Annotated in this window: 106 protein-coding genes, 12 tRNA genes and 1 riboswitch (2 of these 119 running past the window's edge); of the genes, 54 read left to right on the top strand and 64 right to left on the bottom strand. The window is 56.4% G+C overall.

Translation table 11 applies throughout. From position 1 onward, the window contains the following. On the bottom strand, positions 1–366 hold the 5' portion of the coding sequence (rhlE, locus tag ACWKXN_RS01160) for an ATP-dependent RNA helicase RhlE (protein ID WP_454543200.1). 1,020 nt of this gene lie to the left of the window's left edge; the window shows 366 of its 1,386 coding nt (coding positions 1–366); the start codon lies at positions 364–366; its stop codon lies beyond the left edge, outside the window. Between the two features lie 207 nt (positions 367–573). Between rhlE and cecR the strand changes: the two genes are divergently transcribed. Genes cecR through ACWKXN_RS01135 form a run of 5 tightly spaced genes read left to right on the top strand, consistent with a single transcriptional unit; the run spans position 574 to position 6,166 of the window. Further along, a complete protein-coding gene (gene cecR / locus ACWKXN_RS01155; RefSeq protein ID WP_219940724.1) occupies positions 574–1,251 on the top strand; it encodes a transcriptional regulator CecR in 678 nt (225 codons plus the stop codon). Then, positions 1,248–2,243, top strand: a complete 996-nt coding sequence (hlyD, locus tag ACWKXN_RS01150) for a secretion protein HlyD (protein WP_087822211.1) — start codon at positions 1,248–1,250, stop codon at positions 2,241–2,243. The genes cecR and hlyD overlap by 4 nt, the downstream gene beginning before the upstream one ends. Further along, positions 2,236–3,975, top strand: coding sequence for an ATP-binding cassette domain-containing protein (locus ACWKXN_RS01145; protein WP_064672130.1), 1,740 nt, complete (start codon positions 2,236–2,238; stop codon positions 3,973–3,975). The genes hlyD and ACWKXN_RS01145 overlap by 8 nt, the downstream gene beginning before the upstream one ends. Further along, positions 3,965–5,050, top strand: coding sequence for an ABC transporter permease (locus ACWKXN_RS01140; protein ID WP_454543199.1), 1,086 nt, complete (start codon positions 3,965–3,967; stop codon positions 5,048–5,050). The genes ACWKXN_RS01145 and ACWKXN_RS01140 overlap by 11 nt, the downstream gene beginning before the upstream one ends. 9 nt (positions 5,051–5,059) lie before the next feature. Beyond that, complete coding sequence (locus ACWKXN_RS01135) at positions 5,060–6,166, top strand: ABC transporter permease (protein WP_454543198.1); 1,107 nt, start codon at positions 5,060–5,062, stop codon at positions 6,164–6,166. Here ACWKXN_RS01135 and ACWKXN_RS01130 read toward each other — a convergent pair. Next, on the bottom strand, positions 6,128–6,538 hold the full coding sequence (locus tag ACWKXN_RS01130) for a YbhQ family protein (RefSeq protein ID WP_014883088.1): 411 nt from the start codon (positions 6,536–6,538) through the stop codon (positions 6,128–6,130). The two genes, ACWKXN_RS01135 and ACWKXN_RS01130, sit on opposite strands and share 39 nt — an antisense overlap. A gap of 133 nt (positions 6,539–6,671) precedes the next feature. Here ACWKXN_RS01130 and ACWKXN_RS01125 point away from each other — a divergent pair, with 133 nt between their 5' ends. Genes ACWKXN_RS01125 through ACWKXN_RS01115 form a run of 3 tightly spaced genes read left to right on the top strand, consistent with a single transcriptional unit; the run spans position 6,672 to position 9,630 of the window. Next, positions 6,672–7,433, top strand: coding sequence for an endonuclease/exonuclease/phosphatase family protein (locus ACWKXN_RS01125; RefSeq protein WP_023334979.1), 762 nt, complete (start codon positions 6,672–6,674; stop codon positions 7,431–7,433). Beyond that, positions 7,430–8,668 (top strand): cardiolipin synthase ClsB, encoded by a 1,239-nt coding sequence (gene clsB, locus ACWKXN_RS01120; protein ID WP_033144984.1) that lies wholly within the window; start codon positions 7,430–7,432, stop codon positions 8,666–8,668. The genes ACWKXN_RS01125 and clsB overlap by 4 nt, the downstream gene beginning before the upstream one ends. Further along, complete coding sequence (locus ACWKXN_RS01115; RefSeq protein ID WP_023310857.1) at positions 8,668–9,630, top strand: lysylphosphatidylglycerol synthase domain-containing protein; 963 nt, start codon at positions 8,668–8,670, stop codon at positions 9,628–9,630. Before clsB ends, ACWKXN_RS01115 begins: the two co-directional genes overlap by 1 nt. A 105-nt stretch (positions 9,631–9,735) precedes the next feature. Here ACWKXN_RS01115 and ACWKXN_RS01110 read toward each other — a convergent pair whose 3' ends face one another. From ACWKXN_RS01110 to moaA, 6 genes are all read right to left on the bottom strand, one after another. Then, positions 9,736–10,443: a Bax inhibitor-1/YccA family protein gene (locus ACWKXN_RS01110; protein ID WP_094934359.1), complete on the bottom strand. Its 708-nt coding sequence runs from the start codon at positions 10,441–10,443 to the stop codon at positions 9,736–9,738. Between the two features lie 64 nt (positions 10,444–10,507). Further along, complete coding sequence (gene moaE, locus ACWKXN_RS01105) at positions 10,508–10,960, bottom strand: molybdopterin synthase catalytic subunit MoaE (protein WP_064672127.1); 453 nt, start codon at positions 10,958–10,960, stop codon at positions 10,508–10,510. Between the two features lies 1 nt (position 10,961). Continuing rightward, on the bottom strand, positions 10,962–11,207 hold the full coding sequence (moaD, locus tag ACWKXN_RS01100) for a molybdopterin synthase sulfur carrier subunit (RefSeq protein WP_033144980.1): 246 nt from the start codon (positions 11,205–11,207) through the stop codon (positions 10,962–10,964). Further along, positions 11,200–11,685 carry a cyclic pyranopterin monophosphate synthase MoaC gene (moaC, locus tag ACWKXN_RS01095; RefSeq protein WP_008501142.1) on the bottom strand — a complete coding sequence of 162 codons (486 nt, stop codon included), beginning with the start codon at positions 11,683–11,685 and terminating at the stop codon, positions 11,200–11,202. The genes moaD and moaC overlap by 8 nt, the downstream gene beginning before the upstream one ends. A gap of 3 nt (positions 11,686–11,688) precedes the next feature. Continuing rightward, on the bottom strand, positions 11,689–12,201 hold the full coding sequence (gene moaB / locus ACWKXN_RS01090; protein ID WP_454543197.1) for a molybdenum cofactor biosynthesis protein B: 513 nt from the start codon (positions 12,199–12,201) through the stop codon (positions 11,689–11,691). Between the two features lie 24 nt (positions 12,202–12,225). Continuing rightward, entirely contained in the window at positions 12,226–13,215 is a 990-nt protein-coding gene (gene moaA / locus ACWKXN_RS01085; RefSeq protein ID WP_064672124.1) for a GTP 3',8-cyclase MoaA, read from the bottom strand. Next, positions 13,203–13,336: riboswitch (molybdenum cofactor riboswitch) on the bottom strand. (Overlaps the previous gene by 13 nt.) A gap of 225 nt (positions 13,337–13,561) precedes the next feature. On the opposite strand from moaA, the gene yvcK reads away from it, so the two are divergent. After that, entirely contained in the window at positions 13,562–14,470 is a 909-nt protein-coding gene (gene yvcK / locus ACWKXN_RS01080; protein WP_039261383.1) for a uridine diphosphate-N-acetylglucosamine-binding protein YvcK, read from the top strand. A 543-nt stretch (positions 14,471–15,013) separates the two neighbouring features. Here the strand turns inward: yvcK and uvrB are convergent. After that, complete coding sequence (uvrB, locus tag ACWKXN_RS01075; protein WP_454543196.1) at positions 15,014–17,029, bottom strand: excinuclease ABC subunit UvrB; 2,016 nt, start codon at positions 17,027–17,029, stop codon at positions 15,014–15,016. Positions 17,030–17,781: 752 nt separating this feature from the next. On the opposite strand from uvrB, the gene ACWKXN_RS01070 reads away from it, so the two are divergent. After that, on the top strand, positions 17,782–18,504 hold the full coding sequence (locus ACWKXN_RS01070) for an ABC transporter ATP-binding protein (protein WP_032661226.1): 723 nt from the start codon (positions 17,782–17,784) through the stop codon (positions 18,502–18,504). Here ACWKXN_RS01070 and bioD read toward each other — a convergent pair. From bioD to bioB, 4 genes are read right to left on the bottom strand one after another with little or no spacing between them, the layout of a single operon-like run. Further along, on the bottom strand, positions 18,467–19,168 hold the full coding sequence (gene bioD / locus ACWKXN_RS01065) for a dethiobiotin synthase (protein WP_454543195.1): 702 nt from the start codon (positions 19,166–19,168) through the stop codon (positions 18,467–18,469). The two genes, ACWKXN_RS01070 and bioD, sit on opposite strands and share 38 nt — an antisense overlap. Then, positions 19,161–19,916 (bottom strand): malonyl-ACP O-methyltransferase BioC, encoded by a 756-nt coding sequence (gene bioC / locus ACWKXN_RS01060; protein ID WP_126795096.1) that lies wholly within the window; start codon positions 19,914–19,916, stop codon positions 19,161–19,163. Before bioC ends, bioD begins: the two co-directional genes overlap by 8 nt. After that, a complete protein-coding gene (gene bioF / locus ACWKXN_RS01055; protein ID WP_454543194.1) occupies positions 19,900–21,057 on the bottom strand; it encodes an 8-amino-7-oxononanoate synthase in 1,158 nt (385 codons plus the stop codon). Before bioF ends, bioC begins: the two co-directional genes overlap by 17 nt. After that, positions 21,054–22,094, bottom strand: coding sequence for a biotin synthase BioB (bioB, locus tag ACWKXN_RS01050; RefSeq protein ID WP_033144975.1), 1,041 nt, complete (start codon positions 22,092–22,094; stop codon positions 21,054–21,056). Before bioB ends, bioF begins: the two co-directional genes overlap by 4 nt. Positions 22,095–22,180: 86 nt before the next feature. Between bioB and bioA the strand changes: the two genes are divergently transcribed. Together bioA and ACWKXN_RS01040 are read left to right on the top strand one after the other, a co-directional pair. Next, positions 22,181–23,470, top strand: a complete 1,290-nt coding sequence (bioA, locus tag ACWKXN_RS01045) for an adenosylmethionine--8-amino-7-oxononanoate transaminase (RefSeq protein WP_033144974.1) — start codon at positions 22,181–22,183, stop codon at positions 23,468–23,470. Positions 23,471–23,518: 48 nt separating this feature from the next. Then, positions 23,519–23,995 (top strand): kinase inhibitor, encoded by a 477-nt coding sequence (locus ACWKXN_RS01040; RefSeq protein WP_008501131.1) that lies wholly within the window; start codon positions 23,519–23,521, stop codon positions 23,993–23,995. A 97-nt stretch (positions 23,996–24,092) separates the two neighbouring features. Here the strand turns inward: ACWKXN_RS01040 and hutH are convergent, their stop codons facing one another. The 5 genes from hutH to hutI form a co-directional block, all read right to left on the bottom strand. Further along, positions 24,093–25,613, bottom strand: coding sequence for a histidine ammonia-lyase (gene hutH, locus ACWKXN_RS01035; protein ID WP_454543193.1), 1,521 nt, complete (start codon positions 25,611–25,613; stop codon positions 24,093–24,095). After that, complete coding sequence (gene hutU / locus ACWKXN_RS01030; protein WP_029741916.1) at positions 25,613–27,298, bottom strand: urocanate hydratase; 1,686 nt, start codon at positions 27,296–27,298, stop codon at positions 25,613–25,615. The genes hutH and hutU overlap by 1 nt, the downstream gene beginning before the upstream one ends. 127 nt (positions 27,299–27,425) lie before the next feature. Beyond that, positions 27,426–28,160, bottom strand: coding sequence for a histidine utilization repressor (locus tag ACWKXN_RS01025; RefSeq protein ID WP_232938414.1), 735 nt, complete (start codon positions 28,158–28,160; stop codon positions 27,426–27,428). A 19-nt stretch (positions 28,161–28,179) separates the two neighbouring features. Further along, on the bottom strand, positions 28,180–29,118 hold the full coding sequence (hutG, locus tag ACWKXN_RS01020) for a formimidoylglutamase (protein WP_182383193.1): 939 nt from the start codon (positions 29,116–29,118) through the stop codon (positions 28,180–28,182). Further along, on the bottom strand, positions 29,115–30,338 hold the full coding sequence (gene hutI, locus ACWKXN_RS01015; RefSeq protein WP_048980876.1) for an imidazolonepropionase: 1,224 nt from the start codon (positions 30,336–30,338) through the stop codon (positions 29,115–29,117). The genes hutG and hutI overlap by 4 nt, the downstream gene beginning before the upstream one ends. 226 nt (positions 30,339–30,564) lie before the next feature. Between hutI and ACWKXN_RS01010 the strand changes: the two genes are divergently transcribed. Beyond that, positions 30,565–31,848 carry a putative acyl-CoA thioester hydrolase gene (locus tag ACWKXN_RS01010; RefSeq protein ID WP_454543192.1) on the top strand — a complete coding sequence of 428 codons (1,284 nt, stop codon included), beginning with the start codon at positions 30,565–30,567 and terminating at the stop codon, positions 31,846–31,848. A 77-nt stretch (positions 31,849–31,925) separates the two neighbouring features. On the opposite strand, the gene pgl is transcribed toward ACWKXN_RS01010, so the two are convergent. Then, positions 31,926–32,921: a 6-phosphogluconolactonase gene (gene pgl, locus ACWKXN_RS01005; RefSeq protein WP_033144969.1), complete on the bottom strand. Its 996-nt coding sequence runs from the start codon at positions 32,919–32,921 to the stop codon at positions 31,926–31,928. 140 nt (positions 32,922–33,061) lie between these two features. Here pgl and ACWKXN_RS01000 point away from each other — a divergent pair, with 140 nt between their 5' ends. Next, a complete protein-coding gene (locus tag ACWKXN_RS01000) occupies positions 33,062–33,880 on the top strand; it encodes a pyridoxal phosphatase (RefSeq protein WP_039261350.1) in 819 nt (272 codons plus the stop codon). Here ACWKXN_RS01000 and modC read toward each other — a convergent pair whose 3' ends face one another. From modC to ACWKXN_RS00980, 4 genes are all read right to left on the bottom strand, one after another. Continuing rightward, positions 33,881–34,939 (bottom strand): molybdenum ABC transporter ATP-binding protein ModC, encoded by a 1,059-nt coding sequence (gene modC, locus ACWKXN_RS00995; protein ID WP_454543191.1) that lies wholly within the window; start codon positions 34,937–34,939, stop codon positions 33,881–33,883. Between the two features lie 2 nt (positions 34,940–34,941). Further along, complete coding sequence (modB, locus tag ACWKXN_RS00990) at positions 34,942–35,631, bottom strand: molybdate ABC transporter permease subunit (RefSeq protein ID WP_033144966.1); 690 nt, start codon at positions 35,629–35,631, stop codon at positions 34,942–34,944. Then, entirely contained in the window at positions 35,631–36,404 is a 774-nt protein-coding gene (gene modA / locus ACWKXN_RS00985) for a molybdate ABC transporter substrate-binding protein (RefSeq protein ID WP_048980879.1), read from the bottom strand. Before modA ends, modB begins: the two co-directional genes overlap by 1 nt. A 178-nt stretch (positions 36,405–36,582) precedes the next feature. Then, complete coding sequence (locus ACWKXN_RS00980) at positions 36,583–36,732, bottom strand: AcrZ family multidrug efflux pump-associated protein (RefSeq protein ID WP_023310811.1); 150 nt, start codon at positions 36,730–36,732, stop codon at positions 36,583–36,585. Positions 36,733–36,859: 127 nt separating this feature from the next. On the opposite strand from ACWKXN_RS00980, the gene modE reads away from it, so the two are divergent. The 7 genes from modE to gpmA all read left to right on the top strand — a co-directional run bounded on the left by modE (position 36,860) and on the right by gpmA (position 44,607). Then, positions 36,860–37,648 carry a molybdenum-dependent transcriptional regulator gene (gene modE / locus ACWKXN_RS00975; protein WP_454543190.1) on the top strand — a complete coding sequence of 263 codons (789 nt, stop codon included), beginning with the start codon at positions 36,860–36,862 and terminating at the stop codon, positions 37,646–37,648. A 67-nt stretch (positions 37,649–37,715) separates the two neighbouring features. After that, positions 37,716–39,188: a molybdate ABC transporter ATP-binding protein ModF gene (modF, locus tag ACWKXN_RS00970; RefSeq protein WP_182071395.1), complete on the top strand. Its 1,473-nt coding sequence runs from the start codon at positions 37,716–37,718 to the stop codon at positions 39,186–39,188. Positions 39,189–39,389: 201 nt separating this feature from the next. Then, a complete protein-coding gene (gene galE, locus ACWKXN_RS00965; protein ID WP_023334950.1) occupies positions 39,390–40,406 on the top strand; it encodes a UDP-glucose 4-epimerase GalE in 1,017 nt (338 codons plus the stop codon). Positions 40,407–40,415: 9 nt separating this feature from the next. Continuing rightward, on the top strand, positions 40,416–41,462 hold the full coding sequence (galT, locus tag ACWKXN_RS00960; RefSeq protein WP_454543189.1) for a galactose-1-phosphate uridylyltransferase: 1,047 nt from the start codon (positions 40,416–40,418) through the stop codon (positions 41,460–41,462). Positions 41,463–41,465: 3 nt separating this feature from the next. Further along, a complete protein-coding gene (galK, locus tag ACWKXN_RS00955; RefSeq protein WP_033144961.1) occupies positions 41,466–42,614 on the top strand; it encodes a galactokinase in 1,149 nt (382 codons plus the stop codon). Further along, a complete protein-coding gene (gene galM / locus ACWKXN_RS00950; RefSeq protein WP_047061378.1) occupies positions 42,608–43,648 on the top strand; it encodes a galactose-1-epimerase in 1,041 nt (346 codons plus the stop codon). The genes galK and galM overlap by 7 nt, the downstream gene beginning before the upstream one ends. A 206-nt stretch (positions 43,649–43,854) precedes the next feature. After that, positions 43,855–44,607: a 2,3-diphosphoglycerate-dependent phosphoglycerate mutase gene (gene gpmA / locus ACWKXN_RS00945; RefSeq protein ID WP_023310804.1), complete on the top strand. Its 753-nt coding sequence runs from the start codon at positions 43,855–43,857 to the stop codon at positions 44,605–44,607. A gap of 61 nt (positions 44,608–44,668) precedes the next feature. Here gpmA and aroG read toward each other — a convergent pair whose 3' ends face one another. Beyond that, positions 44,669–45,721, bottom strand: coding sequence for a 3-deoxy-7-phosphoheptulonate synthase AroG (gene aroG, locus ACWKXN_RS00940; protein ID WP_454543188.1), 1,053 nt, complete (start codon positions 45,719–45,721; stop codon positions 44,669–44,671). Between the two features lie 304 nt (positions 45,722–46,025). Between aroG and ACWKXN_RS00935 the strand changes: the two genes are divergently transcribed. After that, positions 46,026–46,406, top strand: coding sequence for a protein YbgS (locus ACWKXN_RS00935; RefSeq protein WP_454543438.1), 381 nt, complete (start codon positions 46,026–46,028; stop codon positions 46,404–46,406). 106 nt (positions 46,407–46,512) lie between these two features. Further along, a complete protein-coding gene (gene zitB / locus ACWKXN_RS00930) occupies positions 46,513–47,451 on the top strand; it encodes a CDF family zinc transporter ZitB (protein ID WP_454543187.1) in 939 nt (312 codons plus the stop codon). On the opposite strand, the gene pnuC is transcribed toward zitB, so the two are convergent. The 26 genes from pnuC to sdhC form a co-directional block, all read right to left on the bottom strand. Beyond that, a complete protein-coding gene (pnuC, locus tag ACWKXN_RS00925) occupies positions 47,448–48,167 on the bottom strand; it encodes a nicotinamide riboside transporter PnuC (protein WP_182931649.1) in 720 nt (239 codons plus the stop codon). The genes zitB and pnuC overlap by 4 nt on opposite strands. A 22-nt stretch (positions 48,168–48,189) precedes the next feature. Then, on the bottom strand, positions 48,190–49,233 hold the full coding sequence (nadA, locus tag ACWKXN_RS00920) for a quinolinate synthase NadA (protein WP_211437752.1): 1,044 nt from the start codon (positions 49,231–49,233) through the stop codon (positions 48,190–48,192). A gap of 222 nt (positions 49,234–49,455) precedes the next feature. Next, a tRNA-Lys gene (locus ACWKXN_RS00915) sits at positions 49,456–49,531 on the bottom strand. Positions 49,532–49,562: 31 nt separating this feature from the next. Further along, positions 49,563–49,638, bottom strand: a tRNA-Lys gene (locus tag ACWKXN_RS00910). Positions 49,639–49,679: 41 nt separating this feature from the next. Next, positions 49,680–49,755, bottom strand: a tRNA-Lys gene (locus ACWKXN_RS00905). A 3-nt stretch (positions 49,756–49,758) separates the two neighbouring features. Then, positions 49,759–49,834 (bottom strand) — tRNA-Val (locus tag ACWKXN_RS00900). Between the two features lie 123 nt (positions 49,835–49,957). Next, positions 49,958–50,033: transfer RNA gene (locus ACWKXN_RS00895), tRNA-Lys, on the bottom strand. A gap of 161 nt (positions 50,034–50,194) precedes the next feature. After that, positions 50,195–50,989 carry a cell division protein CpoB gene (cpoB, locus tag ACWKXN_RS00890; protein ID WP_048976319.1) on the bottom strand — a complete coding sequence of 265 codons (795 nt, stop codon included), beginning with the start codon at positions 50,987–50,989 and terminating at the stop codon, positions 50,195–50,197. Positions 50,990–50,998: 9 nt separating this feature from the next. Continuing rightward, positions 50,999–51,520 (bottom strand): peptidoglycan-associated lipoprotein Pal, encoded by a 522-nt coding sequence (gene pal, locus ACWKXN_RS00885; protein WP_003858578.1) that lies wholly within the window; start codon positions 51,518–51,520, stop codon positions 50,999–51,001. A 35-nt stretch (positions 51,521–51,555) separates the two neighbouring features. Continuing rightward, a complete protein-coding gene (tolB, locus tag ACWKXN_RS00880) occupies positions 51,556–52,848 on the bottom strand; it encodes a Tol-Pal system beta propeller repeat protein TolB (protein ID WP_008501103.1) in 1,293 nt (430 codons plus the stop codon). Positions 52,849–52,982: 134 nt separating this feature from the next. Next, complete coding sequence (gene tolA, locus ACWKXN_RS00875; protein ID WP_454543186.1) at positions 52,983–54,269, bottom strand: cell envelope integrity protein TolA; 1,287 nt, start codon at positions 54,267–54,269, stop codon at positions 52,983–52,985. Positions 54,270–54,297: 28 nt separating this feature from the next. After that, positions 54,298–54,726 carry a colicin uptake protein TolR gene (gene tolR / locus ACWKXN_RS00870; RefSeq protein WP_003858589.1) on the bottom strand — a complete coding sequence of 143 codons (429 nt, stop codon included), beginning with the start codon at positions 54,724–54,726 and terminating at the stop codon, positions 54,298–54,300. Between the two features lie 3 nt (positions 54,727–54,729). After that, positions 54,730–55,422, bottom strand: coding sequence for a Tol-Pal system protein TolQ (gene tolQ / locus ACWKXN_RS00865; protein WP_008501101.1), 693 nt, complete (start codon positions 55,420–55,422; stop codon positions 54,730–54,732). Next, positions 55,419–55,823, bottom strand: a complete 405-nt coding sequence (gene ybgC, locus ACWKXN_RS00860; RefSeq protein ID WP_003858593.1) for a tol-pal system-associated acyl-CoA thioesterase — start codon at positions 55,821–55,823, stop codon at positions 55,419–55,421. Before ybgC ends, tolQ begins: the two co-directional genes overlap by 4 nt. A 148-nt stretch (positions 55,824–55,971) precedes the next feature. Beyond that, complete coding sequence (gene ybgE, locus ACWKXN_RS00855) at positions 55,972–56,262, bottom strand: cyd operon protein YbgE (RefSeq protein ID WP_010428735.1); 291 nt, start codon at positions 56,260–56,262, stop codon at positions 55,972–55,974. Further along, positions 56,262–56,375, bottom strand: coding sequence for a cytochrome bd-I oxidase subunit CydX (gene cydX, locus ACWKXN_RS00850; protein ID WP_003858598.1), 114 nt, complete (start codon positions 56,373–56,375; stop codon positions 56,262–56,264). The genes ybgE and cydX overlap by 1 nt, the downstream gene beginning before the upstream one ends. A gap of 14 nt (positions 56,376–56,389) precedes the next feature. After that, positions 56,390–57,529: a cytochrome d ubiquinol oxidase subunit II gene (gene cydB / locus ACWKXN_RS00845; protein WP_047061368.1), complete on the bottom strand. Its 1,140-nt coding sequence runs from the start codon at positions 57,527–57,529 to the stop codon at positions 56,390–56,392. A 15-nt stretch (positions 57,530–57,544) separates the two neighbouring features. After that, positions 57,545–59,113: a cytochrome ubiquinol oxidase subunit I gene (gene cydA, locus ACWKXN_RS00840; RefSeq protein ID WP_023310795.1), complete on the bottom strand. Its 1,569-nt coding sequence runs from the start codon at positions 59,111–59,113 to the stop codon at positions 57,545–57,547. A gap of 732 nt (positions 59,114–59,845) precedes the next feature. Next, positions 59,846–60,715: a succinate--CoA ligase subunit alpha gene (sucD, locus tag ACWKXN_RS00835; RefSeq protein WP_008501094.1), complete on the bottom strand. Its 870-nt coding sequence runs from the start codon at positions 60,713–60,715 to the stop codon at positions 59,846–59,848. Beyond that, complete coding sequence (gene sucC, locus ACWKXN_RS00830; protein WP_023310791.1) at positions 60,715–61,881, bottom strand: ADP-forming succinate--CoA ligase subunit beta; 1,167 nt, start codon at positions 61,879–61,881, stop codon at positions 60,715–60,717. The genes sucD and sucC overlap by 1 nt, the downstream gene beginning before the upstream one ends. Before the next feature lie 82 nt (positions 61,882–61,963). Beyond that, positions 61,964–63,184, bottom strand: a complete 1,221-nt coding sequence (odhB, locus tag ACWKXN_RS00825) for a 2-oxoglutarate dehydrogenase complex dihydrolipoyllysine-residue succinyltransferase (protein WP_454543185.1) — start codon at positions 63,182–63,184, stop codon at positions 61,964–61,966. A 14-nt stretch (positions 63,185–63,198) separates the two neighbouring features. Next, positions 63,199–66,006 (bottom strand): 2-oxoglutarate dehydrogenase E1 component, encoded by a 2,808-nt coding sequence (gene sucA, locus ACWKXN_RS00820; protein ID WP_454543184.1) that lies wholly within the window; start codon positions 66,004–66,006, stop codon positions 63,199–63,201. A gap of 219 nt (positions 66,007–66,225) precedes the next feature. Next, the gene (sdhB, locus tag ACWKXN_RS00815; protein ID WP_008501090.1) at positions 66,226–66,942 is read right to left on the bottom strand and encodes a succinate dehydrogenase iron-sulfur subunit SdhB; all 717 of its coding nucleotides are present in this window, start codon (positions 66,940–66,942) and stop codon (positions 66,226–66,228) included. A 15-nt stretch (positions 66,943–66,957) separates the two neighbouring features. Further along, on the bottom strand, positions 66,958–68,724 hold the full coding sequence (gene sdhA / locus ACWKXN_RS00810; protein WP_023310789.1) for a succinate dehydrogenase flavoprotein subunit: 1,767 nt from the start codon (positions 68,722–68,724) through the stop codon (positions 66,958–66,960). Further along, positions 68,724–69,071, bottom strand: a complete 348-nt coding sequence (gene sdhD / locus ACWKXN_RS00805; protein ID WP_008501088.1) for a succinate dehydrogenase membrane anchor subunit — start codon at positions 69,069–69,071, stop codon at positions 68,724–68,726. Before sdhD ends, sdhA begins: the two co-directional genes overlap by 1 nt. After that, a complete protein-coding gene (gene sdhC, locus ACWKXN_RS00800) occupies positions 69,065–69,469 on the bottom strand; it encodes a succinate dehydrogenase cytochrome b556 subunit (protein ID WP_020684965.1) in 405 nt (134 codons plus the stop codon). Before sdhC ends, sdhD begins: the two co-directional genes overlap by 7 nt. A 639-nt stretch (positions 69,470–70,108) precedes the next feature. Between sdhC and ACWKXN_RS00795 the strand changes: the two genes are divergently transcribed. After that, entirely contained in the window at positions 70,109–71,392 is a 1,284-nt protein-coding gene (locus tag ACWKXN_RS00795; RefSeq protein ID WP_023334930.1) for a citrate synthase, read from the top strand. 99 nt (positions 71,393–71,491) lie between these two features. Here ACWKXN_RS00795 and nei read toward each other — a convergent pair whose 3' ends face one another. The 7 genes from nei to ACWKXN_RS00760 form a co-directional block, all read right to left on the bottom strand. Beyond that, entirely contained in the window at positions 71,492–72,283 is a 792-nt protein-coding gene (nei, locus tag ACWKXN_RS00790) for an endonuclease VIII (protein WP_454543183.1), read from the bottom strand. A gap of 19 nt (positions 72,284–72,302) precedes the next feature. Further along, on the bottom strand, positions 72,303–73,043 hold the full coding sequence (gene pxpA / locus ACWKXN_RS00785; RefSeq protein ID WP_454543182.1) for a 5-oxoprolinase subunit PxpA: 741 nt from the start codon (positions 73,041–73,043) through the stop codon (positions 72,303–72,305). Beyond that, positions 73,030–73,962: a 5-oxoprolinase subunit PxpC gene (gene pxpC, locus ACWKXN_RS00780; protein ID WP_033144949.1), complete on the bottom strand. Its 933-nt coding sequence runs from the start codon at positions 73,960–73,962 to the stop codon at positions 73,030–73,032. The genes pxpA and pxpC overlap by 14 nt, the downstream gene beginning before the upstream one ends. Next, positions 73,956–74,612, bottom strand: a complete 657-nt coding sequence (gene pxpB / locus ACWKXN_RS00775; protein WP_045887708.1) for a 5-oxoprolinase subunit PxpB — start codon at positions 74,610–74,612, stop codon at positions 73,956–73,958. The genes pxpC and pxpB overlap by 7 nt, the downstream gene beginning before the upstream one ends. Positions 74,613–74,626: 14 nt before the next feature. Beyond that, positions 74,627–75,370, bottom strand: a complete 744-nt coding sequence (locus tag ACWKXN_RS00770; protein WP_023310783.1) for a type 2 GTP cyclohydrolase I — start codon at positions 75,368–75,370, stop codon at positions 74,627–74,629. A 10-nt stretch (positions 75,371–75,380) separates the two neighbouring features. Beyond that, positions 75,381–76,793, bottom strand: coding sequence for a deoxyribodipyrimidine photo-lyase (gene phrB / locus ACWKXN_RS00765; protein WP_454543181.1), 1,413 nt, complete (start codon positions 76,791–76,793; stop codon positions 75,381–75,383). 600 nt (positions 76,794–77,393) lie between these two features. After that, entirely contained in the window at positions 77,394–77,600 is a 207-nt protein-coding gene (locus tag ACWKXN_RS00760; RefSeq protein ID WP_023310781.1) for a YbfA family protein, read from the bottom strand. 308 nt (positions 77,601–77,908) lie between these two features. Between ACWKXN_RS00760 and kdpF the strand changes: the two genes are divergently transcribed. From kdpF to potE, 9 genes are all read left to right on the top strand, one after another. After that, a complete protein-coding gene (kdpF, locus tag ACWKXN_RS00755; protein WP_014069365.1) occupies positions 77,909–77,998 on the top strand; it encodes a K(+)-transporting ATPase subunit F in 90 nt (29 codons plus the stop codon). Then, positions 77,998–79,677 (top strand): potassium-transporting ATPase subunit KdpA, encoded by a 1,680-nt coding sequence (gene kdpA, locus ACWKXN_RS00750; protein ID WP_033144945.1) that lies wholly within the window; start codon positions 77,998–78,000, stop codon positions 79,675–79,677. The genes kdpF and kdpA overlap by 1 nt, the downstream gene beginning before the upstream one ends. A gap of 18 nt (positions 79,678–79,695) precedes the next feature. After that, positions 79,696–81,744, top strand: coding sequence for a potassium-transporting ATPase subunit KdpB (gene kdpB / locus ACWKXN_RS00745; RefSeq protein ID WP_048981055.1), 2,049 nt, complete (start codon positions 79,696–79,698; stop codon positions 81,742–81,744). A gap of 12 nt (positions 81,745–81,756) precedes the next feature. After that, a complete protein-coding gene (kdpC, locus tag ACWKXN_RS00740) occupies positions 81,757–82,332 on the top strand; it encodes a potassium-transporting ATPase subunit KdpC (protein WP_033144943.1) in 576 nt (191 codons plus the stop codon). Further along, positions 82,333–85,020: a two-component system sensor histidine kinase KdpD gene (gene kdpD / locus ACWKXN_RS00735; RefSeq protein WP_023310777.1), complete on the top strand. Its 2,688-nt coding sequence runs from the start codon at positions 82,333–82,335 to the stop codon at positions 85,018–85,020. It abuts the gene before it with no gap. Then, a complete protein-coding gene (kdpE, locus tag ACWKXN_RS00730) occupies positions 85,017–85,694 on the top strand; it encodes a two-component system response regulator KdpE (RefSeq protein ID WP_008501074.1) in 678 nt (225 codons plus the stop codon). Before kdpD ends, kdpE begins: the two co-directional genes overlap by 4 nt. 279 nt (positions 85,695–85,973) lie before the next feature. Then, positions 85,974–86,078, top strand: coding sequence for a leader peptide SpeFL (gene speFL, locus ACWKXN_RS00725; RefSeq protein ID WP_003858645.1), 105 nt, complete (start codon positions 85,974–85,976; stop codon positions 86,076–86,078). Between the two features lie 254 nt (positions 86,079–86,332). Continuing rightward, positions 86,333–88,531, top strand: coding sequence for an ornithine decarboxylase SpeF (speF, locus tag ACWKXN_RS00720; protein WP_032661123.1), 2,199 nt, complete (start codon positions 86,333–86,335; stop codon positions 88,529–88,531). Next, positions 88,528–89,841 (top strand): putrescine-ornithine antiporter, encoded by a 1,314-nt coding sequence (gene potE / locus ACWKXN_RS00715; protein WP_014831099.1) that lies wholly within the window; start codon positions 88,528–88,530, stop codon positions 89,839–89,841. The genes speF and potE overlap by 4 nt, the downstream gene beginning before the upstream one ends. A gap of 143 nt (positions 89,842–89,984) precedes the next feature. On the opposite strand, the gene pgm is transcribed toward potE, so the two are convergent. Continuing rightward, a complete protein-coding gene (gene pgm / locus ACWKXN_RS00710) occupies positions 89,985–91,625 on the bottom strand; it encodes a phosphoglucomutase (alpha-D-glucose-1,6-bisphosphate-dependent) (protein ID WP_058841816.1) in 1,641 nt (546 codons plus the stop codon). Positions 91,626–91,649: 24 nt separating this feature from the next. Continuing rightward, on the bottom strand, positions 91,650–92,198 hold the full coding sequence (gene seqA / locus ACWKXN_RS00705; RefSeq protein ID WP_008501070.1) for a replication initiation negative regulator SeqA: 549 nt from the start codon (positions 92,196–92,198) through the stop codon (positions 91,650–91,652). A 183-nt stretch (positions 92,199–92,381) separates the two neighbouring features. On the opposite strand from seqA, the gene ybfF reads away from it, so the two are divergent. The 4 genes from ybfF to fur all read left to right on the top strand — a co-directional run bounded on the left by ybfF (position 92,382) and on the right by fur (position 94,994). Beyond that, positions 92,382–93,155: an esterase gene (gene ybfF / locus ACWKXN_RS00700; RefSeq protein ID WP_196354700.1), complete on the top strand. Its 774-nt coding sequence runs from the start codon at positions 92,382–92,384 to the stop codon at positions 93,153–93,155. A gap of 128 nt (positions 93,156–93,283) precedes the next feature. Beyond that, positions 93,284–93,571, top strand: coding sequence for a LexA regulated protein (gene ybfE / locus ACWKXN_RS00695; protein ID WP_028019455.1), 288 nt, complete (start codon positions 93,284–93,286; stop codon positions 93,569–93,571). A gap of 155 nt (positions 93,572–93,726) precedes the next feature. Further along, positions 93,727–94,257, top strand: coding sequence for a flavodoxin FldA (fldA, locus tag ACWKXN_RS00690; protein ID WP_008501067.1), 531 nt, complete (start codon positions 93,727–93,729; stop codon positions 94,255–94,257). Between the two features lie 290 nt (positions 94,258–94,547). Next, on the top strand, positions 94,548–94,994 hold the full coding sequence (gene fur, locus ACWKXN_RS00685; RefSeq protein ID WP_014169146.1) for a ferric iron uptake transcriptional regulator: 447 nt from the start codon (positions 94,548–94,550) through the stop codon (positions 94,992–94,994). A 93-nt stretch (positions 94,995–95,087) separates the two neighbouring features. Here fur and chiQ read toward each other — a convergent pair whose 3' ends face one another. The 4 genes from chiQ to nagE form a co-directional block, all read right to left on the bottom strand. Continuing rightward, complete coding sequence (gene chiQ, locus ACWKXN_RS00680) at positions 95,088–95,417, bottom strand: ChiQ/YbfN family lipoprotein (RefSeq protein ID WP_047061876.1); 330 nt, start codon at positions 95,415–95,417, stop codon at positions 95,088–95,090. 47 nt (positions 95,418–95,464) lie between these two features. Next, positions 95,465–96,862 carry a chitoporin ChiP gene (gene chiP, locus ACWKXN_RS00675; RefSeq protein ID WP_064673649.1) on the bottom strand — a complete coding sequence of 466 codons (1,398 nt, stop codon included), beginning with the start codon at positions 96,860–96,862 and terminating at the stop codon, positions 95,465–95,467. Positions 96,863–97,309: 447 nt separating this feature from the next. Next, positions 97,310–98,977 (bottom strand): glutamine--tRNA ligase, encoded by a 1,668-nt coding sequence (gene glnS / locus ACWKXN_RS00670; RefSeq protein WP_029740147.1) that lies wholly within the window; start codon positions 98,975–98,977, stop codon positions 97,310–97,312. A 169-nt stretch (positions 98,978–99,146) separates the two neighbouring features. Then, positions 99,147–101,168: an N-acetylglucosamine-specific PTS transporter subunit IIBC gene (gene nagE, locus ACWKXN_RS00665; protein ID WP_221702638.1), complete on the bottom strand. Its 2,022-nt coding sequence runs from the start codon at positions 101,166–101,168 to the stop codon at positions 99,147–99,149. A 327-nt stretch (positions 101,169–101,495) separates the two neighbouring features. On the opposite strand from nagE, the gene nagB reads away from it, so the two are divergent. From nagB to ACWKXN_RS00605, 12 genes are all read left to right on the top strand, one after another. Continuing rightward, the gene (gene nagB / locus ACWKXN_RS00660; RefSeq protein ID WP_023310765.1) at positions 101,496–102,296 is read left to right on the top strand and encodes a glucosamine-6-phosphate deaminase; all 801 of its coding nucleotides are present in this window, start codon (positions 101,496–101,498) and stop codon (positions 102,294–102,296) included. A 55-nt stretch (positions 102,297–102,351) separates the two neighbouring features. Next, entirely contained in the window at positions 102,352–103,500 is a 1,149-nt protein-coding gene (nagA, locus tag ACWKXN_RS00655; protein WP_219940693.1) for an N-acetylglucosamine-6-phosphate deacetylase, read from the top strand. Positions 103,501–103,508: 8 nt separating this feature from the next. Then, a complete protein-coding gene (nagC, locus tag ACWKXN_RS00650; RefSeq protein ID WP_021242995.1) occupies positions 103,509–104,729 on the top strand; it encodes a DNA-binding transcriptional regulator NagC in 1,221 nt (406 codons plus the stop codon). Positions 104,730–104,774: 45 nt separating this feature from the next. After that, positions 104,775–105,527, top strand: a complete 753-nt coding sequence (nagD, locus tag ACWKXN_RS00645) for a ribonucleotide monophosphatase NagD (protein ID WP_023310763.1) — start codon at positions 104,775–104,777, stop codon at positions 105,525–105,527. A 249-nt stretch (positions 105,528–105,776) separates the two neighbouring features. Next, positions 105,777–107,441, top strand: a complete 1,665-nt coding sequence (gene asnB / locus ACWKXN_RS00640; RefSeq protein WP_023310762.1) for an asparagine synthase B — start codon at positions 105,777–105,779, stop codon at positions 107,439–107,441. 226 nt (positions 107,442–107,667) lie between these two features. Beyond that, positions 107,668–107,744: transfer RNA gene (locus ACWKXN_RS00635), tRNA-Met, on the top strand. A gap of 10 nt (positions 107,745–107,754) precedes the next feature. After that, positions 107,755–107,839: transfer RNA gene (locus ACWKXN_RS00630), tRNA-Leu, on the top strand. A gap of 23 nt (positions 107,840–107,862) precedes the next feature. Further along, positions 107,863–107,937, top strand: a tRNA-Gln gene (locus ACWKXN_RS00625). Between the two features lie 32 nt (positions 107,938–107,969). Next, a tRNA-Gln gene (locus ACWKXN_RS00620) sits at positions 107,970–108,044 on the top strand. Positions 108,045–108,061: 17 nt separating this feature from the next. Beyond that, positions 108,062–108,138 (top strand) — tRNA-Met (locus ACWKXN_RS00615). A gap of 40 nt (positions 108,139–108,178) precedes the next feature. Further along, positions 108,179–108,253: transfer RNA gene (locus ACWKXN_RS00610), tRNA-Gln, on the top strand. 36 nt (positions 108,254–108,289) lie between these two features. Beyond that, positions 108,290–108,364, top strand: a tRNA-Gln gene (locus ACWKXN_RS00605). Positions 108,365–108,473: 109 nt separating this feature from the next. On the opposite strand, the gene ubiF is transcribed toward ACWKXN_RS00605, so the two are convergent. After that, positions 108,474–109,649 (bottom strand): 3-demethoxyubiquinol 3-hydroxylase, encoded by a 1,176-nt coding sequence (ubiF, locus tag ACWKXN_RS00600; protein ID WP_236902503.1) that lies wholly within the window; start codon positions 109,647–109,649, stop codon positions 108,474–108,476. A gap of 135 nt (positions 109,650–109,784) precedes the next feature. On the opposite strand from ubiF, the gene miaB reads away from it, so the two are divergent. From miaB to lnt, 5 genes are all read left to right on the top strand, one after another. Beyond that, the gene (miaB, locus tag ACWKXN_RS00595) at positions 109,785–111,209 is read left to right on the top strand and encodes a tRNA (N6-isopentenyl adenosine(37)-C2)-methylthiotransferase MiaB (protein WP_033144935.1); all 1,425 of its coding nucleotides are present in this window, start codon (positions 109,785–109,787) and stop codon (positions 111,207–111,209) included. 163 nt (positions 111,210–111,372) lie between these two features. Beyond that, positions 111,373–112,419, top strand: a complete 1,047-nt coding sequence (locus ACWKXN_RS00590; RefSeq protein WP_454543180.1) for a PhoH family protein — start codon at positions 111,373–111,375, stop codon at positions 112,417–112,419. Further along, positions 112,416–112,883: an rRNA maturation RNase YbeY gene (ybeY, locus tag ACWKXN_RS00585; RefSeq protein ID WP_008501052.1), complete on the top strand. Its 468-nt coding sequence runs from the start codon at positions 112,416–112,418 to the stop codon at positions 112,881–112,883. The genes ACWKXN_RS00590 and ybeY overlap by 4 nt, the downstream gene beginning before the upstream one ends. 89 nt (positions 112,884–112,972) lie before the next feature. Next, the gene (corC, locus tag ACWKXN_RS00580) at positions 112,973–113,851 is read left to right on the top strand and encodes a CNNM family magnesium/cobalt transport protein CorC (protein ID WP_021242574.1); all 879 of its coding nucleotides are present in this window, start codon (positions 112,973–112,975) and stop codon (positions 113,849–113,851) included. 5 nt (positions 113,852–113,856) lie between these two features. Then, on the top strand, positions 113,857–114,217 hold the 5' end (the start) of the coding sequence (gene lnt / locus ACWKXN_RS00575) for an apolipoprotein N-acyltransferase (protein WP_039261266.1). It continues 1,178 nt past the right edge of the window; the window shows 361 of its 1,539 coding nt (coding positions 1–361); its start codon is at positions 113,857–113,859; the stop codon falls past the right edge of the window.

Raw genomic sequence — 114,217 nt, 5'->3', positions numbered from 1 at the left:
CAGCTTCATCATCTGCGGGTTGATGCTTACCCCGCCGAAAACCACCAGCGAACGAATGTTGAGATAGCGGCTATAGTCACGCACGTTCTCACCAATCTGCGCCGCCAGCTCGCGGGTTGGGGTAAGGATCAGGGCGCGGACAGGACGACGGCCTTTGGCGTGCGGCTGGTTTTTTACCAGCAGTTCCAGCAGCGGCAGGGTAAAGCCCGCGGTTTTGCCGGTACCGGTCTGGGCGCTCGCCATCAGGTCACGGCCCTGAAGAACGGCGGGGATCGCCTGCTGCTGGATTGGGGTTGGCTCAACGTAGCCCTGCTCTGCGATCGCGCGCAGAATTTCCGGGTTCAGGCCAAGGGAATCAAAAGACATAAAAACTCCGAACCGCCCCGACCATCACAGGTGTAGTTTTCAGGGAGATATAACGAATAGGGGAGGACAAAAACCACAATGTCGCGAAGGAGCGGAGTGTAGCAGCTTTTGTGACGTGGCGCATAAAATATCCCTCAGCGTTCCCTCGACGTTAGCGTGAATCAGGCATAATCTTAATCAATCGATTGATTAATTCTTAATGCCGCCATGAATACAATACCCACAACAACCAAAGGTGAACAGGCTAAAAATCAGCTTATCGCCGCCGCGCTGGCGCAGTTTGGTGAGTACGGGCTGCATGCCACCACCCGCGATATTGCCGCGCTGGCCGGGCAGAACATTGCGGCGATTACCTACTATTTTGGCTCAAAAGAGGATTTATACCTCGCCTGCGCCGAGTGGATCGCCGATTTTATCGGCACGCAGTTTCACCCGCACGTTGAGGAAGCCACCGCGCTGCTCGGCCAGCCGTCGCCCGATCGCGCCGCCGTTCGCCAGCTTATTCTCAATGCCTGCCACGATATGATCCGCCTGCTCACGCACGACGATACGCTCAACCTGAGCAAGTTTATCTCCCGGGAGCAGCTCTCCCCGACCGTCGCCTACCAGCGGGTACACGATCGGGTGATTGAGCCAATGCACTCGCACCTGACCCGGCTGATCGCCGCCTATACCGGGCGGGACGCCAGTGATACCGAGACAATTTTGCATACCCACGCCCTGCTGGGGGAAATTCTTGCCTTCCGTCTGGGCAGGGAAACCATCCTGTTACGCACCGGCTGGACACAATTTGATGAGGATAAAGCCGCGCAGATTAGCAAGGTGATCGCCTGTCACGTCGATCTGATCCTGCAAGGCTTAACGCAAAGGAGCCTGAAGTCATGAAAAAACCTGTCGCCATCATTCTGGTGGTTGTTGTTTTGCTTGCCGCCGGAGTCGGTGGATGGCTGTGGTATCAGAGCCATCAGGATAAAGGCCTGACGCTGTACGGCAACGTGGATATTCGCACGGTGAACATGAGCTTCCGCGTGGGCGGACGTCTCGCCTCGCTGAGCGTTGACGAAGGCGATGCCATTAAAAGCGGGCAGACGCTGGGGATGCTGGATAAAGCGCCCTATGAGAATGCGCTGCTGCAGGCCAAAGCGGGGGTGTCCGTCGCCCAGGCGCAGTATGACCTGATGCTGGCAGGCTATCGCGACGAAGAGATCGCCCAGGCCGCCGCTGCCGTTAAGCAGGCGCAAGCCGCCTATGACTACGCGCAGAACTTCTACGCGCGCCAGCAGGGGTTGTGGAAAAGCCGCACCATTTCCGCTAACGATCTGGAAAATGCGCGCTCGTCCCGCGACCAGGCGCAGGCAACGCTGAAGTCCGCGCAGGATAAGTTAAGCCAGTACCACACCGGTAACCGCCCGCAGGATATCGCCCAGGCGAAAGCCAGTCTTGAACAGGCGCAGGCGCAGCTGGCTCAGGCAGAGCTGGATCTGCACGACACTACCTTAATCGCGCCGTCTGACGGCATGCTGATGACCCGCGCCGTGGAGCCGGGCAGCATGCTCAGCGCGGGCAGCACCGTCTTAACGCTCTCCCTGACCCGCCCGGTCTGGGTACGCGCCTACGTTGATGAGCCGAATCTCGGCCAGATGCAGCCGGGCCGCGAACTGCTGCTTTATACCGACGGTCGCCCGGACAAGCCGTATCACGGCAAAGTGGGCTTTGTCTCCCCTACCGCCGAATTCACGCCGAAAACCGTTGAAACACCGGACCTGCGTACCGACCTCGTGTATCGCCTGCGCATCATCGTGACCGATGCGGACGACGCGCTGCGTCAGGGCATGCCCGTCACCGCAAAAGTAGACAACGGGGAACGACATGAATGACGCGGTTATTCAGCTCAACAATCTGGTTAAACGCTTCGCGGGAATGGACAAACCGGCCGTCGCGCCGCTGAACTGCACCATCCGGAAAGGCTATGTGACCGGGCTGGTCGGTCCGGACGGCGCGGGGAAAACCACGCTGATGCGGATGCTGGCGGGGTTGCTCAAGCCGGATGAAGGAAGCGCCAGCGTGCTCGGTCTTGACCCGATCGAGGATGACGGAGCCCTTCACGCCATGCTCGGCTATATGCCGCAGAAGTTTGGCCTGTATGAAGACCTGACGGTGATGGAAAACCTGAACCTGTACGCCGACCTGCGCAGCGTCACCGGCGAAACGCGGCAGAAAACCTTCGCGCGCCTGCTGGAGTTTACCTCCCTCGGCCCGTTCACCGACCGGCTGGCGGGCAAGCTCTCCGGCGGGATGAAGCAGAAGCTGGGGCTGGCCTGCACGCTGGTTGGCGAGCCGAAAGTGCTGCTGCTGGATGAGCCCGGCGTCGGCGTAGACCCGATTTCGCGCCGTGAACTGTGGCAGATGGTGCACGAGCTGGCGGGCGACGGGATGCTGATCCTCTGGAGCACCTCCTACCTCGACGAAGCGGAACAGTGCCGGGACGTGCTGCTGATGAACGAAGGCGAACTGCTTTATCAGGGCGAGCCGACGACGCTGACGCAGAGCATGGCCGGGCGCAGCTTCCTGCTGCACAGCCCGCAGGAGTCTAACCGCAGGCTGCTGCAGCGGGTGCTCAGGCTGCCGCAGGTCAGCGACGGGATGATCCAGGGCCGCTCGGTACGGGTGATCCTCAAAAAAGAGGCCACCGTCGACGATATTCGCCAGGCGCCCGGCATGCCTGAGATCGAGATGGAAGAGACCGCGCCGCGCTTTGAGGACGCGTTTATCGACCTGCTGGGCGGCGCGGGTACCTCAGAGTCGCCGCTTGCCGCCATTTTGCATACGGTGGAAGGCACGCCGGGCGAAACGGTGATTGAAGCCAAATCCCTCACCAAAAAGTTCGGGGATTTCGCCGCCACCGACAACGTCAACTTTGCGGTGAAGCGGGGGGAAATTTTTGGCCTGCTCGGACCGAACGGCGCGGGAAAATCGACCACCTTTAAGATGATGTGCGGCCTGCTGGTGCCGACGTCCGGCAAGGCGCTGGTGCTGGATATGGACCTTAAGGTCAGCTCCGGCAAGGCGCGCCAGCATCTCGGCTATATGGCGCAGAAGTTTTCCCTGTACGGCAACCTGACGGTCGAGCAGAATCTGCGCTTTTTCTCCGGCGTGTACGGCCTGCGCGGGCGGGCACAGAACGAGAAAATCCGCCGCATGAGCGACGCCTTCGCCTTAACCAACATTGCCTCCCACGCCACCGACGAGCTGCCGCTCGGCTTTAAGCAGCGGCTGGCGCTGGCCTGCTCGCTGATGCACGAGCCGGATATTCTGTTTCTTGATGAGCCGACATCAGGCGTTGACCCCATTACCCGCCGCGAGTTCTGGCTGCACATCAACAGCATGGTGGAAAAAGGCGTGACCGTGATGGTGACCACCCACTTCATGGACGAGGCGGAGTACTGCGACCGCATCGGGCTGGTGTATCGCGGCAAGCTGATTGCCCACGGTACCCCGGACGACCTGAAAAACCAGGCCGCCGATGATGAGGTTCCGGATCCGACCATGGAGCAGGCGTTTATCACCCTCATCCACGACTGGGATAAGGAGAATGCCCATGCGCAGTAATGCCATTTCCTGGCGCAGGGTGCGCGCGCTGTGCATTAAAGAGACGCGGCAGATCGTGCGTGACCCCAGCAGTTGGCTGATTGCGGTAGTCATCCCCCTGCTGCTGCTGTTTATCTTTGGCTACGGCATTAACCTGGACTCCAGCAAGCTGCGGGTCGGGATATTGCTGGAGCAGCAGAGTGAGGATGCGCTGGACTTTACTCACGCCATGACCGGATCGCCCTACATTGACGCCACCATCAGCGATAACAGGCAGGAGTTGATCCAGAAAATGCAGGCCGGGAAAATTCGCGGCCTGATCGTCATTCCGGTGGATTTCGCCGCCAACATGGCGCGGGCGAATACCGACGCGCCGATCCAGGTGATTACCGACGGCAGCGAGCCAAACACCGCCAACTTTGTACAGGGCTACGCGGAGGGGATCTGGCAGCTGTGGCAGATGCAGCGGGCGGAAGATCGGGGCGAAGAATTTAAACCGCTGATCGACGTGCAGACGCGCTACTGGTTTAACCCCGCCGCCATCAGCCAGCACTTTATTATTCCGGGCGCGGTGACGATTATCATGACGGTGATTGGCGCGATCCTGACCTCGCTGGTGATCGCCCGCGAGTGGGAGCGCGGGACCATGGAGGCGCTGCTCTCTACCGAAGTGACGCGCGTCGAGCTACTGCTGTGCAAGCTCATCCCCTACTATTTCCTCGGCGTGCCGTATCGCGGCTCGCTGGTGGTGCTGTTTTTTATCACCAGCCTGTTTTTACTCAGCACGCTGGGCATGGGGCTGCTCATCTCCACCATCACCCGCAACCAGTTCAACGCCGCGCAGGTGGCCCTCAACGCCGCCTTTTTACCGTCGATTATGCTGTCCGGGTTTATCTTCCAGATAGACAGTATGCCTGCGGTGATCCGCGCCGTGACCTATGTTATTCCGGCGCGTTACTTTGTGAGCACGCTGCAAAGCCTGTTCCTGGCGGGGAATATTCCGGTGGTGCTGATCGTCAACACGCTGTTTTTAATGGCGTCAGCGGCGATGTTCATTGGGTTGACGTGGATGAAAACCAAACGGCGACTGGATTAAGGAGCAAACATGTTTCACCGATTATGGACGTTGATACGCAAAGAGCTGCAATCCCTGCTGCGCGAGCCGCAAACCCGCGCCATTCTGGTCTTGCCGGTGCTGATCCAGGTTTTTCTGTTCCCGTTTGCCGCCACCCTTGAGGTGACCAACGCCACCATTGCCATTTACAACGAAGATAACGGCAAACATTCCGTCGAGCTGACGCAGCGCTTTGCGCGTGCGAAAGCCTTTACCCACATCCTGCTGCTGAAAAGCCCGCAGGAGATCCAGCCCACCATCGACACGCAAAAAGCGCTGCTGCTGGTGCGGTTCCCGGCGGATTTCTCCCGCAATCTGGATACCTTCCAGACCGCGCCGATGCAGCTGATCCTCGACGGGCGTAACTCCAACAGCGCCCAGATAGCCGCCAACTATCTGCAGCAGGTGGTGAAGGATTACCAGCAGGAGCTTATGGACGGCAAACCGAAGCCCAACAACAGCGAGCTGGTGGTGCGTAACTGGTACAACCCGAACCTGGACTACAAGTGGTTCGTGGTTCCGTCGCTGATCGCCATGATCACCACTATCGGGGTGATGATCGTGACTTCCCTTTCCGTCGCCCGCGAGCGCGAACAGGGCACGCTGGACCAGCTGCTGGTCTCCCCGCTCGCCACCTGGCAAATTTTCGTCGGCAAAGCGGTCCCGGCGCTGATCGTCGCGACGTTTCAGGCCACCATCGTGCTGGGGGTGGGAATTTGGGCCTACCAGATCCCGTTCGCCGGTTCGCTGGCGCTGTTTTACTTCACGATGGTCATTTACGGGCTGTCGCTGGTGGGATTTGGACTGCTGATCTCGGCGCTCTGCTCGACGCAGCAGCAGGCGTTTATCGGTGTGTTCGTCTTTATGATGCCCGCGATTTTGCTCTCGGGGTATGTTTCACCCGTCGAGAACATGCCGGTGTGGCTTCAGGATCTGACGTGGGTAAACCCGATTCGGCACTTTACGGACATCACCAAGCAAATCTATCTGAAGGATGCGAGTCTGGATATTGTCTGGGGAAGTTTGTGGCCGCTACTGGTCATAGCGGCCACGACGGGCTCAGTGGCGTACGCGATGTTTAGACGCAACATTGCGTAGCTTTTTCTCTTTGGTCAGCAGCGAGACCACCGCAGGCCCTGCAAGGATAGCCAGACCGGCCAGGGCCAGCAGAAGGTTGTTTTGCAGCACGCGCGACAGCAGCCAAAGCACGATCATCGCCGCGCCAAAATACCAGGTGGTGGTGAGCTCTTCGAGCACATCACCCACCTCGCGCCAGCGCGCTTCATGGTGGCGCTGTAAGAACAGCATCGACAGCACGGTGACGCCATAAAGGACGCATAGCCCCAGGCCAACACGCACCAGCGTGCCGCTCATCCAGCCCATCACCAGTACGGCCACGACCAGTAAATGCAACATTATCTGCCAGCAACTCAGGCCAGTTGCGACACGAACACGTTGTTGCCACTTCATGGCTTCTCTCCTGAAGGATTTTTCTCTGCTTAATCAGACTACCGCACTTTACGGAAAATTCCGTAACGCCGCATCTTTTTGTGACGACGACTACACTTTATTTTCATTGGGATAGTCACTCAGGAAGGAGCTTATGACTCAAAAAATGCAGCATTTCTCGCTTAAGGTGCTGACGATAAACATTCATAAGGGCTTCACAGCATTTAACCGCCGCTTCATTTTACCGGAGCTGCGCGACGCGGTACGCACCGTCAGCGCGGATATTGTCTGCCTGCAGGAGGTGATGGGCGCACACGAAGTGCATCCGCTCCACTTTGAGAACTGGCCCGACACGCCGCACTATGAATTTCTGGCCGACACCATGTGGAGTGACTACGCCTATGGCCGCAACGCGGTCTATCCGGAAGGGCATCACGGAAACGCGGTGCTGTCCCGCTACCCCATTGAACATTACGAAAACCGCGACGTTTCCGTCGGGGAAAGCGAAAAACGCGGCCTGCTTTACTGCCGCATTACGCCGCCCGACCTCGAGCGACCTGTCCATGTCGGCTGTGTTCACCTGGGCCTTCGCGAAGCCCATCGTCAGGCGCAGCTGAAAATGCTGGCCGAATGGGCCAACGCGCTTCCCGAAGGCGAACCTGTGGTGGTAGCGGGCGATTTCAACGACTGGCGACAGAGGGCAAACCATCCGTTGAAAGTAGATGCCGGGCTGGAAGAGATTTTTACTCGCGCCAACGGCAGGCCTGCGCGCACCTTCCCGGTCCGTTTCCCGCTGCTTCGGCTTGACCGCATCTACGTGAAAAATGCCCACGCCAGCAGCCCGACCGCCCTGGCGCTCCTTAACTGGCGACATCTTTCCGACCATGCCCCGCTCAGCGCGGAGATCCACCTATGAAATGTTCCTGGCAGGAAGGCAACCGAATCACGCTGCTGGTCAACGGGGACGAGTATTATCCGGCCGTGTTTAAAGCGATTGACCATGCACAGCAGAAGGTGATCCTCGAAACCTTTATCTGGTTCGAAGACGACGTCGGCAAACAGCTGCACGGCGTGCTGCTGCGCGCCGCCCGGCGCGGCGTCAAAATTGAAGTATTGCTTGATGGCTATGGCTCGCCGGATCTCAGCGATACGTTTGTGAATGAGTTGACCTCCGCGGGCGTGGTGTTCCGCTACTACGATCCTGGCCCTCGCCTGTTCGGCATGCGGACCAATCTTTTCCGCCGGATGCACCGCAAAATTGTGGTGGTGGATGAGACGGTGGCGTTTGTCGGCGGCATTAACTACTCCGCTGAGCATATGTCCGACTACGGCCCGGAGGCGAAGCAGGACTACGCTATTCGCATTGAAGGCCCCGTGGTTCAGGACATCTTACTGTTTGAGCTGGAGAACCTGCCGGGTAAAGAGGCCGTTCGCCGCTGGTGGAGACGCCGCCATCGCCCGGAAGAGAACCGGAAGCCCGGCGAAGCGCAGGCCCTTTTCGTCTGGCGGGATAACGGCGAGCACCGGGACGACATTGAACGTCATTATCTCAAGATGCTCGCCAACGCGAAGCGCGAAGTGATTATAGCTAACGCCTACTTTTTCCCGGGCTATCGCCTGCTGCACGCCATGCGCAATGCGGCCCGACGCGGGGTACGCGTGAAGCTGATTGTGCAGGGCGAGCCGGATATGCCGATAGTCAAAGTCGGCGCGCGGCTGCTGTATAACTACCTGGTGAAGGGCGGCGTACAGATCTACGAATATCGCCGCCGACCGCTGCACGGCAAAGTGGCGCTGATGGACGATCACTGGGCCACCGTGGGTTCCAGTAATCTCGATCCGCTGAGCTTATCGCTCAATCTCGAGGCTAACCTGATCATTCACGATCGCCAGTTTAACCAGACCCTGCGGGATAACCTGCAGGCGCTGATCGTTAACGACTGCGTGCGCGTGGACGAATCCATGGTCCCTAAACGCACCTGGTGGAACCTGGGCATCAGCGTGGTGGTGTTCCACTTTCTGCGTCATTTCCCGGCCATGGTCGGCTGGCTGCCGGCGCATACGCCTAAGCTTGCGCAGGTGGACCCGCCGGTACAACCCGAAATGGAAACCCAGGACCGTATTGAAGCGGAAGACGGAGGCAAACCCTGATGTCGAAATCGCATCCGCGCTGGCGGCTGGCAAAAAAGATCCTGACCTGGCTGTTTTTTATTGCGGTCGCGGTTCTGCTGGTGGTCTACGCGCAGAAAGTTGACTGGGAAGAGGTGTGGAAAGTCATCCGCAACTATAACCGGATGGTGCTGCTGGGCGCTGTGGGGCTGGTTATCGTGAGCTACCTGATGTACGGCTGTTATGACCTGCTGGGCCGCGCTTACTGCGGCCACAAGCTGGCCAAACGTCAGGTTATGCTGGTGTCGTTTATCTGCTACGCCTTTAACCTGACGCTGAGCACCTGGGTCGGCGGCATTGGCATGCGCTATCGCCTCTACTCGCGGCTCGGCCTGCCGGGCGGGACCATCACGCGCATTTTCTCGTTAAGCATCACCACCAACTGGCTGGGCTATATTCTGCTCGGCGGGGTGATCTTCACCATCGGCGTGGTGCAGCTGCCCGCGCACTGGTATATCGATGAGGCCACGCTGCGCATTCTGGGCATTGTGCTGCTGCTGATTATCGCCGTTTATCTGTGGGCCTGCGCGTTTGCTAAACGCCGCCATATGACCATTAAAGGGCAAAAGCTGGTGCTGCCCTCGTGGAAGTTTGCGGTGCTGCAGATGGCGGTCTCCAGCGCCAACTGGATGGCGATGGGGGCGATTATCTGGCTGCTGATTGGCGAGGACGTGAACTACTTCTTCGTGCTGGGCGTGCTGCTGGTGAGCAGTATTGCGGGCGTGATTGTGCATATTCCTGCGGGGATCGGCGTGCTGGAGGCGGTGTTTATCGCGTTGCTGGCCGGGGAGCATGTCTCTCAGGGAACGATTATCGCCGCCCTGCTGGCGTACCGCATGCTGTATTACTTCCTGCCGCTGGCGCTGGCAACGGTGTGTTATCTGGTGCTGGAGAGTCGGGCGAAAAAGCTGAGAGCGAAGAACGAGAAGGCGTTAGCGAAATAAAAGCAAAACGGCAACGATGTTGCCGTTTTTAGTGTTTGTTCCCTCTCCCACGGGAGAGGGTCAGGGTGAGGGCACCAGACCGCACCGCCACCCGGCAAAACAACCTTAGCGACGGTTGCCGAAAATCCGCAGCAGCATCAGGAACAGGTTGATGAAGTCCAGATACAGCGTCAGCGCGCCCAGAATCGCGTATTTGCGCAGGTTTGAACTGTCGCGTACGTCGATCTGCTCGCCGATATTTTTCAGCTTCTGGGTGTCATACGCCGTCAGTCCAACGAAGATCACCACCCCGATGTAGGTCACGGCCCACATCAGCGCGTCGCTCTTCAGCCACAGGTTTACCAACGACGCCAGCACAATCCCAATCAGCCCCATAAACAGCATGCTGCCGAAACCGCTCAGATCGCGCTTCGTGGTGTAACCGTACAGGCTCATCGCACCGAACATCCCGCCGGTTATAACAAACGTACTAGCGATAGATGAACCAGTGTAGACGATAAAAATGCTGGAGAGCGTCAGGCCAGTTAATGCCGAATAGAGCATAAAAAGCGTGGTTGAAAGTCCCGCGCTGAGCTTATGAATCAACCCAGATAAAACGAACACAACTGCAAGTTGGGCAATAATCAAGCCAAAGAAAAAGTAGCGATTAGTATAGAGCAATTCAGTGATTGCCTCTGAACCTGCCGCATACCACGCGATAAACGCGGTAAGCAGCAGGCCAACCGTCATCCAGCCGTACACCTGAGCCATATACGTCTGCAGGCCGCTACGGGTCTGCTGTACTATTGAATCGGAACGCGGAAATCGGTCCATGATTCACTCCTGATTAAGTTTAAGTAGACACACACGTTAAGATTAACACATCCACGTAAACCGACTACCAACGGCTGGCGGCTTGTTTATCGCTGTCGCGCGATTCTACCCAGCGGTCACCTTCCGGCGTGGCTTCGCGCTTCCAGAACGGCGCTCTGGTTTTGAGGTAATCCATAATGAACTCCCCTGCCGCAAACGCGCTGCTGCGGTGCGCGCTGGTCACCCCGACGAAGACAATCTCCTCGCCAGGCCACATCTCGCCGATGCGGTGAATAACCGTAACGCGGCCAAGCGGCCAGCGGCCTCTCGCCTCGTCGACAATCTCCGCCAGCGATTTCTCGGTCATCCCCGGATAGTGCTCCAGCGTCAGCGCCTTCACGCTGTCACCGAGGTTGTGGTTGCGCACCTTGCCGGTGAAAGTGACGACCGCGCCGTCTTCATCACGTTCCGCCAGCCAGCTGTATTCGGTCCCCACGTTAAAACGCTCGGGACTCACCAGAATTCGGGTTTCAGCCATCTTAGCCCCCCGTAACCGGCGGGAAGAAGGCCACTTCATCCCCTGCGTTCAGCGGATGGGTGAATTCCACCAGCGTCTGGTTAACGGCGGCCAGCAGCTTGCCTTCGTCGAGCGCCAGCGCCCAGCGGTCGCTTTGTGCCGCCAGATGCGCTCGCAGGGTAGCGACGTTTTCGAAGGACGCATCCAGCGTCAGGCTGTCGGTATTCACCAGCTCGCGCACCTGCGCAAAAAAGAGTACCTTAATCATGGCTGTCCACCTTAAAATCACCGGATTTGCCGCCGCTTTTTGCCAGCAGGCGAACCGGGCCAATCACCATATCTTTCTGCACCGCTTTGCACATGTCGTAGATGGTCAGCGCGGCGACTGAGGCCGCCGTCAGCGCCTCCATCTCCACGCCGGTTTTGCCGGTTAAGCGGCAGAGTGACTCAATGCGCACGCGATTATGCTCCGGCTGCGCCTGCAGGTTCACTTCCACCTTGCTCAGCATCAGCGGATGGCACAGCGGAATGAGATCCCAGGTCCGTTTGGCGGCCTGAATACCGGCGATGCGGGCGGTGGCAAAGACGTCGCCCTTGTGATGGCTGCCGTCGATAATCATAGCCAGGGTTTCCGGCAGCATGGTGACGAACGCTTCCGCGCGCGCCTCGCGCACCGTTTCCGCTTTGGCGGAGACGTCCACCATATGCGCTTCGCCGGCGGCGTTAATATGGGTCAGTTGTGACATAGCTTATTTCTTTAAATGGGGATGGAAATTACACGGACGGGTACGGGCGTCCAGCTGCGGGGCGATGATGTTTTCCCACGCGGTGCGGCAGGCTTTGGTCGAGCCCGGCATAGCGAAAATCAGGGTTTTGTTAGCCACCCCGGCAACGGCGCGCGACTGGAGCGTGGAGGTACCAATCTCTTCAAAGGAGAGCATGCGGAACACTTCGCCGAAGCCTTCCACCTCGCGGTCGAAAAGCGGGATCAGCGCTTCAGGGGCCTGATCGCCTGTGGTAAAGCCGGTGCCGCCGGCGATCAGCACCACCTGCACCTCATCACTCGCAATCCACTGCGAAACCTGAGCGCGAATGGCGTAGCGGTTCTCCTTCACGATCGCTTTATCGACGATGTGATGCCCCGCGTCATGGGCCGCCTCGCGCAGCCAGTGGCCGGAGGTATCATCCTCTTCGCCACGGCGGTCGGAAACGGTAAGGATAGCAATGCGTGTCGGGATAAATTCTGCGCTTACCTGACTCATCTTCTGATTCCTTCTTAAGCCTGATTACCCGCCGATGTAGGACAGGTTCTGAGTAATGCCGGTATTGCCCTGATGCAGGAAGTGGGTCTGTTTTTTATGCGTCAGCGCGTCAGAAATACGTGCTTCAAGCGCGGCCTGCTGCGCATCGTCTTCCAGCAGATCGCGGAGATCCACGCCGCCGTCGCCGAACAGGCAAAGATGGAGCTTGCCAACGGAGGAGACGCGCAGGCGGTTGCAGCTGGCGCAGAAGTCTTTCTCATAGGGCATGATAAGCCCAATCTCACCTTCGTAATCCGGGTGGCAGAAGACCTGCGCCGGGCCGTCACTGCGCTGGCGGATTTGATGGATCCAGCCGCGTTTCAGCAGCTCGTCGCGCAGCACCATGCCGGAGATGTGATGGCGACGGAACAGCTCGCTGCCCTCGCCGGTTTCCATCAGCTCGATAAAACGCAGCTGAATGGGGCGTGATTTAATCCACGCCAGGAAGGTATCGAGCTGGTGATGGTTCACATCACGCATCAGCACTGTGTTGACTTTGACCTTCTCGAACCCGGCCGCAAATGCCGCGTCGATGCCGTCCATGACCTGCTGAAATTTATCCTGGCCGGTAATGGCATGGAACTGACGGGCATCCAGGCTATCGACGCTGACGTTGATCGCCGTCAGCCCCGCATCGCGCCAGTTCGCCACGTCACGCGCCATGCGGTAACCGTTGGTGGTCACCGCAATCTGGCGGATACGTTCGTTTTCACGCACGGCGGCGATGATGTCGGGGAAATCGCGGCGCAGAGAGGGTTCGCCGCCGGTCAGACGCACTTTTTCGGTGCCGAGTTCAGAGAAGGCGCGCGTGACGCGGCGCACTTCATCCACGGAGAGAAAGCCGTTATTAGTGACGCTGCCCGGTTTGTAGCCATCGGGCAGGCAGTAGGTGCAACGGAAGTTGCACACATCGGTAATCGACAGACGTAAGTAATAAAACTTACGCGCGAAAGCATCAGTAAGTTGTGAAGCCATGTACACCTTTCCAGATCGGGAGGCACAGTCATTTCTTTCTGTACCCTGGTGGCAAATTTGCCACGGCCAGAGCGCCATATCTTTCGACACAGGCACAAGGGCTAGAGTGTATGTTTTCAATTTTGAAAACGTGGTTAGGGCGATAGTAGCGCGGAAATTCTGACGACGCCATTCTCGCTTTTCGCTGTATAATTATCTATATAGCGAATCGTTCCTGCATTTTCGCTACAGAATACCTAAAAACCGCATTTTCACATTGATATACGTCATTTTGCATCGGGTGAGGCATCGTCTTTTAGGGGTAGTTAGGTTACTGTTACGCGATCGAACGTGATAAGGAATACGTATGCGCAATCGCACTTTTGCGGATCTTGACCGAGTGGTCGCTCTTGGCGGAGGACACGGCTTAGGCCGGGTTATGTCCTCTTTGTCGTCACTCGGCTCAAGGCTGACAGGGATAGTAACTACCACCGACAACGGGGGCTCAACCGGGCGCATTCGACGTGCCGAAGGCGGCATTGCCTGGGGAGATATGCGCAACTGCCTGAACCAGTTAATTACCGAGCCGAGCGTCGCGTCGGCGATGTTTGAGTACCGTTTTGGCGGTAATGGCGAACTTTCCGGGCATAACCTCGGAAATCTGATGTTAAAGGCGCTCGATCACCTGAGCGTAAGGCCTCTGGAAGCCATCAACTTAATCCGTAATCTGCTCAAAGTGGACGCATTCCTAATCCCCATGTCAGAACAACCGGTTGACTTGATGGCCATCGACGCCGAAGGGCATGAAGTTTACGGCGAGGTGAATATCGACCAGCTCATCCTGCCGCCAACGGAGTTAATGACCTATCCGAGCGTGCCCGCCACGCGAGAAGCGGTGGAGGCCATCGGGGAAGCGGATCTTATCCTGATCGGTCCAGGCAGTTTTTATACCAGCCTGATGCCAATTCTACTCGTAAAAGAGCTGGCGCAGGCGCTGCGCCGCACCCCTGCCCCGATGGTTTACATCGGTAACCTGGGACGTGAGCTGAGCCCGGCGGCGGCGAGCCTGTCGCTGGCGGACAAACTGGAATTAATGGAGCATTACGTCGGCAAGAAAATCATTGACGGCGTAGTCGTGGGCCCAAAAGTGGATGTGTCAGGGATTGGCAATCGTCTGGTGGTGCAGGAGCCGCTAGAAGCGAGTGATATTAAATATCGCCATGACCGTCACCTGCTGCGCGAGGCGCTGGAGAAGGCGATTCAGGCGCTGGGCTAGGTTCGTTTTGTGCGGCCTGATGCCCTCATAATAATGCCCCCTCACCCCAGCCCTCTCCCTTGAGGGAGAGGGCTGGGGTGAGGGGGGAACATACGACTCTGGTGGTCATTCCGTTCACTTTATGTTCCTTGCTACTCTGTAACGACATGACCGGTGAACGTGCCAGGGTGGCTCAATCGCCACCACCCTGGCGACCCGGGCTCCCGGCGGTAAATCGCCGCTGCGCGGATTGTTCGCCCCATCCCTGGGGCTCACCCCTTCGGGGCCAGCGCAAGCGCTGTCCAAAATTGCTCCCGGCAATTTTGTCATCGGCTTATTCCTTTCGGCTTATCGGGTACGGGCGGAGGTAACGTCCCTGTAAAGCCCGCCCTCTCGGCGCATCCCTGCGCCTCGCCCCGGCCTGCAGGAAACGCCTCAGCGATTTACAGCCGGACCAGAGCATCGCTGATAGCCTTCAATCGCGTTGAAATAACATTATTGCTTCTGTTCAAAAATTACTGGGGATCCCTCTCCCACCGGGAGAGGGAGAAAACAACGCTTTACTCACGATGCCGCGATGAAAAGATCCCGCAGCTGATGAAGCTGGTCGCGGATCTGCGCCGCCTCTTCGAACTCCAGATTCTGCGCGTGCTGCATCATCTGCCCTTCCAGCTCGTGGATTTTCTGCTGCAGCGCTTTCGGCGTCAGCACGACGGTATCCTCTTCCACCACTGAACGCGCCTTGCCGCGGCCTTTCGCTTTGGTTTTGGCGATGTTCTGACCCAGCGCCAGAATATCCACGACCTTCTTGTTCAGCCCCTGCGGGGTAATGCCGTGCTCTTCGTTGTAACGCTGCTGTTTCTCGCGGCGGCTCTCCGTTTCGCCAATCGCTTTCGCCATCGAAGGGGTGATTTTGTCACCATACAGAATCGCTTTACCGTTGACGTTACGCGCCGCACGGCCGATGGTCTGGATCAGGGAGCGTTCAGAACGCAGGAAGCCCTCTTTGTCCGCATCCAGAATTGCCACCAGCGAGACTTCCGGCATGTCCAGACCTTCTCGCAGCAGGTTGATCCCCACCAGCACGTCAAACTCGCCCAGACGCAGGTCGCGGATAATCTCCATGCGCTCCACGGTGTCGATATCCGAATGCAGATAGCGCACCTTCTCGCCGTGCTCTTCGAGATACTCGGTGAGGTCTTCCGCCATACGCTTGGTGAGCGTGGTCACCAGCACGCGCTCGTTGATGGCGGAACGGGCGCGGATCTCAGAGAGCAGGTCGTCCACCTGCGTGGCCACCGGACGCACCTCGATAATCGGGTCCAGCAACCCGGTCGGACGCACAACCTGATCGACAACGTCTTCACCGGATTTCTCCAGCTCGTAGTTGCCCGGCGTGGCCGAGACGTAAATGGTTTGCGGCGCTAGTGCCTCAAACTCTTCAAACTTCATCGGACGGTTATCCAGCGCCGACGGCAGACGGAAGCCGTACTCCACCAGCGTCTCTTTACGCGCCCTGTCACCGCGGTACATCCCGCCGATCTGCGGGATCGTGACGTGGGATTCGTCGATCACCAGCAAACCGTCTGCCGGCAGGTAATCAAACAGCGTCGGCGGCGGCTCGCCCGGCCCGCGCCCGGAGAGGAAGCGCGAGTAGTTTTCAATGCCGGAGCAGTAGCCGAGCTCGTTCATCATCTCAAGGTCGAACTGGGTGCGCTGGCTGAGGCGCTGCTCTTCCAGCAGCTTATTGTTCGCCAGCAGCACCTTACGGCGCTCGGCCAGCTCCACTTTGATCTCTTCCATCGCCTGCACGATACGCTCGCGCGGCGTCACGTAGTGCGTTTTCGGGTAGATGGTGAAGCGCTGGATCACTGACTCAACGTGTCCGGTCAGCGGGTCGAAGAGCGACAGGCGTTCAACCTCTTCGTCAAACAGCTCGACGCGCAGCGCCATATCGTCCGATTCTGCCGGGAAGATGTCGATCACCTCGCCGCGTACGCGGAAGGTGCCGCGCTGGAACGCCTGATCGTTACGGGCGTACTGCAGCTCTGCCAGACGGCGGACGATGGCGCGCTGGTCGATAATCATCCCCTGCGTCAGGTGCAGCATCATCTTGAGATAGAGATCCGGATCGCCCAGACCGTAGATCGCGGACACCGACGCGACGACGACCACATCGCGACGCTCCAGAAGCGCCTTCGTGGCCGACAGACGCATCTGCTCGATGTGTTCGTTCACCGAGGCATCCTTCTCGATGAAGGTGTCAGAGCTCGGCACGTAGGCTTCTGGCTGGTAGTAATCGTAGTAGGAGACGAAATACTCCACCGCGTTTTCCGGGAAGAACTCTTTCATCTCGCCGTAAAGCTGTGCGGCCAGGGTTTTGTTGGGTGCCAGCACCATCGTTGGACGCTGGAGATCCGCAATCACGTTGGCGATGGTGAAGGTTTTACCCGAGCCGGTTACCCCCAGCAGCGTCTGGTGCGCCAGCCCGTCTTCCAGCCCCTCTTCCAGACGACGGATCGCCTCAGGCTGATCGCCAGATGGACGGAAAGCAGAATTCAATTTGAACGGTTTACTCATGGGCGACGACCTGATGACGTTATAAGCGGCAGGTGAGTAATTTTACTCGTTGTTGCCAGGAATGCCAGTAAAAAACACTGGATGAAAAACCAGTAGCATGTCAGGATATTTAGCATAGCGCCTGAATGATTAGCGCGATAGCGGCCAAAATTTGGACTGTGACAATATAAAACACCAGTCAGGTCAGGTTATCCCCAGAACTTTTTCTTTTTTAACATTTGTCAAGCCAGGTAATGATAGTTTTGTGGCAACGGGTGACACTTTCATGACGGGAATTGCTTTTATCTAAGCAATTAAATAATAAACGATATTTTCTAAAGCCGCGTTTCGCGCCAATTTGGGCGTAAGCCGCGTCTTCTCTCGCTTATCGCGTGTTTTCTAACTCTAATGCACATGGTTATCCACAGGAATAGTGGATAACTGCTTCCAGCCCATACAGACTGGCGCTCGGCAAATTCCCGGTTTTTCCCACGAGACGGTAGTAAAAAATTTTTATAGCTATTTTTTGATGATTAACAGTTGCGTCATTCATAACCAGTCGATGGGATCTTGCTCACATTTTCATCATTTTGGGTTCTGCACCACAACTCACCACCTCCAGCACCGTCGCTGTGCAATCCGGTTTTTTATAAATCGCTTTCTGGTGATTCATTCCTAAAAAAGCCGTTTTTTTGAACACTTTTCGGTTTCTGGCAGGGGTTTTGCAGATTCAAACACGAGCCTCACCTACACACATTTTTAAGGAGAAAAAGATGTTGAGTCTGCGTGCTGTGAATCAGTTTTACGGAAGCCAACATACGCTATGGAACGTGAATTTGGATTTTCCGCAAGGGATGTGTACAGGCGTCGTTGGCCTGCCGGGGATGGGGAAAACCACCCTCATGAATTGCATCGCCGGGAGAGTGCCCGTTGAAAGCGGCAGCATCATCTGGCACGAGGCGGGCGCGCCGCCGCGCGACTTGCTTAACCTGCCGCCAGAACAGCGCTCAGGACCGGGGATAGGCTATGTCCCTCAGGACAGGCGGATCTTCTCCCAGTTAACGATTGAGGAAAATCTGCATATCGCCATGCGGGCGATGGGGAAACCCAACCCGGAAGCGAAAAGTGACGTTTACGACCTGTTTCCGGCGCTCTACGCATTGCGACAGGCCCGTGCGAACACGCTCTCTCCGGACGACCAGTACCAGCTGGCGCTGGCTAATGCGCTGGTGAACCGTCCGCACCTGCTGATCCTCGATGAGCCCCTGCACGGCGCAGGGCACAGCTTCGCCCAGAAGCTGGGGCAGCTGCTGGCGCGCTTAAACCGGGAGTTAGGTATGACGGTGCTATTAGCGGAGCAGCAGCTGTCGTTTATCCGCCGGGTTGCGGACCGTTTCTGCATGCTCTATCGCGGGCGTAACGTGGCGCAGGGCCACGTTAACGAACTGGATGACGAGCTTATCGCGCACTGGATGTCGCGGGAAGCAAGACGCTGAGATCGAGATAACGCCCGGTGTCGGCATTTTCCGCACCCTCAGCAAGCCAGGGAATTTCCCCGAGGCACGGGGCGGGAAGTACGCGCCTGAGCGTCGCCAGATACTCCTGGTGTCGTTTACCCGGCGCAACCACGTCGTTGGCTATCCAGCCCGCCAGCTTCAGCCCGGCCTGCTGTACGGCCTGCGCGGTCAACATGGCGTGATTGATGCAGCCCAGCCTGACGCCGACGACCAGAATTACGGGAAGCTGCTCGGCCTGCACCCAGTCAGCAAACGTCTGCGTGTCCGAAAGCGGCGTAAACCAGCCGCCTGCACCTTCCACCAGCACCCAGTCGGCCTGGCTTTCCAGCGTCCGTAACCCGGCTGACAGCACGGTGAAATCAATCGGACGACCTTCGTCAGCGCTGATGATGTGCGGCGAGGTCGGCTCGGCAAAGGTGTACGGGTTCACCGCTGAATAGGCAAGCTCACGCGTGCTGTTACGCTGGAGCGCCAGCGCGTCGGTATTGCGTAACCCTTCCGCCGTCATCTCGCTGCCGGAAGCAACCGGCTTATACCCGGCGGTGTTTTTCCCAAGCTTTCGCGCCGCCTGCAGCAGCGCCGAGCTGGCCACCGTTTTACCCACTTCCGTATCCGTTCCGGTGACAAAATAACGTTCACTCACGTTCGATAATCCCATGAAAAAGTTGATAAGAGAGCGGGAAATGTCCCCGCTGCTGCGGCCAGGCCAGCTCCAGACGCTGCAGCTGTCCCCGGGTCAGCGGTTTTTTCTCCCGCCCGGCGTGCAGGTGCGTGGCCCCGATGCCCTTCAGCGATCGCATGGCGCTCAACGCATCGCTAAAATTGAGGGTGATGGTCTGCACCGTGCTGCGATAGCGCCAGCCTGCCAGCGCCTGCGTCACCTGCTCATGCGATAAAAATCGGTTAGCGTGCGGCTGCTCATCCACCGCTTTCCACGCCTGATTCAGCTCCGGCAGCGAACTTTCCAGCAGGGTGGTAAAAGCCACCTTCCCGCCCGGTCGCGCCACGCGATAAAGCTCGCGCAAGGCCTGCGGCAGGCTGCTGCACCACTGGACCGCCAGATGACTCCAGACCAGATCGAACTGCGCATCCGCCAGCGGGATCGCCTCGATATCGGCCAGCAGATAGCGATCCGCTGCCTGCCGCTGACGCGCCTCATCGAGCATCTGCTCTGAGAGGTCGATAGCCGTGACCTGGCTTCCCGCCCCGCGCCAGTAGCGGCTGTTGCTGCCTGGACCACAGCCGGCGTCCAGCACCTGCGGAAAACGGTTCTCGCCAAGCGCGACCAGAAGCCCCTGCGCGCTCTGACGCTGCAGCTCATCGTGCTGCGAATAGCTCTGCGCGGCCCGGCCAAATGCTGCCGCGACGGCCTGCTTATTCACCGGCGTCATGGAGCGCCTCCAGCAGCGTCTGGATATCCCGTGCCTCATGCGCCGCCGTCAGGGTTAAGCGCAGCCGCGCGGTACCCGGCGGGACCGTTGGCGGGCGGATAGCGGTCACCCACATCCCGCGCTCGCGCAGCGCCTGTGCCAGCGCCAGCGCGCGGCCGTTTTCGCCGACAATCACCGGCTGGATGGCGCTCTGCGAATCGGGGCTGTGGAAGGGCAGCGCCGCTAACCCCTTGCGGAAGCGGGAGATATGCTCTGCCAGCCGCTGACGACGTTCATCCCCTTCTGCGCTGCGGATCACCGCCAGCGACGCAGACAGCGCCACGGCCTGCGCCGGGGGCATGCTGGTGCTGTAGATCAGGTGTCGGGCAAACTGCAGCAGATAGTCGGCGACCGAATCGCTGCACAGCACGGCGGCGCCGCTGACGCCAAAGCCCTTGCCGAAGGTGACGATCAGCAGCTCCGGCTTCACGTTTTGCTGGTATGCGCTGCCGCGACCTTCGTCGCCCATTACGCCAATGCCGTGGGCATCGTCGACCAGCAGCCAGGCGTTTTGCCGCTTTGCGGCCTCATGCAGCGCGGCAAGCGGCGCGCTGTCGCCGTCCATGCTGAACACCCCTTCCGTAACCGCCAGCTGTTGTCCGTCGCAGGGTTTATCCAGCAGCCCGGCGAGCTGCCCCGCATCGTTATGGGCAAAGCGGCGCAGCTGCGCCGGGCTTAAACTTGCAGCCTCCAGCAGCGAGGCGTGGCTCAGGCGGTCGGCGACAATACGGTCCTCTTTTCCCATCAGGGCGGTAATGACCGCCTGGTTGGCGGCAAAGCCGGAGATGAACAGCAGCGCGCGCGGGTAGCCGAGCCAGTCGGCAAGCGCCTCTTCCAGTGCCTGATGCGCGGTGGTGTAGCCGCTGACGTGTCCCGAGCCGCCGCTGCCCACGCCAAACCGCTCCGCACCCTGCTGCCAGACGCGGATGATGGCCGGATGCTGGCTCAGCCCGAGATAGTCGTTGCTGGAGAAATTACAAAACTGCCGCCCCTCGCGGGTAAGAAAACGGCCCGCGCCGTTTTCCACCACCCTGCGAACGCGAAACGCCTCTGCCGCCCGGCGTTCGTCCAGCGCGGTATTTATTCGTGCCTGCCAGGTCATACGGCTGCCGCGTTGTAGAACTGGTCGGTGTCGGCGTTGAAAATCTGCTGCTCCAGCTGCTGCTGTTGCTCGTTATCGCCCGTCAGCACTTCGGTCTGATGCGGGTTAAGCCCCAGCTTGCGGAACAGCTGAACGTCTTTGTCCTCTTCCGGGTTCGGCGTGGTCAGCAGCTTGCAGCCGTAGAAGATGGAGTTGGCTCCGGCCATAAAGCACATCGCCTGGGTCTGCTCGTTCATCTGCTCGCGACCGGCAGAGAGGCGCACGAAAGAGGTCGGCATCATGATGCGCGCCACCGCGATGGTGCGAATAAAATCAAACGCATCCACGTCGTCGTTATCCGCCAGCGGCGTTCCCTTAACCTTCACCAGCATGTTGATCGGCACGCTTTCCGGCGGGGTCGGCAGGTTCGCCAGCTGCAGCAGCAGGCCCGCGCGGTCTTTCACCGTTTCGCCTAAGCCCACAATACCGCCCGAGCAGACCTTGATCCCCGCGTCACGCACTTTATCCAGCGTGTCCAGACGCTCCTGATAGGTCCGCGTGGTGATGATGTTGCCGTAAAACTCCGGCGAGGTGTCGAGGTTATGGTTGTAGTAGTCCAGCCCCGCCGCAGAGAGGCGCTGCGCCTGCTCCTCGTTCAGCGTGCCGAGCGTCATACAGGCTTCGAGGCCCATCTCCTTCACGCCCTTCACCATCTGTTCCAGATACGGCATGTCGCGGTCGTGCGGGTTCTTCCACGCTGCGCCCATGCAGAAGCGGGTTGAACCGGCGTTTTTCGCCTTGCGAGCGGAGTCGAGCACCTGCTCCACCTCCATCAGCCGTTCGGACTCCAGGCCGGTTTTGTAGCGCGCGCTCTGCGGGCAATATTTGCAGTCTTCAGGACAGGCACCGGTTTTGATCGACAGCAGCGTGCTGACCTGAACATGGCGCGGATCGAAGTGCTGACGATGCACCTGTTGGGCTTCGAACATCAGCTCAAGGAAAGGTTTGTTGAATAATTCAGTGACTTGCGACATCGTCCAGCGTGCGTGGTGAGCCATCGGGCTTCTCCAAAGGGTTTTGTTAATTTTCGGTTCGGTTTATACTCGTAAACCTAAAACTTTTCAAAATGGTTTACAAGTCGATTATGACCCAGGACGATCTCGCCTTCGACAAGCAGCATATCTGGCACCCTTACACCTCCACTACCCGCCCTCTTCCCGTCTATCCGGTGGCCTCGGCCCACGGCTGCGAGCTGCACCTCGCCAGCGGCGAGCGGCTCGTTGACGGGATGTCTTCGTGGTGGGCGGCCATTCACGGGTACAACCACCCGCGCCTTAATGCGGCGATGAAGGCCCAGATTGACCAGATGTCGCACGTGATGTTTGGCGGGATCACCCATCAGCCCGCCGTGGATTTATGCCGTCGCCTGGTGGCGATGACGCCTGAATCGCTGGAGTGCGTGTTCCTGGCCGATTCCGGCTCCGTGGCGGTGGAAGTGGCGATGAAAATGGCGCTGCAGTACTGGCACGCGAAGGGCGAAATGCGCCAGCGGTTCCTCACCTTCCGCAACGGCTATCACGGGGATACCTTCGGGGCGATGTCGGTGTGCGATCCGGACAACTCCATGCACAGCCTGTGGAAGGGCTATCTGCCGGAAAACCTGTTCGCCCCTGCCCCGCAGAGCCGCTTCGACGGCGAGTGGAACGAGATGGACATGGTCGGTTTCGCGCGGCTGATGGCGGCGCATCGCCATGAAATCGCCGCAGTGATCCTGGAGCCGATTGTGCAGGGCGCAGGCGGAATGCGGATGTACCACCCGGAATGGCTGAGGCGCATTCGCAGGATGTGCGACCGCGAGGGCATTCTGCTGATTGCCGATGAGATCGCCACCGGCTTTGGCCGCACCGGCAGGCTGTTTGCCTGCGAGCATGCGGGCATTGCGCCGGATATTCTGTGTCTGGGTAAAGCGCTGACCGGCGGCACCATGACGCTCTCCGCCACGCTCACGACCCGCCAGGTGGCCGACACCATCAGCGACGGCGAGGCGGGCTGCTTTATGCACGGCCCGACGTTTATGGGCAACCCGCTGGCCTGCGCCGTCGCAAGCGAAAGCCTTGCCATTCTGGAGAGCGGCGAGTGGCAGACGCAGGTTGCGGCGATTGAGGCGCAGCTGAAAGATGAACTGAATGCCGCCTCGGGCGCGAATTTTGTGGCAGACGTGCGCGTGCTGGGCGCCATCGGCGTGATTGAAACCACCCATCCGGTGAATATGGCGGCGCTGCAGCGCTTCTTCGTTGAGCAGGGCGTCTGGGTGCGGCCTTTCGGCAAGCTTATCTACCTGATGCCGCCGTACAGCATTACGCCGGAGCAGCTGCGTAAATTAACCGACGCGGTTGTAACAGCCGTTAACATTCCCGCGCATTTCACGATGTAACCCTATGCATTACACTTGCTGAACGAGCGATCAACGAGGGTAAACCGTATGAAAATCATCAGTAAAGATCTGCGCGACGGTGAAAAACTGCCGGAACGCCACGTATTCAACGGCATGGGGTATCAGGGAGACAATATCTCCCCGCACCTGGCGTGGGACGAGGTTCCGGCCGGAACCAAAAGCTTTGTCGTGACCTGCTACGACCCGGATGCGCCGACCGGCTCCGGCTGGTGGCACTGGATTGTGGCGAACCTGCCTGCCGACACGCGCGTCCTGCCGCAGGGTTCCGGTTCAGACCTGGTTGCCCTGCCTGAAGGCGCCATTCAGACGCGCACTGACTTTGGTAAAGCGGGCTACGGCGGCGCGGCGCCGCCAAAAGGGGAAACCCACCGCTATATCTTCACGGTGCACGCGCTGGATGTGGAGAAGATTGAGGTCGATGAAGGGGCGAGCGGCGCGATGGTAGGGTTTAACGTGCATTTCCATTCGCTGGGGAGCGCGTCGATTACGGCGATGTATTCATAATAGTGCGGGCTGATGCCCTCACCCCGGCCCTCTCCCACAGGGAGAGGGAGAAAACCGGACAATTCCCTCTCCCTGTGGGAGAGGGTTAGGGCAAAAATCACAGCACTGAAGGTAGCAGTCCTACAAGGCTTCCCTCTTCCAGAAGCTGCATCGCCTTATCAATATCCGGCGCAAAGAAGCGGTCGTCATCGTAGTGCGATACGTGCTCGCGCAGCGCATGACGCGCCTGCTCCAGCAGCGGGCTGGATTTTAGCCCTTCACGCAGATCGACACCCTGACATGCCGCCAGCCATTCCACCGCCAGCACGCCGCGGGTGTTGGAGGCCATTTCCCAGAGGCGACGCCCGGCAGCCGGCGCCATCGAAACGTGATCTTCCTGGTTCGCTGACGTTGGCAGGCTGTCCACGCTGTGCGGGTGCGACAGGGCTTTGTTCTCGCTCGCCAGCGCCGCCGCGGTCACCTGGGCAATCATAAAGCCCGAGTTGACCCCGCCGTTACGCACCAGGAACGGCGGCAGCTGGGACATATGTTTATCCATCATCAGCGCGATGCGGCGCTCGGACAACGCGCCGACTTCGGCAATCGCCAGGGCGATATTATCCGCCGCCATTGCCACCGGCTCGGCGTGGAAGTTGCCCCCGGAAACCACCTCGTTTTCCTGGGCGAACACCAGCGGGTTATCGGACACCGCGTTGGCCTCCACCAGCAGCACTTCTGCCGCCTGGCGCAGCTGCGTCAGGCACGCGCCCATCACCTGCGGCTGGCAGCGCAGGGAATACGGATCCTGCACCTTTTCACAGTTGTGGTGTGAATCCGCGATCTCGCTGGTGTCGGTAAGCACGTGACGGTACATCGCGGCGGCATCAATCTGCCCGCGCTGACCGCGCACCTCGTGGATGCGGGCATCGAACGGACGACGCGAGCCCAGCACGGCTTCGGTGGTCAGCGCACCGCACACCACCGCCGAGGCAAACAGATCTTCCGCTTCAAAGAGGCCGCGCAGCGCGAAAGCGGTCGATGCCTGCGTGCCGTTCAGCAGCGCCAGCCCCTCTTTCGCCGCCAGGGTGATCGGGTTTAGCCCGGCTTTTTTCAGCGCCTCTTTCGCAGGAAGCCACTCGCCCTGCCAGCGCGCTTTGCCTTCGCCCAGCAGCAGCAGCGACATGTGCGCCAGCGGCGCAAGATCGCCGGATGCGCCAACGGAACCTTTCGCCGGGATCCACGGATAGACTTCCGCATTGACCAGCGCCATCAGCGCCTGAATCACGCTCAGGCGAATGCCGGAGAAGCCGCGGGCCAGGCTATTGATTTTGAGCACCATCATCAGACGGACAATCTCATCATCCAGCGGCTGACCCACGCCCGCCGCATGTGACAGCACCAGCGAACGCTGTAAGTTTTCCAGATCGTGTGTCGCGATGCGGGTCTGCGCCAGCAGGCCAAATCCGGTGTTAATCCCGTAGGCGGTGCGCCCTTCGGCAACGATGGCTTCGACGCAGGCGACGCTGTCGTTAATGGCGGCGTGGGCGCTTTCATCCAGCGAAAGGGTAACCGGTTTACGCCAGACGTTACGCAGCTGCTTGAGCGTCAGCGAGCCGGGGGGGTGTGTTAATGCGTTCATTAATGCTTTCCTTGTGTGGCAGGGATCATCGGCAGGTTAAGGCCCTGCTCTTTGGCACAGTCAATGGCAATCTCATAACCCGCATCCGCGTGACGCATCACGCCGGTGGCCGGGTCGTTGTGCAGCACGCGAGCGATACGCGCGGCGGCTTCATCGGTTCCGTCGCAGACGATGACCATCCCGGAATGCTGGGAGAAGCCCATCCCCACGCCGCCGCCGTGGTGCAGCGACACCCAGGTCGCGCCGCTGGCGGTGTTCAGCAGAGCGTTCAGCAGCGGCCAGTCGGAGACCGCATCCGAGCCGTCGCGCATGGCTTCGGTTTCGCGGTTCGGGCTGGCGACGGAGCCGGAGTCCAGGTGATCGCGGCCGATGACGATCGGCGCGGAAACTTCACCGCTGCGCACCATTTCGTTGAAGGCAAGGCCGAGTTTTTGACGCCACTCCAGCCCTACCCAGCAGATACGCGCCGGTAGGCCCTGGAAGTTAATGCGCTCGCGGGCCATGTCCAGCCAGTGATGCAGGTGTTCGTCATCGGCGACGATCTCCTTCACTTTGGCGTCGGTTTTGTAGATGTCCTCCGGGTCGCCGGACAGGGCAACCCAGCGGAACGGACCGATGCCGCGGCAGAACAGCGGGCGAATATAGGCAGGAACGAAGCCCGGGAAGTCAAAGGCGTTATTCACGCCCATCTCTTTCGCCATCTGGCGGATGTTGTTGCCGTAGTCAAAGGTCGGAATGCCCATCTGGCTGAAGGCCAGCATGGCGGAGACGTGCTCAGCCATGGCGCGTTTCGCGGCAAGCACCGTGCCTTCCGGGTCGGTTTCCGCTTTTTGCTGATATTCTTCCCACGTCCAGCCTTTTGGCAGGTAACCGTGCAGCGGGTCATGGGCGCTGGTCTGGTCGGTGACCAGATCCGGACGCACGCCGCGGGCGACGAGCTGCGGGAGAATGTCCGCCGCGTTGCCGCACAGGGCAATCGACACCGCTTTGCCTTCGGAGGTGTATTTTTTGATGCGCGCCAGCGCATCGTCCAGATCGGTTGCCTGCTCATCGACGTAGCGGGTGCGCAGACGGAAATCAATGCGGCTCTGCTGGCACTCAATGTTGAGCGAGCACGCGCCGGCAAGCGTGGCGGCCAGCGGCTGCGCGCCGCCCATGCCGCCAAGACCTGCGGTCAATACCCAGCGGCCTTTGAGCGAGCCGTTATAGTGCTGGCGACCGGCTTCCACGAAGGTTTCGTAGGTGCCCTGCACGATCCCCTGGCTGCCGATGTAGATCCAGCTCCCCGCTGTCATCTGGCCATACATCGCCAGCCCTTTCGCGTCCAGTTCGTTGAAGTGTTCCCAGGTGGCCCAGTGCGGCACAAGGTTAGAGTTAGCGATCAGCACGCGCGGCGCGTTTTTGTGCGTTTTGAACACGCCAACCGGCTTGCCGGACTGCACCAGCAGGGTTTCGTCGTGTTCGAGTTCGGTCAGGGATTTTACAATTGCGTCATAGCATTCCCAGTTGCGCGCGGCGCGGCCTATGCCGCCGTAGACCACCAGCTCGTGGGGGTTTTCCGCCACCTCAGGGTCGAGGTTGTTCATCAACATGCGCAGCGGGGCTTCGGTGAGCCAGCTTTTGGCGGTAAGCGTGGTGCCGCGCGCGGCGCGGACGTCCTGCTGGCGGTATTTACCTGACGACATTGTTTGCTCCTCATAGGGGACAGATGATGCATTTAGATATACTTGTATAGACAAGCACACACAAGGGCAGATTTAACAAAAAAGATACAATTTTGTTATATTGCGTTAGCGATCACGCTTATAAAACTTATGACATGAAGTGGCCCTGCAGCCGGTAGCGGTTCCCCGGGAAAAGCAGCCGGGCATGCGACACAATGTGCGACGAGGACCAGGTTCGACGGCGGATCAGCAGGCACGGATCGTGCTCTTTAATGCGTAGCCTTTCGCACTCCTGCGGCGTGGCGCGCACGGCCTCCACAATGTGCTCCCCTTCCGTCAGCGGTGCGACGAGCGAGAGATAGGCATGCGGCGTGGTCTGGGTGTAATCCTGGTTCAGATAGTCCGGTATCCGCTCAGCGTTCACGCAGCGATCTTCAATCTGCACCGGAATGTCGTTCTCGAAATGCACCATCACGGAGTGGAAAATGCGGCTTCCCTCCTTGACGTTAAGCTCTGTGGCCTGCTCGGCGCTGGCCTGGGTCTCTTCGAGCACCAGCACCTCGCAGCGGTGCTGGTGATTACGCGCGGCAATCTCGTCCGCAATGCTGCGGATTTCAAACAGGGCCGACTGTCCTTTCGGTTCCGCCACAAACGTCCCCACGCCCTGCAGGCGCACCAGAAGCCCTTCGTCGGTCAGCTCGCGCAGCGCCCGGTTGACGGTCATCCGGCTAAAACCAAACTGCGCCACCAGCTCGGCCTCCGAAGGAATGCGATCGTGCGGGCGCCAGACGCCGGTAGCGATTTTTTCGCTAATTGCCTGCTTCACCTTTTCGTAGAAAGGCGCGGGAGGGCTCGACGGCGGCAGAGGTGAGCGTGAAAACATCGTGACTCCTTGAATAGTGTTATGCCCACCAGTGAGCAATTTGCCAGGCCAGGCGGGCGGCGAGCTTAGCGCCCTGTCCGTCCCGATCGTACTGCGGGTTAAACTCTACCAGATCGGCGGCCTGTAGCTTACCGCTACGGCAGATTTGTTCGATAACCGGGAGAAGATCCAGCGCCGGTATGCCTAACGCAGCCGGTGCGGACACGGCAGGCATTTCGCTGGCGGGCAGGACGTCCAGGTCGATCGTCAGATAGATACGATCGGCCTGCGCCAGCACCCTTTCCAGGGCGGATAGCGCATCGCGCCTGAAATGGAGATCTTCCACCAGCGTGACGTTCAGGCGTTCGGCCTCATCCCACAGCGCCAGCGTGTTCGCCGCCCGGCTCACGCCAAGGCAGGCGTAGTGAAATTCCCGCCCGCGCTCATCGCAGTAGCGCGCCAGCTGGCGAAACGGGGTGCCGGATGTGGCCCGGTCGGCCTTGCGCAGATCGAGATGGGCATCAAGGTTGATAATGACAACCCGCTCGTTCGGGAAGGCGTCCAGCACGCCGCGACCGTGCGCCCACGCGGTTTCGTGCCCGCCGCCAAACACCAGCGTCCGCATCCCGGACTGCTGACAGGCCGTGACGGCATCGCTTAACGCCTGCTGTGCCGCTTCCAGCTCGCCGCCTTCAACGTACACCGAGCCCATATCCGCCAGCCGATCATGTCCCTGATGGCTTGCCATATTTGCCAGCGCCTTTCGCAGCATATCCGGTGCCTGCACGGCGCCGGGCCTGCCCTGATTGCGTTTTACCCCTTCATCACATTCAAAACCTATCAGCGCGATGCCGGATGAAAGCGGCGTGAACTGGCCCTGCTGCTTTATCGTCTGGAAAATGCGCTTTGCACTGCTGGCCTCGGCGCTGTCATCGCGCCCCTGCCAGACGGTTTCGGCTACGGGCCGCCATAACCTCATACTGCCTCCCCACGGAAAATACGTTGATACAGCGGATTGCGTCCCGGCTCGTAGACCATCTCAACCGGATGATGTGCATCCCAGACGATAAAATCGGCGACAAACCCTGCCCGCAGCTGCCCGTGGGTTGCGCCACGGCCCAGCGCCTGCGCGGCATGGCGCGTGACGCCAGCCCAGGCTTCTTCCGGAGTCAGGCCAAACTGGACGCAGGCCATGTTCATCGCCAGGTGCAGGCTCGCAAACGGGCTGGTGCCGGGGTTATAGTCGGTGGCGACGGCCATCGGCACGCCCTGTTTTCTGAGCCGTTCAACCGGCGGACGCTGGCGCTCCTGCAGAAAATAGAACGCACCCGGCAACAGGACGGCAACCGTGCCGCTTTCCGCCATCGCCTGAACGCCTGCGTCGTCGAGATACTCAATATGATCGGCGGAAAGGCCCTTATACTGGCTGACCAGCGCCGCGCCGCCCTGATTCGACAGCTGCTCGACATGCCCTTTCACCGGGATACTCAGCTCGGCGGCGGCCTTGAAGAGTCGCTCGGTTTGCGACGGGGTAAAGCCGACGTTTTCACAAAACACGTCGACTGCTTCATATAACTCTTTTTGCCACAGCGTGGGCAGTATCTGCTCGCAGACCAGCGTGAGGTAGGCATCCGGATCCTGCCGGTATTCCGGCGGAACCGCATGGGCCGCCAGCAGCGTTGGGCTGATATCGATCGGATTATTGAGGCCCAGCTGGCGGGCAACCTGCAGCATCTTCTCTTCGGCCTCGGCGTTGAGCCCGTATCCCGATTTGATTTCAACGGTCGTCACGCCTTCATTCATGAGACGCTGGAGCCGCTGCTGCGCCAGTTTCAGCAAGGTTTCGGCTGAGCTGCTGCGCGTCGCCGTCACGGTCGCGTTAATCCCGCCCCCCTGGGCGCTGATGGTTTGATAAGAGACGCCGTTCAGACGCTGCTCCCACTCCGCCGCGCGGTCGCCGCCAAATACCAGGTGGGTATGGCAGTCAATCAGGCCAGGCGTGACCAGACGTCCCTGAAGATCGACACAGTGACGGTGTCCGGAAGGAATGTCAGATTCAGGGATCGCGGCCAGAATAGTGTGGCCGCGCACGACCAGGGCGTGTTGCTCTTTCAGTCCATAAGGCGCAGGTACGTCCGGCGCCATCGTAGCCAGTCGCGCATTTCGCCATATTACATCGTCGGGATGAATCTGCTGCATGGGGCATTCCACTTGTCTTAGGTTGTATAGACATTTATTTGCATCCACCGTCTGCTGTCAACCGCCTTAACGGAAAATGTTATTTATTTGTGATCACCTACCTGCCGCTCCGGGGCTAAAAATGCAACTTTTACCCTTTTTATCTTCCCGTTTCGCTCAACTTAGTATAAAAAAGCAGGCTATTTCGTCTATCCCGTTTAAGACTTGCATACCCAGGAGCTCTACCTTGAACATTTCCAGGATTTCCCGTCTGGCGTTAGCACTCGCCTTTGGCGTGACCTTATCCGCATGCAGTTCAACACCACCGGATCAGCGTCCTTCTGAGCAGGTTGCGCCCGGTACCGCCTCCCGCCCGATTTTGTCCGCTGATGAAGCGAAGAACTTCGATCGTGCGCACTACTTCTCGGCGATGGATCCTAACGCTGCGCCGTGGACACCGTCTTCTATTAACCTGCCTAAACAGCCTGACTTCGTGGTTGGCCCGGCGGGTGCGCAGGGCGTAACGCATACCTCTATTCAGGCTGCGGTTGATGCTGCCATCACTAAACACAGCGCGTCTCGCCAGTACATCGCGATCCTGCCGGGTGAATATGAAGGCACCGTGTATGTTCCGGCGGCCCCTGGCAGCATTACGCTTTACGGTCTGGGCGAAAAAGCGATCGACGTAAAAATTGGCCTGGCGATTGATTCCGAAATCGACAGCAACACCTGGCGTCACCTGGTGAATCCGGCCGGTAAATATATGCCGGGCAAACCGGCGTGGTATATGTTTGATAACTGCCAGAGCAAGCGTTCCGCCACTATTGGCGTGATGTGCTCGGCGGTATTCTGGTCTCAGAATAACGGTCTGCAGCTGCAGAACCTGACCATTCAGAATACCCTGGGCGACAACGTTGATGCCGGCAGCCACCAGGCCGTTGCGCTGCGTAGCGATGGCGATAAGGTGCAGATTAATAACGTCAACATTCTGGGCCGTCAGAACACCTTCTTCGTGACCAACAGCGGCGTGCAGAACACCCTGCAGAATAACCGCCTGACCCGTACCCTGGTGACCAACAGCTACGTTGAAGGTGACGTGGATCTGGTGTCCGGTCGCGGCGCGGTGGTGTTTGATAATACCGATTTCCGCGTGGTGAACTCCCGCACTCAGCAGGAAGGTTACGTGTTTGCTCCGGCAACCCAGTCTAACCTCTTCTACGGCTTCCTGGCCGTGAACAGCCGCTTTAACGCTGCCGGTGACGGCGTGGCGCAGCTGGGACGCTCCCTGGACGTGGACTCTGCGACCAACGGTCAGGTCGTGATCCGCGACAGCGTGATCAATGAAGGCTTCAACATGGCGAAGCCGTGGGCTGATGCCGCGATCTCCAAACGTCCATTCTCCGGCAATACCGGCGCAGTGGATGATAAAGGGAACGTGCAGCGCAACCTGAACGACGCTAACTTCAACCGCATGTGGGAATACAACAACCGCGGTCTGGGTAGCAAAGTGGTTGCTGAGCCGAAGCAGTAAGCTGTTTTGCCCGGTGGCACTGCGTTTACCGGGCATAAAAAAACCTCGCATTCGCGAGGTTTTTTGTTTTTAGCCTCTTAGTGAGCGTTTACCACCACCCACATTGGCCCCTGGCCTACGGCATAACGCCCTTTCTCTTCCAGCAGCCCCTGCTCGCCTTTAATTTCATACAGCGCGATGTGGTGGGATTTCTGCCCCGCCGCAATCAGGTATTTACCGCTGTGATCGATATTAAAGCCGCGCGGCTGGGTTTCCGTTGGCTGGAACCCTTCAATCGCCAGCACGCTGCCGTCTTCAGAGATGCTAAAGACGGTAATCAGGCTGGAGGTACGGTCGCAGGCGTACAGATGGCGGCCATTTGGCGTAATGTGGATATCCGCCGCCCAGCGGGTGTCGGAGAAATCAGACGGCATCATGTCCAGCGTCTGCACGCACTCAATCTGACCGTTTGGATCTTTCAGCTCCCATACGTCCACAGAGCTGTTCAGCTCATTGACCACGTAGGCGTACTGCTGGTTCGGATGGAAGACCATATGGCGCGGGCCCGCGCCTTCAACGGTAGTCACTTCGGCAGGATTCTGCGCCACCAGATGACCATCGTCGCTCAGGGTGAACAGGCAGATACGATCCTGCTTCAGCGCAGGCACCCACAGCGTGCGGTTATCCGGAGAGATATTCGCCGAGTGGCAGCCTTCAAGCCCTTCCACCACATCCACGGTTTCGACCGGAATGCCATCTTCCAGACGCGTTACGCTGACGCAGCCCGCGTTATAAGAGCCGCTGAAGACAAAGTTGCCTTTACGATCGGTCGAGATATGGGTTGGGCTGCCCGGCAACGGGGCTTCGGCAGTGTACGTCAGCGCACCATCGTCCGGAGAAATGCGATAGGCCAGCACGCGGAACTCCGGGCGCACACCCACGTACAAGAAACGTTTATCCGGGCTGATGACCATCGGTTGCACCTGGCCTGGCACATCAACAACCTGAACCAGCGTGAGTGTCCCTTCGGTATTTAAACGCCAGACGTGGATCTGCTGGCTTTCAGGACTGGCGGTATAAACGGTTTGTTTCATGAATATTCACTCCTCACTGCGCATGAAAGTAGTTAACTTTTGACGGTGAATGCTGAATTGTCGACAGGAGTTTTGAAGCGTTCGCCTCTCGGTGTACCATCCCATCAAAACGTAAATTCAATATTAACCCGGGAAAACAGATGACCTCGCGTGTGATTGCTCTGGATTTAGACGGTACCTTACTGACGCCGCAAAAAACCCTTCTCCCCTCCTCCCTTGAGGCGCTTAAACGCGCGCAGGAAGTGGGATATCAACTCCTTATCGTAACGGGTCGACATCACGTTGCCATTCACCCTTTTTATCAGGCACTGGCGTTAGATACACCTGCAATTTGTTGTAATGGCACTTATTTGTATGATTATCAGGCAAAAAAGGTTTTAGAATCCGACCCGCTGCCAGTTCCCAAGGCGCTGCAGCTGATCGATCTGCTGGATGAGCATGCCGTTCACGGCCTGATGTACGTGGATAACGCGATGGTGTACGAGCGCCCTACTGGTCATGTGGTGCGCACCAGCAACTGGGCGTTGTCCCTGCCTGAAGCGCAGCGTCCGGTCTTTACCCAGGTTTCCTCCCTGCGTCAGGCCGCCCAGGACGTTGAGGCTATCTGGAAATTCGCCCTGACGGATGAAGACACCACCAAACTGAATACCTTCGCAAAACACGTGGAACAAACGCTGGGTCTGGAGTGCGAATGGTCCTGGCATGACCAGGTGGATATTGCCCGCAAAGGCAACAGCAAAGGCAAGCGCCTGACGCAGTATGTGGAATCACAGGGCGGGTCGATGCAGGACGTGATCGCCTTTGGCGACAACTACAACGACATCAGCATGCTGGAAGCCGCCGGTACCGGCGTGGCGATGGGCAATGCCGACGACGCGGTAAAAGCCCGCGCCAACGTGGTGATTGGCGATAACACCACCGACAGCATCGCGCAGTACATTTATACCCACCTGCTGTAATCAGGCGGTGATCGAGACGCTCTTAATTTGCGCGTAAAGCCACAGGCCGGGTTTGATCCCTAACTCATCCCTCGCCCACGGGCTGATGCGCGCCCAGAGCGTCCTGCTGCCGACTTCAAGCTTCACTTCCACCTGCCCGTTATCATCAAAACACTCCGCGACTTTGGCGCGCAGAATATTTCGAATACTGGTTTGCAGCGGCGGCTGCAGCACCAGCGAGACGTCCGACGCCTGGATGCGAATTCGCAGCGCGGACTGTAGCGGTTTGTCAATCTTATTGACCCAAAGATGCTGGTCGCCCAGCGCCAGGGCGGTCATCGCGTAATGCGGGTGATGTTCCAGAACGCTCACTTTCAGGATGCTGCTCTGCTGTTCCCTGGGTAACCAGGGGTGCATTACGCTGCTGCCCCACACCTCTTCCAGGTTGCCGAAGGCCTTCACGCTGCCCTCTTCCAGCACCAGCACCTTGTCGGCCAGATGGAGGATCTCATCCAGCGAATGGCTGACGTAGAGCATTGGAATATTAATTTCGCGCGTCAGTCGCTGCAGATAAAGCAGAAGCTCGCGTTTACGCGGAATATCGAGCGAGGCCAGCGGTTCGTCGAGCAGCAGCAGCTCGGGGGCGGTCAGCAACGCGCGACCAATGGCCACACGCTGTTTTTCTCCGCCGGAGAGCGAGGATGGCAGCCTGTCGAGCAGAGGCTCAATGCCTAAAAGCGTCACCAGCTTGTCAAACTGCCCGACCATGCTTTTCGCCATGCCGTAACGCAGGTTGCCGCGCACGCTGTAGTGCGGGAACAGGCGCGCGTCCTGGAAAACATAGCCGATGCGGCGTTTATCCGGCGAGAGGTAAATTTTGTTCTCCACGTCATTCAGGACGCGGTCATTCAGGACAATACGGCCAGACTGCGGGCGGGTCAGGCCGCTGATGGCATTAATCAGCGACGTTTTTCCCGCTCCCGACACGCCAAAGATGGCGGTGATTCCGCTTGCCGGCAGCGTCTCGTTAAGCGTCAGGGTATGGTTTCCCAGCGTCTGGGTGAAATGGAGTTCCAGCATGCTTATTTCCCCATCCGCTCGCGGCTGAGCCGCGCCAGCCATTCAGACACCATCAGCGATACCAGCGCCAGCACAATTGAAATAATACACAGCCGCGCCGCCGCGCCTTCACCGCCCGGCGTTTGAATCAGAGTATACATTGCCGACGGGATGGTTCGCGTCTCGCCGGGGATGTTCGACACAAAGGTGATCGTCGCGCCAAACTCGCCCAGCGAGCGGGCGAAGGCCAGCACCGTCCCGACAATAATGCCCGGCAGCGTGAGCGGAAGCGTGATGGTGAAAAAGACGCGCCAGCGCCCTGCGCCCAGCGTGCGGGCCGCCTGTTCGAGCTTCATGTCCACGCCTTCCAGCGCGAGGCGGATCGCCCTCACCATCAGCGGGAATGACATCACCGCCGCCGCCAGTACCGCACCGCGCCAGCTAAACGCAAACGTCAGCCCAAACCAGTCGTAGAGCTTCTCTCCGATAAAACCGCGTCGCCCCATCGAAATCAGCAGCAGGTAACCGACCACCACGGGCGGCAAAACGAGCGGAAGATGCAGCACGCTGTCGAGCAGCGTTTTGCCGGGAAACTGACAGCGAACCAGTAGCCAGGCAAAGAAGATCCCAAAGGGCAAGCTCAGCGCAACCGCCAGGGAAGAGACTTTTAGGCTCAGCAGAACAGCCTGCCATTCAGGATCGGTCAATATCATCAGTGAGTCGTAAATCCATAACGTTTAAAGATTGCGGACGCCTCCGGCCCTTTCAGGTAATCGCGGAAGGCCGTCACGGCCGCATTTTTATGTCCATCAACAATCGCAACAGGATATTCCACTTTCTTGTGGGAGTCTTCCGGGAACGTTGCGACCACTTTTACACCTTTACTGGCAACGGCATCAGAGCCGTACACAATGCCCAGCGGGGCTTCGTTGCGCTCAACCAGCGCCAGCGCGCCGCGCACGTCTTCCGCCGGGGCCAGCTTCGGTGACAATGTCTCCCATGCACCCAGCTTTTGCAGCGCTTCTTTGGCATAAATCCCGGCCGGAACGTGCTCCGGGTCGCCCACGGCCAGACGGCCACCGTTCAGCAGGCTCGTCCAGTGGGTCTCTTTGGTGATGGTGAAGTCCGCCTGCGCGCTGGCTTTTGGCGCCACGACAACCAGGCTATTCCCCAGCAGCGTTTCGCGGGTTGTGGCATCAATCGATTTCTTCTCCGCCGCGTAATCCATCCACTTCTGGTCAGCCGAGATGAACAGATCCGCCGGTGCGCCCGCTTCTATCTGGCGCGCCAGCGTCGAGGAAGAGGCAAAAGAGGAGACCACCTCGACGTTTTTCTCTTTTTTATACGCCGCCGCGATGTCCTGCAGCGCGTTGGTCAGCGACGCCGCGGCAAAGACGGTGATTTTACCCTCGTCCGCCAGCGCGTGTCCGGTAAGTGAAAGCGTCAGCGTTGCCCCTGCGAAAAGGCGTACCCATGAACGTGCCATCTGTAACTCCTGTGAGTAGCGTTATATACATCTTAATATAACGATTACGTCAGGGAGATCCCAGTGTTTAATCGTAACGCTGAAGGGGTAAACCGGTGTGATGCGTTAAATAATATCGGCGTAGACGGGAAAATCTTGAGAACAAAACGCCCGGACTGGCCGGGCGTTTTGTGGGGAATCAATGCTGCTTTTTAGCCTGGTCTTTGTGACCAATGTTCGAAAAGACGTTGAACACTTCACCCAGGCCGTAGATGGCACCGAGGATGATGGCCATCACTACTGGTACCATGATCACGGCGAATACCAGACTTTTCAACAACTCTAACATGGTTTTCTCCAGATATTGTGAATGGCTCATTCTACCCTTTCAAGTGAGAAAAACATCCCCTTTTGTGCGGTACCCTATGCGCCCTGCACCATTTGGGTCACAATACTCTTTTTGCCAGGACACTGTTATGCAGGCCGAAATTCTTCTCACTCTACGACTTCAGCAAAAGCTTTTCGCCGATCCGCGACGTATCGCCCTGCTTAAACAAATAGAACAAACGGGCTCGATTAGCCAGGGGGCGAAAAACGCGGGCATCAGCTACAAAAGTGCCTGGGACGCCATCAACGAAATGAACACCCTGAGCGAACACCCGCTGGTGGACAGAGCCACAGGCGGCAAAGGCGGCGGCGGTGCGATCGTGACGCGCTATGGCCAGCGCCTTATTCAGCTTTACGATCTGCTGGCCCAGATCCAGCAAAAGGCGTTCGATGTGTTGAGCGACGACGATAACGTTCCGCTGGACAGCTTGCTGGCCGCCATTTCCCGCTTCTCGTTACAAACCAGCGCCCGCAACCAGTGGTTTGGAACGGTGACGGCGCGCGACAATCTCCAGGTACAGCAGCATATTGAGATCCTGCTTGCCGATGGCACCACCCGTCTGAAAGCCGCAATAACGGCGCAGAGCGCAGAGCGCCTTGAGCTTCATGAAGGTAAAGAGGTGCTGGTGCTGCTGAAAGCGCCGTGGGTCAATATCACGCGCGATCCCGACGCCGCAAAGGCGGCCGATAACCAGCTCCAGGGCGCTATTAGCCATATCGAACGCGGCCAGGCGCAGTGCGAAGTGCTGATGACCCTGGCAGACGGGCAACCGCTTTGCGCGACGATACCGCTTAGCGAAGCGGACGGTTTAGAAGGAGGTACTGTCGTTACCGCCTGGTTCAACGCAGATAGGGTGATTATCGCCACATTGTGCTGAGCGCATTGACAATCGCGCCGACAGTGCGTATCCCTGATATCTGTTGCTGCAAAAACAGGGATAAACCATGTCATCATTGCATATTTCGCAAGGCACGTTTCGTCTTAGCGATACCCGAACGCTGACGATTGCTGATTTAACGCTACGCGCGGGTGAAAGCTGGGCGTTTGTCGGCACTAACGGCAGCGGTAAATCCGCGCTGGCCCGCGCGCTGGCCGGCGAGCTCCCCCTCCTCAAGGGCGAATGCCAGGGCGACTTTACGCGCCTGACGCGCCTGTCATTTGAACAATTGCAAAAGCTGGTAAGCGACGAGTGGCAGCGCAATAACACTGATTTACTCAGCCCTGGCGAAGAAGATACCGGCCGTACGACGGCGGAAATTATTCAGGATGAGGTGAAAGATCCCGCCCGCTGTCAGCGCCTGGCAGAACGGTTCGGCATCACCGCCCTGCTCAACCGGCGCTTTAAATACCTTTCAACCGGCGAGACGCGAAAAACGCTGCTTTGCCAGGCGCTGATGAGCGAGCCCGAACTGCTTATCCTCGACGAACCGTTTGACGGCCTTGACGTGCAGTCCCGTGCGCAGCTGGCGGCCCTGCTGGAGTCGCTTAATCAGCAGGGCTATACCCTGGTTTTGGTGCTTAACCGCTTCGATGAAATTCCGGACTTTATTCAGCACGCGGGCGTACTGGCCGACTGTAACCTGACCGAGACCGGTGAAAAAACCGCGCTGCTTAAGCAGGCGCTCATTGCCCAGCTCGCACACAGTGAACAACTCGACGGAATTACGCTTCCGGAACCTGACGCCCCTTCGGCCCGCCATGCGCTCGATCCCCACCAGCCGCGCATCGTGCTGCGAGATGGGATTGTCTCTTATGACGATCGCCCGATCCTCAACCGTCTTAGCTGGACGGTCAATCCCGGCGAACACTGGCAGATTGTCGGCCCTAACGGCGCGGGAAAATCCACGCTGCTGAGCCTTATCACCGGCGATCACCCGCAGGGCTATAGCAACGATCTGACGCTGTTTGGTCGGCGTCGCGGCAGCGGCGAAACCATCTGGGATATTAAAAAACATATCGGCTACGTCAGCAGCAGCCTGCATCTGGATTACCGGGTCAGTACCACGGTACGCAACGCGATCCTTTCCGGGTATTTTGATTCCATCGGTATTTATCAGGCGGTGTCTGACAAACAGCACAAGCTCGCCCAGCAGTGGCTGGATATTCTGGGCATGGACAACCGGGTCGCTGACGCGCCGTTTCATAGTCTGTCGTGGGGGCAGCAGCGTCTGGCCCTGATCGTTCGCGCGCTGGTGAAACACCCTACGCTTCTGATCCTCGACGAACCGCTGCAGGGACTCGATCCGCTGAATCGCCAGCTTATCCGCCGCTTTGTGGACGTGCTGATTAGCGAAGGTGAAACGCAGCTGCTGTTCGTTTCACATCATGCCGAAGATGCCCCCGCCTGCATCACGCATCGCCTGGAGTTTGTGCCGGACGGTGAGGGTTATCGCTATCTTCTCAGCAACGTCGATTAAACCCGGAGGGCTCTGCCCTCCTCTTTTTCAGATAACTTGCATCAATACATGGCTATCTCTTTGATCTAGAATGCACTCATTCATTGAAAAAGCGAGTGTGAAAACGAGTGTAAACGATTCCACTATTTTATCCCATGTCACACTTTTCGCGTCTCTGTTATGCTATGGTTATTACATACCATAAGCCCAATGGAGCGAAATATGCGAGTTCTGGTAACAGGTGGTAGCGGTTACATAGGTAGTCATACCTGCGTGCAACTGCTGCAAAACGGTCACGACGTCATCATCCTCGACAACCTGTGCAACAGTAAGCGCAGCGTGCTGCCGGTGATTGAACGCCTTGGCGGTAAACAACCGACTTTCGTGGAAGGCGACATCCGCAACGAAGCGCTGATGACCGAGATCCTTCACGACCATGCCATCGAAGCGGTGATCCACTTCGCGGGTCTGAAAGCGGTCGGTGAATCCGTTGCGAAGCCGCTCGAGTATTACGACAACAACGTCAACGGTACCCTGCGTCTCATCTCCGCCATGCGTGCGGCCAACGTCAAAAACTTCATCTTTAGCTCCTCCGCCACCGTCTACGGCGATCAGCCCAAAATCCCTTACGTTGAAAGCTTCCCGACCGGTACCCCGCAAAGCCCGTACGGCAAAAGCAAGCTGATGGTAGAGCAGATCCTGACCGACCTGCAAAAAGCGCAGCCGGAGTGGAGCATCGCGCTGCTGCGCTACTTCAACCCGGTCGGCGCGCATCCGTCCGGCGACATGGGTGAAGATCCGCAGGGCATCCCGAACAACCTGATGCCGTATATCGCCCAGGTTGCCGTGGGTCGCCGCGACTCGCTGGCGATATTTGGCAATGACTATCCGACCGAAGACGGCACCGGCGTGCGCGACTACATCCACGTGATGGATCTGGCCGACGGTCACGTTGCGGCCATGCAGCAGCTGGCCAACAAACCGGGCGTGCATATTTACAACCTCGGCGCCGGGGTCGGCAGCAGCGTGCTGGACGTGGTTAACGCCTTCAGCAAAGCCTGCGGTAAGCCGGTGAACTACCACTTCGCTCCGCGTCGAGATGGCGACCTGCCTGCTTACTGGGCCGATGCCACCAAAGCCGACAAAGAGCTTAACTGGCGTGTGACGCGCACGCTTGATGAAATGGCACAGGATACCTGGCACTGGCAGTCACGCCACCCGCAAGGCTATCCGGACTAAGGATCCGTCATGACGCAATTTAATCCCGTCGATCATCCGCATCGTCGTTTTAACCCGTTAAGCGGGCAATGGATTTTGGTTTCTCCGCATCGCGCCAAGCGCCCCTGGCAGGGGGCGCAGGAGACGCCTGCAAAACAGACGCTGCCACAGCACGACCCGGACTGCTTCCTCTGTCCGGGCAACACGCGCGTCACCGGGGATAAAAACCCGGACTACAAAGGCACCTTCGTGTTCACCAACGATTTTGCCGCGTTGATGACCGACACGCCGGACGCGCCGCAAAGCCACGATCCGCTGATGCGCTGCGAAAGCGCGCGCGGAACCAGCCGCGTGATCTGCTTCTCGCCGGATCACAGCAAAACGCTGCCCGAGCTGAGCGTGGACGCGCTGAAAGAGGTCGTCAGCACCTGGCAGGCGCAAACCGCAGAGCTGGGGCAGCGCTATCCGTGGGTGCAGGTGTTCGAAAACAAAGGCGCGGCCATGGGCTGCTCAAACCCGCACCCGCACGGCCAGATCTGGGCGAACAGCTTCCTGCCTAACGAAGCCGAGCGTGAAGACCGTCTGCAGAAAGCGTATTACGCGGAAAACGGTTCGCCGATGCTGGTGGATTACACCCAGCGCGAGCTGGCCGACGGCAGCCGCACCGTGGTGGAAACCGAACACTGGCTGGCCGTCGTCCCTTACTGGGCCGCCTGGCCGTTTGAAACGCTGCTGCTGCCGAAAGCGCACGTGCAGCGCATCACCGATCTTAGCGACGCGCAGCGCGACGACCTTGCCCTGGCGCTGAAAAAGCTGACCAGCCGTTACGACAACCTCTTCCAGTGCTCTTTCCCGTACTCCATGGGCTGGCACGGCGCCCCGTTTAACGACGAAGAGAATCAACACTGGCAGCTGCACGCCCATTTCTATCCGCCGCTGCTGCGCTCTGCGACGGTGCGTAAATTCATGGTGGGCTATGAAATGCTGGCGGAAACCCAGCGTGACCTGACGGCGGAACAGGCGGCAGAACGTCTGCGTGCCGTTAGCGACGTCCACTATCGCGAATCAGGAGTCTAAAAAATGAGTCTGAAAGATAAAACACAATCCCTGTTTGCTGAGAAATTTGGCTACCCTGCCACCCACGTTATCCAGGCGCCAGGCCGCGTTAACCTGATCGGTGAACACACCGACTATAACGACGGTTTCGTGCTGCCGTGCGCTATCGATTACCAGACCGTCATCAGCTGCGCGAAGCGCGACGACCGTAAAGTTCGCGTGATTGCGGCGGATTACGGTAATGAGACGGACGAGTTTTCCCTCGATGCCCCGATTGTGACGCACGACAGCCAGCAGTGGTCTAACTACGTGCGCGGCGTGGTGAAACACCTTCAGAAGCGTAACAAGAACTTTGGCGGCGCAGATTTAGTTATCAGCGGCAACGTGCCGCAGGGTGCGGGCTTAAGCTCCTCTGCGTCCCTGGAAGTCGCCGTGGGTACCGTGTTCCAGCAGCTTTATCATCTGCCGCTGGACGGCGCGCAAATCGCCCTGAACGGTCAGGAAGCAGAAAACCAGTTCGTGGGCTGCAACTGCGGCATTATGGACCAGCTGATCTCCGCGCTGGGCAAAAAAGAGCATGCCCTGTTAATTGATTGCCGCTCGCTGGGTACCAAAGCCGTTCCCCTGCCGAAAGGCGCGGCTGTGGTGATCGTCAACAGCAACTTTAAGCGCACGCTGGTGGGCAGCGAATACAACACCCGCCGCCAGCAGTGCGAAACCGGCGCCCGCTTCTTCCAGCAGCCTGCCCTGCGCGACGTGACGCTCAATGAATTTAACAAAGTGGCGCACGAGCTGGATCCGATTGTCGCCAAACGCGTTCGTCACGTGCTGACGGAAAATGCCCGTACCGTTGAAGCCGCGTCCGCGCTGGCGAAAGGTGACCTGAAACGCATGGGTGAGCTGATGGCGGAATCTCACGCCTCCATGCGCGATGATTTTGAAATCACCGTTCCGCAGATCGACACCCTGGTGGACATCGTTAAAGCCACCATCGGCGACAAAGGCGGCGTGCGCATGACGGGCGGCGGTTTTGGCGGCTGCATCGTTGCGCTGGTGCCAGAAGAGCTGGTCCCTGCCGTACAGGATGCCGTGGCGAAGCAGTACGAAGCAAAAACGGGTATCAAAGAAACCTTCTATGTTTGTAAAGCATCACAAGGAGCCGGACAGTGCTAAACGAAACACCTACCCTTGCACCGGATGGTCTGCCGTATCGCCTGTTAACCCTGCGCAATAGCGCGGGGATGGTCGTTACGGTGATGGACTGGGGGGCAACCCTTCTTTCTGCCCGCGTACCGATGCCGGACGGCAGCGTGCGCGAGACCCTGCTCGGCTGCGCCTCGCCTGAGCAGTACATCAATCAGTCCGCCTATCTGGGCGCGTCCGTTGGTCGCTATGCTAACCGCATCGCGAAGAGCCGTTTTGAACTCGACGGCGTGCAGTACACCCTGCTTCCAAGCCAGGGTGAGAACCAGCTGCACGGCGGACCGGACGGGTTTGATAAACGCCGCTGGAAGATTGTTCGTCAAAACGATGGCGAAGTGCTGTTCTCGCTGGATTCGCCTGATGGCGACCAGGGCTTCCCGGGGAACCTTGTCGCGTCCGCGCGCTTTACGCTGACCGACGACAACCGTATCGCCATCGAATACCGTGCGACGGTCGATAAGCCGTGTCCGGTCAATCTGACCAATCACGCGTATTTCAACCTGGACGGTAGCCAGTGCGACGTGCGTAACCACAAGCTGCAGATCCTGGCGGATGCATATCTTCCAGTTGACGAGATGGGCATTCCGTATCAGGGCCTCAAAGACGTGAGCGGCACCAGCTTTGACTTCCGCAGCGCGAAGTCCATCGCCCAGGATTTCATGAGCGATGACGATCAGCGTAAGGTAAAAGGCTACGACCACGCTTTCCTGCTGCAGGCCAAAGGCGATGTGAAACAGCCTGCCGCACAGGTCTGGTCTGCGGATGAGAAACTGCAGATGACGGTTTATACCACAGCCCCTGCACTGCAGTTTTACTCAGGCAACTACCTCGGCGGCACGACGGCGCGCGAACATGATGAGTACAGCGACTGGCAAGGCCTGGCGCTGGAGAGCGAGTTCCTGCCGGACAGCCCGAACCATCCGGAATGGCCGCAGCCAGACTGCGTGCTGCGTCCGGGTAAAGAGTACGTGAGCATGACGGAATATCATTTTATTCCACATTAATATCCAGCCCTCCCTCCGGAGGGCTTTTTTCTGCGCGCCTTGCTGAAAATAGCGCCGATCGCAGACAAAATCATAACCCTGGATTCACAAGCATCTTACACTCAGAGACTATTTTCGCTATGGTTAGGGTTAAGCGTTGCTGGTGGCACGGCCACGGCAATATAATGAGAATTGTTATCATTCTAAAAATGCTTGAGGAGTAAGAGATGGCTATAACTAAGCTGGTCCTGGTGCGTCACGGCGAAAGCCAGTGGAACAACGAAAACCGCTTTACCGGTTGGTACGACGTTGATCTGTCTGAGAAAGGCGTAAGCGAAGCAAAAGCAGCGGGTAAACTGCTGAAGGAAGAAGGCTTCAGCTTTGATTTTGCTTACACCTCTGTGCTGAAACGTGCCATCCACACCCTGTGGAACGTGCTGGACGAACTGGATCAGGCCTGGCTGCCGGTTGAGAAGTCCTGGAAACTGAACGAACGCCACTACGGTGCGCTGCAGGGCCTGAACAAAGCGGAAACCGCTGAGAAATATGGCGACGAGCAGGTTAAACAGTGGCGTCGCGGCTTCGCAATCACCCCACCAGAGCTGACCAAAGATGACGAGCGCTACCCGGGCCACGATCCGCGTTACGCGAAGCTGACCGACGCTGAGCTGCCAACCACCGAAAGCCTGGCGCTGACCATCGACCGCGTTGTGCCTTACTGGAACGAAACCATTCTGCCACGCCTGAAAAGCGGCGAGCGCGTGATCATCGCTGCTCACGGTAACTCCCTGCGTGCGCTGGTGAAATACCTGGACAACATGGGTGAAGACGAAATCCTCGAACTGAACATTCCAACTGGCGTACCGCTGGTGTATGAGTTCGACGAAAACTTCAAGCCAATCAAACACTACTATCTGGGTAACGCAGAAGAGATCGCGGCCAAAGCAGCGGCTGTCGCGAACCAGGGTAAAGCGAAGTAATTTTCGCCAGACATAAAAAAAGCGCGGAGCCTTCCGCGCTTTTTTATTTGTGCCAGATAATTTAGCCGCGGCGCGCTTTTACCGCATTCGCCAGCTGACGCAGGATAGCATCGGTATCGTCCCAGCCAATGCAGGCATCGGTGACGCTTTTGCCATACACCAGCGGCTCGCTGCCTTCCAGGTTCTGGTTACCTTCAACCAGATGGCTTTCGATCATCACCCCAATCACTGCCTTCTCACCGCCGGCAATCTGCTGGCAAACGTCTGCCCCTACTTCCATCTGCTTTTTAAACTGCTTGCTGGAGTTGGCATGGCTGAAATCGATCATCACCTGCGGTGGCAGCCCGGCTTTTTCCAGCCCGACCTTCACTTCTGCCACGTGTTTCGCGCTGTAGTTCGGCTCTTTGCCGCCGCGCAGAATGATATGGCAGTCACCGTTACCGCTGGTGTTAACGATGGCGGAATGGCCCCATTTGGTCACGGACAGGAAGCAGTGCGGCGCACCCGCTGCGTTGATGGCGTCGATAGCCACCTTAATGGCGCCGTCAGTGCCGTTTTTGAAACCCACCGGGCAAGAGAGACCGGACGCCAGCTCGCGGTGCACCTGAGATTCGGTTGTGCGGGCACCAATTGCGCCCCAGCTCATCAGGTCTGCCAGGTATTGTGGCGTAATCATGTCCAGGAATTCACCGGCCGCAGGCAGGCCGCTGTCGTTGATCTCCAGCAGCAGCTTGCGCGCAATGCGCAGACCGTCGTTGATCTGGAAGCTGTTATCCATATGCGGATCGTTAATCAGCCCTTTCCAGCCCACGGTGGTGCGCGGTTTTTCAAAATAAACGCGCATCACGATTTCCAGCTCGTCCTTCAGCTCTTCACGGAGGGTGAGCAGACGGGCAGCGTACTCTTTCGCAGCTGCAGGATCGTGAATGGAGCACGGACCAATCACCACCAGAAGACGATCGTCATTACCTTTCAGGATCTTATGGATCGCTTTACGAGCATGAGAAACCGTATTTGCGGCATTTTCAGTGGCGGGGAATTTCTCAAGGAGCGCTACAGGAGGTAATAACTCATTGATCTCTTTAATGCGTAAATCGTCGTTCTGATAATTCATTTTCTTTCCAGCTCTGCCATATCTTTAGTAATGAAAGCAATCCTTTCAATCTATCTTGTCGACCAGGAAGTGTAAACACGGTTTTACACTTCACGCAGATAATTCCTGGAATTCGCCTAAAAATCGCCACAAAATAGCGAAAAACGAGATCTAACCTAAGCTTTTTAACTGTAACAACCAATTTTACACGCTTAAACGCGATTCCCTACTGACGTAAGTCCGTAAGGCGGAATCTTTCGCCTCAGAAAAAGATGCACTGTTGGAGAATGTTATCCAGCGTAACGACAAGAACAGGAGCACCATGATGAAAATGACAAAACTGGCAACCCTCTTCCTGACCGCCACACTCACTCTGGCAAGCGGCAGCGTCCTGGCCGCGGAAACGGGCACATCAGACAGCAACGGTGATGCGAATGCCGCTGCGGCAGCAGGCCAGCCCGCCCCTGATGCGAAACAGAATATCGCCCCGAATAATGTCGACAACAGCCAGATCAATGCCGGCAACACTAACACCGGAGGCACCATGCTGCATCCCAACGGCAGCGGTTCCGGCACCATGAATCATGACAATATGAGTTCGGACGAGGTTCATAAGAACTCAATGTGCAAGGACGGCAAATGCCCTGACCCTAATGACAAAGTCGGAAACGACGCGAATACCAAAACTGATGGCACAACCCAATAACAGGTTGTGATCGGAAAGAAAAAGGAGAGCTCTGGCTCTCCTTTCTTTTTGGAGTAACCTATTAAAAACGCTACACTAAAAACAATAACACATCAGGAAAGCAGACATGGCGCACTCCCATTCCCACTCACACTCTCCCGGCAACGACAACGCTAAACGACTGATGCTGGCCTTTGGCGTCACGGCAACGTTTATGGTTATCGAGGTCATTGGCGGCCTGATTTCCGGCTCTCTGGCGCTTCTGGCTGATGCCGGACATATGCTGACCGATGCCGCAGCGCTGCTCTTCGCCCTGCTGGCGGTGCAGTTTGCGCGTCGTCCTCCCAATGCGCGCCATACCTTCGGCTGGCTGAGGCTGACAACCCTCGCCGCGTTTGTTAACGCTATTGCGCTGGTGGTCATTACCGTTCTTATCGTCTGGGAGGCCGTACAGCGATTCAGACACCCGCAGCCGATCGCCGGGGCGACAATGATGGTGATTGCCGTGGCGGGGCTGCTGGCGAATATCCTCGCCTTCTGGATTTTGCACCGCGGCAGCGGGGAAAAGAACCTCAACGTACGCGCTGCGGCTCTGCATGTTCTGGGTGATTTGCTCGGCTCAGTCGGGGCAATTGTCGCCGCGCTGGTGATCCTCTACACCGGCTGGACGCCTGTCGATCCGATTCTGTCCGTGCTGGTGTCGTGTCTGGTCTTGCGCAGCGCCTGGCGGCTGCTGAAGGAGAGCGTGAATGAACTGCTTGAAGGGGCACCGGCATCGATGGATATTGACGAGCTAAAGCGCAACCTGCGCCGTTCAGTCCCGGAAGTGCGCAACGTTCATCACGTTCACGTCTGGCTGGTGGGGGAAAAACCGGTCATGACGCTGCACGTCCATGTGATCCCGCCTCACGACCACGATGCGCTGCTTGAGCGCATCCAGCATTTTCTTGAACATCACTACGAAATTGGCCACGCCACCATCCAGATGGAGTATCAGCCCTGTAACGGGCCGGACTGCCACCTTAACGAGGCGCAGTCCGGACATTCACATCAGCATCACCACTAGCTGGAAAGCGCGTGAGAACCCCGCTCACGCGCGCTCTTAATCCACATCCGGCTGCCGTTCAGCGCGATGAAGGTCAGCAGCAGATATTCCAGCGACATCGCATAGACGCCCTGCAGGGCGAAGATTGCCACGCTGATCACGTTGATGATGACCCACAGCAGCCAGTTCTCAACGTATTTACGGGTCATCAGGATCATCGCCGCAATCGACAGCACCATCATGCAGGAATCCCAGAACGGGAAGGCATCCGGCTGGAGCTCGGGCATCGTCACGTTCAGGCCGAAACCGGACATGACCGAAACGGCAACGCGGGTCAGGAACGCAAACACCGGGTTGATATAGACGGTCATTAAACCAATGGCGACCACGCAGGCAACAAACCAGGCGATGGCTTTCGGCAAGGGCAGCCAGCGGATCTGCAGTTCTGCCTCCTGCTGGCTGTTCTGACGCGACCACGCGTACCAGCCGTAAATATTGGCGGCGAAGAAGAACAGCTGCAAAAGCAGGCTGGCGTACAGCTGGATCTGGAAGAAGATAATCGCAAACAGCGTAACGTTTATCAGCCCGAACGCGTAGTTGCTGATCTTCTCCAGGCTTGCCAGCCAGATACAGAGTAATCCCGCCAGCGTGCCAAAGGCCTCAATCCATGACAGGTCATAGCCACCTGCACCAATCGGTATATGAACCAGAATGTTCTGCGTGCTAAAAAAATCCATCTTTTCCCCGGGGCGTTTTGAATTAAGTACGTAGTGTAGCCGCAAAATCCAGCATGCGGTTAAGCGGAATTAATGCACCTTCACGCAGGGCGGCATCCACATGGATTTCATGTGCTGCCCCGCCCGTCTCGAGCCCTTCGGCAATGGCCTTCAGGCCATTCATAGCCATCCACGGACAATGCGCACAGCTGCGACACGTTGCGCCCTCGCCCGCCGTTGGCGCTTCAAGGAGCTCTTTCTCCGGCACGGCCTGCTGCATCTTGTAGAAGATACCGCGATCGGTCGCCACGATGAGCTGCCTGTTAGGCAGCGTTCTGGCCGCGTTGATAAGCTGGCTGGTTGAGCCCACGGCGTCCGCCATCTCGACAATAGACTGCGGTGATTCTGGGTGAACAAGAATCGCGGCGTCAGGATAAAGTGCCTTCATGCGCGCCAGCGCCTGGGTTTTGAATTCGTCGTGCACAATGCAGGCACCCTGCCAGCAGAGAACGTCAGCCCCTGTCTGCTTCTGGACATAATTTCCAAGATGGCGGTCAGGCGCCCAGATAATTTTCTCGCCCAGGCTATCCAGATGTTCAATCAGCTCAACGGCGATGCTGGAGGTGACAACCCAGTCTGCCCGCGCTTTTACCGCCGCAGAGGTGTTGGCGTAAACCACCACGGTCCGGTCAGGGTGGGCGTCACAGAAGGCCGTGAATTCGTCAATCGGGCAGCCGAGATCCAGTGAACACTCCGCATTAAGAGTCGGCATCAGAATGGTTTTTTCAGGGCTCAGGATCTTTGCCGTTTCGCCCATAAAACGCACGCCGGCAACCAGCAGCGTGGAAGCAGGATGTTTTGCACCGAAGCGTGCCATCTCCAGTGAATCTGAAATACAGCCCCCGGTCTCTTCCGCTAGCTGCTGAATTTCCGGGTCGGTGTAGTAATGGGCCACCATCACCGCATCTCGTTCTTTGAGAAGACGTTTGATCTTCTCACGGTAGAATTGCTTTTCGTCCTGGCTCAGAGGGACAGGCTTTGGCGGAAACGGATAGATTGCGGCTTCAGGATCAAACATCACACTCATTATGGCTTCTCGTTTTACGGGCTTAACAATATTGCCTTTCTTTTGCATGACATAGCAAAACGCATGGCAATTGTGTTTTGTATACTAAACAAGATAGCGAATATGAGAGGAAAAGTCACCGGAAATAGGTGCGGATAGCATTTGTCGGCTGGCGGATTCGCCTTGCCCGACCTGCACAGACGGCAGATAGCAAAAAGGCGCCTTTAGGGCGCCTTTCTACACTGGTGGGTCGTGCAGGATTCGAACCTGCGACCAATTGATTAAAAGTCAACTGCTCTACCAACTGAGCTAACGACCCCTTGCGGGATGTACTTCAAATTTATTCAGGCTGGTGGGTCGTGCAGGATTCGAACCTGCGACCAATTGATTAAAAGTCAACTGCTCTACCAACTGAGCTAACGACCCTTTTGGGTGTTGCCTGAATTATCACTCGGAACCAATAAAATTGGTGGGTCGTGCAGGATTCGAACCTGCGACCAATTGATTAAAAGTCAACTGCTCTACCAACTGAGCTAACGACCCGAGTGGTGGGTGATGACGGGCTCGAACCGCCGACCCCCTCCGTGTAAAGGAGATGCTCTACCAACTGAGCTAATCACCCACTCTGTACTACTGGTGTGCGTTAAGTGGTGGGTCGTGCAGGATGACTCGGCTTCGCCTCGCCCTACGGGCCGTTGCTGACGCAACGTTATCCTTCACGTTTTACTACTTCCACCTGACTTAGTGGTGGGTCGTGCAGGATTCGAACCTGCGACCAATTGATTAAAAGTCAACTGCTCTACCAACTGAGCTAACGACCCACTTTTACGCTGTTTTCACGTTGTTTGATATCCCGTGGCAACGGCGGCATATATTACTGATTTAAGAATTCAGCGCAACAAAAATTTCGATGAAGATCACTTAACTGCTTACGAATCATGCTGCACGACCAGAAATAACGCGATTTCTGGTCATGCGATAATCATCCCATCGAATTCAGACGTTTTTGCGCCTGCTTAGCACCTTCAGTACCCGGGAATTTGGAGACCACCTGCTGGTAAACCGCTTTGGCTTTCGCAGTGTCGCCTTTGTCCTGCATGATGACGCCCACTTTATACATCGCATCAGGCGCTTTTGGCGATTTCGGGTAATTTTTCACCACTGAGGCAAAATAAAACGCCGCATCGTCCTTTTTACCCTTGTTGTAATTCAGCTGACCGAGCCAGTAATTCGCATTTGGCTGATAAGTGGAATCAGGGTATTTCTTAACAAAGTTCTGAAACGCAGCAAGCGCGTCATCCTGACGAGATTGATCCTGCACCAGGGCAATGGCCGCGTTGTAGTCCGTATTCGCGTCACCGCTCTGTACAGGCGCACCTGTTGCAGCAGAAGCATCCGCAGCCGGAGCTGATGTCGCCGCACCGGTCTGATCGCCCGCGGCTGGCTGTGCTTGTGCTGCTGCACCACCGCTGCTCAGGCTATCTATCTGCAGCAAAATCTGCTTCTGACGTTCCACAACCTGGTTCAACTGATACTGGCTTTCCTGAATCTGGCCGCGGAGAGAGTCAATATCGTTTTGGTTATCAGAAAGTTGTTGCTGGAGTTGGGTTAAAAGCTGGCTGTGAGCGTTAGAAATACGCTCGAGTTGAGTGACCCGGTCTTCTACCGAGCCTGAGCCGACACTACTGATTGGTGCCTGAGCAAAAGCGGCCCAGGGGGCCGCTATTCCAACCAGTAACGACAGACTCAACAGATGATGTCTGAAGTTACTGCTCATGCAATTCTCTTAGTAAACCAGTACGGCACGACGGTTTTTGGAGTAAGCCGCTTCGTCGTGACCCAGTACTGCAGGTTTTTCTTTACCGTAAGAAACGATGGAGATCTGGTCAGCAGAAACGCCTTTACCCTGCAGGTACATTTTAACAGCGTTAGCACGACGTTCACCCAGGGAGATGTTGTACTCTGGAGTACCACGTTCGTCCGCGTGACCTTCTACGGTGACTTTGTAAGATGGGTTGCTACGCAGGAAGTTAGCGTGAGCGTCCAGCATCGCAGCGAAGTCAGAACGGATGTCGTATTTATCCAGATCGAAGTAAACGATGTTGTTCTGCTGCAGCTGCTGCATCTGAAGACGCGCTTGCTCTTCAGAAGACATGTTGCCATTGCCGTTCGCGTCCATGCCGGTGCCGGCACCCATCATGCCTTCGCCGCTCTGGTCATTGCTGGCGTTCTTGTTAGAAGAACACGCTGCGATTGCCATTACAGGCAGAGCGATCATCAGCCCCTTCAGCACTTTGTTCAGTTGCATTTCTATGATTCCTTTAGTAATCAATTAATTATTATTTACAGATACGGCGACCAGGCAGGTGATTTTACCTGTCCATCAGTTGCCGGAATACGCGCTTTGAAACGCCCATCTGTAGAAACCAGATTCAGCACAGATCCCATCCCCTGAGAAGAGCTGTAGATTACCATCGTGCCGTTAGGTGCCAGACTCGGCGTTTCATCCAGGAACGTTGACGACAGAACTTGAACGCCACCCGCTACCAGATCTTGTTTAGCAATGTGCTGCTGCCCACCGTTGGAGCTCACCATTACCATAAATTTACCGTCGCTGCTCACGTCTGAGTTCTGGTTCTGCGAACCTTCCCAGGTAATACGCTGCGGAGCACCGCCGTTGATGTTGACTTTATAGATTTGTGGACGGCCAGCCTGGTCAGAAGTAAACGCCAGGTTTTGACTATCCGGGAACCATGAAGGTTCAGTGTTGTTGCTGCGACCGTCGGTCACCTGACGGATCTGGCCAGAGCCAATGTCCATCACGTACAGGTTCAGGCTACCGGTTTTTGACAGCGCAAACGCCAGTTTAGACCCGTCCGGAGAGAAGGAAGGTGCACCGTTGTGACGTGGGAAAGACGCCACCTGACGAACAGCTCCGTTTGCCAGCGTCTGGATAACCAGCGCTGAACGGCCGCTTTCGAAGGTTACATAGGCCAGTTTAGAACCGTCCGGAGACCAGGCTGGAGACATCAGCGGCTGAGAAGAACGTTTCACCAGGAACTGGTTGTAGCCGTCGTAGTCAGATACGCGCAGCTCATACGGGAACTGACCACCGTTGGTCTGCACCACATAAGCAATACGGGTACGGAACGCCCCTTTAATGCCGGTCAGTTTTTCAAATACCGCATCGCTGGCAGCGTGTGCCGCGTAGCGCAGGTACTGCTTAGTGACCTTGTAAGAGTTCTGTGCCAGAACGGTACCCGGTGCACCGCCGGTATCCACCAGCTGCCAGGCCACGTTGTAAGAGCCGTCCGGGTTAGGCGTAACCTGACCCACAACCACGGCATCAATACCCAGTGCAGACCATGCTGCAGGCTGTACTTCCTGCGCGCTGCCCGGCTGCTGCGGCAGACGAGAACGATCTAACGGGTTGAATTTACCGCTGTTACGCAGGTCAGCCGCCACGATGCCACCGGCATCTTCAGGTGCAGCGCCAGGACCGGCCCACTGGAACGGAACAACACCGATTGGGCGTGCCGAGTCCACCCCCTGGGTGATCTCGATACGTACTTCTGCGTGCAGTACTGCTGCCCACAGCATTAAAAAACTAAATGCTACACGTAATGCCTGCTTCATCATATCTCCCTTATCCGGGTAACCTTACCCACGATAATTTAGCAGAATGTTAACAAACTCAAATAGACAAAACTACCAGAACCCTGTGACTAAACCTGGTCTATTTTTCCCCGTTTGCACGGGGAAAATGTAACTTAAGGTTTGAAGTCCAGCGGCGCATTTTTGAAGACTTCGTAAACTGCCTGAGACGGCGGTTTAGGCATCTTCGCCTGACGCGCTGCAGCCAGGGCCGCAGTACATAAAGCCGGGTCGCCACCTTCAGACTTGATATCCAGCAGCATGCCGTCCGGAGCCAGTTTTATACGCAACGTACACGTTTTACCGGTATAGGAAGACGCATCATAGAATCGGCTTTCAATAGCGGATTTAATCTGCGCGGCATAACCGTTGATTTCAGCCCCTGTCGCACCGTTACTCTTAGTGTTACCACTTCCCGTCGGCGCTGCGTTGTTTCCTTTCGCCCCAGCGCCCGTTTTCGGTGCATTCTTACCGGAGCTTAAATCGCCCAGCAGATCGTCAACCCCTGCGGCAGCAGCGGCTTTTTCAGCAGCCGCGGCCTTTTTGGCCGCCGCTTTATCAGCAGCAGCTTTCTTATCGGCAGCGGCCTTCTCAGCTGCAGCTTTCTTATCGGCAGCGGCCTTCTCAGCTGCAGCTTTTTTATCGGCAGCGGCTTTTTCAGCGGCGGCAGCTTTTTCTGCAGCCGCTTTCTCAGCAGCAGCCGCTTTCTTCGCGGCCTCGGCAGCAGCTTTCTTCTCTGCTTCCTGAGCGGCTTTTTTCGCGGCTTCCGCTTCGGCTTTCTTCTGAGCATCGGCAGCGGCTTTTTTCGCGGCTTCCGCTTCGGCTTTCTTCTGAGCATCAGCAGCGGCTTTCTTCGCGGCTTCCGCTTCAGCTTTCTTCTGAGCATCGGCAGCGGCTTTCTTCGCGGCTTCTGCCGCTAATTTTGCCTGGGCATCAGCCTGTGCTTTCGCGTCCGCTGCGGCTTTTGCTGCCGCCTCTTCCGCCTGCTTTTGCTGTTCCTGTGCTTTCTTCGCGGCCTCTTCGGCTTGCTTCTGCTGTTCCGCCTGCTCTTTCGCAGCTTCCTGCGCCTGCAAACGCTCTTTCTCAAGCTGCTTCAGACGCTCCTGCTCTGCGGCCTGCTTTTCACGCAGTTCTTCCGCCTGCTGTTGCGACTGTTTTTCACGCTGCTCTTCAGCCCGTTTGGCACTCGCCTTCTGCTGCTGTTCGCGATTATAGTTCTGTACTACCGCACCGGGATCCACCATCACGGCGTCAATGGAAGACCCTCCACCGCCGCCGGCTGATGCATCAATATGCTCGTCGAACGAACTCCAGATCAGCGCTGCAAAGAGAATCACGTGCAGCACTGCGGAGACGATTATCGCTCGCTTAAGCTTGTCGTTCTGTTCGGTTGCCTTTGACACTATCGGTTCCCAAAAACTACGCGGATGATCAAATAGGTTGGGTCATTAAGCCAACTGACTTAACACCCGCACTATGTAGCAAGTTCAGCGCTTTAATAATTTCATCGTAGGGTACGTCTTTCGCGCCACCGATTAAGAAGACCGTTTTCGGATTTGACTCCAGACGACGCTGCGCTTCAGCAATAACCTGCTCAGGCGGCAGCTGATCCATACGATCTTTCTCTACCACGACGCTGTATTGCCCTACGCCGGAAACCTCAATGATAACCGGAGGATCGTCATTGGTGCTCACCGCCTGTGATTCTGTCGCATCCGGCAGATCCACTTCCACGCTCTGAGTAATGATTGGCGCTGTCGCCATGAAGATCAGCAGCAGTACCAGCAGGACGTCCAGCAGTGGAACGATATTGATTTCGGACTTGAGCTCGCGACGACCTCGTCCACGCGATCTGGCCATGGTTTACCCCTTGTTGCTCTCGGTGCTGGTAAACGCCTGACGGTGCAGAATCGCAGTGAACTCTTCCATAAAGTTGTCGTAGTTCAGTTCCAGTTTGTTCACGCGCTGGTTCAGACGGTTGTAAGCCATAACCGCAGGAATTGCCGCAAACAGACCGATAGCGGTCGCAATCAGTGCTTCAGCGATACCCGGTGCAACCATCTGCAACGTCGCCTGCTTCACCGCGCCCAGCGCGATAAAGGCGTGCATGATCCCCCACACGGTACCAAACAGGCCGATATACGGGCTGATGGAACCGACAGTGCCGAGGAATGGAATATGCGTTTCGAGATTTTCCAGCTCACGGTTCATAGAGATACGCATCGCACGCGAGGCACCTTCTACAACCGCTTCCGGCGCATGATTGTTTGCACGATGCAGACGAGCAAACTCTTTGAAACCGCTATAAAAAATTTGCTCGGAGCCTGTAAGGTTTTCACGGCGTCCCTGGCTTTCCTGATACAGACGAGAAAGCTCAATACCCGACCAGAACTTATCTTCAAACGCTTCAGCTTCACGGCCAGCGGCATTGAGGATACGCGTTCTCTGGATGATGATGGCCCAGGATGCGATTGAAAAACCAATCAAAATCAACATGATAAGTTTAACCAGAAGGCTTGCCTTCAGGAACAAATCAAGGATATTCATGTCAGTCACTGCTTAAACTCCGCGACAATAGACTTAGGAAGCGCACGAGGCTTCATTATGGTTGGATCAACACAAACAATCAGCACTTCAGCTGAGTTCAGTACGGTATTCTCTGCGTTGACTATCCGCTGCGTGAAAACCAGTGAGGTCCCGCGCATTGATGTAATTTCAGTTTGGACTTCGAGCATATCGTCGAGTCTGGCAGGCGCAAAATACTCAAGCGTCATCTTGCGTACCACGAAGGCAACTCGCTCAGCCAACAGCACCTGTTGACTAAAGTGATGATGGCGCAGCATCTCTGTGCGTGCCCGTTCATAAAAAGCAACGTAGCTGGCGTGGTAAACCACACCACCGGCATCGGTATCTTCGTAATAGACACGAACCGGCCATCGAAACAGCGTTGTATTCACTTTACATCCCGGTAATGCAACAAAAGTTAATGCTTTTAAACTTCGCTACTATACGCGCGGGAAAGAGGGTTGGGAATGGGAGAAAGTAAACGGAGAGTAAATTTTTATGGGCTCGGGTAAGCCCATAACGTTAACGGACATTTCTTATTCAGAAGAAGAAGAAAATCAAACCGGCGAGAAGCACCAGATCGGCAATCAGCGGGCAAAAAATTCCCTGCCAGTGAACGGCTTTCGGACGAAAGCCCACGCCGTGGATCACACCTGCGCACACCGCCCACATAATGAGAAAGCCGTGCCAGATTTCAAGCTCGCTGGTTTTCGCTGCAAAGCGCGAAGGGTCCCAGAAGATACAACCTGCCAGCAGTAATGCCATCACTAAAGAAAGCGCCCGTAACGGGCGCTTGTCCATTACCGCGTAAAGCGTCGCGATAATATTCATCAGTGTTTTTCTTCACCCGCTTTGGTCGCTTCGACGTGTTCAAGCGCCAGGGCAGTGATGACACCAAATGCACAGGCAAGAAGCGTCCCTAAAATCCATGCGAAATACCACATATTCAGCTCCTTACTTAGTACATAGAGTGGGTGTTGCTTTCGATATGTTCTTTAGTGATGCGACCGAACATTTTCCAGTAACACCAGGTGGTGTAGAGCAGGATAATCGGTACGAATACGCAAGCAACATACGTCATCAGGTTCAGCGTCAGCTGGCTGGACGTTGCGTCCCACATGGTCAGGCTAGCATTCAGCATGGTGCTGGATGGCATGACGAATGGGAACATCGCAATACCCGCCGTCAGGATGATGCACGCCAGGGTCAGCGAAGAGAACACGAACGCCAGCGCGCCTTTCTCCAGACGAGACGTCAACACGGTCAGCAGCGGCAGCAATACGCCCAGAGCCGGGATCGCCCACAGCGCAGGGGTGTTATTAAAGTTCACCAGCCAGGCGCCAGCCTGACGCGCCACTTCTTTGGTCAGCGGGTTAGACGGTGCCGAGTGGTTAATTGCAGAGGTCACCACATAACCATCAATGCCGTACACCACCCACACACCGGCCAGTGCGAAGCAGACCAGCGTGACCAGCGCAGCGACCTGAGCCGTCGCGCGAGAACGCAGGTGCAGTTCACCAACCGTACGCATCTGCAGATAGGTTGCGCCCTGAGTGATGATCATCGCCACGCTCACCACGCCGGCCAGCAGGCCAAACGGATTCAGCAGCTGGAAGAAGTTACCGGTGTAGTAAAGACGCATGTATTCGTCCAGGTGGAACGGTACGCCCTGAAGCAGGTTACCGAACGCCACGCCGATCACCAGCGGTGGAACGAAGCTACCGATAAAGATGCCCCAGTCCCACATGTTGCGCCAGCGGGTGTCTTCAATCTTGGAACGGTAGTCGAAACCAACCGGACGGAAGAATAAAGAGGCCAGCACCAGAATCATCGCCACGTAGAAGCCGGAGAACGCAGCCGCGTAGACCATCGGCCAGGCAGCGAACAGCGCGCCGCCAGCGGTGATCAGCCACACCTGGTTACCGTCCCAGTGAGGGGCGATGGAGTTGATCATGATTCGACGCTCGGTGTCATTACGACCGAGGAAACGGGTGAGCATCCCCACCCCCATGTCGAAACCATCCGTGACGGCAAAACCGATCAGCAGAACGCCAACCAGCAGCCACCAGATAAAACGCAATACTTCATAATCGATCATTTGATGACTCCTGTCTTAGCGTGCCGGCTGAGTAGTCGCAGTGGACTGCTCGTAGTGATAGCGACCGGTTTTCAGGCTGCTTGGGCCAAGGCGCGCGAACTTGAACATCAGGAACAGTTCAGCCACCAGGAACAGGGTGTACAGACCACAAATCAGCAGCATGGAGAAGATCAGGTCGCCCGCTGTCAGGGACGAGTTCGCTACCGCCGTTGGCAGTACCTCACCAATCGCCCATGGCTGACGGCCGTACTCCGCAACAAACCAGCCGGATTCGATCGCGATCCACGGCAGTGGAATACCGTACAGCGCGGTGCGCAGCAGCCATTTTTTCTCGCCGATGCGGTTGCGAATCACGGACCAGAAGGACGCCGCAATGATCAGCAGCATAATGATGCCGCAACCCACCATGATACGGAATGCGAAGTACAGTGGCGCAACGCGTGGAATCGAGTCTTTGGTTGCCATCTGGATCTGCGCTTCTGTCGCATCAGAAACGTTCGGGGTATAACGCTTCAGCAGCAAACCGTAACCCAGATCTTTCTTCACGTTGTTGAACTGGTCGCGAACGGCCTGGTCGGTAGAACCGGCACGCAGCTGTTCCAGCAGCGAGTAGGCTTTCATACCGTTACGGATACGCTCTTCGTGCTGAACCATCAACTCTTTCAGACCGGTCACCTGCTTGTCAACAGAACGGGTGGCGATGATACCCAGCGCATAAGGGATCTGAATGGCGAAGCGGTTTTCCTGCGCGTCCTGATCCGGAATACCGAACAGCGTAAAGGCAGCAGGCGCCGGTTGGGTTTCCCATTCGGCTTCGATGGCGGCCAGTTTGGTTTTCTGCACGTCACCCATTTCGTAACCGGATTCATCACCCAGAACGATAACAGAGAGGATTGCAGCCATACCGAAGCTTGCAGCGATAGCAAAGGAGCGCTTAGCAAACGCGAAGTCACGACCGCGCAGCATGTAGTAAGAACTGATGCCCAGTACAAACATCGCGCCGCACACGTAGCCAGAGGCGACGGTGTGAACGAATTTAACCTGCGCAACCGGGTTCAGGACCAGCTCGGCAAAGCTGACCATCTCCATACGCATGGTTTCGAAGTTGAAATCAGACGCGATAGGGTTCTGCATCCAGCCGTTCGCCACCAGAATCCACAGCGCGGACAGGTTCGAACCTAATGCCACCAGCCAGGTCACCGCCATATGCTGGACTTTACCCAGACGGTCCCAGCCGAAGAAGAACAGACCTACAAAGGTGGATTCGAGGAAGAATGCCATCAGACCTTCAATGGCCAGCGGCGCACCGAAGATATCCCCTACATAGTGGGAATAGTAAGACCAGTTAGTCCCGAACTGGAACTCCATGGTCAAACCGGTTGCCACGCCCAGCGCAAAGTTGATACCAAACAACTTGCCCCAGAACTTGGTCATATCTTTATAAATCTGTTTGCCGGAGAGAACGTATACCGTTTCCATAATGGCCAGCAGGAACGCCATACCGAGCGTCAGTGGCACAAACAGGAAGTGGTACATCGCGGTCAAGGCAAACTGTAAGCGCGACAGTTCGACTATATCTAACATCATGACTCCTTGCTCATCGCATGAAGACTCCGAGAGTGAACCCCGTCAGAGAGAGATCCACACGCATGCCCCAATACAAATTATTCGCATCCTTGTCGTCGTTATTACCCTGAAGGAGGATAAAAACGATGACGTGAGGTTACAAATACGTTAATAAAAAACTCAAATTGATCCCGCAAATATAATACGCTGCAAAACCCTTACAATAAACAGGTTATTATTGAATCACATTTACGTTTTTCGACGGCGATCAATTTATAGCAAAATTACCACTTTTCGGCCATTTTGATCGGGGACAATTTACCGCCTTTTGATGGGTTTTTCCAAGGATTAAACATTGATTTAAATCAAAAACAATCCGTTGTGTTAAATGTGTTTTGATGCGGTGAACATAGTAAAAACCATGTTAAAGATATGTATATAAAATACAATTAAGGTTATCAAGTCGATTGATGAATATAAACAGAAGTGATTTTTATTAACTCAGAAGCCCGAATGCCTAATTTATTCAGGACATAAATTTTAGTGCGTTTTTCGTTTTTTTCCATCCGCTCTCTTTAAGGTAAATAAATAACAATTATTTTACTTTTACCCCCCTCTCTAATTAACACCATTTAGTGACTATTGCATGACGCCCGGCAGGCAATAAAAAAGGCCGCTTTACAGCGGCCAACCATGTCGAAACGGACATTTTTATACTTCAACGCCCCCCTTTCGGGGAGCAGAGAGGACTTACTTAATGATGGATTTCAGTGCTTCGCCGATATCCGCCAGGCTGCGAACGGTTTTCACGCCTGCGGCTTCCAGCGCTGCGAATTTCTCATCAGCCGTACCCTTACCACCGGCGATGATCGCGCCTGCGTGACCCATACGCTTGCCTTTCGGCGCGGTCACACCCGCGATGTAACCGACTACTGGCTTGGTCACGTGTTCTTTGATGTAAGCAGCGGCTTCTTCTTCCGCGCTACCACCGATCTCACCGATCATCACGATCGCTTCGGTCTGTGGATCTTCCTGGAACAGCTTCAGGATGTCGATGAAGTTAGAGCCCGGAATTGGGTCACCGCCGATGCCCACGCAGGTGGACTGGCCGAAGCCGTAATCGGTAGTCTGCTTAACGGCTTCATAGGTCAGCGTACCGGAACGGGACACGATGCCCACTTTACCCGGCTTGTGAATGTGGCCCGGCATGATGCCGATTTTGCATTCGCCCGGGGTGATAACGCCAGGGCAGTTCGGGCCGATCATGCGCACGCCTGCTTCATCCAGCTTCACCTTCACGGTCAGCATATCCAGCGTCGGGATGCCTTCAGTGATGGTGATGATCAGCTTGATGCCTGCGTCGATCGCTTCCAGAATGGAGTCTTTGCAGAACGGTGCCGGAACGTAGATCACGGTCGCGGTTGCGCCCGTCGCTTCTACGGCTTCACGCACGGTGTTGAATACCGGCAGGCCCAGGTGCGTGGTACCGCCTTTACCTGGCGTTACGCCGCCAACCATCTGCGTGCCGTAGGCAATCGCCTGTTCGGAGTGGAAAGTCCCCTGGCTACCGGTGAAGCCCTGGCAGATAACCTTGGTATCTTTATTAATTAAAACTGACATTATTTCCCCTCCACTGCGGCAACAACCTGCTGAGCTGCATCCGTCAGACTTTTCGCTGCAATAATATTCAGGCCGCTGTCAGCCAGTTTTTTCGCGCCGAGTTCAGCGTTGTTACCTTCCAGACGCACAACCACCGGAACGTTAACACCCACTTCTTCTACCGCACCGATGATACCGTCGGCGATCAGATCGCAACGAACGATGCCGCCGAAGATGTTAACCAGAACGGCCTTCACGTTGTCGTCAGAGAGGATGATTTTGAACGCTTCGGTTACGCGCTCTTTGGTTGCGCCACCGCCTACGTCGAGGAAGTTTGCTGGCTCACCGCCGTGCAGCTTAACGATGTCCATGGTGCCCATTGCCAGGCCCGCACCGTTAACCATGCAGCCGATGTTGCCGTCCAGCGCCACGTAGTTCAGCTCCCACTGTGCAGCCTGCGCTTCACGCGGATCTTCCTGAGACTGGTCGCGCATTTCGCGCAGATCGGACTGGCGGAACAGCGCGTTGCCGTCAGCGCCCAGCTTGCCGTCGAGGCAGATCAGGTCGCCCTGGGTGGTGATCACCAGCGGGTTGATCTCGATCAGCGCCAAATCGCGCTCCAGGAAGATGTTCGCCAGACCCATGAAGATCTTGGTGAACTGCTGAACCAGCTTGCCTTCCAGGCCCAGTTTGAACGCCAGCTCGCGCCCCTGGTAAGGCATTGGGCCTGCCAGCGGATCGATTGCCACTTTGTGGATCAGGTGCGGGGTTTCTTCCGCCACTTTTTCGATTTCCACGCCGCCTTCGGTAGACGCCATGAACACCACGCGACGGGAGCTACGGTCAACAACCGCGCCCAGGTACAGTTCTTTCGCGATATCGGTCGCCGCTTCAACCAGGATCTGGTTAACCGGCTGGCCGTTCGCATCTGTCTGGTACGTTACCAGACGCTTGCCGAGCCAATGTTCAGCAAACGCACGAATCTCTTCTTTACTCTTAACAACCTTCACACCGCCCGCTTTACCACGGCCACCAGCGTGAACCTGACACTTAACTACCCAAGGGCCGGAACCGATTTTAGATGCGGCTTCTTCTGCTTCACGCGGGGTAGTACAGGCATAACCCACCGGAGCCGGTAAGCCATACCGGGCAAACAGCTGTTTGGCCTGATATTCATGTAAGTTCATGTGTTCTATCCATCCTTCAGGTAATCGTTAGGTCGTGCTTTATTGGCCCGGCAGCCATACGCCGCCGGGCAAGACTGCAAAACTATACGTCCAGCAGCAGACGGGTTGGATCTTCCAGCAGCTCTTTAATCGCGACCAGGAAGCCCACGGACTCGCGGCCGTCGATCAGGCGGTGATCGTAAGAGAGCGCCAGGTACATCATCGGCAGGATCTCAACTTTACCGTCTACCGCCATCGGGCGATCTTTAATGGCATGCATACCCAGGATCGCGCTCTGCGGCGGGTTAATGATCGGGGTAGACATCAGCGAGCCGAATACGCCGCCGTTGGTAATGGTGAAGTTACCGCCGGTCAGGTCGTCTACGGTCAGCTTGCCGTCGCGGCCTTTTACAGCCAGCTCTTTAATGTTTTTCTCGATGTCAGCCATACCCAGGGTATCTACATCACGCAGAACCGGGGTGACCAGGCCGCGTGGAGTAGAAACCGCCATGCTGACTTCGAAATAGTTGTGGTAAACCACGTCATCGCCATCGATAGACGCGTTCACTTCCGGGTAGCGTTTCAGCGCTTCAACTACCGCCTTAACGTAGAAGGACATAAAGCCCAGACGGATACCGTGACGTTTTTCAAACGCGTCACCGTACTGCTTGCGCAGGTCCATGATTGGCTTCATGTTCACTTCGTTGAAGGTGGTCAGCATCGCGGTGGAGTTTTTCGCTTCCAGCAGACGCTCGGCCACGCGCTTGCGCAGGCGAGTCATTGGCACGCGTTTTTCGCTGCGGGCACCCAGAGCAGGCTGTGCTGCTGGTGCTGCCGCAGGGGCTTTCGCTTCTGCCTGAGCTGGCGCTTTCGCAAGGTGTTTGTCGATGTCTTCGCGGGTCAGACGACCGCCCACACCGGTGCCTTTGATGGCTGCCGGGTCAAGGCTGTGTTCAGCCAGCAGGCGACGGATCGCCGGGCTGAGGGCGTCGTTAGACTGTTCTTCCAGAGAAGCCTGCTGGCGCTGAGCCGGCGTAGAGGCTTTCTCTTCAGATTTCGCGCTGGACTCTTTGCCCGCGCTGTTGCCTTCACGCAGGCGACCCAGGATCTGACGAGAGGTTACGGTGGTACCTTCATCTTCCAGCACCGCGTCCAGAACGCCATCCGCCGAAGCCGGTACTTCCAGTACCACTTTGTCAGTTTCGATTTCTACCAGCACTTCATCGCGCTTAACGGCATCGCCTGGTTTTTTGTGCCAGGTAGCGACGGTCGCATCTGCTACGGATTCAGGCAGGTCGGGAACAAGAATATCTACGCTACTCATTTTGTATCCTTTAATTAATCGACGTTCAGCGCGTCATTGACCAGATCTTGTTGCTGCTTCTGGTGAACGGACATATACCCTACCGCCGGAGAGGCGGAGGCCGGGCGACCTGCATAACGCAGGGCTGACCCAAATGGAATCACTTCACGGAAATGATGCTGGCTGCAGTACCATGCGCCCTGGTTGAGCGGCTCTTCCTGGCACCAGACAAAATCATGTACGTGAGCATATTGTTTCAGCACTTCCTGCATCGCCTGATGCGGGAACGGATAAAGCTGTTCGATACGCACGATGGCGACATCTTTCTGATCGTTCTTGCGGCGCTGTTCCAGCAGGTCGTAATAAACCTTACCAGAACACATCACCACGCGCTTCACGCCCTGCGGATCCAGCTCGTCAATTTCACCGATGGCTGGCAGGAAGGTTCCGTTCGCCAGTTCTTCCAGGCTCGACACCGCCAGCGGGTGACGCAGCAGGGATTTCGGCGACATCACCACCAGCGGACGGCGCATACCGCGCAGCGCCTGACGACGCAGCATGTGGTATACCTGAGCCGGGGTGGACGGCACGCAGACCTGCATATTCTGCTCGGCGCAGAGCTGCAGATAACGTTCCAGACGCGCGGAGGAGTGCTCCGGACCCTGACCTTCATAACCGTGCGGCAGCAGCATTACCAGGCCACACATACGGCCCCACTTCTGCTCGCCGGAGGAGATGAACTGGTCGATAACCACCTGCGCACCGTTGGCGAAGTCACCGAACTGCGCTTCCCAGATGGTCAGGGTGCGTGGTTCAGCGGTGGCATAACCGTATTCGAAGGCCAGAACCGCTTCTTCAGACAGCACGGAGTCCCAGACCTTGAACTGGCCCTGACCGTTGTGCACGTGCTGCAGCGGGGTGTAGGTTGAACCGTTGGACTGGTTGTGAACAACCGCGTGACGGTGGAAGAAGGTCCCACGGCCCGCATCTTCACCGGACAGACGAACAGGAATGCCTTCGTCAACCAGCGTTGCGTAAGCCAGCGTTTCCGCGCCGCCCCAGTCGAACAGCTTCTCGCCTGCCGCCATGGACTGACGGTCAGCGTAAATTTTCGCCACGCGAGACTGCATCTCGATAGCGGCCGGTACGGTGCTGATGCGTTTAGCCAGCTCCTGCAGGCGCTTCATCTCAACCTTGTTCGGGTAGCTCTCATCCCACTCGTGGTTGAGGTACGGCGACCAGGTAAAGGAGTGCATGTTCATCGGGCGCAGTTCTTTCACCACGCATTCACCCGCATCCAGCGCGTCGCGGTAAAGGTTGACCATTTCGGTCGCATCTTCCAGCGTCGTCACTTTGTCGCTCTCCAGCTTGTCAGCATAGATTTTGCGCGGGGTCGGGTGTTTTTTGATTTTCTGATACATCAACGGCTGGGTTGCACTTGGCTCGTCCGCTTCGTTGTGGCCGTGACGGCGGTAGCAGAAGAGGTCAATGAACACATCGCGTTTAAAGGTATTACGGAAGTCCAGCGCCAGACGGGTAACGAAAGCAACGGCTTCCGGGTCATCCGCGTTAACGTGGAAGATTGGCGCCTGCACCATCTTACCGATGTCGGTGCAGTACGGGGTAGAACGCGCGTCCAGCGGGTTAGAGGTGGTGAAGCCCACCTGGTTGTTGATCACGATGCGAACGGTACCGCCCACTTCATAACCACGCGCTTTCGACATGTTCAGGGTTTCCTGAACCACGCCCTGCCCTGTTACCGCCGCATCGCCGTGGATGGTAATTGGCAGAACTTTATTGCTGCTCGGCTCGTCCAGACGATCCAGACGCGCACGCACGGAACCGATAACCACCGGGCTAACGATTTCCAGGTGTGACGGGTTAAACGCCAACGCCAGGTGAACCAGACCGCCTTCGGTTTCGATATCCGACGAGAAGCCCATGTGGTACTTCACGTCGCCGGTGCCAAGGTGTTCTTTATGTTTGCCCGCGAATTCGTCGAACAGGTCCTGCGGTTTTTTACCCAGCACGTTGACCAGCACGTTCAGACGACCACGGTGCGCCATGCCCAGTACCACTTCACGGGTGCCGCTCTTGCCTGCGTGACGAATCAGCTCTTTCAGCATCGGCACCAGCGCGTCGCCGCCTTCCAGCGAGAAGCGTTTTGCGCCCGGGAATTTCGCGCCCAGATAGCGCTCAAGCCCTTCCGCTGCGGTCAGTTCGTTCAGGAAGCGTTTTTTCTCGTCAGCCGAGAAGGTCGCGTGGCCCGCTACGGATTCGATGCGCTGCTGGATCCAGCGTTTCTCTTCGGTAGAGGTAATGTGCATGTATTCCGCGCCGATGGAGCCGCAGTAGGTTTGCTTGAGCGCGTCAATCAGATCGCCCAGCTTCATCGTGTCTTTGCCGATGGCAAAGGAACCTACGTTAAAGCTTTCCTGGAAATCGGCCTCGGTCAGATCGTGATACGCCGGATCGAGATCGGCCACACGGTCTTGCTGCCACAGTCCCAGCGGATCGAGATTCGCATGCTGGTGACCGCGGAAGCGATAAGCGTTGATAAGCTGCAGGACTTTAACCTGCTTCGCATTAGTGTCAGGGTCGGAAATCGCAGAAGAGTAACGTGAGGCATCCTTCGCCAGACGACGGAAATAATCACGTGTTTTGGAATGGAATTGATCCGGTTTGACCCCTGTGCCAGGCAACTGCTGGAACATGGAACGCCAGTTTGCGTCCACTGAGTCAGGATCGGTTAAGAAGTCTTCATAGAGCTGTTCAATCCAGCTCTGGTTCGCACCAGAAAGGAAAGAAGAGTCCAGCCAGGCTTTCATTGCGCCGTTCTGCATCGTGATCCCTTAAGCATTTTTATGCTTACTTTCGCCGTAGAAACTACCACGCACACCACGTGTACGTGCCGGGGTTCACCTGCGAGCTCTTTGTGGCCCGCGAAGGAACCTTTAGAAACTGTCTAGACTTCAGGGCAGTTTTTAAAGGTTTCTGCAAACTGTCCCCTCTCCCTTGGGGAGAGGGTTAGGGTGAGGGGAACAGCGCTCCCCTCTCACTACTTACGCACTGCGCTGCAGCAGCATCGACTTAATATGGCCGATGGCGCGCGTCGGGTTCAGCCCCTTCGGACACACACTGACGCAGTTCATGATGCTATGGCAGCGGAATACGCTGAAAGCATCACTCAGTCCTTCCAGACGGCTGTCAGTTTCAGTGTCGCGGCTATCGATCAGGAAGCGATAGGCAGCCAGCAGACCGGCCGGGCCGATAAACTTGTCCGGGTTCCACCAGAACGATGGGCAGGACGTTGAACAGCATGCGCAGAGAATACACTCGTACAACCCATCGAGTTTTTCACGCTGCTCAGGAGACTGTAAGTGCTCGCGAGCGGGTGGATTTTGCCCATTATTCAATAAGTAAGGCTTAATCTTCTCATATTGTGCATAGAATTGCCCCATGTCTACCACCAAATCACGCACGACCGGCAGGCCTGGCAGAGGACGGATAACAATTTTCTGACCAGGACGCTGCAGCGCTGAAATTGGCGTGATGCAGGCCAGGCCATTTTTGCCGTTCATGTTCACACCGTCAGAGCCACAAACCCCTTCACGGCAGGAGCGGCGGAACGACAGCGTAGGATCTTTTTCTTTCAGCTGGATTAAGGCATCCAGCAGCATCATGTCGCGACCTTCTTCCGCTTCCAGGGTGTAGTCCTGCATACGCGGAGCGTCATCAACATCCGGGTTATAACGATAAACTGAGAATTCGAGTTTCATTATCCTGTCTCCGCATTAGTAAGTACGAATCTTCGGCGGGAACGCCGGACGCAGTTTCGGTTCCATGTTGACGCTACGACGCGTCATGGATTCCGACTCTGGCAGATACAGGGAATGGCACAGCCAGTTTTCGTCATCACGATCCGGGAAATCGAAGCGGCTATGCGCGCCACGGCTTTCGGTACGGAAGTTTGCCGACATCGCCGTCGCGAACGCGGTTTCCATCAGGTTATCCAGCTCCAGGCACTCAACGCGCTGGGTGTTGAATTCGCTGGAGGTGTCGTCCAGACGGGCATTTTTCAGACGCTCGCGGATAGCTTTCAGCTGCTCAAGACCTTTGGCCATCGCGTCGCCTTCGCGGAATACCGAGAAGTTGTGCTGCATGCATTCCTGCAGCGCTTTACGGATTTCCACCGGATCTTCGCCGTTACGGTTACCGTTCCAGCGGTTGAGGCGCTCAAGAGAAGCATCAATTTCGTCGTCGGTTGCGTCACGCAGCGCGCCCTGCTCGGCAATGGATTCCTGCAGATGCAGACCGACTGCACGACCAAACACCACCAGGTCCAGCAGGGAGTTGCCGCCCAGACGGTTTGCACCGTGTACGGATACGCAGGCAATTTCGCCTACCGCGAACAGGCCAGGAATGACCACGTCTTCGCCCTGCTCGTTTACGGTCAGCGCCTGACCAGTCACTTTGGTCGGAATACCGCCCATCATGTAGTGGCAGGTTGGGATAACCGGAATCGGCTCTTTCACCGGGTCGACGTGTGCGAAGGTGCGGGACAGCTCCAGGATGCCCGGCAGACGGGACTCCAGAACTTCTTTACCCAGGTGGTCGAGCTTCAGCTTCGCGTGTGGACCCCATGGGCCGTCACAGCCGCGGCCTTCACGGATTTCGATCATGATGGAACGCGCCACCACGTCACGACCCGCCAGGTCTTTCGCATTCGGGGCATAACGCTCCATGAAGCGCTCGCCGTGCTTGTTCAGCAGGTAACCACCTTCACCGCGGCAGCCTTCTGTTACCAGCACGCCCGCACCGGCGATACCGGTTGGGTGGAACTGCCACATCTCCATATCCTGCACCGGCACGCCCGCGCGGATAGCCATACCGACACCGTCACCGGTGTTGATGTGGGCGTTGGTGGTGGACTGATAGATACGGCCTGCGCCGCCGGTAGCCAGCACGGTAGCGCGGGCTTTGAAGTAAACCACTTCACCGGTTTCGATGCACAGCGCGGTACAGCCGACGATTGCGCCATCGGCGTTTTTCACCAGATCCAGCGCGTACCACTCGGAGAAGATGGTGGTGTGGTTTTTCAGGTTCTGCTGATACAGGGTGTGCAGCAGTGCGTGACCGGTACGGTCAGCCGCCGCCGCGGTACGTGCCGCCTGCTCGCCGCCGAAGTTTTTCGACTGGCCGCCAAACGGACGCTGATAGATGGTGCCATTTTCCAGACGGGAGAACGGCAGACCCATGTGGTCCAGCTCCAGAATCGCTTCCGGGCCGGTTTTACACATATATTCGATGGCATCCTGGTCGCCGATGTAGTCGGAACCTTTTACCGTGTCGTACATGTGCCATTCCCAGTTATCTTCATGGGAGTTGCCCAGCGCAACGGTGATACCGCCCTGCGCAGACACAGTGTGGGAACGGGTCGGGAAAACTTTAGAGAGCAGCGCACAGGTCTGGCCGCTCTGGGAAATTTGCAGTGCGGCACGCATACCTGCGCCACCGGCACCAATTACAACAGCATCAAATTCTCTGACTGGCAGTTTCATTACACACCCCACACCACAACGAATCCATAAATAACGTAAACCACCAGTGCAACAACAATGGCCAGCTGCAGTGGGAGGCGAATCGCCAGCGGTTTAACGTAATCGGTCAACACCTGCCACATGCCAATCCACGCATGAATAAGGATGGAGAACAGAGCCAGCAGGGTGAACACTTTGGTGAAGGCGGATCCGAAGAACCCACTCCAGATTTCCCACGTCAGCGTGCCGCTGGTCGCGAAGAAACCGATCATATAGATGATGTAAAGAGTGAGAACGATGGCGGTAGCACGGACCAGAATGAAGTCATGTACGCCGTTGCGTCCTAATGCGGAGGCGTTGCTTACCATACGAGAACTCCTGCGAGAAGTGAAAGCACGACAGTAATCACAAATGAAATGTTAGCGGAGCGTTTCCCGGCTTCGAAAGTCTCTTCCAGGTAGCCAAAGTCCATCAGCATATGGCGAACACCCACGACGACGTGGTACGCCAGCGCGGTCAGAATGCCCCACATGATGAATTTCACGAAGAAGCTGTTCATGATGGCGGAGGCCTGGAGGAATCCTTCAGGGGAAGAGAGGCTGGTGCCCAGTAACCACAGCAAAATACCGACCGCCACAAACGTAATCACACCAGAAACACGGTGCAGAATGGACGCTATTGCTGTTACAGGGAACCGGATCGTTTTGAGATCCAGATTGACAGGTCTTTGTTTTTTCACATTTCTTATCATGAATAACGCCCACATGCTGTTCTTATTGTTTCCTTCCTCCGGACTGCGATGCGGGTCAAGCAGCGTTCCTTTTCTATAACTGCGCGTCATGCAAAACACTGCTTCCAGATGCTTAAACGACACGTTACAACGCTGGGTGGCTCGGGATTGCAGGGTGTTCCGGAGACCTGGCGGCAGTATAGGCCGTTCACAAAATCATTACAATTAACCTACATACAGTTTGTCGGGTTTTCTCTGGAACAGTGATCAGGGTCACGATAACAACATCTTTTTAATTTTTAATCATCTGATTTGACAAATGTTAAACAATATTGTTACAAACGTCATCAGAAAAGGCATATAATGCGCAAAAGTTATGAGGTCTCTCTTTCACCTGACAAATAGTTATGTAACAGTGTGATGGTATTGACCGAAGTTATCAGGACAGTTATTAGTGATATACAGGTTTGAATAATTCGGACTGCAAAAACGCTGATTTGCTGTTGTTTCACTGATATTTCATTCGTTTACCTGCAAGGCGCCATAGCTCTGTACCCTGGTTTGTCCTCGTGAGCTGAGCGGTAAGCCAAATAACAATCTGGTAACGGTGATTAACAGCTGAAAGCAAATCCGGTAAAGCGCAGTCTTAAGCATAAGGCGCTAAGGAGACCGTAAATGGCTGATACAAAGGCAACGCTCACCCTAAATGGTGACACTGCTATTGAACTGGATGTGCTAAAAGGCACGCTCGGTCAGGATGTTATTGATATCCGTACGCTGGGCTCTAAAGGTGTATTCACCTTTGACCCTGGATTTACCTCTACCGCATCTTGCGAATCCAAAATCACCTACATTGACGGTGACGAAGGTATCCTGCTCCATCGCGGCTTCCCCATCGATCAGTTAGCCACCGAATCCAACTATCTGGAAGTGTGCTACATCCTGCTGAACGGCGAAAAACCGACGCAGGCACAGTACGATGAATTCAAAACCACCGTGACCCGTCACACCATGATCCATGAGCAGATTACCCGTCTGTTCCATGCGTTCCGTCGTGACTCTCACCCGATGGCGGTGATGTGCGGTATCACTGGTGCGCTGGCGGCGTTCTACCACGACTCCCTTGACGTGAATAACCCGCGTCACCGCGATATCGCGGCGTTCCGCCTGCTGTCCAAAATGCCTACCATGGCGGCGATGTGTTACAAATACTCCATCGGCCAGCCGTTTGTGTATCCGCGCAACGACCTCTCCTACGCGGGTAACTTCCTGCGCATGATGTTCTCCACGCCGTGCGAAGAGTACGAAGTGAACCCGGTGCTGGAACGCGCGATGGACCGTATTCTGATCCTGCACGCTGACCACGAACAAAACGCCTCTACCTCTACCGTCCGTACCGCGGGCTCTTCAGGCGCGAACCCGTTCGCCTGTATCGCTGCGGGCATCGCCTCCCTGTGGGGACCGGCGCACGGTGGCGCGAACGAAGCGGCACTGAAGATGCTGGAAGAGATCAGCACCGTTGAACACATTCCTGAGTTCGTGCGTCGTGCGAAAGACAAGAATGACTCCTTCCGCCTGATGGGCTTCGGTCACCGTGTTTACAAAAACTACGACCCGCGCGCTACCGTTATGCGTGAGACCTGCCACGAAGTGCTGAAAGAGCTGGGTACCAAAGATGACCTGCTGGAAGTGGCGATGGAGCTGGAACACATCGCGCTGAACGACCCGTACTTCATCGAGAAGAAACTCTACCCGAACGTCGATTTCTACTCTGGCATTATTCTGAAAGCGATGGGCATTCCGTCTTCCATGTTCACCGTGATCTTCGCCATGGCCCGTACCGTAGGCTGGATTGCGCACTGGAACGAAATGCACAGCGAAGGCATGAAAATCGCCCGTCCTCGTCAGCTGTACACCGGCTACGAGCAGCGTGATTTTAAGTCTGATATTAAGCGCTAACAGGAGTTGGGTGCGGCCTGATGCCCTCACTCCGGCCCTCTCCCACAGGGAGAGGGTGAACACCTTAAAAACGGTAACCCCTGAGTTACCGTTTTACTTTTATTTCTGGCAGTGCGGGCACCAGTAAAAGGGTCTCGAAGAAAGCATAATCCTGTCAATAATCCCGCCGCATCGCTCGCACTTTTTCCCCGCCCGATGAAACACCTTGAACCGGAACAGCGCCCCGTGATGCGTGTTCTCATCCGCCACGCCGCGCGTGTTGTACGACAGCCGCGGAATATCCAGCAGCGCGTGGGATAACGCCTCCAGCTGTTCATCGCTCAGCTGAGACGCTTTATGCTGCGGCGCCAGCCCGACTTCCCAGAGGATCTCTACCCGCAGGTAGTTACCCAGCCCGGCCAGAAAGGCCTGGTCGAAGAACAGACCGGAAAACTGTCGGTTACGGAATTTAGGTGATAACAGCCGGGCCTTCACGTCGCTTGCCGTCAGGCGCATGTCCAGCACGTCCGGCCCGACCCGCTGCAGAAACGGGTGCGTCAGCAGCTGCTCCGGCGTTAACATTTCGATCTCCGACGCGCTATAGAGCAGGATCGCCTTATCCGCCGTTTGCAGCCTGACGCGCAGCACGCGGGTGGTTTGCGGCTGCTCGTCCGCCTCCACCACGCGCCAGACGCCGTAAAGCTGGTTATGGCTATATAACGTCAGGTTATGGGAAAAGTGCGTGAGCAAGGCCTTGCCGCGCGTTTCAATATGGGTCACCGTCTGGCCCACCAGCTGTGATTCAAACGGTTTCAGTTGAGGAAAAGCAAACCAGACATCCGTCAGGGGTTTGCCCTTTATCGCCGCCTCCAGGCTATCCGCCGCGCGGCGGATCTCCGGACCTTCAGGCATTTTTGTGTCCTTATCGTCATTATTCGGCGCTGACGAGGATACCCTCTTCAGAAAACGCTGCCCGCAAGCGGCGTGCGAACTGGAGCGCATGCTCGCCGTCGCCGTGTAAACATACCGTATCGGCCTGAACATTTGCCGGTGTTCCATCCACGGCGATCACCCGCCCGGCGCGCACCATCTCCAGCGTCTGCGCCAGCGCTTTGCCTTCATCGGTAATCAGCGCCCCGGCCTGCGTCCGCGGCACCAGGCTGCCGTCCGGCTGGTATCCACGATCGGCAAACACTTCCTGACGCGTGGTCAGCCCCAGCCGTTGTCCGGCGCGAATCAGTTCGCTTCCCGCCAGACCCACAAGGATCAGCCGCGGGCTACAGTCCCGCACCGCGCGGGCAATGGCATCCGCCAGATCCGCATCTTTCGCCGCCTGGTTGTAAAGCATGCCGTGCGGCTTCACGTGGCGCATCACGCCGTTCTGGGCGCGCACCATCGCCTCCAGCGCGCCGATCTGGTAGAGCACCTGCGCATAGACCGTCGCAGGGGGCAGATCCATCGCCGTACGGCCAAAGTTTTCCCGATCGGGAAAGCTGGGGTGAGCCCCAATCGCGACGCCGTTTTTAATGGCATTACGCACGCTCTCCAGCATGGTTTGCGCATCGCCCGCGTGAAAGCCGCAGGCGATATTGACCGAGGTGACCAGGGTCATCAGTTCCGCATCAGCGCTGCTTCCCTCCCCCAGATCGGCGTTCAAATCAATCTTTACCATCAAGCCTCCACGCCAGCTGTTCGAGATAACGCTGCTGATCCTGCCGCGCTTTCAGCGCCTCCTCCAGCGAACACTGCACGAAGTGAATCGGCTGGCCGAGAGGAATTTGCGCCAGATGGTAGCGATCCGCTTCAATAATGCAGGCAATGCGCGGGTAACCGCCGGTAGTTTGCGCGTCGTTCATTAACACGATGGGCTGACCGTTCCCCGGCACCTGAATAACCCCAGGCAATAAACCGTGGGAGAGCAGTTCCCGGTCCGTCGTGCGGGTCAGCGGCTGACCCTGCAGGCGGTAGCCCATGCGGTTACTCTGCGGGCTGATCTTCCACGGCGCGCGCCAGAAGGACTCTTTAGAAGCCTCGTCAAACTCATGATATTCCGGCCCCGGTAAGGCACGGATCTGGTTTCCCCACAGCAGCTGTTTTACGCCCTGCGTGGTCGAGAAATGGCGCGCGGAGGCTTTGATTGCCAGCCGATCGCCGTCGCGCAACAAACGCCCTTCGTGACCGCCGATCCCGGCTTTTTGATCGGTACTGGATGAACCCAATACCTCCGGCACGTCGATGCCGCCAGCCACCGCGAGATAGCTACGCACGCCGTGCAGCGGACGTTTGAGCGTCAGGCGCTGCCCGGCTTTCGCCCGCAGCCGCCAGCCGGTCCACACCGCTTTGCCATCCAGCGTCGCATCACACCCTGCGCCGGTTAAGGCAAACCAGGTCTCCTGACCAAACTCAATCACACACTGACCCAGCGTAATTTCTAGCGCCGCCGTGCTGCCTGGGTTGCCCACAAGCAGGTTGGCAATCTCCAGCGAAGGACGGTCAAGCGCACCGCAGTAGCTCACGCCCGACTGGCGAAGACCAAAGCGCCCGGCATCCTGTACGGAGGTGTAAAGCCCGGCGCGAATAAGCGTTAACATACCCCCTCCTTCTGCGGGATAAAGCGAAGGGTATCGCCGGGACGCAGGAGTATTGGCGTCTCCAGCCCGGGTTCAAATAACGGTGTAGCGGTATGCCCAATAAGCTGCCAGCCGCCAGGCGATGTCAGCGGATAAACGCCGGTCTGCTCGCCGCCGATAGCCACCGTTCCCGCCGGCACGCTCAGGCGCGGCTCGGCACGGCGTGGCGTATGCAGCCGGGGAGATAATCCGCCCAGATACGGGAACCCGGGCTGAAATCCCAGGAACCAGACCACGTAGTCAACCGAGCTGTGCAGCTCAACAACCTGCTTTTCGGTTAATCCGCAGTGGTCTGCCACCACGCCAAGATCCGGCCCACCCGTACCGCCATAAACGACCGGGATCTCAATGGCGCGCGATTCCGGCTCCAGCGCCTCGCTCTCTTCCCACCAGCGCTGCAAACGCTCAATGGCATCCAGCGCCAGGGTATGCGGGCTACGCAGCACCACGGTGATGTTATTCATCCCCGGAATGGCTTCAACCACCTCCGGTAGTTCGGCCAGACGCTGGGTCAGCCGCCAGATACGCTTTTGCGTGGCAAGCGTCACCGGTGGTTCAAGCTCCAGAACCACGGCGGTTTCACCCAGAAGATAACAACGCGCTCGCTGCACTTAACTACCTCTCGTCAGGCTGGGTTAGGGATATCAATAAAGGTCACATCCAGATCGGTATTTTCCGTCAGCCACTCGCTGAGGGCGCGAATGCCGCCGCGCTCGGTGGCATGATGGCCAGCCGCGTAAAAATGCAGCCCCTGTTCACGCGCCGAATGAATGGTCTGCTCGGAAACTTCGCCGGTGATAAAAGCATCGACGCCAAAACGCGCCGCGCTGTCGATAAAACCCTGACCACCGCCGGTACACCATGCGACACGCTTCACCGTATCCGGACCGGTATCACCGCTCCACAGCGGACGACGGCCCAGGCGCGCTTCAATCCACGAGGCCAGCTCCAGCCCCGGAACCGGCATCGCCAGCTCGCCCCACGGCACCAGCGGTTCAATTTCACCCATCACGGTAATCCCCAGTAGCTGCGCCAGCTGGACGTTGTTGCCGAGCTCCGGGTGCGCATCCAGCGGCAGATGATAGCCGTACAGGTTGATGTCATTAGCCAGCAGCGTTTTCAAACGATTGCGCTTCATCCCGCGAATAATCGGCGATTCGTTTTTCCAGAAGTAACCGTGATGAACAATCACCGCGTCGGCGTTCTGACGAACGGCCTCGTCCAGCAGCGCCTGGCTTGCCGTCACGCCGGTGATAATTTTTTGCACCGTCTCACGACCTTCAACCTGGAGCCCGTTCGGGCCGTAATCGCTGAAGGAGGTACTGTTCAGTTTTTCGTTAATCAGGCTTTCCAGTTCGCTGTTTTTCATCATCACTCTCTTATGCTTTGCGGGCAGCTTCGTACGCCGCCAGCGTGGCGACACGCGCCTGTTTATGGTCGACAATCTGACGAGGGTAATCCAGCTTTACACGCTGTTTATCCGCCCATGCCCACGGTTCGTGGATCGCTTTAGCAGGTATACCGTTAAGTTCAGGAACCCAGCGGCGGATAAACTCGCCGTCCGCATCAAATTTTTGCCCCTGCGTGGTCGGATTGAAAATCCGGAAATAGGGCGCGGCATCGGTGCCGGTAGAGGCTGCCCACTGCCAGCCGCCGTTATTCGCCGCGAGATCGCCATCGATCAGCTGAGAGATAAAATAGCGCTCTCCGATACGCCAGTCGATAAGCAGATCCTTCACCAGAAAGCTGGCGGTAATCATCCGCAGGCGGTTGTGCATCCACCCCGTCTCGTTAAGCTGACGCATGGCGGCATCGACTATCGGGTAACCCGTCTGCCCGCTTTGCCAGGCTTTAAGCTGCTTATCATTCGATTGCCACTTTACATTATCGGTCCAGCCAATGAAGGGCCGATGCTTACATAAACCTGGATGAAAGGTCATCAGATGACGATAAAACTCGCGCCAGATAAGTTCATTCAGCCAGACAGACCCTGCGCCCCCCTCCAGCGCCTGCGGCTGCTCCGCCAGCAGGCGATGCAAACACTGGCGCGGTGAGATCGCGCCCAGCGCCAGACAGGCCGACAGGCGGCTGGTGCCCTCGATGGCGGGAAAATCCCGACGCGCGTCGTAATATCCCGCGTCCTGCTTGCAGAACTGGCGCAGTTGGGCGATGGCCGATTTCTCATCGGCGGGGAACAGCGTTTTATCAAACGGCTGCTGAGGGTAATCAAACGTCAGCTCAGGCAGAACCTTTATGGCTTCGCCTCGTACGGCAGGCGCGGCAACGCACTCCGGCAGCGCCTCTTTCAGACGTTTGATAAAGGCATTTTTAAACGGCGTAAAAACTTTATACATCTCGTGGTTGCCGGTCACCACGCTGCCCGGCGCCAGCATCACGCTGTCATCAAACCCTTGACAGACCACCCCTTCCAGCATCTTCTCCAGCTGGCGGTCGCGCTGCTGTTCGTTGAATTCGTACTGATAGTTGTAAAAAAGATGCGTGACGTTGTGCTGCTTACATGTCTCCTGCACCGTCTGAAGCTGTGCGGCAAAATCACCCACTTCTTTATAGAGAAGCGGTATGCCTTTCCCGGCAAGCGAGTGCTGCAGATCGTTCAGATACGCCCGGAGCAAAGCCGCCTGCCGGGGGGCCATATCGTGCTGCCGCCACTGCTCGGGCGTGGCCATAAACAGGGCCAGTACGTTAGCGTCTTTGGCGCGGCAGGCTGCCGCAAGGGCGATGTTGTCATGTACGCGCAGGTCCGCGCGAAACCAAACCAGATGGGTGGGCATAAAACTCCAGGCAATTATCCATTATGTCCGTAAGGGCATGCCGTAAAAGGAAAAAGCATGCATTGAACTACTTTGCCATGAAGTGTAGACGGGATGAAATAAAAAAGGCCGCCCGAGGCGGCCTTAGCGCTACTTGTCCTGCGCTATCGTGGTTAACGCGACAAACCCATTAGGTTCATCGCTCTTTACAACGAGTACGCTGGCGACAATGAACGCGATGCAAAAATAGCGTTTCATTATGCGGTCCTTGCTGCTAACCGCTCCACCGTTCACCACCGGTGATAAGTCGGTGGACACAAGCCCGGGTAGGCGGGCTGCTTTACGGCTGTAAGTACACCTTTCCCAGGACCGATGCCCATTTGCGAGATGGCGGAAAGGGACGCAGCATCATAATTAACATCCGCTGCGAAGGTAAGATACTCGAATAAAATTAGGAATTTATAAAGGCTTCGAGGGATTGCCATCTGCTTACAGGAAGGTATGATTAAAACCCCGGGTAGGGGCTGCAAGATCACCCAACGGACCGCGAATCCCGAGGGACAAAAAAAACCGCCAACAGTAATGTGGCGGTTTTTTTTATTGCTATGTGTAGTCTTAGTATCAGTAGAAATCGCAGGTCGCTTTCTCGGCCTGATCCATCCACACCGGCTTCTCGCTGGTTTTCGCCCAGACGCGGTGCAGATAGCTGTAAAAACGTGCACGATCTTTCCAGAACAGCATCACCGGCAGAGCCAGCACGCCAGCCACTACGGCGAAAGCGCGGCGCAAGAACACGATATGAGCCGGATACTCTTTATAAAGATCCATATTTTCTCCCCTATAGTTGGCCGGAAACGTCATCCGGAAAATTCAAAATCTGTGACCTGGCTAAAATAATATCGCTTTGTTTGTAATTTTACTACTCATCCGACCACTTATTTTTGCCCATTTAGTGAATATTTACATTCACGCCGTAATTAAGTTACAAAAAAGTTAACAGTTTACTTATCAATAGTTAAATTGTGGGCTTTGCCATTTTTATACTTTTTTTACACCCGCCCTCCCCATTTTTGCGAAATCTTTGCGCCGGAAATCCTACCGTTAGTACAACAACGAAAGTCACCTGGAGGTGGATTGTGAGTGCAGGTCTTATTGCCGGCATCGTGCTGGTGTTCCTGTTATTGGGTTATCTGGTCTATGCCCTGATAAATGCGGAGGCCTTCTGATGGCTGCTCAGGCGTTTCTGCTTATTGCCAGCTTCTTAGTGGTACTGTTCATTCTGGCAAGGCCACTGGGATCGGGACTGGCACGATTGATCAACAACGTTCCTTTGCCCGGCACGGGAAGCGTTGAAAAAGGGATCTGGCGCGTACTGGGAATAGACGATCGGGAGATGAACTGGCGTCAGTATCTGATCGCCATTTTGCTGCTGAATATCGTTGGGCTCATTGCGCTTTTTGCCATGCTGATGCTGCAGGGCATCCTGCCGCTGAATCCGCAACAGTTACCGGGCCTGTCCTGGCATCTTGCGCTGAACACAGCGGTGAGCTTTGTCACTAACACCAACTGGCAGTCCTACGCCGGTGAAACCACGCTGAGCTATTTCAGCCAGATGATCGGGTTAACCGTGCAAAACTTCCTCTCGGCCGCCAGCGGTATCGCCGTGATCTTCGCGCTGACGCGTGCGTTTGCGCGTCAGAAAATCAATACCCTGGGTAACGCGTGGGTGGATCTGACCCGCATTACGCTGTGGATCCTGCTGCCAATTGCGCTGCTGATCGCGCTGTTCTTCATCCAGCAGGGCACCCTGCAAAACCTGATGCCTTACGCGCCCTATACCTCGCTGGAAGGTGCAAAACAGCTCCTGCCGATGGGGCCAGTAGCGTCACAGGAAGCCATCAAAATGCTCGGGACGAACGGAGGTGGCTTCTTCAACGCCAACTCGTCGCATCCGTTTGAAAACCCTACCGCATTGACCAATTTTGTGCAGATGCTGGCGATTTTCCTGATCCCCGCCGCGCTCTGCTTCGCCTTTGGTGACGTGGTTAACGATCGCCGTCAGGGCCGCACCCTGCTCTGGACCATGTCGCTGATCTTTGTGGTCTGCGTGGCGCTGGTTATGTGGGCTGAATGGAGCGGCAACGGCCATTTCATGCAGCTTGGGGCCAACAGCAATATCAATATGGAAGGTAAAGAGAGCCGCTTTGGCATTCTCGCCAGCAGCCTGTATGCGGTGGTCACCACGGCGGCCTCGTGCGGGGCTGTCAACGCCATGCATGATTCCTTTACGGCGCTGGGTGGCATGATCCCGATGTGGCTGATGCAGATTGGCGAAGTCGTCTTTGGCGGCGTGGGCTCGGGTCTGTACGGCATGCTGCTGTTCGTACTGCTGGCGGTGTTTATTGCCGGTTTGATGATTGGCCGCACCCCGGAATACCTCGGTAAAAAAATCGACGTTCGCGAGATGAAATTAACCGCGCTGGCGATTCTGGTCACCCCTGCACTTGTGCTGCTCGGCACCGCGCTGGCGCTGATGACCGAGGCCGGACGCAGCGGCATCTTTAACCCGGGCATTCACGGTTTTAGCGAAGTGCTGTATGCCGTCTCCTCTGCCGCCAACAACAACGGCAGCGCGTTTGCGGGCTTAAGCGCCAACTCACCGTTCTGGAACTGCCTGCTGGCGTTCTGCATGTTTGTGGGTCGCTTTGGGATCATTGTGCCGGTGTTGGCGATTGCCGGATCGCTGGTGAATAAAAAAATCCAGCCGACCACCACCGGGACATTACCAACCCACGGCGCGCTGTTTATCGGCCTGCTGACGGGTACCGTGTTACTGGTCGGCGCCCTGACCTTTATCCCCGCCCTCGCGTTAGGCCCGGTCGCGGAATACCTCTCTTTACGCTGATTTTGCGGAGAAATTGTCATGAGTCGTAAACAACTGGCCCTGTTCGAACCGTCATTAGTTCGCCAGGCGCTCATGGATGCGGTGAAAAAGCTGAGCCCGCGCGTGCAGTGGCACAACCCGGTGATGTTTATTGTCTGGGCGGGAAGCGTCCTGACCACCGCCCTGGCGATTGCCATGGGAACGGGCCACATGCCGGGAAATGCAACGTTTACCGGCGCCATCAGCCTGTGGCTGTGGTTTACCGTGCTGTTCGCCAACTTTGCGGAAGCGCTGGCGGAAGGCCGGAGTAAAGCCCAGGCCAACAGCCTGAAAGGGGTGAAGAAAACCGCCTTCGCGCGCAAGCTGCGTGAACCGAAATACGGCGCGCAGATGGACCACGTTCCGGCGGATGAACTGCGTAAAGGCGATGTGGTGCTGGTGGAAGCCGGTGACATTATCCCTTGCGACGGTGAAGTCATCGAAGGGGGCGCCTCGGTGGATGAAAGCGCCATTACCGGGGAGTCCGCGCCGGTTATCCGTGAATCCGGCGGCGATTTCGCCTCCGTGACGGGCGGGACGCGCATTCTCTCCGACTGGCTGGTGATCCAGTGTAGCGTTAACCCGGGGGAAACCTTCCTCGACCGGATGATCGCCATGGTGGAAGGCGCGCAGCGTCGTAAAACCCCGAACGAAATTGCCCTGACCATCCTGCTGGTGGCCCTGACCATCGTCTTCCTGCTGGCAACCGCGACGCTGTGGCCGTTCTCCGCCTATGGCGGCACCGCGGTCACTATCACGGTGCTGGTGGCGCTGCTGGTCTGCCTGATCCCGACCACCATTGGTGGCCTGCTGTCAGCCATCGGCGTAGCCGGCATGAGCCGTATGCTCGGTGCCAACGTCATCGCCACCAGCGGGCGTGCGGTGGAAGCCGCCGGTGACGTGGACGTCTTACTGCTGGATAAAACCGGGACCATTACCCTCGGTAACCGCCAGGCGTCAGATTTCCTGCCCGCCCCGGGCGTGGATGAAAAAACGCTGGCAGATGCCGCACAGCTCTCTTCGCTTGCCGATGAAACCCCGGAAGGACGCAGTATCGTGATCCTCGCCAAGCAGCGCTTTAACCTGCGCCAGCGCGACGTTCAGAGCCTGCACGCCACTTTCGTGCCCTTCACGGCGCAAACCCGCATGAGCGGCATTAACATTCAGGATCGCATGATCCGTAAAGGCTCTGTTGACGCCATCCGTCGCCACATTGAGGCTAACAACGGCCACTTCCCGCCGGAAGTGGACACCCTGGTCGAAAGCGTGGCCCGTCAGGGGGCGACGCCGCTGGTGGTGGCCGAAGGGGCACACGTGCTGGGGGTAATTGCCCTGAAGGATATCGTCAAAGGCGGCATCAAGGAGCGCTTTGCCCAGCTGCGTAAAATGGGGATCAAAACGGTGATGATCACCGGGGATAACCGTCTTACCGCCGCGGCGATTGCCGCCGAAGCGGGCGTGGATGATTTTCTTTCTGAAGCCACACCGGAAGCAAAACTGGCGCTGATTCGTCAGTATCAGGCGGAAGGCCGTCTGGTGGCGATGACGGGCGACGGCACCAACGACGCCCCTGCCCTGGCGCAGGCCGACGTGGCGGTGGCAATGAACTCCGGTACCCAGGCGGCAAAAGAGGCGGGCAACATGGTCGACCTCGACTCAAACCCGACCAAGCTGATTGAAGTGGTGCACATTGGCAAGCAGATGCTGATGACGCGCGGGTCGCTGACCACGTTCAGTATTGCCAACGACGTGGCGAAATATTTCGCCATCATTCCGGCGGCGTTTGCTGCGACCTACCCGCAATTAAACGCGTTGAACGTGATGCACCTGCACTCTCCGGCATCGGCCATTCTGAGCGCAGTGATCTTTAACGCCCTGATTATTGTCTTCCTGATCCCGCTGGCGCTGAAAGGCGTGAGCTATAAGCCGCTCACGGCCGCCGCCATGCTGCGCCGCAACCTGTGGATTTACGGCCTGGGCGGGCTGGTGGTGCCTTTCATCGGTATCAAGGTTATCGACCTGCTGTTGACGCTGTTCGGCCTGGTTTAAAAGGTGAATCAAATGACGATGTTACGCCCCGCTATACTTCTGTTTATTCTGCTGTCTCTCATTACCGGCGGGCTGTACCCGCTGGTGACCACCGCGCTGGGCCAGTGGTGGTTTAAGGATCGGGCCAACGGCTCGCTGATTATGCAAAACGGTGAAAGCCGCGGTTCACGCCTGATTGGTCAGAACTTTACGGATGCCCGTTACTTCCAGGGGCGCCCTTCCGCCACTGCCGAAAGCCCGTATAATCCGATGGCATCCGGCGGCAGTAACCTGGCGGGCAGCAACCCCGAGTTGGACAAAGCCGTTGCTGAGCGCGTGGCAGCCCTGCGCGCCGCTAATCCGCAGGCCAGCCGTGAGGTGCCCGTAGAGCTGGTGACCGCCTCGGCCAGCGGGCTGGACTACAGCCTGACGCCGGCAGCCGCGGCATGGCAAATCCCGCGCGTCGCCGCGGCCCGTCAGTTGACCGTCGAACAGGTTAGCCAGCTGGTTGCAGAGCACACGCAAAAGCCGCTGGTCAGCTTTATCGGCATGCCCGTGGTGAATATTGTTGAGCTGAATCTGGCGCTGGACGCGCTAAGGAAAAACTAAATGACCGACGAGCCCATGCGCCCGGATCCGGACAGGCTGCTTGAACAGACGGCCGAAGCCCATCGCGGCAAACTGAAAATTTTCTTTGGCGCCTGCGCAGGCGTCGGGAAAACCTTCGCCATGCTGACGGAAGCCCAGCGGCTTCGGGCGCAGGGGCTCGATATATTGATTGGCGTGGTAGAAACCCACGGACGCAAAGAGACCGCATCGCTGCTGAAGGGGCTGGCCACCCAGCCGCCCCGCCGTATCAGCCACCGCGGTCGGCTAGTCACCGAATTCGATCTCGATGCCGCCCTCGCCCGCCGTCCCGCCCTTATCCTGATGGACGAACTGGCGCACAGCAATGCGCCAGGCTCACGCCACCCAAAGCGCTGGCAGGATGTAGAAGAGCTGCTCGAAGCCGGCATCGATGTATTCACGACGGTTAACGTTCAGCATCTCGAAAGCCTGAACGACGTGGTCAGCGGCGTGACCGGCATTCAGGTGCGCGAGACGGTGCCCGACCCCTTCTTTGATTCCGCCGATGAAGTGGTGCTGGTTGACCTGCCCCCCGACGATTTGCGCCAGCGCCTGCACGAAGGCAAGGTTTATATTGCCGGCCAGGCCGAGCGCGCCATCGAACATTTCTTCCGTAAAGGCAACCTGATTGCCCTGCGCGAGCTGGCCCTGCGTCGTACTGCCGATCGCGTCGACGATCAGATGCGCGCCTGGCGCGACCTGCAGGGCCAGGAGCGCGTCTGGCATACGCGAGATGCCATCCTGCTGTGCGTAGGCCACGGCAGCGGCAATGAAAAGCTTGTCCGCACCGCCGCGCGCCTGGCGGCCAAATTTGGCAGCGTCTGGCATGCGGTGTATGTCGAAACGCCGCAGCTGCACGCGCTCCCCGAGAACCAGCGCCGCGCGATATTGAGTTCGCTTCGCCTGGCGCAGGAGCTGGGTGCCGAAACCGCCACCCTTTCCGATCCTCAGGAAGATAAAGCCATCCTGCGCTACGCCCGTGAGCACAATCTGGGGAAAATCGTGATTGGCCGTCGCCAGCATCGCCGCTGGTTTAGCCGCGAATCGTTTGCCGACAAGCTGGCCCGCCGCGCACCGGATCTGGACCTGGTGATCGTGGCGCTGGATGATAAGCCCACGCCGTTACCCAGCCGCGCGCCGGACAGCCGTGCCTTCAGCGATAAATGGCGCATTCAGCTGCGCGGCTGTCTTGTCGCCGTCGTGCTCTGTGCCCTGATTACCGTGATTGCCAGTCAGTGGCTGATCGCGTTTGATGCCGCCAACCTGGTGATGATCTACCTGCTTGGCGTAGTGGTGGTGGCGCTCTTTTACGGGCGCTGGCCGTCGGTACTGGCGACGGTGATTAACGTCATCAGCTTCGATCTGTTCTTTATTGCCCCGCGCGGGACGCTCGCCGTGTCGGATGTTCAGTACATTCTCACCTTCGCGGTGATGCTCACCGTCGGGTTGGTAATCGGGAATCTGACGGCGGGCGTGCGCTACCAGGCGCGTATTGCCCGCTATCGCGAACAGCGCACGCGCCATCTCTATGAGATGTCGAAATCGCTGGCGGTGGGCCGCACGCCGCTGGATATCGTGCAGACCAGCGAGCAGTTCATTCGCTCGACGTTTCATGCCAGCAACCTGATTTTGCTCCCGGACGAACACGGCAAGCTGCGCCCGCTGACGTCGGCCTCTGGCATGACGCCCTGGGACGAAGCCATCGCGCGCTGGAGCTTTGATAAAGGGTTACCTGCGGGCGCAGGGACCGACACCCTGCCCGGCGTGCCCTACCAAATTCTGCCGCTGCGCAGCGCCGATAAAAATCAGGGGCTGGTAATTGTTGAGCCCTCAAACCTGCGCCAACTGATGATCCCCGAACAGCAGCGGCTGCTGGAGACCTTTACGCTGCTGGTTGCCAGCGCGCTGGAGCGGCTTGCCCTCACCGCCAGCGAAGAGCAGGCCCGGCTGGCGAGCGAGCGTGAAAGCATTCGTAACTCGCTGCTGGCGGCGCTCTCTCACGATCTGCGAACCCCGCTCACCGTCCTGTTTGGTCAGTCAGAAATCCTGACGCTGGACCTGGCGGCGGAAGGCTCTAAACACGCCCTTCAGGCCAGCGAGATCCGCCAGCATGTGCTGAATACCACGCGTCTGGTGAATAACCTGCTCGATATGGCGCGTATCCAGTCAGGCGGTTTTAACCTCAAAAAAGAGTGGCTCACGCTTGAAGAGGTAGTGGGCAGCGCCCTGAAAATGCTCGAACCCGGCCTGGGCGGGCGGCATATTGCGCTGAACATGCCCGAGCCCCTGACCTTAATTCACGTTGATGGTCCGCTGTTTGAACGGGTGCTGATCAACCTGCTGGAAAATGCCGGCAAATATGCGGGCGCCAGCGCGCAAATTGGCGTAGATGCGACGGTGGACGACGGCACGCTTCACCTTGACGTCTGGGATACCGGACCCGGCATTCCAGCCGGGCAGGAGTTGGCTATTTTCGAAAAATTCGCGCGCGGCAATAAGGAGTCGGCCATTCCGGGCGTGGGCCTTGGGCTGGCGATTTGCCAGGCAATCATTGATGTCCATGGCGGGTCCATCTCCGCTGAGAATCGCCCCGAAGGCGGCGCGCGGTTTTGTGTTACACTTCCTCTGGAAACCCCGCCAGAACTTAATGAATTACCAGAGGATTTGTGATCAACGTTCTGATTGTTGAAGATGAGATCGCCATTAGCCGTTTTCTGCGCGCTGCGCTGGAAGGGGACGGTCTGCGCGTTCATGATGCGGGTACGCTTCAGCGGGGTTTAATTGAAGCCGCCACCCGCAAGCCGGACCTGGTGATCCTCGATCTTGGTTTGCCGGACGGCGACGGCATCGATTTTATCCGGGAAGTGCGTCAGTGGAGCCAGATGCCGATCCTCGTGCTCTCCGCGCGTACTGAAGAGACGGATAAAATCGCGGCGCTGGATGCCGGGGCGGATGACTATCTGATTAAACCTTTTGGTATCGGCGAGTTACAGGCTCGCCTTCGCGTGGCGCTGCGTCGCCACAGCGCAACCACGCCAGCTGACCCAACCTACACGTTTGGGGATATCCGGGTTGACCTGGCCGCGCGGCGTATTGTGCGCGGTGAAGAAGAAATCCATCTGACGCCAATAGAATTTCGCCTGCTCGCCGTTCTGCTCAACAACCACGGCAAGGTACTCACCCAACGCCAGCTGTTAAGTCAGGTGTGGGGGCCCAACGCGGTGGAACATAGTCATTATTTACGCATATATATGGGACACCTTCGTCAGAAACTCGAAGTTGACCCCGCTCGCCCTCGCCATTTATTAACTGAAACCGGTATCGGTTATCGGTTTATGCTTTGAATAACTATTCATTTTATTTTTAAATAAAAACTAAATCCCTCAGACAATATTTCACAAATAACCCATAAATTATTTTTACGGGCTATTTTCGCTCATTTAAAACATTGGCAACACAACCTGTTAACGCATCATCAACAAATCAGAATTTTGATCTGCGATATTCATCTAAAACGAATATTTATTTCTGATTTGATCGGTTAACGGTGATCTACCTCACGGTTAATCGCCTTTCCCTGGATAAAATGACCATGCTTTCAATTACTGAAAGGAAAATGAAACATGGAAAACAACAATCGCTTAATGCCCCATATAAGGCGGACAACACATATCATGATGTTTGCCCACCGAAACTGCTTTGACTTTCATCTCTTTAATGCCCGGTAGTCCTTCGACTTCTGGCGCACTCGCTTACAGGTTATCCTGAAATACCTTATTTTACAGGCCATTGCCTGTGAACTCGTGCGCTCATTCATTTTAATTCAGACTCATCCGCACCGGGCGGACTGAATTTCAATCATCAAAAAAGCAATTCACTGATTTTAATCAGCGGCCACCCTTTGCTTTTTTTCCGGTAAATTATCGATTTCTTTCTTGCAAGAAATCGAGGGACGCTTATTACCTAAAATAAAGAGAGAAAGATGAAAAGTTTAAAAATCGCAGCCAGCCGTGCATGTCCGGATTGCTTTACTACCCAGCGTGAACTGGTAGATGTCCGCGCCTCTGATTATATTGATGTTGCCGCCATTGTTCTGGCGGTCACGGATATTGCCAGCGGTATCCTGGACGAAATAGAAGCCACCGGTTTTGGCATTCCTGTTTTTGTCGCGACCCACAAAGAAGAGTTCATCCCGGCAGACTATTTATCGCGCATTCACGGCGTATTTGAGTATTCAGACACCAGCAACGACTTTTATGGACGCCAGCTGGAAGCGGCCGCCCAGAAGTATGAAACCCAGCTGCGCCCGCCGTTTTTCCGCGCCCTTGTCGACTATGTGAAGCAGGGCAATAGCGCGTTTGACTGCCCGGGGCATCAGGGTGGTCAGTTCTTCCGCCGCCATCCAGCCGGTAATCAGTTTGTCGATTTCTTTGGTGAGACGCTTTTCCGCTCCGACCTGTGTAACGCCGACGTGGCGATGGGCGATCTGCTGATCCACGAAGGCGCACCGTGCATCGCCCAGCAGCATGCTGCAAAAGTTTTTAATGCTGATAAGACCTACTTCGTGCTGAATGGCACCTCGTCATCCAACAAAGTGGTGCTTAACGCCCTGCTCACCCCGGGCGACCTGGTACTGTTCGACCGTAACAACCACAAATCTAACCATCACGGTGCCCTCCTCCAGGCTGGCGCAACGCCGGTCTATCTGGAAACCGCGCGCAACCCGTACGGCTTTATTGGCGGCATTGACGCCCACTGCTTTGAAGAAAGTTATCTGCGCGAGCTGGTGGCAGAGGTGGCGCCTGGCCGTGCACGCGATGCGCGTCCGTTCCGTCTGGCGGTGATCCAGCTGGGTACCTACGATGGCACCATCTATAACGCTCGTCAGGTGGTGGATAAGATTGGACACCTGTGTGATTACATCCTGTTTGACTCGGCCTGGGTGGGTTACGAGCAATTTATTCCGATGATGGCCGACTGCTCTCCGCTGCTGCTGGAGCTGAACGAAAACGATCCGGGGATCCTGGTCACCCAGTCCGTGCATAAACAGCAGGCCGGCTTCTCGCAGACCTCGCAAATCCATAAGAAAGACAGCCACATCAAAGGGCAACAGCGCTATGTCCCGCATAAGCGCCTGAATAATGCCTTTATGATGCACGCCTCCACCAGCCCGTTTTATCCGCTGTTCGCTGCGCTGGACATCAACGCCCGTATGCACGAAGGCCAGAGCGGCCGCAACATGTGGATGGACTGCGTGGTGAACGGTATCGAAGCGCGCAAGCTGATCCTGGAGAACTGCCGGTATCTGCGCCCCTTCGTGCCGGAAACGGTGGATGGCCGTCCGTGGGAAAGCTGGGACACAGCGGAAATTGCGACCGATCTGCGCTTCTTCCACTTCGTACCGGGTGAAAACTGGCACGCTTTTGAAGGCTACGCTGAGCATCAGTATTTTATCGACCCGTGCAAGCTCCTGCTGACCACGCCGGGTATTAACGCCCGCACCGGGGAGTATGACGACTTCGGCGTGCCCGCCACTATCCTCGCCAACTTCCTGCGTGAAAACGGCATCGTGCCGGAAAAATGCGATCTCAACTCGATCCTGTTCCTGCTCACGCCTGCGGAAGATATGGGAAAACTGCAGCAGCTGGTGGCGCAGCTGGTGCGCTTCGAAAAACTGCTCGAGAGCGATGTTCCGCTGAAAGACGTCCTGCCTTCTCTCTACAAACAGCATCCGGAACGTTACGCGGATTACACCCTGCGCCAGATCTGCCAGGAAATGCATGACCTGTACGCCCGCCACAACGTGAAACAGCTGCAGAAAGAGATGTTCCGCAAGTCTCACTTCCCGCGCGTGATGATGAACCCGCAGGACGCAAACTACGCCTATCTGCGCGGTGAAGTTGAACTGGTCTCACTGCGCGACGCGGAAGGCCGCATCGCCGCCGAAGGCGCCCTTCCTTATCCACCGGGGGTACTGTGCGTGGTTCCAGGGGAAGTCTGGGGCGGTTCCGTGCTGCGCTACTTTGCCGCGCTGGAAGAAGGCATCAACCTGCTGCCGGGCTTCGCGCCGGAGCTGCAGGGTGTGTACGTCGAGGAGTGTGAGGGTCGCAAGCAGGTTCGCTGTAACGTCATCAAACAACCCGCCGCTCAGCCCGCGCTGCTGAAAGGAGAGAAATTATGAGTAAGTCCAATAAGATGGGCGTGGTGCAGCTGACCATCCTCACCATGGTGAACATGATGGGCTCCGGGATTATCATGCTGCCTACCAAACTGGCAGAGGTGGGCACCATCTCTATCATCTCCTGGCTGGTGACGGCAGTCGGTTCAATGGCGCTGGCGTGGGCGTTTGCCAAGTGCGGAATGTTCAGCCGTAAGTCAGGCGGCATGGGCGGCTATGCCGAATACGCTTTTGGCAAGTCGGGCAACTTTATGGCCAACTATACCTACGGGGTGTCGCTGCTGATCGCCAACGTGGCGATTGCCATCTCCGCCGTGGGTTACGGTACGGAGCTGTTTGGCGCGACGCTCAGCCCGGTGCAAATTGGGCTGGCGACCATCGGCGTGCTGTGGATCTGTACCGTGGCTAACTTTGGCGGCGCGCGCATCACCGGGCAGCTCTCCAGCATCACCGTCTGGGGCGTGATTATCCCGGTTGTCGGCCTGTGCATCATCGGCTGGTTCTGGTTCAGCCCGACACTCTACGCCAACTCCTGGAACCCGCACCATGTGCCATTCTTTACCGCGGTCGGCTCTTCAATCGCCATGACGCTCTGGGCCTTCCTGGGTCTGGAATCCGCCTGTGCGAACGCGGAAGTGGTAGAGAATCCGGAGAAGAACGTGCCGATTGCGGTCCTCGGCGGCACGCTGGGCGCGGCGGTGATCTATATCGTCTCGACTAACGTGATTGCCGGGATTGTGCCAAACATGGATCTGGCAAACTCTACGGCGCCGTTCGGTCTGGCCTTCGCGCAGATGTTCACGCCTGAGGTCGGGAAAGTGATCATGGGGCTGATGGTGATGTCCTGCTGCGGTTCACTCCTCGGCTGGCAGTTCACCATCGCACAGGTCTTTAAATCCTCGGCTGATGAAGGTTACTTCCCAAAAATATTCTCCCGCGTGACCAAAGCGGATGCGCCGGTGCAGGGCATGCTGGCGATTGTTATCTTCCAGAGCGGATTGTCGCTGATGACCATTAGCCCGTCGCTGAACAGCCAGTTCAACGTGCTGGTCAACCTGGCGGTGGTGACGAACATCATTCCGTATATCCTGTCGATGGCAGCGCTGGTGATCATTCAGAAGGTGGCGAAGGTGGATCCACGCAAAGCGCGTGCGGCCAATATCGTGGCGCTGATTGGGGCAATCTACAGCTTTTATGCGCTCTACTCATCCGGCCAGGAAGCGATGCTCTACGGGGCAATGGTGACCTTTATGGGCTGGACGCTGTACGGTCTGGTGTCACCGCGGTTTGAATTGAAGAATAAGCATAGCTAAAAAAAGCCCGGTGGCGCTAGCGCTTACCGGGTCTACGAGGTCAAAGCAAAACGGCAACCCAGGGGTTGCCGTTTTTAGTGTTTTCTCCCTCTCCCTGTGGGAGAGGGCCGGGGCGAGGGCATCAGCCCGCACCCATACCGCACTTACGCGTTTTTCAGCACTTCGCTGACAATCTCTACCGCCTCTTTCTCAATCTGCTGACGGTGCTCAGCGCCGAGGAAGCTTTCGCAATAGATTTTGTACGCATCTTCCGTACCGGACGGACGCGCGGCGAACCAGCCGTTCTCAGTCATCACTTTCAGACCACCAATGGATGCGCCGTTGCCCGGTGCAGCCGTCAGACGCGCGGTGATCGGATCGCCCGCCAGGGTGCTTGCGCTGACCATCTCCGGAGAGAGTTTGGACAGGGCCGCTTTCTGAGCTGACGTCGCGCTAGCCTGAATACGGTTATAGCTTGGTGCACCAAAGCGTGCCGCCAGGTCGTTGTAGTGTTCCTGCGGGTTCTTACCGGTGACCGCGGTGATCTCCGCCGCCAGCAGGCACATGATGATGCCGTCTTTATCGGTTGACCATGGCGTGCCGTCGAAACGCAGGAAAGATGCGCCCGCGCTCTCTTCACCGCCGAAGCCGAAGCTGCCGTCGTGCAGACCGTCAACGAACCATTTGAAGCCGACCGGCACTTCCACCAGCTTGCGGCCCAGCGCCTCGACCACGCGGTCAATCATCGCAGAGGAAACCAGCGTTTTACCGACGGCCACCTCTTTGCCCCACTGCGGGCGGTGCTGGAACAGATAGTTAATTGCAACAGCCAGATAGTGGTTCGGGTTCATCAGCCCGGCAGGGGTGACGATACCGTGACGGTCATAATCCGGGTCGTTAGCAAACGCCAGATCGAATTTATCACGCAGCGCCAGCAGGCCCGCCATCGCGCACTCGGATGAGCAGTCCATACGGATCGCGCCGTCTTTGTCCAGGTGCATAAAGCGGAAGGTCTGATCGACGTGATCGTTCACGATGGTCAGATCCAGCTTGTAGTGCTCGGCGATACGTTTCCAGTATTCGATACCGGAGCCGCCCAGCGGATCCACGCCCAGCTTCAGGCCGGCTTTCTGGATGGCCGCCATATCGACGATATCCGCCAGCCCTTCCACGAACGGCTGAACCAGATCCTGCTCTTTCACATGACCGGACGCCATGGCCGCATCCAGAGAAATACGCTTCACGCCTTTAAGATCGTCAGCCAGCAGCGCGTTCGCACGATCTTCCACCACTTTGGTGACGTTAGTGTCGGCCGGGCCACCGTTAGGCGGGTTGTATTTGATACCACCGTCTTCCGGCGGGTTGTGGGATGGCGTAATAACGATACCGTCCGCCAGAGCGCCACCTTTTTTGTTGTGCACCAGGATGGCGTTAGAGACCGCAGGCGTTGGGGTGAAGCCATTGTTCTCCTGAACAATCACATCGACGCCGTTTGCCGCCAGCACTTCCACAACAGAGATGAACGCCGGTTCAGACAGGGCATGGGTATCTTTCCCCACGTAGCACGGACCGGTAACGCCGTTTTTAGCGCGCTCTTCCGCAATGGCCTGAGCAATGGCCAGAATATGCGGTTCGTTAAAGCTGTGGCGCGCCGCGCTGCCGCGGTGACCAGATGTACCAAACTTCACTGCGTGTTCTGCGTTGCCCACGACCGGTTTCAGCACGTAATACTGCGCGGTCAGCTGAGCGACGTTAATCAAATCGCTTTGTTGTGCAGGTTGGCCTGCACGGCTGTGATTTGCCATTACCGGGTCCTTCTGATGCAAGGGTTAAATTGTACCGCAAACCTTTTCAATCAATTCCGCTGGGAACTGCATGGACTGCATGATGTGTTCAATCATGCTGCACTTGCGGCCCGTATTGGTATTGGTGATCACCCAGTACGGGGTGCCAGGAACATGTTTAGGTTTGGTTTGATTGCCATTTTGCAGCAGCGTCTGCTCGTCGCCCGCGAAATAGACGCGAGTACGGCCGTGAAGCGACTCGGTCGCTTCAGCAAACGCTTTGTTATCCAGTGAGTAAAGTGTAGACAGCACCAGCATAAAGCGGTTTACCGCTTTTTTCTGCTCCGCGTATTCATCGGAGAGCAGCAGCTCGCGCATCGCGCGCACTTTATCTTTTGCCGGCGTCACGGCAGGTTTTGCTTGTGCAACAACGCTCGGCTGAGACACGACATCTTTGGTGACTGGGGTAGCAGGCTGTGAAGCGGCGGAAATTTTAAGCATGCGCCGTAAAATGTCGGACGCGCTCTCCCCGATATGCCGCGTCTGGCTGGCAATATACTGATAGAGTTCGTCATCAACTTCGATTGTTTTCATCTTAATCCAGTGCGATATCTTATCTGAATACAAGTCATTGGGATTATAAGGTCAAATCCCAACAGCGGATAGCGTCAAACCAGGTTGGCCGCAAAAGTCAGATTAAACTGGAACCTTGCAGCCGGGCGGCAGAATGGTCAACATGATACCCTAACCTGACATACGTAAAAAAAGAACTTTGCCATGAAATTGAATACCCGAGCGCAAACTGCACAATCGCCGAACAATAATTCTCCCATCGTACTGGTTCACGGGCTTTTTGGCAGTCTGGATAACCTGGGCGTGCTGGCGCGCGATCTGGTTACCGACCACGATATTTTACAGGTCGATATGCGCAATCATGGTCTTTCCGGGCGTTCCGACGAGATGACCTACGCGGCGATGGCACAGGATCTGCTGGATACGCTGGATGCCCACGACCTGCAAAAGGTGACCCTCATCGGGCATTCAATGGGTGGCAAAGCGGTGATGGCCCTGACGGCACTGGCCCCGGACCGTATTAGCGGCCTGGTGGTGATTGACGTCGCGCCCGTGGATTATGACGTCCGCCGTCACGACGAGATTTTTGCCGCCATCAATGCGGTCACAGAAGCGGGTGTCGCGACGCGCCAACAGGCGGCTGCCGTCATGCGTGAGCATCTTGATGAAGAAGGCGTCGTGCAGTTCCTGCTGAAGTCATTTGTTGACGGGCAATGGCGTTTTAACGTGCCGGTGCTCTGGGAGCAATACAATAACATCGTGGGCTGGGAAACCGTCCCCGCCTGGCCACACCCTACTCTCTTTATTCGCGGCGGAAACTCACCTTACGTTACCGACGCGTACCGCGACACGCTGCTGGCCCAATTCCCGCAGGCTCGCGCCCACGTGATTGCCGGTGCCGGGCACTGGGTGCATGCGGAAAAACCGGATGCTGTGCTGCGCGCCATTCGCCGCTATCTTGCTGATACTGCAAATTGATTAAAAAGAAAGCGACTGGAAGGCTGCGGGCTTCCAGTCGTTGGCGTGCCGTTTTTGGTGATGTATGATGGCGCGCTTATCGCCCGGGCATTAGCAGGGCGGCGTGTTTCCCCCGAAGTCTCAGAATCATGGCCAAAGAACAAACGGACCGTACGACACTAGATCTGTTCGCGAATGAGCGTCGCCCGGGACGACCCAAGACGAATCCGCTTTCGCGCGATGAACAGCTGCGTATCAATAAACGCAACCAGCTTAAACGCGATAAAAATCGTGGGCTTAAGCGTGTCGAACTGAAGCTTAACGCCGACGCCGTCGATGCGCTGAACGAGCTGGCTGACGCGCGAAATATCAGCCGCAGCGAGCTCATTGAAGAGATGTTGCTCGTCCAGCTTGAGACGTTACGCAGCCAGGCATAAGTCTGAAAATCCCCTTTATCGCCCTTTTCATGTAGCACAGAGTGCAGTCCTGCGCGATAGCTGTTTCCGCAGGGTTGCCAGTTCTGCTATTATTGCCCTTATCCGTGGCCAAATTGCGCCACCATACTATTAAGTTTCAAGAGGTTATTTTACTCATGGCAATCATCGGCATTTTCTTTGGCAGTGATACCGGCAATACCGAAAATATCGCAAAAAACATTCAAAAACAGCTCGGTAAAGACGTTGCTGATGTGCATGACATCGCCAAGAGCAGCAAAGAAGATCTGGAAGGCTATGACATTCTGCTGCTGGGTATCCCAACCTGGTACTACGGTGAAGCCCAGTGCGACTGGGATGATTTCTTCCCGACGCTGGAAGAAGTGGACTTCAACGGTAAGCTGGTCGCCCTGTTTGGCTGTGGCGATCAGGAAGACTACGCCGAATACTTCTGTGACGCGCTGGGCACCATCCGCGATATCATTGAGCCGAACGGCGCGGTTATCGTAGGCCACTGGCCGACCGCCGGTTACCACTTCGAAGCGTCTAAAGGCCTGGCCGATGACGATCATTTCGTAGGCCTGGCCATCGACGAAGACCGTCAGCCAGAACTGACCGCAGAGCGCGTTGAGAAGTGGGTGAAGCAGATCCGTGAAGAACTGCACCTGGATGATATTCTGAACGCCTGATTTTATCGCGGCGCAACTGCGGTTGCGCCCATGCTCCAGGTCAAACCGATTAAATTAATCGCTACAATCTTTTAACTTTTTCGCCCAGACCTGTACAATGTCTCCCTGATAAAACGTGGTTTTCCATTGAGCAAGTTTGTTGGTGATACCACGTTTTTATAAGCATATTTTGCCTGAGACTTGCAGTTTTCATTTAGCCATGGCAGTTCTATAATGAGACGCATTATCCCGGGTGCATTTTCTGTCACTTCCTACAGAAGTGAATCGTTTAGCAACAGGACAGATTCCGCATGACTGACAACAATACCGCATTAAAGAAGGCTGGCCTGAAAGTTACGCTTCCTCGGTTAAAAATCCTTGAAGTGCTTCAGGGTCCAGACAATCACCATGTCAGTGCGGAAGACCTTTATAAACGTCTTATCGACATGGGTGAAGAGATTGGGCTGGCTACCGTCTATCGCGTGCTGAACCAGTTTGATGACGCGGGCATTGTTACCCGTCATAATTTCGAAGGCGGTAAATCTGTTTTCGAACTGACCCAGCAGCAGCACCACGATCACCTGATCTGCCTCGATTGCGGCAAGGTCATTGAATTCAGCGATGATTCCATCGAAGCGCGCCAGCGTGAAATCGCGGCGCGTCATGGCATCCGCCTGACGAACCACAGCCTGTACCTTTACGGTCACTGCGCTGAAGGCGATTGCCGCGAAGACGATCACGCGCACGACGCGAAATAATAAGACTCATACTCTGAGCCAGCCGCAAGGTTGGCTTTTTTTTGCCAAAAAAAAGCCCGGTGGCGCAGAGCCACCGGGCATGATAACAGCGAATTAGTTACTGTTATTGCTACGTATTTCTTTCCAAATCTGGTCGCAACGCTTCGCCACTTCCTGATCGTTACCGGTTTTACGCGCCTGGATACAGGCCTGATAATCCATCACGCGGACGTTTTCCTGCGTCGCGAACTGCTCATGCGCTTTCTCTTTCTTCAGCACGTTCAGCACGCTCTGACAGGCTTGAATTTTCTCCGGCGATCCTTCCGCAGTATTTATGCAGGCGCTATACGCCTCCTTCAGACGGGAGTCCTCTTTCGGCGCCTGATTCTGAGCACACGCCACCAGCCCTGATGCCAGCAACGCGACGATTACGATTTTTTTCATCATGTGCAGTCTCCATACCGGCGGGACTCAGCCCGCCGGTGCGTTCATCAGAAGATGGTGAATGGGGCAATAACCATGAATTTCACATCACGCTCATCCTGGAAGATGTTGCCGTAACCGCCCGCATAGCTCGGGATATCGGAGTGGTTGTCATACTGGGTGAAGTGCAGTTTGAACATCGTGCCTTTCGCACGGCCATCCTGCAGGGTATAGATAGCATCGAGGCTGTAGGAAGACTCTTTCAGGCGATAGTTGGGATCGTAATATGCGTCCGGCGTGGCCATATCGGCAGGTTTTGCGTCCCAGGCGTAAGCGTAAGAAGCGCCCACCGCCCAGCCAGGCAGGTTCCAGTTTTTCAGGTCATACATTGCGCCGAAGAAGACCGCTTTCTCGCCGTCGGCGTTGAAGTCTGAGCGGTTATCCCACCAGATATCAAGACGACCGTTGGAGGAGGCGTAGGTCGGGGTCATACGCTGCAGGAAGTAGCCCTGCTGCCCTTCCGCCTTCACCCATGTGCCTTCCAGACGCAAATCAACCTGACCGACCTTGTAGCCGAAGGTTAACGCCTGCAGCCACGCGGTGCCGTCATAAATGTCGTTGACGCCACCGTTGCTGACTTTGTCGCGCGTACCGTAGAACTGGTAGCTGGTGCTCAGCGGGCTACCCGCGACATCGAATTTATAGCTGGCCTTAGCAAAGTACTGATCGACATAGCCCTGTGCCTGACCAAATGCCGCTTCTAGCACCAGATCGTTTTTGAAGTCGTACTTCGCGCCCAGCGAGTGCAGGTAATCGACTTTGGTTTTTTTATCGTTCTGGTAGAACTTGTCCATTTCGATGTGCCACGGTGCTTTGTACTCGTTGGTCCACATATAGGAGAAGCTCAACGCACCCGCATCACCGTAGTCAAAGTTCGCCCCGGCTTCGGCACCCTGATAGGTACCCGGCATAAAGCTCCAGTGCGGTGCTAACAGAGTCTGGCCAGTTGGCTGAATATAACCACCGCGCGCCCAAACCGGACCGTATTTAAATTTTGCAGCGGCTTTGTAAAGGCTGATACCGCTCTTATCCCCGGACCAGTCTTCTTTATAGGCTTTGTTGCTGGAGGAGAAGGCAATTTCGTTCGGGTGGGCGCTGTCGCCGTTTTCCGCCATTTCAATCGCGGTAAACGCAGCAATATCCAGACCGAACATGTCCGCGGCATAGCCTGACTGGAAGTCCAGGTTGGCGTTCCAGGTGGAGTGAGAAAGGTTGGTTTTGTATTTGTCTTCGGTGACGTCTTTACGGTCACGTTCACGCTGCCAGTAATAAATACCGCCCGTGAGGGTAGAATCATCGATGAAGCCCGCCGCTTTCGCCTCTGGTGTCACCACCAGACCCGACATTGCTGTCACACCGGCAATAGCCAGCGCCAGCGCACCACGTTTGCCACTGAACGTACGCATAGATTATTCCTCTTTGACGAATTAAAACGCCTGAAGCGGCGTAAATAAAAAAGACCAAATGGTCAGGGGTAGCTTTAAATACCCTCGAATTAACTACCGTCTTTAGGTTATTTTTCGCGACGCGAATTATCAATGCTTTTTAGCGGACAAAAGTCAGGACTATGACGAAGTGCACATAATTGGTAGCGCTTTGTAACATTTGTGAGGAGGCGAGGAATGGCGGGGAATTATCAGGTATTTCAGTGGCTAGACGTGAGAATCCTTTCCTTTTTTATAACCTTTTTAATTTCCGCAATGATACAAACTTTTTTTTTGAAAAATAAGTAGCACCTCATTGACCTGATATTTTTGTGACGCCTTTTTAGGCCCTGTCTTAATACCCTGATCGTTAAATAAAAAAACGCCGCATAGTGCGGCGTTTGTCTCTCATTGACCAGACCAGCAATATTATTCGCCGATCTTCGTCCAGGTATCACGCAGGCCTACGGTACGGTTGAATACCGGTTTTTCCGCCGTGCTGTAACGGCTGTCCAGGCAGAAGTAACCTTCACGTTCGAACTGGAACGCTTTGCCCGCTTCAGCGGCTTTCAGAGAAGGCTCCGCATAACCCTGCTTGATCACCAGAGATTCCGGGTTGATGGTCGCCAGGAAGTCTTCCGCTGCACCTGGGTTAGGCACGCTGAACAGACGATCGTACAGACGAATTTCTACCGGCAGCGCGTGGGAAGCGCTCACCCAGTGAATCACGCCTTTCACCTTGCGGCCATCCGCCGGATCTTTGCTCAGCGTTTCAGCGTCATATGAACAGAAGATGGTGGTGATATTCCCTTCCGCATCTTTCTCTACGCGTTCGGCTTTGATGACGTAGGCATTACGCAGACGCACTTCTTTACCCAGCACCAGACGCTTGTACTGCTTGTTGGCTTCTTCGCGGAAGTCAGCGCGGTCAATCCAGATGTCACCGCTGAACGGCACGTCACGGCTACCCATTTCCGGTTTGTTCGGATGGTTAGGCATGGAGACCAGCTCGCTTTCACCCTGCGGATAGTTTTCGATAACCAGTTTCACCGGGTCGATAACGGCCATCGCGCGCGGGGCGTTTTCGTTGAGATCTTCGCGAATGCAGGATTCAAGGGAGGCCATCTCGATGGTGTTGTCCTGCTTGGTCACGCCGATGCGTTTGCAGAACTCACGAATAGAGGCAGCTGTGTAACCACGACGACGCAGACCAGAGATGGTTGGCATACGTGGGTCATCCCAGCCTTCAACGTGCTTGTCGGTCACCAGCAGGTTCAGCTTACGCTTGGACATCACGGTGTATTCCAGATTCAGACGAGAGAACTCGTACTGGCGCGGATGTACAGGAATGGTGATGTTGTCCAGCACCCAGTCGTACAGACGACGGTTGTCCTGGAACTCCAGCGTACACAGGGAGTGCGTAATGCCTTCCAGCGCATCGCTGATGCAGTGGGTAAAGTCGTACATCGGGTAGATGCACCACTTGTTGCCGGTCTGATGGTGTTCCGCAAACTTAATGCGGTACAGCACCGGATCGCGCATCACGATGAACGGAGACGCCATGTCGATTTTGGCACGCAGGCACGCTTTGCCTTCTTCGAAGCCGCCGGCACGCATTTTTTCAAACAGCGCCAGGTTCTCTTCCACGCTGCGATCGCGGAACGGGCTGTTTTTGCCCGGGGCGGTCAGCGTACCGCGATATTCACGGATTTCATCAGCAGACAGTTCGTCAACATACGCCAGACCCTTGTTGATCAGTTCAACCGCGTAGGCGTACAGCTGATCAAAATAGTCAGAGGAGTAGCAGATATCGCCAGACCAGTTGAAGCCCAGCCATTGCACGTCATTCTTGATGGACTCAACGTATTCGATGTCTTCTTTTACTGGGTTGGTGTCATCGAAACGCAGGTTGCACTGTCCCTGGTAGTCTTGCGCAATGCCAAAGTTCAGGCAGATGGACTTCGCATGCCCGATATGCAGGTAGCCGTTCGGCTCCGGCGGGAAACGGGTATGAACTGTGGTGTGCTTACCACTGGCCAGATCTTCATCGATGATCTGACGAATAAAGTTACTCGGGCGGGCTTCTGCCTCACTCATCGTGGATTCCTCAAAGCGTAAACAACGTATAACGGCATATGATCTTATAAGCCGGACGTAGTGACAACCCTTAAAACGTCTCTGAAGAAAATAATGGGGGCTTTTGCTGCAAAAAAAAGCGGCGGAGGATATCCCCCGCCGCTTAAGGCATGACTCTACTCAGGAGCGATTACTTGCCTTTAATCTCATACAGCGGTGTTTGACCCGCAACAACCTGACCTTTCGCCTGAATGACCAGGCCACTGAAGTCATCGATGTTGCTGCAAACGACCGGGCTTATCATGGAGCGCGCGTTGGCGTTCAGGAAGTCCAGATCCATTTCCAGAATCGGCTGCCCGGCCACCACTTCAGCGCCCTCTTCCACCAGGCGAGTAAAGCCCTGACCGTTCAGCGCAACGGTATCGATACCCATATGGACAACGATCTCCGCGCCATTTTCGGTTTCGAGGCAGAACGCGTGGTTGGTGTTGAAGATTTTCACGATGGTACCGGCCGCCGGAGACACAACGGTTTTTTCCGTTGGTTTCACCGCCACACCGTCACCAACCGCTTTGCTGGCGAAGGCTTCGTCAGGCACCTGCTCAATCGCAACGACTTCACCGGTTACCGGCGAAACCAGCGCGGCTACCGTTTTGGCGTTCGGTACCGCCTGCGGTTTTGCGGCCGCTGGCGCGGCGGCAGGTGCGGCAGAAGCGTCTGCTGCGGCTACCGGACCAGTGGTTTTCATGGCGTTAGCAATTTTCTCTGCCACGAAGCCAACGATAATCTGCACGCTGGTTTTGTTCAGGCGGATAACGCCGGAAGCACCCAGACGTTTAGCCAGCGCTTCGTTCACCAGGGAAGAGTCTTTGACGTTCAGACGCAGACGAGTGATACAGGCGTCGATACCGGTCAGGTTGTCAGAACCGCCGACAGCGGCGATGTACTGACGCGCCAGGCCTGAAACGTCCTGATCCTCAGCACCGCTCACGTTCACATCCTGACCATCCGCTTCGCTACCGGCCACGGCCAGTTCACGACCCGGGGTCATCAGGTTGAATTTGGTGATAGTGAAACGGAACACCATGTAGTAGATCGCGAAGAACACCAGACCTTGCGGGATCAGCATCCACCAGTGGGTCGCCAGCGGGTTACGGGACGACAGCACCATATCCACCAGACCGGCGCTGAAGCCGAAACCGGCAATCCAGTGCATGCTGGCAGCGATGAACACGGAGATACCAGTCAGCACGGCGTGGATCACATACAGAACCGGCGCCACGAACATGAAGGAGAACTCCAGCGGCTCGGTGATACCGGTGAAGAAGGCCGCGAACGCCCCCGCCATCATGATACCCAGCACTTTTGCTTTGTTCTCTGGACGCGCGCAGTGGTAGATAGCCAGCGCAGCACCCGGCAGACCAAACATCATGATCGGGAAGAAGCCCGCCTGGTAACGACCGGTGATACCGACAACCGCTTTACCTGCTTCGATGGACTGTGCGCCACCCAGGAAGTTAGGGATATCGTTAATACCGGCAACGTCGAACCAGAATACGGAGTTCAGCGCGTGGTGCAGACCGACCGGGATCAGCAGACGGTTGAAGAACGCGTACACGCCCGCACCGACAGAACCCAGTTTCTGGATGTGCTCACCGAAGTTCACCAGACCGTCGAAGATCATCGGCCAGACGTACATCATGATGAACGCAACAACGATCATCACAAACGAGGTCAGGATAGGAACCAGGCGGCGACCGCTAAAGAAGGAGAGCGCTTTTGGCAGCTCTACGCTGCTGAAGCGGTTATACAGTTCGGCGGAGATGATACCCACAAGGATACCGACAAACTGGTTGCTGATCTTACCGAACGCCGCCGGAACCTGGTCCGCCGGAATTTTTTGGATCATGGCCACCGCTGCAGGCGAGCAGAGGGTGGTTAACACGAGGAAACCGACAAAACCGGTCAGCGCAGCGGCACCGTCTTTGTCTTTGGACATACCGTAAGCCACACCAATCGCGAACAACACGGACATGTTGTCGATAATGGCGGAACCTGACTTGATAAAGAACGCCGCCAGCGCGCTGGTATTACCCCAGCCGTTGGGGTCGATCCAGTAGCCGACACCCATCAGGATGGCTGCGGCAGGCAGCGTGGCGACCGGCACCATAAGCGCGCGGCCAACCTTTTGTAAATAACCTAGAATACTCACTTTCTTCCCCCTATGAGACCCGTTTAAGGCATGTTCTCAGCTCTGTTTTTTATTGTGTCACGAACTATAGATACAGTTGATGCTTCACTGGCATTGTGAGTGTGTGAAAAATTAATTCGTATCGCAAATTAAAAGCGTACTTTTTGTGATTTTTGTCACCAAATATCGTTATTCACCCTCCCTTATACTGGCTAACAGCGAAAACTTATTTTATCATTCAAAAAATCAAGACGGATTGATCCGGCCTGAAAGTTTCCAGGTTACGCTTAAGTATCAGGTCCCGATAGCCATCCGCCCACTCTTCTACTTAAACTCTTGAGGTGAACAATGAGACTGATTCCCCTGGCAACTGCTGAACAAGTCGGTAAATGGGCCGCTCGCCATATCGTTAACCGTATTAACGCCTTTAAACCGACCGCCGATCGTCCTTTCGTTCTTGGACTTCCGACAGGCGGCACGCCGCTGACCGCCTATAAGGCGCTGGTTGAGATGCATAAAGCAGGCCAGGTTAGCTTTAAACATGTTGTGACCTTCAATATGGATGAATACGTTGGCTTACCGAAAGACCACCCGGAAAGCTACCATAGCTTTATGCACCGCAATTTCTTTGATCACGTTGATATTCCATCTGAAAATATTAACCTGCTGAATGGAAACGCGCCTGATATTGACGCAGAATGCCGTCAGTATGAAGAAAAAATCCGTTCTTACGGTAAGATCCACCTGTTCATGGGTGGTGTAGGTAATGATGGTCATATCGCGTTTAACGAACCGGCGTCATCTCTGGCTTCCCGCACCCGAATTAAAACGCTGACCCATGACACGCGCGTGGCAAACTCCCGCTTCTTTGACGGCGATGTTAACCAGGTTCCAAAATACGCCCTGACCGTAGGCGTAGGCACCCTGTTGGATGCCGAAGAAGTGATGATTCTGGTGCTGGGCGGCGTGAAAGCGCAAGCGCTCCAGGCTGCCGTTGAAGGCAACGTTAACCATATGTGGACCATCAGCTGCCTGCAGCTGCATCCGAAATCAGTCATCGTCTGCGACGAACCGTCCACGATGGAGCTGAAGGTTAAAACGCTGAAATACTTCAACGAGTTAGAAGCTGAGAACATCAAAGGTCTGTAATTGAATAACCGCCTCTTCATCAAGAGGCGGCCGCTTTTTTTAACCGGGGGTCGTTATGTACGCTTTAACCCACGGTCGGATTTATACCGGCCATGAAATTCTGGATGACCATGCGATTGTTATCGCTGATGGCCTGATTGAACGTGTTTGCCCGCTGGCAGAACTGCCGCTGGAGATTGAACAGCGCTCACTCAATGGAGCAGTAATCTCCCCCGGTTTCATCGACGTACAGCTCAACGGCTGCGGCGGTGTGCAATTCAATGACACCGCGGATGCGGTGACGGTCGAAACGCTGGAGATCATGCAGAAAGCCAACGAGAAATCGGGCTGCACCAGCTATTTGCCAACGCTCATCACCAGCAGTGATGACCTCATGAAGCAGGGTATCCGCGTGATGCGCGAATACCTGGCCAAACACCCTAACCAGGCGCTGGGTCTGCACCTTGAAGGGCCATGGCTGAATATGGTCAAGAAAGGAACGCATAACCCGAATTACGTGCGTAAACCTGATGCGGAGCTGGTTGACTACATGTGTGCGAACGCCGATGTGATCACCAAAGTGACGCTGGCGCCTGAAATGACGGGTACGGATGTCATCAGCAAACTGGCTGGTGCCGGGATTATCGTTTCAGCAGGTCACTCAAACGCGACGCTGAAAGAAGCGAAAGCCGGTTTCCGCGCGGGCATTACTTTCGCAACGCACCTTTACAACGCTATGCCGTATATCACAGGCCGTGAACCGGGTCTGGTCGGGGCGATTCTGGATGAGCCAGACGTTTACTGCGGCATTATTGCCGACGGCTTACACGTCGATTACACCAACATTCGCAACGCTAAGCGGCTGAAAGGTGACAAGCTTTGTCTGGTGACGGATGCAACCGCACCGGCAGGTGCAAATATTGAGCAGTTCATTTTTGCCGGTAAAACAATATACTACCGCAATGGACTGTGTGTGGATGAAAACGGTACGCTGAGCGGTTCCTCTTTAACCATGATTGAAGGGGTTCGTAACCTGGTTGAACATTGCGGGATTGCGCTTGATGAAGTCCTGCGTATGGCCACCCTTTATCCGGCGCGCGCAATGGGCGTGGATAAACAGCTCGGCGAAATTGCACCAGGTATGGTTGCAAACCTGACGGCATTCACACACGATTATAAAATTATTAAGACCATCGTTAATGGTAACGAGGTCGTCACTGAGTAAGTAAAAGTATGACACCTGGCGGACAAGCTCAAATCGGTAATGTCGATCTCGTTAAACAACTTAACAGTGCGGCGGTATACCGCCTGATTGACCAGCACGGACCAATCTCGCGAATTCAGATAGCCGAACAAAGCCAGCTTGCTCCCGCCAGCGTGACAAAAATTACCCGCCAGCTCATTGAGCGCGGTCTGATCAAAGAAGTCGATCAGCAGGCCTCCACCGGGGGCCGCCGCGCCATCTCCATTATTACCGAAACCCGCAATTTTCAGGCCATTGGCGTCCGTCTGGGCCGACATGACACCACGCTAACGCTGTACGATCTGAGCAGTAAAGCCATTGCGGAAGAGCACTACCCTCTTCCGGAGCGCACCCAGGAGACGCTTGAGCATGCGCTGCTGAATACCATCGCGCAGTTTATTGAAAGCTGTCAGCGCAAGATCCGTGAACTCATTGCCATCTCCGTGATTCTGCCCGGCTTGGTCGACCCGGAAAGCGGCGTGATCCGCTATATGCCGCACATTCAGGTTGAAAACTGGGGGCTGGTCGACGCGCTGGAAAAGCGTTTTAAGGTGACCTGCTTTGTGGGCCACGACATTCGCTCTCTGGCGCTGGCAGAGCACTACTTTGGTGCGAGCCAGGACTGTGAAGACTCTATTCTGGTGCGCGTTCACCGCGGAACGGGCGCCGGTATTATCTCTAACGGCCGTATTTTTATTGGTCGCAACGGTAACGTTGGCGAGATCGGCCACATTCAGGTTGAACCCCTCGGGGAGCGCTGCCACTGCGGCAACTTCGGCTGCCTTGAAACGATTGCCGCCAACACGGCCATCGAGCAGCGCGTTCGCCATCTCCTTGAACAGGGTTATCAAAGCCGCGTCACGCTGGACGATTGCAAGATAGGCACCATCTGCAAAGCCGCCAATAAAGGCGACGCGCTGGCCTGTGAAGTGATTGAGCAGGTAGGCCGCCATCTGGGGAAAACCATCGCCATCGCCATTAACCTGTTTAACCCCCAGAAAGTGGTGATCGCCGGTGAAATTGTGGAGGCGGAAAAGGTGCTGCTCCCCGCCATTGAAGGCTGTATTAACACCCAGGCGCTGAAAGCATTCCGCCAGAACCTCCCAGTGGTTCGTTCAAAGCTTGATCATCGCTCGGCGATTGGCGCGTTCGCGCTGGTCAAACGCGCCATGCTCAACGGAATTCTGCTGCAGCATTTGCTGGAAAGTTGATCGGACCTTATAGTAACGCCTTCTTTTTTTGATGTCGGACTGTCCATGACCATTAAGAATGTAATTTGTGATATCGACGGCGTGCTGATGCACGACAACGTTGCCGTGCCGGGTGCTGCGGAGTTTCTTCACCGCATCATCGACAAAGGAATGCCTCTGGTTCTGCTCACGAACTACCCTTCCCAAACCGGTCAGGACCTGGCTAACCGCTTTGCCACGGCGGGCGTCGACGTTCCGGACAGCGTGTTTTATACCTCGGCAATGGCCACGGCAGATTTTCTGAAGCGTCAGGAAGGTAAAAAAGCCTACGTAGTGGGTGAAGGTGCGCTGATACACGAGCTGTACAAAGCTGGCTTTACCATCACTGACGTGAACCCGGACTTTGTGATTGTCGGCGAAACGCGCTCCTTTAACTGGGAGATGATGCATAAGGCAGCATACTTTGTCGCCAGCGGCGCGCGCTTTATCGCGACCAACCCGGATACGCACGGCCGTGGTTTTTATCCGGCCTGCGGCGCGCTGTGCGCCGGTATCGAAAAAATCTCAGGTCGTCAGCCGTTTGTGGTCGGTAAACCGAGCCCGTGGATCATTCGTGCCGCGCTCAACAAGATGCAGGCCCACTCTGAAGAAACCGTTATTGTCGGCGACAACCTGCGCACCGATATTCTGGCCGGATTCCAGGCGGGTCTGGAGACGATTCTGGTCCTCTCCGGCGTCTCTCAACTTGATGACATTGATTCGATGCCGTTCCGGCCAAGCTGGATTTACCCCTCCGTCGATGAAATCGACATCATCTGATAACGAACCACGCCTCAGGGCGTGGTTTTTCATTTATGGCCTGCACAAATAAAACCCCATCTAACAAAAAGCACTTTTTATTGCATAATCATCAATAAAAGAATTCATGGCGTACTCTTTTTTCACTATTCCGCAATCACCATTGCACTATTTCCGTTTTCACCCGTAAAACGCTTGCACGCCCTGCCCCTTTGCGGCATTTTCATAAGCAAGCAACATTACAAAGCAACAGGGTTAACGGAGAAGGTTATGTGTTCAATTTTTGGCGTACTGGATATTAAAACTGACGCGGGCGAACTGCGTAAAAAGGCACTCGAACTGTCCCGCCTGATGCGCCACCGCGGTCCGGACTGGTCAGGCGTTTACGCCAGTGATAAAGCGATTCTGGCTCACGAACGTCTGTCCATTGTTGACGTCAACGCCGGTGCACAGCCGCTGTATAACGAGAAAAAAACGCACGCGCTGGCTGTCAACGGTGAAATCTACAACCACCAGGCACTGCGCGCCGAATACGGCGACCGCTACGCTTTCCAGACCGGTTCTGACTGTGAAGTGATCCTGGCGCTGTATCAGGAGAAAGGGCCCGAGTTCCTGGACGACCTGCAGGGCATGTTCGCCTTCGCCCTGTACGACAGCGAAAAAGACGCTTACCTGATTGGCCGTGACCATATCGGCATTATCCCGCTGTATATGGGCCACGATGAGCACGGCAACTTCTACGTGGCCTCTGAAATGAAAGCCCTGGTGCCGGTATGCCGCACCATTAAAGAGTTCCCGGCGGGTAGCTATCTGTGGAGCAAAGACGGCGAGATCCGCTCCTATTACCAGCGTGACTGGTTCGACTATGATGCGGTAAAAGACAACGTCACGGACAAAGCCGAGCTGCGTCAGGCCCTGGAAGACTCCGTGAAAAGCCACCTGATGTCCGACGTGCCGTACGGCGTGCTGCTCTCCGGCGGTCTGGACTCCTCCGTGATCTCCGCGATCACCAAGAAATTCGCGGCCCGTCGCGTGGAAGATCAGGAGCGCTCAGAAGCCTGGTGGCCACAGCTGCACTCTTTTGCCGTTGGCCTGGAAGGCGCACCTGACCTGAAAGCCGCGCAGGAAGTGGCGAACCACCTCGGCACCGTGCACCATGAGATTCACTTCACCGTGCAGGAAGGTCTGGATGCGATCCGCGATGTGATCTATCACATTGAAACCTATGACGTGACCACCATCCGCGCCTCAACGCCGATGTACCTGATGTCGCGCAAGATCAAAGCGATGGGCATCAAGATGGTGCTCTCCGGTGAAGGTTCTGACGAAGTGTTTGGCGGCTACCTGTACTTCCACAAAGCGCCGAACGCCAAAGAGCTGCACGAAGAGACCGTGCGTAAGCTGCAGGCGCTGCACATGTTCGACTGTGCGCGTGCCAACAAAGCGATGTCGGCCTGGGGCGTGGAAGCGCGCGTGCCGTTCCTGGATAAGAAATTCCTCGACGTGGCGATGCGCATCAACCCGCAGGACAAGATGTGCGGCAACGGCAAAATGGAAAAACATATCCTGCGTGAGTGTTTTGAATCCTACCTGCCGGCGAGCGTGGCATGGCGTCAGAAAGAGCAGTTCTCTGATGGCGTTGGTTATAGCTGGATCGACACCCTGAAAGAGGTCGCGGCGAAACAGGTTTCCGACCAACAGCTGGAAACCGCGAGCTTCCGCTTCCCGTACAACACGCCGGGCTCGAAAGAAGCCTATCTGTATCGTGAAATTTTTGAAGAGCTGTTCCCGGTACCGAGTGCCGCGGAGTGCGTACCGGGTGGCCCGTCCGTCGCCTGCTCTTCTGCCAAAGCGATTGAATGGGATGAATCTTTCAAATCCATGAACGATCCGTCAGGACGCGCGGTAGGCGTTCACCAGTCAGCCTACAAATAACCACTCCGATCGCAATCAGGCCCCTCAGGGGCCTGATTTTTTTGCCTCACATTTCACCGTCTAAATCTGATTAATAACCAATAATTGCCGAATATTCGGCCACGCTGTTCGCAACCTAACCAAACAGTCACATTCCGGCTATTTTCGTTGAAAAAGGTGTTGACGCTGCAAGGGTCTATACGCATAATGCGCCCCGCAACGCCGATAAGGTAACGCGAAAAAAGATGGCTACGTAGCTCAGTTGGTTAGAGCACATCACTCATAATGATGGGGTCACAGGTTCGAATCCCGTCGTAGCCACCATTTTTTTTTTGCGGGAGTGGCGAAATTGGTAGACGCACCAGATTTAGGTTCTGGCGCCGCAAGGTGTGCGAGTTCAAGTCTCGCCTCCCGCACCATTCCCGGGTAAGCGTTGCACGGATGGGGTATCGCCAAGCGGTAAGGCACCGGTTTTTGATACCGGCATTCCCTGGTTCGAATCCAGGTACCCCAGCCATATTTCTTCGATTTTGCGGTTCTCCGCGGTATTGGGGTATCGCCAAGCGGTAAGGCACCGGTTTTTGATACCGGCATTCCCTGGTTCGAATCCAGGTACCCCAGCCATCGAAGATTGCAGTACTGGCTACGTAGCTCAGTTGGTTAGAGCACATCACTCATAATGATGGGGTCACAGGTTCGAATCCCGTCGTAGCCACCAAATTAAGATTGTCGATTTTTCGGTAATCAAGACAAATTGTTGGGGTATCGCCAAGCGGTAAGGCACCGGATTCTGATTCCGGCATTCCGAGGTTCGAATCCTCGTACCCCAGCCAATTTAAAAAGTCGTTAAGCAGTTTGTTTAACGCAATTGGGGTGTCGCCAAGCGGTAAGGCTCTGGTTTCTGATACCAGCATTCCGGGGTTCGAATCCCTGCACCCCAGCCACTTAAGTAACAAAAAAGCCCGCTCTGCGGGCTTTTTTGTTTTTGTTGTTCAGGATGGTGCGGCCTGATGCCCTCACCCTGCCCCTCTCCCACTGGGAGAGGGGAAAAGATTAGAGTCCCAGCGCGTATTTCAGCGCCTGACGCTTCAGACCACCGGCACGTTCCGCTGCCATCAATCCAATATTACGCAGAATGCGCACCGGGGCTAAGTCATTGCTGAACCCGGCATAAAACAGATCCATCCCCGACTGCATAATAAAGTTATCCGCCATGCGTCGCGTCTGGTAACGCTTCAGGATCTGATGGCTGGCCCAGTTTTCCGCGTGCCCGCGGGCGCTGCTCAGCACATCCAGTAACGCATCGACATCACGGTACCCCAGGTTCACGCCCTGCCCGGCCAGCGGATGAATGGTGTGTGCCGCATCGCCCACCAGCGCCAGCCCTTCACGGGCATACTGCAAAGCATGGCGGCGCGTGAGCGGAAATGCACCTGCAGCCACCGGCGTAACGTTGCCCAGACGGCCCGGGAAATGCAGGCGGATTTCCCGCTGCAATTGTTCCATTGAAAGCCCCTGCAGCTGACGAATGCGTGCTGGTTTGTCGTACCAGACCAGCGATGCCCAGTTATCAAACAGCGGTAAAAACGCATGCGGGCCATTCGGCGTAAAGTGCTGCCACGTGCTTTCTCCCGGCGCATGCTCGCACTCGACGGTAATCAGCATGCAGGACTGCTCATACTGCCAGGCATGAACGCCAATTCCCGCCATCTGTCTGACCTGCGAGTTAGCGCCGTCCGCTCCGACGACGAGCTTCACGGCCAGTTCATCGCCGCTGTCGAGCGTCAGCAAATACCCGCTCTCGTGAGGATGCAGTGCCTTAATCGACGCCGGAACGCGCAGCGTCACCTTCGGATGCGCCTCCAGCGACAGCCAGAGCGCCTGCTGGAGCACATTGTTTTCCACCATATAACCCAGGCGCGGCAGCTTCAGCTCAGCGGCATCAAACGCGACGTGGGCATTTTCCCACTCCCAGGTTTCAAGACGGCTGTAAGGATGGGCGCGCATCGCCAGCACCGCCTCCCAGACGCCCAGCCCGCGCAGCAGATCGACGGACGCCGCGCTGATCGCGGATATGCGCACATCCGGTTTGCTCGCGGGATCGAAGGCCGGCGGAGCAGCCTGTTCAATTACCGTTACCTCAAATCCCTGCTGCGCCAGCCCCAGCGCCAGCGCGCCGCCGACCATACCGCCGCCGACAACGGCAACTTCGGTGTGTAGGAGTGTCATGGTCAATTTTCCTTATTGGAGAATCCCTTAAGTTTACCGGATTTTTGCGGTCCTGAGACACATAACCTTCATACTGGTCACAACCCCACCAAAGCATTACAATACGCGGCTTGCAATCCTGAGCTGAGCAAGTCGATGACTAAAAAACTCCATATAAAAACCTGGGGCTGTCAGATGAACGAATACGATTCATCCAAGATGGCCGATCTGCTGGATTCAACCCACGGATACCAGCTGACTGAAAATGCGAAAGAAGCGGACGTGCTGCTGCTGAACACCTGTTCGATTCGTGAAAAAGCGCAGGAAAAAGTCTTTCACGTGTTAGGCCGCTGGAAGCTTCTCAAACGAAAAAATCCGGACCTGATCATCGGGGTGGGTGGCTGCGTCGCGTCGCAGGAAGGTAAGCTGATCCGCCAGAGAGCCCCGTATGTGGATATCGTCTTTGGCCCTCAGACCCTGCACCGCCTGCCGGAGATGATCAATCAGGTTCGCGGCAACCGTAGCCCGGTCGTTGACGTCAGCTTCCCGGAAATCGAAAAGTTTGACCGTCTGCCGGAGCCGCGCGCCGATGGCCCGACCGCCTTCGTCTCCATCATGGAAGGCTGCAACAAATATTGCACTTACTGCGTGGTGCCTTACACCCGTGGTGAAGAAGTCAGCCGTCCGGCAGACGATATTCTGTTTGAAATCGCGCAGCTTGCCGCGCAGGGCGTTCGCGAAGTGAACCTGCTGGGCCAGAACGTGAACGCCTGGCGCGGGGAAAACTACGACGGCACCACCGGCAGCTTTGCCGAACTGCTGCGTCTGGTGGCCGCGATTGACGGTATCGACCGCATTCGCTTTACCACCAGCCACCCGATGGAGTTTACCGACGACATCATTGACGTGTATCGCGATACGCCAGAGCTGGTGAGCTTCCTGCACCTGCCGATTCAGTGTGGCTCTGACCGCGTGCTGAACCTGATGGGCCGCCCGCATACGGTGCTGGAGTATAAGTCCACCATTCGCAAGCTGCGCGAAGCCCGTCCGGATATCCAGATCAGCTCCGACTTTATCGTCGGCTTCCCTGGCGAAACTGCTGATGACTTCGAGCGCACCATGAAGCTCATCGGTGAAGTGAATTTTGACGTCAGCTACAGCTTCATCTTCTCTGCGCGTCCAGGAACACCAGCGGCCGATATGGTTGACGATGTGCCGGAAGAAGAGAAAAAGCAGCGTCTGTATATTCTGCAGGAGCGTATTAACCAGCAGGCCAACGCGTGGAGCCGCCGTATGCTCGGCACCGTTCAGCGCATTCTGGTGGAAGGCACCTCCCGCAAGAGCATTATGGAACTCTCTGGTCGTACCGAAAACAACCGCGTGGTGAACTTTGAAGGCACACCGGATATGATCGGTAAATTCGTGGACGTCGAGATTGTCGAAGTGCTGACCAACTCGCTGCGCGCGAAGCTGGTACGCACCGAGGACGAAATGGGCCTGCGTATTGCCGAGTCACCGGAATCCGTGATCTCTCGTACCCGTAAAGAAAACGATTCTGGCGTGGGGATTTACCAGCCTTAATCCTCCTGGCCTGCCTTTCCGGCAGGCCTTGTATTTCCTCTCATCGTCCCCAATATCTTCCGCAACGCTTGCGCCTTTATTCTGTGGCGTGAATAATTTCGGTAATGACCGTTTTATTACGTCCTATCGCAATGGGTCAGTTAACCAATTAAAGAGGAACAGTTTGAATATAGATACGCGTGAAATTAGCCTTGAGCCAGCAGACAACGCTCGCCTGCTGAGCCTGTGCGGGCCGTTTGATGACAACATCAAACAACTGGAGCGACGTCTGGGTATCGAAATCAATCGTCGCGATAATCATTTCAAACTTACCGGACGCCCTATCTGCGTCAACGCCGCTGCGGACATTCTGCGTAGCCTGTATGTGGATACATCACCCATGCGCGGCGAAATTCAGGATATCGAACCGGAACAAATTCACCTCGCCATTAAAGAGGCGCGCGTGCTTGAGCAGAGCGCGGAAAGCGTGCCGGACTACGGCAAGGCCATTAACATCAAGACCAAACGTGGCGTTATTAAGCCGCGTACGCCAAACCAGGCGCAGTACATCGTCAATATCCTCGACCACGACATCACCTTCGGGGTGGGGCCGGCGGGGACGGGTAAAACCTATCTGGCCGTTGCCGCTGCGGTAGATGCGCTGGAACGCCAGGAGATCCGTCGAATTCTGCTGACCCGTCCGGCCGTTGAGGCGGGCGAAAAGCTGGGCTTCCTGCCAGGCGATCTGAGCCAGAAGGTCGACCCGTATCTGCGTCCTTTATACGATGCGCTGTTCGAAATGCTCGGCTTTGAGAAGGTTGAGAAGCTCATTGAGCGTAACGTTATCGAAGTTGCCCCGCTCGCCTACATGCGCGGTCGTACGCTGAACGATGCGTTCATCATTCTCGATGAGAGCCAGAACACCACCATCGAACAGATGAAGATGTTCCTGACGCGTATCGGCTTTAACTCGAAAGCGGTCATTACCGGTGACGTCACCCAGATCGACCTGCCGCGCAGCACCAAATCCGGCCTGCGCCACGCCATTGAGGTGCTGGCCGAGGTCGACGAAATCAGCTTTAACTTCTTCCACAGTGAAGACGTGGTACGCCACCCGGTGGTCGCGCGTATCGTTAACGCCTATGAAGCCTGGGAAGAGGCGGATCAGAAGCGTAAGGCCGAACTGGCCGCAGAACGTAAGCGCGAAGCGCAGGAGCAAGAACAGAAATGAGTCAGGTGATCCTCGATTTACAGCTGGCCTGTGAAGACAATTCCGGCATGCCAGATGAGGCACAGTTTCAGAAATGGCTGGATGCCGTTATTCCTCAGTTTCAGGAAGAATCAGAAGTGACGATTCGCCTGGTGGATGAAGCGGAAAGCCATGAGCTTAACCTGACCTATCGCGGGAAAGATAAGCCGACCAACGTGCTCTCATTCCCGTTCGAAGCGCCGCCGGGCATTGAGATGCCGCTGCTGGGCGATCTGATCATCTGCCGTCAGGTGGTTGAGCAGGAAGCCAAAGAGCAGCAAAAGCCGCTTGAGGCCCACTGGGCGCATATGGTGGTACACGGCAGCCTGCACCTGCTCGGCTACGATCACATTGAAGATGACGAAGCGGAAGAGATGGAGTCCCTCGAGACAGAGATAATGCTTGCTCTGGGCTATGAGGATCCGTACATTGCCGAGAAAGAATAGTCCGTCACCTGACGGACTCACATGCCGCCACGAAAGGACATCGCGTGGCGGTAAACGTTGAACTAACAAGAGAACCCTTAACAAACGCCATGAGCGACGACAATTCACACAGTAGCGACACGACAACCAGTAAAAAGGGATTTTTCTCCCTCATTCTGAACCAGCTTTTCCACGGCGAACCCAAAAACCGTGATGAACTGCTGGAGCTGATTCGTGATTCCGGGCAGAACGACCTTATCGACGAAGATACGCGCGAAATGCTCGAAGGGGTTATGGACATCGCCGACCAGCGCGTTCGCGATATCATGATCCCCCGCTCGCAGATGATCACCCTGAAACGTAACCAGACCCTGGACGAGTGCCTCGATGTGATCATCGAATCCGCTCACTCGCGTTTCCCGGTCATCAGCGAAGACAAAGATCACATCGAAGGGATTTTGATGGCCAAAGATCTGCTGCCGTTTATGCGCAGCGATGCCGAAGCCTTCAGCATGGAAAAAGTGTTACGCCAGGCCGTGGTTGTGCCGGAAAGTAAACGTGTGGATCGGATGCTGAAAGAGTTTCGCTCTCAGCGTTACCACATGGCGATTGTTATTGATGAGTTTGGTGGCGTTTCCGGTCTGGTCACGATCGAGGATATTCTTGAGCTGATCGTGGGCGAAATTGAAGACGAGTATGACGAAGAAGAAGATATCGACTTCCGTCAGCTTAGCCGCCACACCTGGACCGTGCGCGCGCTGGCCTCCATCGAGGACTTCAACGACGCCTTCGGTACCCACTTCAGCGATGAAGAGGTCGATACCATTGGCGGGCTGGTGATGCAGGCCTTTGGCCACCTCCCGGCGCGCGGTGAGACCGTTGACATTGACGGTTACCAGTTCAAAGTGGCAATGGCCGACAGCCGACGTATTATACAGGTTCACGTCAGAACGCCGGACGACTCACCGGTGCCAAAACTGGAAGATTAATGTAAATGGCATTTGCCCCACTGCTTGAACGCCAGCGCATCCGTTTGCTGCTGGCGCTGTTACTCGGAGCCAGCGGTACGCTGGCTTTTTCTCCTTACGATATCTGGCCCGCCGCCATTCTCTCCCTGATGGGGCTTCAGGGCCTGACCCTGAATCGTCGTCCGGTACAGGCTGCGGCTATCGGTTACTTCTGGGGACTGGGGCTGTTTGGCTCAGGCATCAACTGGGTCTATGTCAGCATCGCCCAATTTGGCGGTATGCCTGGCCCGGTTAACGTCTTCCTGGTGGTATTGCTCGCCGCGTATCTCTCGCTCTATACCGGTCTGTTCGCCGGTATCCTTTCTCGCCTGTGGCCAAAAACCACCT

It is taken from the genome of Enterobacter sp. UPMP2060 (assembly GCF_053709655.1).
This window is presented reverse-complemented; position numbering and strand designations above follow the sequence as displayed.

Excerpts from the sequence above, each read along its gene's own strand:
- cecR (WP_219940724.1), top strand. The coding sequence starts at position 574 with ATGAATACAATACCCACAACAACCAAAGGTGAACAGGCTAAAAATCAG.
- hlyD (WP_087822211.1), top strand. The coding sequence starts at position 1,248 with ATGAAAAAACCTGTCGCCATCATTCTGGTGGTTGTTGTTTTGCTTGCC.
- ACWKXN_RS01145 (WP_064672130.1), top strand. The coding sequence starts at position 2,236 with ATGAATGACGCGGTTATTCAGCTCAACAATCTGGTTAAACGCTTCGCG.
- ACWKXN_RS01140 (WP_454543199.1), top strand. The coding sequence starts at position 3,965 with ATGCGCAGTAATGCCATTTCCTGGCGCAGGGTGCGCGCGCTGTGCATT.
- ACWKXN_RS01135 (WP_454543198.1), top strand. The coding sequence starts at position 5,060 with ATGTTTCACCGATTATGGACGTTGATACGCAAAGAGCTGCAATCCCTG.
- ACWKXN_RS01130 (WP_014883088.1), bottom strand. The coding sequence starts at position 6,538 with ATGAAGTGGCAACAACGTGTTCGTGTCGCAACTGGCCTGAGTTGCTGG.
- ACWKXN_RS01125 (WP_023334979.1), top strand. The coding sequence starts at position 6,672 with ATGACTCAAAAAATGCAGCATTTCTCGCTTAAGGTGCTGACGATAAAC.
- clsB (WP_033144984.1), top strand. The coding sequence starts at position 7,430 with ATGAAATGTTCCTGGCAGGAAGGCAACCGAATCACGCTGCTGGTCAAC.
- ACWKXN_RS01115 (WP_023310857.1), top strand. The coding sequence starts at position 8,668 with ATGTCGAAATCGCATCCGCGCTGGCGGCTGGCAAAAAAGATCCTGACC.
- ACWKXN_RS01110 (WP_094934359.1), bottom strand. The coding sequence starts at position 10,443 with ATGGACCGATTTCCGCGTTCCGATTCAATAGTACAGCAGACCCGTAGC.
- moaE (WP_064672127.1), bottom strand. The coding sequence starts at position 10,960 with ATGGCTGAAACCCGAATTCTGGTGAGTCCCGAGCGTTTTAACGTGGGG.
- moaD (WP_033144980.1), bottom strand. The coding sequence starts at position 11,207 with ATGATTAAGGTACTCTTTTTTGCGCAGGTGCGCGAGCTGGTGAATACC.
- moaC (WP_008501142.1), bottom strand. The coding sequence starts at position 11,685 with ATGTCACAACTGACCCATATTAACGCCGCCGGCGAAGCGCATATGGTG.
- moaB (WP_454543197.1), bottom strand. The coding sequence starts at position 12,201 with ATGAGTCAGGTAAGCGCAGAATTTATCCCGACACGCATTGCTATCCTT.
- moaA (WP_064672124.1), bottom strand. The coding sequence starts at position 13,215 with ATGGCTTCACAACTTACTGATGCTTTCGCGCGTAAGTTTTATTACTTA.
- yvcK (WP_039261383.1), top strand. The coding sequence starts at position 13,562 with ATGCGCAATCGCACTTTTGCGGATCTTGACCGAGTGGTCGCTCTTGGC.
- uvrB (WP_454543196.1), bottom strand. The coding sequence starts at position 17,029 with ATGAGTAAACCGTTCAAATTGAATTCTGCTTTCCGTCCATCTGGCGAT.
- ACWKXN_RS01070 (WP_032661226.1), top strand. The coding sequence starts at position 17,782 with ATGTTGAGTCTGCGTGCTGTGAATCAGTTTTACGGAAGCCAACATACG.
- bioC (WP_126795096.1), bottom strand. The coding sequence starts at position 19,916 with ATGACGCCGGTGAATAAGCAGGCCGTCGCGGCAGCATTTGGCCGGGCC.
- bioF (WP_454543194.1), bottom strand. The coding sequence starts at position 21,057 with ATGACCTGGCAGGCACGAATAAATACCGCGCTGGACGAACGCCGGGCG.
- bioB (WP_033144975.1), bottom strand. The coding sequence starts at position 22,094 with ATGGCTCACCACGCACGCTGGACGATGTCGCAAGTCACTGAATTATTC.
- bioA (WP_033144974.1), top strand. The coding sequence starts at position 22,181 with ATGACCCAGGACGATCTCGCCTTCGACAAGCAGCATATCTGGCACCCT.
- ACWKXN_RS01040 (WP_008501131.1), top strand. The coding sequence starts at position 23,519 with ATGAAAATCATCAGTAAAGATCTGCGCGACGGTGAAAAACTGCCGGAA.
- hutH (WP_454543193.1), bottom strand. The coding sequence starts at position 25,613 with ATGAACGCATTAACACACCCCCCCGGCTCGCTGACGCTCAAGCAGCTG.
- hutU (WP_029741916.1), bottom strand. The coding sequence starts at position 27,298 with ATGTCGTCAGGTAAATACCGCCAGCAGGACGTCCGCGCCGCGCGCGGC.
- ACWKXN_RS01025 (WP_232938414.1), bottom strand. The coding sequence starts at position 28,160 with ATGTTTTCACGCTCACCTCTGCCGCCGTCGAGCCCTCCCGCGCCTTTC.
- hutG (WP_182383193.1), bottom strand. The coding sequence starts at position 29,118 with ATGAGGTTATGGCGGCCCGTAGCCGAAACCGTCTGGCAGGGGCGCGAT.
- hutI (WP_048980876.1), bottom strand. The coding sequence starts at position 30,338 with ATGCAGCAGATTCATCCCGACGATGTAATATGGCGAAATGCGCGACTG.
- pgl (WP_033144969.1), bottom strand. The coding sequence starts at position 32,921 with ATGAAACAAACCGTTTATACCGCCAGTCCTGAAAGCCAGCAGATCCAC.
- ACWKXN_RS01000 (WP_039261350.1), top strand. The coding sequence starts at position 33,062 with ATGACCTCGCGTGTGATTGCTCTGGATTTAGACGGTACCTTACTGACG.
- modC (WP_454543191.1), bottom strand. The coding sequence starts at position 34,939 with ATGCTGGAACTCCATTTCACCCAGACGCTGGGAAACCATACCCTGACG.
- modB (WP_033144966.1), bottom strand. The coding sequence starts at position 35,631 with ATGATATTGACCGATCCTGAATGGCAGGCTGTTCTGCTGAGCCTAAAA.
- modA (WP_048980879.1), bottom strand. The coding sequence starts at position 36,404 with ATGGCACGTTCATGGGTACGCCTTTTCGCAGGGGCAACGCTGACGCTT.
- ACWKXN_RS00980 (WP_023310811.1), bottom strand. The coding sequence starts at position 36,732 with ATGTTAGAGTTGTTGAAAAGTCTGGTATTCGCCGTGATCATGGTACCA.
- modE (WP_454543190.1), top strand. The coding sequence starts at position 36,860 with ATGCAGGCCGAAATTCTTCTCACTCTACGACTTCAGCAAAAGCTTTTC.
- modF (WP_182071395.1), top strand. The coding sequence starts at position 37,716 with ATGTCATCATTGCATATTTCGCAAGGCACGTTTCGTCTTAGCGATACC.
- galE (WP_023334950.1), top strand. The coding sequence starts at position 39,390 with ATGCGAGTTCTGGTAACAGGTGGTAGCGGTTACATAGGTAGTCATACC.
- galT (WP_454543189.1), top strand. The coding sequence starts at position 40,416 with ATGACGCAATTTAATCCCGTCGATCATCCGCATCGTCGTTTTAACCCG.
- galK (WP_033144961.1), top strand. The coding sequence starts at position 41,466 with ATGAGTCTGAAAGATAAAACACAATCCCTGTTTGCTGAGAAATTTGGC.
- gpmA (WP_023310804.1), top strand. The coding sequence starts at position 43,855 with ATGGCTATAACTAAGCTGGTCCTGGTGCGTCACGGCGAAAGCCAGTGG.
- aroG (WP_454543188.1), bottom strand. The coding sequence starts at position 45,721 with ATGAATTATCAGAACGACGATTTACGCATTAAAGAGATCAATGAGTTA.
- ACWKXN_RS00935 (WP_454543438.1), top strand. The coding sequence starts at position 46,026 with ATGAAAATGACAAAACTGGCAACCCTCTTCCTGACCGCCACACTCACT.
- zitB (WP_454543187.1), top strand. The coding sequence starts at position 46,513 with ATGGCGCACTCCCATTCCCACTCACACTCTCCCGGCAACGACAACGCT.
- pnuC (WP_182931649.1), bottom strand. The coding sequence starts at position 48,167 with ATGGATTTTTTTAGCACGCAGAACATTCTGGTTCATATACCGATTGGT.
- nadA (WP_211437752.1), bottom strand. The coding sequence starts at position 49,233 with ATGAGTGTGATGTTTGATCCTGAAGCCGCAATCTATCCGTTTCCGCCA.
- cpoB (WP_048976319.1), bottom strand. The coding sequence starts at position 50,989 with ATGAGCAGTAACTTCAGACATCATCTGTTGAGTCTGTCGTTACTGGTT.
- pal (WP_003858578.1), bottom strand. The coding sequence starts at position 51,520 with ATGCAACTGAACAAAGTGCTGAAGGGGCTGATGATCGCTCTGCCTGTA.
- tolB (WP_008501103.1), bottom strand. The coding sequence starts at position 52,848 with ATGAAGCAGGCATTACGTGTAGCATTTAGTTTTTTAATGCTGTGGGCA.
- tolR (WP_003858589.1), bottom strand. The coding sequence starts at position 54,726 with ATGGCCAGATCGCGTGGACGAGGTCGTCGCGAGCTCAAGTCCGAAATC.
- ybgE (WP_010428735.1), bottom strand. The coding sequence starts at position 56,262 with ATGAATATTATCGCGACGCTTTACGCGGTAATGGACAAGCGCCCGTTA.
- cydX (WP_003858598.1), bottom strand. The coding sequence starts at position 56,375 with ATGTGGTATTTCGCATGGATTTTAGGGACGCTTCTTGCCTGTGCATTT.
- cydB (WP_047061368.1), bottom strand. The coding sequence starts at position 57,529 with ATGATCGATTATGAAGTATTGCGTTTTATCTGGTGGCTGCTGGTTGGC.
- cydA (WP_023310795.1), bottom strand. The coding sequence starts at position 59,113 with ATGTTAGATATAGTCGAACTGTCGCGCTTACAGTTTGCCTTGACCGCG.
- sucD (WP_008501094.1), bottom strand. The coding sequence starts at position 60,715 with ATGTCAGTTTTAATTAATAAAGATACCAAGGTTATCTGCCAGGGCTTC.
- sucC (WP_023310791.1), bottom strand. The coding sequence starts at position 61,881 with ATGAACTTACATGAATATCAGGCCAAACAGCTGTTTGCCCGGTATGGC.
- odhB (WP_454543185.1), bottom strand. The coding sequence starts at position 63,184 with ATGAGTAGCGTAGATATTCTTGTTCCCGACCTGCCTGAATCCGTAGCA.
- sucA (WP_454543184.1), bottom strand. The coding sequence starts at position 66,006 with ATGCAGAACGGCGCAATGAAAGCCTGGCTGGACTCTTCTTTCCTTTCT.
- sdhB (WP_008501090.1), bottom strand. The coding sequence starts at position 66,942 with ATGAAACTCGAATTCTCAGTTTATCGTTATAACCCGGATGTTGATGAC.
- sdhA (WP_023310789.1), bottom strand. The coding sequence starts at position 68,724 with ATGAAACTGCCAGTCAGAGAATTTGATGCTGTTGTAATTGGTGCCGGT.
- sdhD (WP_008501088.1), bottom strand. The coding sequence starts at position 69,071 with ATGGTAAGCAACGCCTCCGCATTAGGACGCAACGGCGTACATGACTTC.
- sdhC (WP_020684965.1), bottom strand. The coding sequence starts at position 69,469 with ATGTGGGCGTTATTCATGATAAGAAATGTGAAAAAACAAAGACCTGTC.
- ACWKXN_RS00795 (WP_023334930.1), top strand. The coding sequence starts at position 70,109 with ATGGCTGATACAAAGGCAACGCTCACCCTAAATGGTGACACTGCTATT.
- nei (WP_454543183.1), bottom strand. The coding sequence starts at position 72,283 with ATGCCTGAAGGTCCGGAGATCCGCCGCGCGGCGGATAGCCTGGAGGCG.
- pxpA (WP_454543182.1), bottom strand. The coding sequence starts at position 73,043 with ATGGTAAAGATTGATTTGAACGCCGATCTGGGGGAGGGAAGCAGCGCT.
- pxpC (WP_033144949.1), bottom strand. The coding sequence starts at position 73,962 with ATGTTAACGCTTATTCGCGCCGGGCTTTACACCTCCGTACAGGATGCC.
- ACWKXN_RS00770 (WP_023310783.1), bottom strand. The coding sequence starts at position 75,370 with ATGAAAAACAGCGAACTGGAAAGCCTGATTAACGAAAAACTGAACAGT.
- phrB (WP_454543181.1), bottom strand. The coding sequence starts at position 76,793 with ATGCCCACCCATCTGGTTTGGTTTCGCGCGGACCTGCGCGTACATGAC.
- ACWKXN_RS00760 (WP_023310781.1), bottom strand. The coding sequence starts at position 77,600 with ATGGATCTTTATAAAGAGTATCCGGCTCATATCGTGTTCTTGCGCCGC.
- kdpA (WP_033144945.1), top strand. The coding sequence starts at position 77,998 with ATGGCTGCTCAGGCGTTTCTGCTTATTGCCAGCTTCTTAGTGGTACTG.
- kdpB (WP_048981055.1), top strand. The coding sequence starts at position 79,696 with ATGAGTCGTAAACAACTGGCCCTGTTCGAACCGTCATTAGTTCGCCAG.
- kdpC (WP_033144943.1), top strand. The coding sequence starts at position 81,757 with ATGACGATGTTACGCCCCGCTATACTTCTGTTTATTCTGCTGTCTCTC.
- kdpD (WP_023310777.1), top strand. The coding sequence starts at position 82,333 with ATGACCGACGAGCCCATGCGCCCGGATCCGGACAGGCTGCTTGAACAG.
- speFL (WP_003858645.1), top strand. The coding sequence starts at position 85,974 with ATGGAAAACAACAATCGCTTAATGCCCCATATAAGGCGGACAACACAT.
- speF (WP_032661123.1), top strand. The coding sequence starts at position 86,333 with ATGAAAAGTTTAAAAATCGCAGCCAGCCGTGCATGTCCGGATTGCTTT.
- potE (WP_014831099.1), top strand. The coding sequence starts at position 88,528 with ATGAGTAAGTCCAATAAGATGGGCGTGGTGCAGCTGACCATCCTCACC.
- pgm (WP_058841816.1), bottom strand. The coding sequence starts at position 91,625 with ATGGCAAATCACAGCCGTGCAGGCCAACCTGCACAACAAAGCGATTTG.
- seqA (WP_008501070.1), bottom strand. The coding sequence starts at position 92,198 with ATGAAAACAATCGAAGTTGATGACGAACTCTATCAGTATATTGCCAGC.
- ybfF (WP_196354700.1), top strand. The coding sequence starts at position 92,382 with ATGAAATTGAATACCCGAGCGCAAACTGCACAATCGCCGAACAATAAT.
- ybfE (WP_028019455.1), top strand. The coding sequence starts at position 93,284 with ATGGCCAAAGAACAAACGGACCGTACGACACTAGATCTGTTCGCGAAT.
- fldA (WP_008501067.1), top strand. The coding sequence starts at position 93,727 with ATGGCAATCATCGGCATTTTCTTTGGCAGTGATACCGGCAATACCGAA.
- fur (WP_014169146.1), top strand. The coding sequence starts at position 94,548 with ATGACTGACAACAATACCGCATTAAAGAAGGCTGGCCTGAAAGTTACG.
- chiQ (WP_047061876.1), bottom strand. The coding sequence starts at position 95,417 with ATGAAAAAAATCGTAATCGTCGCGTTGCTGGCATCAGGGCTGGTGGCG.
- chiP (WP_064673649.1), bottom strand. The coding sequence starts at position 96,862 with ATGCGTACGTTCAGTGGCAAACGTGGTGCGCTGGCGCTGGCTATTGCC.
- glnS (WP_029740147.1), bottom strand. The coding sequence starts at position 98,977 with ATGAGTGAGGCAGAAGCCCGCCCGAGTAACTTTATTCGTCAGATCATC.
- nagB (WP_023310765.1), top strand. The coding sequence starts at position 101,496 with ATGAGACTGATTCCCCTGGCAACTGCTGAACAAGTCGGTAAATGGGCC.
- nagA (WP_219940693.1), top strand. The coding sequence starts at position 102,352 with ATGTACGCTTTAACCCACGGTCGGATTTATACCGGCCATGAAATTCTG.
- nagC (WP_021242995.1), top strand. The coding sequence starts at position 103,509 with ATGACACCTGGCGGACAAGCTCAAATCGGTAATGTCGATCTCGTTAAA.
- nagD (WP_023310763.1), top strand. The coding sequence starts at position 104,775 with ATGACCATTAAGAATGTAATTTGTGATATCGACGGCGTGCTGATGCAC.
- asnB (WP_023310762.1), top strand. The coding sequence starts at position 105,777 with ATGTGTTCAATTTTTGGCGTACTGGATATTAAAACTGACGCGGGCGAA.
- ubiF (WP_236902503.1), bottom strand. The coding sequence starts at position 109,649 with ATGACACTCCTACACACCGAAGTTGCCGTTGTCGGCGGCGGTATGGTC.
- miaB (WP_033144935.1), top strand. The coding sequence starts at position 109,785 with ATGACTAAAAAACTCCATATAAAAACCTGGGGCTGTCAGATGAACGAA.
- ybeY (WP_008501052.1), top strand. The coding sequence starts at position 112,416 with ATGAGTCAGGTGATCCTCGATTTACAGCTGGCCTGTGAAGACAATTCC.
- corC (WP_021242574.1), top strand. The coding sequence starts at position 112,973 with ATGAGCGACGACAATTCACACAGTAGCGACACGACAACCAGTAAAAAG.